Genomic DNA, 115343 nt, shown 5'->3' on the forward strand with positions numbered 1-115343 from the left:
CCCTTCGTTTGCTGGGTGTAGAGGCGCCAGAGAAGATGTGATTCAGTACCAACAATTGGAACTAAAGTTCCTAATTGTTGGACGCTAGCCACTTTTATGCGGACTAGCTAACTGCTTCACTAGTCGTGGTTCCTAAATATAATCGATTTAGGGGCTACGACGTCGTAAATGAGGCGACTTGCCTAAATGCTTTACAGTATCATCAGTCGAAAAGCGAAGAAGTTTCGCTTTTCTCTTACCACCTACTTCTTTATCACTTAGGGAGAATTTTTATGAGCCAGTATGCTTATATCTTAGTTGTTATCAGTCTTCTTTTCCTCTTTCTTGTCAATAAATACGAAAAAGAAAAACTTCAAAGACTGCTTCAGGACCAGCTATTGAAAGACCAAGCTTTTCGTGCAGCTATCAAAGAGAAAATCCAAACGATAGAAAACATCAATGATGTCATCGACTACATCAATAAAGGTTACCGTTTAGGAATTCCCATTTCAAAAGAAATCGTTGACGAAATTCGCAACTAACAAAAAAGCTCGAGATAAAAATTCTCGAGTCTTTTTTATTTATTTTTTCTTACAACTAAGATTCCCACCAAAATAACAATTCCTAGTGATGCCATGGTTCCGTAAGTTGACAAACTTTCATCAAGAAATTTCTCAGAGAACAGTATCAGACTAATTGCCAAGAGCAGCAAGGCACTACATAGCATAATATTTTTAAAGCTTGGTTTACCTTTCTTATGATAGAAAAATCTAAGGAATTTACTCATTTCGACAAAAAATCTGTCCTCTTACAAGGATTCAAGTTCATAAAGTTCTGCAATAATAGCTGCAACCTTTTTGATGTCTCCCAGCATGCCACGCATCTCAAAATCAGCTAAAACAGGGAAACCAAAACGTTGGCTGTATTGCTTAGCTGTCAAACAGTATTGATTGTTAAAATTGCGGTTACCTGATCCTACAACACCAAAACACTTACTGGCATTGTCACCATAGGCGATAAAGTCACCTACTGGAGTGGTCAAAATTTCCACGTCTCCATTGTCAACACCATTACCGCCTTCTAGATAGGTTGGTAGAAAAGCCACATATGGATTAGTCATCTCAAAGAAGTCTTCTCCATCTTTGACCAAGTCTTTAATATGAATCTTTTCTACTTCAATGTTCTCATACTGCTCCAACAAATATGCTTTTAGCCGGGTTACGAAACTTTCCGTATTGCCACTCAAACTTATATAGACCAAGGAAATTTTTTTCATCTTTTCCTCCCTCTTTCTCGAATCCAAAAAAATAACTACCAAGATTGTATCTTGATAGTTATTCTTTGTCAACTCTTAGGCGAGTTCTTCCTCTTGAGATTCTGTTAATTCTTTTTGCTGACGCCACATTTTATAGAAGACGATTGCTAGGAAGATAACATTGAGTACGATCCCAAAAATGGCTGAACCTTTGGCACCAAGCTCCGCTCCCATACGGATGTTAGGATCTGTAAAAAGTGAAACCGCATCCTGAACGCCGATAAAGTTGTAGATAGAACCAACGATGGCAACGAAGACATAACCAAGATAAGTGTAGTTAGCCAATTGGATGTTTTTACGAACAAGGAAAAACAAAGCCACAATAACTAGAATAACAGATAAGACAACCAAGAGAATACTGAAGACAGAATGACCATGCTCCGATACCTTAATCGTATAATCAACGAGCTCCTTAGCATAAGTGGCATTAACACCTGATGCTGATGTTTCTAAATTGCTCATACCCTCCGCAGTAGGTACTGGAGATATGATTCCAAATAGCGACATTGCTGAGAGTAAGGCTGAAAAAATCAGTAATACCCATAGATAGATTGGTTTCTTTTTCATAAAAGTAACCTCCTCATATTTTTTAAACTTATTATAGCATATTTTAAAATGGATAACAAAAGTTAGAGGGTTACATCAATCTGCTTGCGGTAGGCCTTAGGAGACTTTCCACATAGTTTTCGAAAAACCTTGTAGAAGTACCCTACATTACTATACCCAACCGTATAGCAGATATCCTCAATACTATCGTTTGTAGAGAGCAAGAGTTGCTGGGCAGCCTTGATGCGTTGCTTATTGAGAAGTTCCGCAAAGGTTGAATTGGTTTCCTTCTTGATTAACTGCCCTAAATACACAGGGTTGATAAAGAGGTCCTTACTGATATCCTTGAGAGATAACTCTTTTTTGTAATCTCTACCAATAACTTCGAGAACACTGACGACATTTTCATTCATGCGGTATTGACCAAAGAAGGAAGTTAAGGTTTCTTTTGTATAAGCGACTAAGTCCTCAAAGTATGTGATGGCTTGAATATTCTTGACGATATCTGTCATATCATCTGCTTTCAGATGCTCGAAGAGATGAAAGACATCCATAACAAACTGAGTAAAGAGTTGCTTGGTGATGGATACTCTAGGTGTATTTTCTAGCACAATCTTCTCGAGTAGGTTTAACTCATCGATAATCTGCTGAAGATTTCCCTGGATGATAACTCGATAGATGGGTTCATAATATGAGAAGAGACTTTCAGACTGATCTAGATTTACCGTTCCATAGAAAAGTGCTTTTTCAGCATCAAACTTCCATTTTTCAAAGTTGGCCTGATAAGGTGCCTCAAAAGGCAGAACGAGTAAACCGTCGAATTTCTGGTCTGCAATCACAATTTGCCAGTCTTGACCTAGGACGTAGTAAGGAATGACAAAATCCCCTTGTTTTTCCTGGGAAAGTCCAATCCACCAGTTTTCTTTTTGAGAGAGATGCGCCTTAAATGCTTCTTCATCTAATTTTTGGCTTAACATTTCTGGTTCATGCACTTTCTCACGAAGCTGACCGAGGATTTTCTCAAGTAAATGCTCTAGCTCGACCTTATCAACTGGTTTGACAAGATAGTCTACAACATTGAGGTTCATAGCTTTTTTGACATAGTCAAATTCTTGATAACCCGAGAGAAGGATATAATATGCATCTGGCAACAATTCCTTCATCTCCCCAATCATTTCAAGACCTGTCTTGTCAGGCATGTTGACATCAGAAATGACGACATCTACAGGATGCTCTCGAACATAGTCCAGAGCGTCGTCAGCATGATTGGCTGTTGCGACGACTTCCATATCCCATTTTTCAAAAGGAATCAAACGCTTGAGCCCTTCTGTAATCATGTACTCATCGTCTACTAATAGTACTTTATACATGTTTATCCTTTCTCTTCGTCCTGAATGGTGATTCTATATTGAACTCCTTCTTGTTCAGCGGATTCTACACTAATGTCATAGCGGCCTCCAAAGTAGAGCACAAAGCGTTCGTGGATATTCACAATCCCAATAGACTGCCGTTCCCCACTATAATCTGCTGTGTGTTCAAAGGTTCTTTGAGTTAATTTAGCTTGGATTTCTGCTAGTTTTTCAGCAGACATCCCACGGCCATTATCGGTTACCAAGATTTCGACATAGCCATCTTTTTTCAAAGCCTTGATACTGATCACATTATCTGTTCTTCTGTGGTCAACCCCATGGGCAAAATAATTTTCTACCAAGGGTTGGAGAGTGAACTTTGGAATACGCATTTCTTCCAATTCAGGGTCAATCTTAAATCCGTATGCAATGGATTTTGGATAGCGAACCATACAGAGATAACTGTACTTCCGACAAAACTCCACTTCTTGTTTGAGTGTCGTTTCTCGCTCGTCGGAAATATTATTGCGTAGGAGACTACTGAACTCATAGATGATATCTGCTAGTTCATTTTGATTCTCCATCACAGCATACATCCGCAAAAACTCCAGAGTATTATACATGAAATGCGGATTAATTTGAGCCTGTAGCGCACGCATGTTGGCATCTTTTTGATTGAGTTCCAGTTGATAAATATCGTGAATATTACTTTCCAGCCGGTCTAACATATCGTTTGTCGTCTCAGCAATCAAAAGTAATTCTTGATCCTTTTTGTCGGTATTGATCCTCTTGGTTTGCTCTCCCTTAGTAATGGCTTGAATCGAATCCACCAAGTCCACAACCTGAAGTTGATAATCAAAAAAGGTTCTTCTTAGGGTGACATATAAGATGATGATAAAGAGAGCACTCAAACCAATGATTAGAGCTGAACTCGCTAAACTACTATTTAAAACATAGTTCTGAGGCACGGCCACTTGAACCTGATAACCGTGCGCTGTTGTTCCTACAAGCCAAGAACCTCTAGTCCTTTTTTCTCCCAAATCGAACATATCTGTTTCATAGGGCGTGATGACAGAAACAGTGACTGGAACGATTCCTCTAGTGTTATCAATCGCCTTATAGAGGACTTCCGGTGGCACTGAGATATAAATAACTCCTAGGGCCCGGTCTGATACTGGATCAGATACTGGAACGGCAAAACTATTGGCATCTGGTTTAAAGTGTTCAGCTGGAACCTTCTGTCCACTTCGATTATCTCTCTTGGAAACAAAAACCTCGGTTGAATCCTGCAGAACAATCGCAACACCGCTCACAAAATCATTTCGAACGTAGATATCATCGATATTTTCATAAATAGAGACCGAAATATAAGGAGACGCCTTTCGTTCGAGTTGCCAATAGAAATAGTCTGGTGTACTGAGACTGAAATACTTATAAATCCCTTCGATGCGAGCTTGATTTTCTACCAAACCTTGAGCCAAGCGAGTGGATTCACGGTAATAGTATTCAACCTCATCGACTGTCCGAGCCAAGACACGTTGACTAACTCGACTTGCTTCCTTTTCACGCATATCCCAGTAGGCATAGGAAAGCAAGAGAGCAAAACAAGTGATGATAGCAATCATGACCAGACTATAGAGTCTAAGAAGTGAGTGGAGACGAAACTGTTTGGTATTATTTTGTGGCCAATTTTTCATGAATACTCTCATAAACAGGCTCCAATAAATCACTAATAAAGAAGTGCCACATTCCAATGCCTACAAAAATAAGGAGGGCTGGCATGTAGAAACCAATAATAATCAACAAGACACTTCCAAGAAGAACCTTGGTCATGGCTGATAGGCTCATAAATATTCCGATAAAAGCAAGCTTTAGAGTGTTTTTATAGGATAATTCAAAGTAAACCTGCAGTTTTAAAGACACTGCATAGCCTAGAAATACCAAGGCTACTAAAAAGATATTTAGAAAGGTTGCTGCCAAGTGGATAATGGTCTGGTTGGGCAATTGAATCATCAGATACAAACCGTAAATCAAGATTAAGTCAATTCCCATAAAGGTATAAAAGCTGAGATTGCTTTTGACAAAATTACTCTTAAACAAAGCCCAGGCTTCCTTAAAACGATAAGCACGATAAGAATAACCGTGTTCTGCATATAAACTCATGAGAGTTGCACTAGCGGGCGCTATACCAAAGACCACTCCTCCTGCTAGTGTCAATAACCAAAAATAAGCTGTCGCAATCATCCCCAAAAAGAAACGATGAAAGACTAGCTCAATGAAATTTCCCACGGTTTGCCTCCTATAAATTAATCTAGTTTTATTATAACATATTTCAAGCGCTCTCAAAAATAGGAGCAGTAAATATAAATAGAAAAAAGCTATATTGGAATTATGTCCGTTACAACCATCACTTCTCTAAGTACAAGCTTGATTAGAACTTATGAATCCCAATATCAAACTATTTTCTATTAACTTTTAAAACGGTATATGGAAATTTTGATAATATTATCATATGTGTTATACTGGAATCAAGTGAAATATATACTTACAATAATCATAGATAAGGAGAACAGATGGCTTTTTTAGATCAATTGAAAGATGGAGCTAGACTTGTCAAAGAGACAACAAGCACTGTTATTTCAGAAGGAAAGCAAAATGCAGAAAACCTTCGCAAGAAAAAGGAAATTCAAGTACTACAAAATCAAATCAATGACTTGTATAGATTAATAGGCATCAAATTTGTTGAAGAACATTTAGAAGAAATAAAGGAAAATCCTCTCTATTCAATTGAAATCGCTGAAATCACTAAGCTCTTTCAAGAGCAGATTTCTCTTCAAAAATCTATTGATTCATCTGGTCAAGACCTAGTTTCTTGTCCCCATTGTGGAACAAGTCTATCAAAAAGCTTCGAATTTTGCATCAATTGTGGAAAAGTAGTAAAGTAGAGTCGAAATGAAGGATTATATTGTAAAACTAAAATGTTCGAACTGTTTCAAAAATATTGGAATCGGTTGGAAATTCTGTCCTTTTTGTGGAGAGTATGTTGATAATACAAAACCTAAAGTGGACTTAAAGTATGTCGATAAAATTTATAGAGACAACGGTCAAGAAAATAAAAATATTCCTTTCAAAATGCCATCAACTCTCAAAAATGTAGGCGATAGGATAAAAGAAACTATCTCTGAAAAATTAGACAAAGGAGAGGAAGTTCAAGATCATACAATTTCCTTATTTACCTTTGTTCTCAAAGAAGCTATCGTTGTTACCAAAGAAATCACTGAAATTTTGAATGATGATGAGAATTTTCCATTAGAAAAAGATCATACTGGTTACTATTTACAGAGTAATACGGATGTCATCTATATAAACAATAGAAAAATTGATATTGGTAAAAAACACTACCTAAATAATCGAGATAACCTCCGTGTTGATGATACTATTTATATTTTTAGTCTCATGAACCAGAAGGATATCGAATGGAAGCAAGAGGAAATCAACACAAGTCTAGAAGAGAAAGTGGACAAGCATTTTGAAGTCCTAAACAACGGTAATATATATGTCCACCCCCTAGGGGACATGGTTTATTTGAATAATCATCTAATTAAGGATAAAACATACCTAAATGACTATGATTTAGTATCCATAAACCATCGACTCTTCGTCGTTTATAATAATTCCTTAGTTTTTCAACATGAATTAACTGAAAGTCAAGGAAAGAGTCTCGCGGATAATATCAATAGAATTGAACAAGATACACAGTTATCTGTTCGAATTCGAGAACGTCTCGCGGGAGAGAAGCTTTTATTATCAGAGATTGACTTTCAAGTATCCTCTGGCGAAATCGTGCTCATTTTAGGTGGTTCAGGAGCAGGAAAAACCACACTGATCAACGCCATCATGGGCATAGAAAAAGCGGATGCTGATATCTTATTAGGAAATATAAACATCTATAATCAATTCGACAAAGTTCGAAGAATGATTGCCAATGTCCCTCAATTTAGTCTTCATCGTGAAAAAGATAGTGTTTATATGACTCTGAAAAATGCCGCAGAGATGAAACTAGTACGAGATTTTACTAAAGATCCTGCTTTATTAGAAGAAAAAATTTCAAAAGTACTAGAAACAGTCAAACTAACAAAGAAAAAAGAGGCCTTAGTATCTGAATTAAGCGGCGGAGAGAAAAAAAGATTGAGTATTGCTACTGAGTATATTGCAGATCCAGTTGTATTTGTTCTAGATGAACCAGATTCTGGAGTAGATGGCAGTAACGCTCGTTCAATTATGGCTAGCTTAAGAAGTATCGCTGATGACAATAAGATTGTTTTTGTTATTTCTCATAGTCCAGATCGAACCCCAGAATTATTTGATAAAGTATTAGTTCTCGCTAAAAGTGAGGAAGAATCGTGCGGTAAACTGGCCTTTTATGGCTCTGTAGAAGATACCCTAGAATTCTTTAATGTCAATCAACTTGAACTTGTGGTGTCTGAAGTAGAGCAAACTCCAGATTACTACATCGAAAAATATAAAGAATATAAAGGAGATTAAAATGAACTACGCATCGAATAAAGAACAAATTTTGATCTATTTGGGTAAATTTAAACGAAATTTTTTAAATTCTAACGGATGGTATTCTTTTATAAGTACTGCTATCATTGCCCTTATTACTTGTATTGTTGCTGGAAAAGACGGATTTTCAACCGGCTTAGGTGCAGAAGTGAAATCTACTTCATTCATTATTGTTTGTGCTTGTATTTGGATAGGGGTTTTTAACTCTATTACATTGATTTGTAAAGAAAGAGATATTATTAAGCACGAATACCGAGGAGGCATGAACCTGTCATCGTATATGTTCGCTCATATGCTATTCCAAGCCCTTGTTTCTCTAATTCAAGCTATTATTTTCTCCAGTATTTTATTCTTATTCTATCACAACTCAATTTCAGAATTTAAAACTATCTTTGATAATGACAGTTTACGATTCATTTCTTATTTCTTAACTATATTTTTAACCATTTATTCGGCAGATGCTTTAGGTTTATTTGTCTCTTCAATTGTTAAAAATGTTGAAAAAGCAATGACTGTAATGCCCTTTGTCATTCTCCTTCAATTTCTCTTTGCAGGAAATATACCTTTAAATGGCTTTTTGCAGTTCTTATCTTATTTTACACTTAGTCGTTATAGTTTTGATGGGCTTTTAGACTTAGCCGGCTTTAAAGAGGGGGGATCATTTTTCAGTACCTCAACAAAAGTACAAGTAAATTTAATAGTTGCATGGATCCTTTTAGTTGCTTTCTCTATCCTATTGGCCTATCTAGCAAGCAAACTATTAAAATCTGTCGAAAAAGATACGAGAGGTTAATGTTGATTGAATTAGTTTAGTAAACTAGGTTTATAAATCAAAAAAGGTAGTAAGAGAATATCTTACTACCTTTTCTGTTTTAAGAAGTAAATTTGGAATCTATATTGGCTGTGATATTGTCTCTAACAAATGTGCATTAATAAAAATAAACAACAAGTTGATAAAATTGATATGTAATTTCAAAACAAGACAAAAACGCTCTAGACAATATGACTAGAGCGTTTTTCTTCTATATTAATTCGTATTGAACGCTTACTTCACTTCTCAATAACATAAGCTCCGAAAACGAACTTTTGGTAATCTAATGATAATCCATTGTTTGTAAGATTAGGTTATAAGTGTTTATTTCCAACGAAAATGAATTTTGATTGCTTAATTTAATAGGCTTTTACAGATATTTGATTTTTGTTACCCAAAGCCAGGCTTGAAAAAAGCTCGTAAAGCATCACAATTAGTAAACGCTAATTCGAAAGAATTACTATATTTTAAAAGAGCACATTTTCAAAGGATTTTTTCTTTTGGCTTCAATTCCTAATTTATCAATGAACTTAAAACAAGGTCTCGAAAAGAATTATGCTTCCTCTTTCTGTCTGAGTTCAAAGAGAGCTTCTACTTTCAGATTAAAAACTTGAGCAATTTTAAGAGCCATTTCCAGCGAAGGATTGTAACGATTATTTTCCAAGTGCAGAATTGTCTCGCGTCGCATGCCGATGAGGTCGGCTAACTCCTGCTGGGTCATGCCTGTGGACTCACGAACAGATTTGAGATTAGTAATAATATTGCTTTCTTTGGCCATGCTTATCCTCTCCGTTCCAAGATAAGATAGACAACCGCAAAGATGCAAATCAAGGCAGCTATGCTAAAAAATATCTGTCCCATGTAAAGAGCGAGAGACCCCATATACCCAATGATAACTGCTAGGATCATCAGTGCGCCTAGTATAAAAACAAACATCAAGCTAGCTGCCTTGGCTAAATTAGCATAAAAGCGTTCGTCCGGAGTTTCCTTGACATTTTTCAAACAGAAAAAAGCAAATAAAATCACTTCAATAACGAGGCCAATTCCCAAAATCCATTCTTTAATACCAGAACTTAAGCTTGGGGTCGCAACCCAAATTCCTAATGTATAAAAAATACTTGCTGCAAACAAAAGTATCGTGTAAAGCTTAGCAGACAAGTCAAAAATAATCTTTCCCTTACCTTTCTGACTTTTATGAGACCATAGTTTCATATGTAGCCAGCTCCAAATAGCTATAATTTGACCTGACACTGAAATACCAGTAATAACTAACTTGGGTCCCCAACTAAGATTAGAACCAAATAAAACAATAAAATCAATAATGAGAGCTACGGCAATCATTGCAATGAGGCCACGCATTTTTTGACTTTTTTTCATGATAGACTCCTTTTTTTGTGTTATAAATATATAACATTTAAATGTTATGTTATAAATATATCACACTTAAATTTAGAAAGCAAGAATTTTATGTGTCAATGTGGTAATTATTTGAAAAAATTTTTTAATTAAAGACCTCGCTAGTCAAACAACTAAAGAATTCTTTGAAGCAATGCATCTGATTTGGTTTGGATAGTTTCGTTAATAATATTTGATGATAAAGAATTTTTGGAAAATCTAGATACTGTATGAATCTCTACTTTTTTCTTAGACTGTTATAAAGTCTGTCAGAATAAGCTTTGTAGGTGTAGAAGTTAATTTTTACAGAACTAAATTTTTCCCCTATTTAGAATCTATTAATTCATATTTTATGAAATTAATCAGTAGATATCGTTCTGAAAAGCCTTGATAATACGCTGTTTTTAGTCCAACTGAAACCCATACTTTCCAAACCAGGTCTTGAGAAAAAAGGTAGAGAAAAAGGTAGAGTTTGAATTGAAATACAGTGTAATATATCGCATTTGGCAAAAAGAAAAAACGCTTTAAATCAGCGTTTTTCTTATGTATTGATTCGTATTGAACCCCTACTTAACTTCTGTAAACACAACGTGTTTGCGAAGTTTTGGTGAGTATTTCTTCAATTGAAGACGGTCTGGAGTGTTACGTTTGTTTTTAGAAGTAAGGTACAAGCGTTCACCAGATTCTTTGTGTTCAAGTGTAATATTTACGCGCATGGTATCTCCCTTCTATTATTCAGCTGATGCAGCTTTAGCGATCTTACGTCCTTTGTAGTATCCTTTAAGTGATACACGGTGAGAACGTGAGTAATCTCCAGTAGTTTCGTCAAAGTTTACAGATGGAGCTGTTACTTTGTAGTGTGTACGACGTTTGTTTTTCTTCGCTTTTGAAGTGCGACGTGCAGGTACTGCCATTTTGATTTCTCCTTTTAAGATATAAATTCAGTTAGGTTTGATTTTCATCAACTTTAATAGTATATCAAAACTTTTTTGTAAAGTAAAGTTACTTGACAAAAAAAGATTATTTTTTTTATAGTTCATTCTTGAATTGTCTGAAAATTCAAGAATTTTCTTCTGTTATTCAGGTGAAAATTGTGCTATAATGGAACAAACTGAAACGGGAGGGACTTGAATGACAGGATTAGATAAACGTCACCGCAGCAGCATCTATGACAGCATGGTTAAATCACCAAACCGTGCCATGATGCGAGCGACTGGTATGACAGATAAGGACTTTGAAACACCGATTGTAGGGGTCATTTCGACTTGGGCTGAAAATACACCTTGTAACATCCACTTGCATGACTTTGGTAAGCTTGCAAAAGAAGGTGTCAAATCAGCTGGTGCTTGGCCTGTTCAATTTGGAACCATTACGGTAGCAGATGGGATTGCCATGGGAACGCCTGGTATGCGCTTCTCTTTGACATCTCGTGATATCATTGCGGATTCTATCGAAGCTGCTATGGGTGGTCACAACGTGGACGCCTTTGTGGCTATCGGTGGCTGTGACAAGAACATGCCTGGTTCTATGATTGCCATTGCCAATATGAATATCCCAGCCATTTTCGCCTACGGTGGTACTATCGCCCCTGGAAATCTTGATGGCAAAGACATCGACTTGGTTTCTGTATTTGAAGGTATCGGTAAATGGAACCACGGTGATATGACGGCTGAGGACGTCAAACGTCTCGAATGTAACGCCTGCCCTGGCCCTGGTGGTTGCGGTGGTATGTATACTGCTAACACCATGGCTACTGCTATCGAAGTTTTGGGTATGAGTTTGCCAGGATCTTCTTCTCACCCTGCAGAATCTGCTGATAAGAAAGAAGACATTGAAGCAGCTGGACGTGCTGTCGTCAAAATGCTTGAACTCGGTATCAAACCGTCTGATATCTTGACTCGTGAAGCCTTTGAAGATGCCATTACAGTTACTATGGCTCTCGGTGGTTCTACAAACGCTACTCTTCACTTGCTTGCCATTGCCCACGCGGCTAATGTTGACTTGTCACTTGAGGACTTCAATACGATCCAAGAACGTGTGCCTCACTTGGCCGACCTGAAACCTTCTGGTCAGTATGTCTTCCAAGACCTCTACGAAGTTGGTGGTGTGCCAGCGGTTATGAAGTACTTGTTGGCAAATGGCTTCCTTCACGGAGACCGTATCACATGTACTGGTAAAACTGTCGCTGAAAACTTGGCTAATTTTGCAGACCTGACACCAGGTCAAAAAGTCATTATGCCACTTGAAAATCCTAAACGTGCAGACGGTCCGCTTATCATCTTGAACGGTAATCTTGCTCCAGACGGTGCCGTTGCCAAGGTATCTGGTGTGAAAGTTCGTCGTCACGTTGGTCCAGCCAAGGTCTTTGACTCAGAGGAAGATGCTATCCAAGCTGTCTTGTCTGATGAAATCGTTGATGGCGATGTTGTCGTTGTTCGTTTCGTTGGACCTAAGGGTGGTCCTGGTATGCCTGAGATGCTATCACTTTCGTCAATGATTGTTGGTAAAGGTCAAGGAGACAAGGTTGCCCTCTTGACAGACGGACGCTTCTCTGGTGGTACTTATGGTCTGGTTGTTGGACATATAGCACCTGAAGCTCAGGATGGTGGACCAATTGCCTACCTTCGTACAGGAGATATCGTCACCGTTGACCAAGATACAAAAGAAATTTCCATGGCTGTATCTGATGAAGAACTTGAAAAACGTAAGGCAGAAACAACCTTGCCACCACTTTATAGCCGTGGTGTCCTCGGTAAATATGCCCATACCGTATCTTCTGCATCTCGTGGTGCCGTTACAGACTTCTGGAATATGGAACAATCTGGTAAAAAATAAGCTCTCATATTATTCTATAAAGAATTTCCTTATTACAGTCTAATATAATAGGCACACAAAAAGGATGAAGTTCTTATGAACTTCATCCTTTTTTAGTGGAATAGGCAACAAAGCATGTTATCTACTCCACTTTTTGCTTTTTCCACAAGTAAATGAGTACGATAAGAGAAGTTATTGAAAGCACTATTCCAGTGTTTAACCCTGGTGGGCTATAACTCCATACAATCTCGTGTTCTCCTTCAGTTAGTGAAACACCCATAAAGAAACCAAGAGATTTTTGAACTTCTTGATTTTGACCATCTACTGTTACACTCCAACCTGAGTGGTATGGAATAGTAAAGGTCGCAAAGGATTCTTCACTATTTGTAACATTGACGTGTGCTTTCACCGTTGAATTTGAATAGGAATCAATGGTGATGTCATTTGCTTTTTTAAACCGTTCCAAAGCATTGGTTAGAGTTGGTATATCGATTGAATAGAATTTAAAACCACGAAGATCCCATTCTTTGGCTTTTCCTTCATCAATTGTAAATGTAAGCGTTTTGTTTAAGTTTCCATTTCCAACTACCCATAATTGATTTTCTCTGAATCGATTTTCATAAGGATAACTTAATCCGTCTACCAACACTTTTGATTTAATAATTGAACCAGCTTGTCTTTCTGGAATTTCAACAAAGTACAACTTGTTTGGTTCAAGAGATAACTTCCATTCAATTTTTACCGGAGTACCCTCTTGAGTAATTGTGTATTTGTCACCATTTTTCGTTAAATTTTCAACATGGGCTTCTGATACACTTACTTCTTTAAGACCTGCCTTCTCAGCAATCCCCACAACTTGTAACAATTGATTTAAATTATTAACAGGTTTGTTCTTTTCAAAACTTACATTTATTGCAAAATCCTTATTTGTCAGATAACCCAAGGAAAGAGCATATGGATTCTGATAAACAGCAAAGTTCTTTAAGGTTCCTTCTTTCTGATATAAACCACGAATATCCGCAAAGACTTTATTTTCATCGCCATCCATCATAAACCGCGAAAAACCAAACATAGAATCTAAAATAATATTTCGTCCTGTATAGTTTACAACTGATTGAGAGGCAGGAAGTCCTAAGTGACTAAATTCTTCAATTAATGTATTCTCTAAACTCGATGTAAAGTGAGAGGCTCCATTATAATTATAAGCAATCGGAAAATTGGCATGCGACAATCCCTTATTCATCTCCAGACGTGTAAATTGATTTAATTTACTATAACCTTCTTCATCAAAAGCAATCGCATACTCCATTTGAGTCTTCAAACTAGAATTACTGACGAAAAATGGTACTCTTTTCAGTCCAATAAACGCACCCAATAGTAACTCTACAATAACAACTCCTGTTACTAGTTGTAGTCTTCGAGATAAATCGACCTTTGTTAAAAAGAATGCACATAAAATGATACTATAAATAATAAATGCCAGTATTTTCTGTAATGTTTCTACATAAGAAAGTGTAGCAAGCATTGAGAACAATAAAATTGACCCAAAACCTATAAGAGCTACCAAAAATTCATTAAATCGGAATCTATTTTTCCACTTCATCAAACTTTCGGAAGCTAAGACCAACATAAAGGCATTTGCAATCCAAGAATTTCTAAAATAGAAACCGACCGGACGTTGCCCCATATGCCAAATCTGATCAAAGCCTTGAATATTGAAGGAAAGTAGTAAAATCAATAATACGAATGTTGCAGATAATTTGCTACGAAGAGAAATTTCTTTTTTTACATAGAAAACAAACAGTCCAAAGAGACCTAAACTTCCAATGAAAAGATGTGGTAAGGCTTTTGAATCCCCCCACTCTTTTTCACTGAAGGAGCCTAAAATGAATTTCTGAGGAAGTGTTATAAGATCATTCACTATTTTAGAAGACCATTCAAATGTACTTCCTGCACTCGCCTTACTTTCTACCAAGGCACCAAACACTGGTAGCAGCCAGAACATTGCAAGTCCTACTCCAATCATTGCAAACAATGCAACCCTACCAATTTTCAATAGGTAGTCTTTCAAGAAAGCTTTCTTTGAAAAAACAGCATAGAATGCATAGAGAGCCACAAAAAGGCACATCATATACCCTGTATAGAAATTCGTAATCAAGCTGACTGCAAGGAAAATCGGTAATTTAAATGATCGTTTTCCTTCTACGATTTCTTCAATACCAAGAAGAATGACAGGAACGTAAATTAGATTATCTAAAAAGTTGGGATTGAAATGCTGTGATACAATAAATCCACTAAGCGCATAAGATGTAGATAAACCTAATGACAGCCAGTAATTTTTGCTAATACCTTGATATTTCTTTTCAAGAAAATATCCAAACGCCACTCCCATTACTCCAAAGCGAACGAGTGGAATCACATAACTCAAAATATGAAAAGTCGAAATTGGAAAAATTACGTATAAAAACGTGAAAGGACTTAAACTATTAAAGCCCCATACACTTGGCATTGCTCCTCCCAGGGATTTAGAGAAGGACCAAAACAGACCGCTAAAATCACCGCTCCAAAATAGTTTATGTAATCCGATATAAAGCGGAAAATATTGTGAAAGAAAATCTCCACTATGCACCGAATTTTGTGAAAAGGGAGTCAACCCTAAACAAAGGAAGACTCCTAACATACCCATAAATGGAACAAAGAATAGCGAACTAAATTTTAATTTCATTTTTGAAATTTTCATTATAGTCTACTCCTACTAAATTAAATCCATTTTTTATAAATTGCAAATCCATAAAGAGAGGTTGATAAGATTGAAATTAGAAAACCTACGACAAATCCATCTGGCAAGTAACTCATTTCAATTGTATGTTCACCTGGTGTGATCTTGTAGGCTAACAAACTATCCCAAACTTTAGCAGTTTCAACTACTTTTCCATCTACTTTAACAGTCCAACCTTTTTCATATGGGATACTGGTCATCATCCAAGTACTGTCATCAGTTATATTAACTGTTCCTTTAAAACTACGATTATCCCAATAAGTTAATTTTATTCCTTGTAGCTGACGTTCTTGAATGATACGATTTGCTAGAGCAGCATTAGAACGAGCCAAGCGCAGTCCAGATAAATTATATTCATTATCCGAATCAATTTCAATCGTTAAATCTGTAGGTTGACCAACTGAATTATGTGCAATTTGAATAAATTGCGTTTGTTGGAATTTATCTTGGAATTCATAATTTTTGCCATTTAACATGACACGAACTTTATTTTTATCTGTATGAGATAATTTTTGCGGAATTGCTACCCAATAATCCTCAGCAGATTGAGGTACTAAATGATAGGTAATCGTTCCTGGTTTTGAAGAATCAATACGCTTATAGGTTTCCGGTTTAGACGGATCTACAACTTCCATATTGTCCAATTTCATCTCATTTGCTCCGAGTACAGCTAAATAATTTTCGCTCGTCGCCCCCATAGCTTGTACAATCTTATTTTGATTTTGAATCGGTTGATGGTTCTCTAATTTCACATTCACCGTTGCATCATTAACACCATAAGCAATTGGCAAAATCAAACCTGTCTCGAATGTCTTTGTTCTAGCAGCTTCATAAACAGGTGCTTTTGTCGTAACATCTTTACGCGTTACCATGTTTCCGAATACATACAGTTTGGATGTATCAGGATAGTCCTCTTTAAGCACTGGTTTTGGAGTCACTAGATATTTTACTGAGAAGAGTGCATCTTGGAACGGAGTTCCTTGATAGTAGGTCGTTGCATTAATTCCGTTGTTTCCTAAACGGTCAAATAAATCACGTGTACTATTTTCCAGGTTGGAACTGAAAACCGATAGTCCCGGATAATCCACCATAAATGGATCATTCTTACTTAAATTGAATGATTTATTAATTCTGTAAAAATCACTGTGGTCAGGTCTAATTGGATTAATCGCTTCCTTTAATTGTAAAACTGCATCGTGATACTTATAAGCGTCTGTATACCCAACTCTTGATTGAACAAGCGCTGCATTAGCTGTTAACTCAACTACAGTCAAAGCAGCTATAATCATCCAAGCTCTTTTTACTTTAGGATAGAATAAAGCTGCAAGCAAAACCACAAAAATCAAAATCGTTGCAAGACGTTGCCAAACTGTTAAGAAAGAGTGTTGTTGTAACTGTACAATAGAAAAGATAACTGCACCGCTAATCAGTAGGAAGCTAGCTTCTCTTTTAGTAAATTTTTCTACTTCTCGTAGACTTAGATAAGCCAAATAAACTAAAAAGAAAGCAATAATCCATGAGAAGCGATAGAAAAATCCAGCTGGATTTTGTCCCATATGCCACAACTTACTTGTAAATTCATGGGCACAAGAAATCAAAAACACTACGAGAACAAAACTTGCTGCAATTTTACTCCATCTTGAAATCTTACTTGAAATAAAGTAATAAAGTGTTCCTAGTAAACCAAAGCTAGCCACATATATATTTGGCAAGTTAGGTCCAGCTGGCCAAGAAGTATTATCAAAAGCTCCTAAAAAGAGTTTTGCTAAAATCTCAAACGGATTGATTTGTAACTTCCAATCAAATCTCAGAGTGCTTTGCAAGCCCCCTTTTGTTGATACCAAACTAATCAGAATTGGGAGCAATACAGCTGATACTATTCCAACAGCTAGTATAGATGCGGCAGCTAATTTCCCTATTCTTATTAGAATAACCTTTTTATTTCGTAAGTTCTCTGAACGAATAATGTAGAACAAAGCATAAATGACCACAAAAATGCAGGTCATATAACCCATGTAAAATTGTACAAAGAGAGATAAGGCAAGCATGCCAATATAGCCTCTTGGAGACTTATTATCTAGTACTTGTTCAACCCCAATTAAAACTAATGGAAGCATGATCATTCCATCATAGAAAATTGGGTTCATTTGATAACTAACATTAAACCCATTTAATGCGTAGATGGTAGCGACGATTGGAACCAAGTAGGCCTTATTCTTTAATCCATCATAACGTTTAACCAAGAAATGTGCCATGGTTAATCCCATTGCTCCATAACGTAAGGCAATAACGATAGGTACCACCCATTGGAAATTTTCTTCAGAGGTTAATAGAAAGAGTAAGTTAAATGGACTCAACAAGTTGAAGCCCCAAATCCCTAACATCCCACCTCCAATGGATTTAGAGAAAGAGTAGAAGAAACTACTCCAATCGCCATTTAAAAATAAATGTTTGAAATAAGCATATAAGCCAATATACTGTGCGTTAAAGTCAACCGCCATGAGTGACTTTGTCCCGAAAGGAAAGAAGCCATCAATAGCCCAAGCCACAAACATGATGGCTATAGGTGCAATAAAACTTGCTAGATAGACTTTCTTCTTAGTCGTCATTTTGCTCTCCTTTCACAGTAATGTTCGTTTGGTCGACAAGATAATGTGGACGTTTCTTCACTTCATAATAAATCTTACCGATATATTCTCCGAGTACCCCAATAGAAATCAATTGAATTCCACCAAAGAGAACGACTGAGAAGATTGTAGTAAAGTATCCACTCACGAGTGAATCCGGTACTACGAGATATTGGATAAAGGTCCAAAGAACATAAACCAATGAAATTAATAAACAGAATAAACCAAAATTAATACACATACGTAGAGGTTTATCGTTGAATGATAAAATACCTTGAATCGCATAGTTCAATGAGAACTTCAACGAGTATTTTGTTTCACCTACAGTACGTACTTGGTTTTCATATTCGATGACTTTTTCTTTAAAGCCAATCCAAGCAAAAATTCCTTTAGAGAATCGGTTGTATTCTTGTAATGAAAGGATAGCGCTGACTGCTTTACGGCTGAAGAGACGGAATTCAGATACTCCATCCATTAATTCGATATCCATCATTTTATTCGCAAGTCGATAGAAATGTTTTGCTAAGAATGTACGATGTGGTTTTTCACCTGTGCGTGTGCGACGAGCACTCACGACGTCATAACCTTCTTCATACGCTTTAATCATTTGCGGAAGAAGTGCAGGTGGATGTTGTAAGTCCCCATCCATTAAGATGACAGCTTCGCCTGTTGCATATTCAAGACCAGCAATCGTCCCAGCTTCTTTCCCAAAGTTTCTGCTGAAACTAATATATTTCACGCGAGAATCGCCAGCTGCGATGGCACGCATTTTTTCAAAAGTCCGGTCCTTACTACCGTCATTAATAAAAATAATTTCAAATTCGGCTTTTGTAATTTGATTGATTTCTTTAACCAATTCATCATACATTTTCTGAATCATATTCTCTTCGTTATAAAATGGAATTACTACAGATAATTTCATATCTATCCTACCTTATTCTTTTTATTATAATCACTTCTACTATAATAACATTTTTTTGAGTAAAGTGGCTACTCTTAACAAAAATTTTTGTTTATTGTATGAAATAAATAAACAAAAAAAGAAAAATATAAATCAGGTCTTTAATCCCGATTCATAATTCCTCTTATCACTCTATTTTTTATCGCGGAGGAAGTCCTAATGCTATACGCCCATAACGACTAATACGTGTAATCTTCCAAGCGGGAGACCAGGTGACCTCAACCTTGACATCTTCAATGCCTTCAATTTGTTTCAAACCTGCTACGATCTCAATCGGCAAACTTTCTGCACAATCACAGGCAGTATCAGTGAAGGTCATGACAACTGTACAAAGACCAGCCTCATCTAGATAAATCTCATAAATCAATCCAAGATTGTATACATCTAGCTCTACATCTGTATCATAAACTTTTTCGAGTACTTCAATGATTTGATCTTCCAAGGCTAGAGCACGGTCATTAATCTTAATGTCTTCTCTCATTGTATTCCCTCCATTTGTAAACTGCACCTATTTTCTCATAATTCTGACAATTTAGCAAGTTTTTCCCAATCCTGTTTAAAGCAAAAAAGTAGAGATTCTGTCTCTACTTTTTATTGATTATTTTGATTTGACAGGTTTATCTTCAAGAGTTTTTATAGCAGCATTAATAATTTCTGCATAAAGTTTAGCTCCTTCTTCCTGCTTAGTAGTATCACTACCGAAGTGAACTTGGTCTGTTCCTTTCCAAATTTCTGGATGATCTTTGGCCGCTTGATTCCAATCAGCAAGTGCAATATAAGGATATTTTTGTGCCAATTCACGCGCATAGCTTGCATACTGCTCAACATAAGGTTGCGTTTCCTGCGTTGTATCACCCTCGTATGGAGTTACAAGCACAAGCTGATGTCCCTTAGGTAGATTTGTGACTAAAGAATCGAGATCTGCTTTATAATCTTCAGGATTGTTTACTCCAGTTGCAATGACTACAATTTTGGGCAAGACCTTATTTTGGCTATAATTTAGCATCAACGCATTTGCTTGTTTGGTATTTCGGCTAACTTGCCCATCAATTTGAGCGTTCGTTAAAATTTCTTTAATTTCAGGGGTTGCACGCAAGGTTACAGAATCTCCGATGATTGCTACACCATCAGCTATATTGTAGCGACTTGCTTCTGCTTGGTCTGCCATAGTCTTAGTTCGAGTAATATTAGTTTGAGCTTGATTAAGACCATTAACCATCAAATCCGTTTCAAAGGCACCTACTTGCGGAGCTATCAGAATCACAATCAGTGTCAACAAGCTAAGAAAGCCGACGCTACCCGCAAAAATTGATTGAATATGTGGAATTTCTTTTATCTTCTGCAATAAGTTACTATTCTTCCCTGCAATGAAAGGCTCGATCACATAAAAAGAAAGGGTAGCAAAAAGATACGAGAAGATAGTCGTTAAAATCACTGCCGGTATATTTCCCATCAATTGAGAGAAAATAATGTAAAACGGCCAGTGGAAAAGATAAACGGCATAGCTAGTATCCGCTAAAAAGCTGACAGCCTTTGGCTCTTCGATTGTCGGTGTTTTCTCATGTAACAGTCGTGCTGCAACAATCATCAGAAGGGCAGCTAAACTTGCTAACAAGAAGCCAAGTAAATAGGCAAATAAGTAAGTGAATTTCACGAAGAAGGTCAATAAGAGCAAGACTCCTAGACCAGCCCCGAAGACTAGCAAGGTTTGTCTCAAATCCAAGCTTCTATTCAAACGTTTGAGAAGAGGAGTCGTATGACGAACCCCTATCACGGTAGCAAGCACACTACCTAAGAAGAACGGAAATACATGAGTCAAAGTTGAGAAGTAGAGTGTTGAGTAGGAGCTAACGATAAAGCTACCAATAAACATAGAAAGGAAGCTAATCATAAAGGTTGCTGAGGAAAGTAGGAAAATCATTCCTCGTAGTTGCCCACCTGTTTTGGCTTGCTTAGACATGAGCCAAACTGCCAAGCCCCACAAGACATAATAATGAACTTCAACAGCTAAACTCCAGTTGTGAACAAAGAGATGGGGGATAAACTGAGACTCATAACTTCCTCCTGTCAACATTTCATAGAAGTTAGTCATAAATCCTAGAACACCAGCAATCTGACCACCAATTCCTGCCACATAATCTTGGCGAACCAAGAAGGTAAATGGCATAACGATGAGGACCATCAAAACAACTGGCGGAAAAATCCGATAGAAGCGTCGTCTAAAAAATCCTAGGATATCAATCTTACCTTTTTGTCCAAATTCTTCCAATAAGAGAGATGTAATTAGAAAACCTGAAAATGTGAAGAAGACGTCAACCCCAAAGAAACCTCCTGGGAAAACCGTCTGAAAGAAATGGTACAAGAGTACCAAAAGCAAACCTGTAATCCTAATCAAGGAAAACCATTTAATACGCATACGAGTTTATTCTCCATTCATTAGATTAGCAAAAAAGCCATCTAATTTTCAATCCATAGTACCTTTATTTTATCAAAAAAAAACAGAAAAATCCTAAGATAAAACTTAGGATTTTTAGCTGACATTAAGTTAAATTTAGAAATTACGTCCAGACTTGTTATAGCCATATTTTTCAACAAAATGCTCACGAAATTCCAAGAGATTGTCATCCATAATAGCCTGACGGACCTGCTTCATAAGATTGAGCAAGAAGTAGAGATTATGGTAACTTGTCAAGCGGATACCAAAGGTTTCATCAGCCTTGAGCAAGTGACGAAGATAGGCACGGGTGTAGTTCTTACAAGTGTAGCAATCACACTCAGGATCAAGCGGTGTAAAGTCCTCCGCAAACTGAGCATTCTTCACAACCAAACGACCTTGACTGGTCATACAAGTACCGTTACGAGCAATACGCGTCGGCAAGACACAGTCAAACATATCTACCCCACGAATCACCCCATCAATCAAGCTATCTGGCGCTCCCACTCCCATCAAGTAACGAGGTTTATTCTCAGGAAGGAGTTGAGTAGTAAAGTCCAAAACTGCATTCATTTCTTCATGTGTTTCTCCAACTGCTAATCCTCCGATAGAGTAGCCTGGGAAGTTCATGCTGACAAGGTCTTGAGCTGACTGACGACGAAGATCTTCAAATCCCGCCCCCTGTACAATCCCAAATAAACCTTGATCATGTGGGCGACTATGAGCTTTCAAGCCACGTTCTGCCCAACGGCTGGTACGTTCAATTGATTTTTTTACATAATCATAGGGTTGATAAAATTGAGGGCACTCATCAAAGGACATCATGATGTCTGAGCCTAGATTATTCTGAATAGAGATAGCCTTTTCTGGTGACAAGAACATCTTAGAACCATTGAGATGGTTTTTAAAGGTTACCCCTTCTTCTGTAATATTACGGCTATCCGCTAGGGAATACACTTGAAAACCACCGCTATCTGTTAAGATTGGTTGGTCCCAGTTCATAAACTTATGAAGCCCACCAGCACGGGCAATGAGTTCATCACCCGGGCGAAGCCACAAGTGATAGGTGTTGGATAGGATAATTCCTGAACCCATCTCTTTTAATTCTTCTGGTGATTGTGTTTTGACCGTTGCTTGAGTCCCTACTGGCATAAACATAGGGGTTGGGAAGGTCCCATGTGGCGTGATAATTTCCCCAAGACGAGCTCCTGTGTGTTTTTCTTTCTTAATCAATCGATATTTGATTGGTGAATCTGACATTTTTTACCTCCGAAGCTGGGAAAGACAGTCCCAGTTCTTACTTTGTGCCCAAGGGCATACTGTATGATTCTATCAAAAAAAACAGGAACTGTCACGAACTATGGTATAATGAAAGAATGAAGTACCCAAAAATTAATTTAAAAGAAGTTCGCGAGCAGGCTAGACAATTTCAAGCTGAGCACCCACGTCTGCTGCTTGTCTTTTTATTGCCAAGTATTCTCTTGATTCTATCTAGCTTTATCAGACCTTTATCCCTTCTCGACGAGGGAATTCTTGAACAGTCATTCTTGAGTTTTCTAGGGACCACAATCCAGTCTGCTCTCTTTCCGATAGCCGTTGGATTTACAAGTTCTATCATACTAGCTGGTGCTCTCTTTACTACGATTAATCTTTATAGAATTTCTGATATAGAGCTTTCCTTTAAAGATAGCCTGTCCTTGCTTGACAACCGCTTCTTTACCCAGACTTTTCTAACTCTCTTACTCAAGCGTTTCTATCTCTTTTTATGGAGCATCCCTAATCTTTTTGGGGTTTACTTGCTCTTTTATAGCAGTGCCATGGCTCGTAAATTTGTGGAACTTCATCCTGAATTTCCATCTGTTGACGTCACCAATCCAGATATCGAACACTTCCTGCTTACATTCGCGCTCTACTTCTTTGGTAGTGTCCTTGTAATGATTTTAGGAACCATTCTCTATCTTCCGCAATACTACGCTTATTCCCAAGTTGAGCTACTCCTATGTGATACCCTTGCAATTGGAATTGCTAAACCAAGTCGTGTGCTGCATACCAGCCGCTTTCTCATGAAAGGCTATAAGTTTCAACGCTTCGTCCTTGATTTACAGCTACTTCCTTGGTATATCCTTATCTGGATTAGCTTTGGAATTGCAAGCATCTCTATCTTCCCTTATATCTATAGTAGCCAAATTTTCTTTTATCAAAGACTTCTCGAAATCAAACGCAGAAAAGTTTAAGATTAGTTATTAAAAACCAGCACTTTCCATGAAGGTGCTGGTTGTTTTTATTTTAATAAGAGGATACTCAAAAGAGTTAAGATTGCTGGGCCACCTTGCTTGAGAATGATTTTTTTATCTGCAGTTAAGGCACCATAGGCCGCTGCTCCTATGACAAACAATACAAAGATTGTTACGATTTCTAAGCTATGTGAGAAATAAATTCCGTAAATAAGAAATACCCCAATCAAGGCATTGTAAATTCCTTGGTTTTTAAACAATGAGGTGACAGATGGTCGTGCTAATTCTTCCTTGTTCATATTAAAGACACGGCTGGTTGCGTCTGATTGGGTTGCAATACTTTCCAAATAAAAGATATAAAAATGCTCGAGGGCAACGATAGTTGCTAAAATAGTGGTCATGAGTGACATCGTTTTCTCCTTAAAATTCAATTTCTTCTAATCCTGATACTAGTTTTGTCAACAAAGCTGTTAACTCTTTCTGCTCAGTAGAGGATAAGATGGTCTCCATCTGTTCCTTCACTCGCAAGTGATGTTCAGGCGGATTGACCAAGAGTTGATTCTTGGCTTCTTGGGTTAATTCAACTAAGACTTCTCGCTGATTTATTGGATTCCGATTGCGACTGACATAGCCCTCTGACTCCAGTATCTTAAAATGACGAGTCAAGGCTGCTTGATCAATTTGCAATTTCTCCTGAACGGCAATTTGGTTACAGGTGGACTGTTGCAGTAAAAACTGCAGGATTTGGTAGCGGGTCAAACTAATTCCCAATTGTTTCTCAAAAAGTTGAGTAATCGTCTGATCCACTAAATGGAGCTGATAAAGCAATTCATGCATTTCTGACATTGTTCTTTCCTTGTTGATATTTGATTTATCAATATTTGACTTGTCAAGTATAATACAAATGAATTGACTTTACAAGTCTTTTGCTTATTCCGTTAAATTAGTCTTCTAGTCACAATCCCTCAAGGCTATGTCTTTCTATTTTATGCCTGGAGTTTATTTACGCTATCTAAGAGTTTGAAAACAAAAAAAGAAGCAGAGACTGAATTAGTTTCCGCTTCTTTTTAATCATTAGTTCATAGATACGTGAACGTGGTCATAGTGGTTTTCTGTGACGCTACCACGATCTGGCATTGGATTCCAAGTGTAAGCTGGTCCGTATTTGCTATCGAATGGTGCATAAAAACGTTGTTTCCAGATGATGTAGCTGATGCCACGGCTAGCCATATTTTGGATAGCATAATCTGCAATTTGGTCTCCTAGAGCTGAACTTACTGGAACCATAAAGTCAATGGCAAGACCTTTTCCGTGGTCTCCACTATCACCAGGACGGTAGCCGCTAAATGATGTAATACCAAACAAGTTCGCAACTTCTTCTTTAAAGGCAGCTGTTTGTGGTTGAAGACCTGCATTTTCTGATTTTGTAGCTGCGATACTTGCATAATCAGGTGCTGCTGGTGCTGCATAAGTTGTTGATGCACCTTGGCTTGCTTCAGCTTGGTAAGTTGATGGTGCTGATTGTACTTCTGTTACAGCTTCTGTTGTTGCTTCCGTAGTTGCTTCAGCAACTGTTGTGGTTGTTTCTTCCACTACAGGTGTTTCTGTTACTGGTGCTGTAGCCTCAGTAGTAGCTTCTGTTGTTGCTTCTGCTACAGGCTCTGCTACTGGTGTTGCTACTTCGGTGGTAGCTTCTACAGCTGCTTCTTCAGCTGGTGCTGCAGTTTCTGTTGTCGCTTCCTCAGCAGCTTGTGAATCTGTTGTTTCTGCTACAACTTCTGTTTCTTCAACTGGTTGAGTTAAATCTTCAACTTTTACAGTTTTGTCGTCTACAGTGACTTGGTTGGTTGTCAAATTTGCTGTTGCACTTGCTACATCAGAACCTACTTCTTCAGGTGTGTATACCTCAACACCTGTTACTTCTTCTTGTTCATTAACGATTGTAGTCAATACAGTATCTGGGAAGATCAAGTCAATATTCGTAATCTTGTTCAAGTTAGCAAGGACATTTAAGTCAACTCCCAAAGCTTCCGCAATTGTGCTTAAAGTATCCCCATACTTGATGGTATAACTTGTTTTATTCTCACTTTTAGCAACATCGTTTTGAATTTGCTCAACTGTACGTGGTGACCATGCAACTTCCTCTGCTTGAGCTGCCAAGGCAGGGGCAATTGATAAAGCTACCGTTGATGCTAAAATAATTCGTTTCTTCATACTATTCAAACTCCTTTTTCAATGTAGTACATGTCTATCATAACACAAAGAAAAAAGAAAAAAAGCCCTTTGGGGGCTATTTAACAAAACTGTTTAGACTCTGTAACAAACCACATTAATTGAAATAGTTTGTATGAAATTTGTCATATGCCTGACATATTGCATTTCATGAACCTTTTAAAAAATCAAAGAAGAAATCTCCTCTAAATGAGAAATCTGACGATTGCAAACCGCTGAACTTTCAAGGAAATTGATACTTTGAATGCCACTATTTTGAGCAAATTCGATATCCAAGGTTCTGTCGCCTATATAATAGGTATGTTCTGGATTTAAATGGTATTTATTGATAAGGTAGGTAGTTGCTTCTGGATTTGGTTTGCGGGCAAATCCGCTCTGGCTAGTCAAGATTTCTGTAAAATAAGAATCCAATCCTAAATCACGTAAAATGGTAAAGGCATTGTCTCCTTTATGAGTATAGACAAATTGCTGAATTCCTTGCTTATCCGCCCAGGCTAGAACCTCACGTGCACCTGGCATCAAGATGACTTGGGCATTTTTTTCAGCCAAGCTCTGAGCACGAACTTGATTGAGAAGCCCTACATCTAGTCCTCGCTCTTTTGCCACTTGCTCCAATAAATTCTGGACAGAATATTTCAAGATAAAAGCTCGAACTTCTTTCTTATTATAAGGAAGAGAAAACTGACGATAGGTTTCTTCAATCCCTGCTAAGATGGCTTCATAAGAATCCAACAAGGTTCCATCCAAATCCCAAATAAAAGCTGTTTCTTGCATTTCTTATCCTTTCGATGTCATATAAACTTGGTAACGATAGCGTAGGAAAATCCATCGGAAGCCATTATCCAAAAGAGTTCCTGCCCAAATACCAGGCAAGCCCCAACCAAGAACAATTCCCATCAAGTAACCCGTTCCGATACGGATACACCACATCCCGATACTTGTTGCATAAAAGGGGAGGCGAGCATTTCCCAAACCCTGCCAGACAGCTGTATAAATGACTGTCCCCGTTGTCATAGGAGTTCCTAGTAGTGAGAATAGTGTCACCAAAACACTAGCTTTAATAGCTACAGGATCACTGGTGTAGAGGTAACTTAGCGATGTCCCAAGAGCATAGATACTAAGCGTCAAGGGCAACATGAGGAAGAAGGATAGCCAAAAAGTTTGCTTACTTAACTTATCCACCCTTGCCCAATCATTCTCCCCTACTGCTCGTGCCACCTGCATGACAGTTGCCGTCGCGACACCAAAAGCAGGCATGTAGTTAAATTGAGTCAAGACTTCACCAATCGCATTTCCCGCGACAGCCTCTGTCCCAAAGGAAACAACCAAGGCAATAATGACCACATCACCAGCTCGCATCATGAGACGCTCTCCTGCAGCAGGTAAAGCCAAAGTCAGCAAGTCTTTGTCCAGTCCAAAACTTGGTCTTGTATATGGAAGTTTTAATTGTGACCATAAAATCACAACCCCAACCAAACGAGATAGGATAGTTCCCCAAGCTACACCAGCTATCCCCATATCAAGGACAAAAATAGCGATACTTGAAAAGACAATATTCAAGGCATTGGACAAGAGACTCACATAGAGGGGGAGACGAGGATTACGAGTGGCGCGAATCAAGGCACCGAGGCTAGTCACCAATCCCAAGAGAAGAATTGTCCCACCAACTAAAGCTAGGTAAAGTCCTCCACTTTCAGCGACCGCTTCTTCTGTTCCTAAAAGGCCAATCATCTCTTGTCCTGCAAAGATGGACAAGGCTCCTAAAAATAAACTCAAGAGTAGGGTGATTTTGAGTGCTTCTGTCACATGGTAGGCCAGTCTAGACTGGTCCTTCTGCCCCAAACTTTTTGAAATGACGCTTGAAATCGCAGCTCCTAGAGCAATAAAAATTGCCTGGTAAATGGTGATAATATTGCCCGCTACAGATACACCCGAAATGGCTATCAAACCTAGATGGGCCACCAGATAACTGTCCACCATTCCCATGAGCATCTGCAAGAAATTTTCACCCATGGCTGGCAGAGCTATGTTGAGAATATCTTTATTTTTCTTAAACAATCCTTCCTCCTGATGAAAAGAAACTCAGTTAGTTTCCCAACCGAGTTTACTTCCTCTCTATTAAAGTCCTAGATAAGATTCTACTGCAGTCTGCATATCTGCTGCTGCAACAGTTGTCTTGTGACGAACCGGAGCTGTTTCGAGACCATCAACTGCTGGTGGTACCGCAACACCTGAGATTTCGTGTAATTGAGCCAAGGCTTCAAAGTCACTAAGCCCTGATTGTCCAGTTACAGCTTCCACTGCAACGACTGGGAATTTGTATGGACTAGCTGTTGACGCAATCACGGTCTTGGTCGCATCACCTGTCGCTGCTTGGTATTTTTTATAAACAGCTGAGGCAACCGCTGTATGAGGATCCTCGATGTAAGAATCTGACTCGTAGACACGCTTGATTTCTGCTGCTGTCTCTGCTTCTGTCGCATACTCTGCTGCAAAGAGGTCCAAGACCTCTGCATCAAAATCTGTCAATTCATACTGACCTTGAGTGTTCAAGGCGTTCATGAGTTCAGCTGTCTTAATCGCATCATTTCCCAAAAGATGGAAAATCAAACGCTCCAAGTTTGAAGACACCAAGATATCCATCGATGGGCTAGTAGTGACCTTAAACTCACGCTTCTTGTCGTAGACACGAGTTTTGAAGAAGTCTGTCAAGACATTGTTGTCATTTGAAGCGCAGATCAACTTACCAACTGGTAGGCCGATTTGCTTAGCGTAAAAGGCAGCCAATATGTTCCCAAAGTTTCCTGTCGGTACGGTGAAGTTAACCTTGTCACCAGCCTTAATCTCGCCAGTTTTAACTAACTGAGCGTAGGCATAAACATAGTAGACAATCTGTGGTACCAAACGGCCGATATTCATAGAGTTGGCTGATGAAAACTGGAGCTTGTTGACTGCCAATTTCTCACGAAGGGCCACATCGTTGAACATATGCTTCACATTTGTCTGAGCATCATCAAAGTTTCCATCGATGGCGATGACATGAGTATTATCACCAGTCTGAGTGGTCATTTGCAATTCTTGTACCTTGCTGACACCGTCTTTTGGATAAAAGACGATAATTTCAGTACCTGGTACATCTGCAAAGCCTGCCATGGCAGCTTTACCAGTGTCACCAGATGTCGCAGTCAAGATGACAATCTTGTTTTCCAAGCTATGTTTCTTAGCAGCTGTTGTCATAAAGTATGGCAAGATAGACAAGGCCATGTCTTTAAAGGCAATGGTTGAACCATGGAAGAGTTCCAAGTTGTATTGGCCATCAAGTTTGACTAGAGGAGCAATAGCTGGTGTATCAAACTTGCTGTCATAAGCATTGGTGATACAGTAGTCCAACTCTTCTGCTGTAAAGTCATCCAAGAAGGCTGACAAGACCAGCTTGGCCACTTCTTGGTAAGAAGCATCTTTTAATGTATCAAAATCCAAATCTACCTTTGGATAGCTAACTGGAGTAAACAAACCTCCATCTGTTGCCAAACCTTGCAAAATTGCTTGGCTGGCTGTTACGGTATTTTTCGCATCACGCGTTGATTGATAAACTAATGTCATAAATCTCTATCCTTTATCTATAGTCTCATCCATTATAACATGATTTTTCAGAAAATTCTCCCTTTATAAGAAAATTATAGAGTCATTTCTTCTTTTAAAGGCTCTAAATAAGTCATTTCTCTCTGAGCTCTACTCTCAAGTCCTTGTTCTGCTATAGCCAGCAAGTCTTTGGAGAACTGGACAACACCAGCTTTTTCCTCATCTGTGAGTTGTTTCTTAGAAAACTGTCGTCTCAAAGACTTGTAGTCACGGCCAAAGTTCTCAAAGAAAGGAGCAGTTTCGAGATAAGTTTCAAGCTTGTCTAGTTTTACCAACAAACCTAGATGAAAGGCTGCTGAAGCGAAGGTACGGTCTAGCGGTTGTGTACAAACACTACGAAATTCGACCGTTCCTCGTGTTGTCAAGTCTTGGAATTGATAGCTACGGTGCGTTTGAAAATCCTTCTCTTGAGGAACCAGAAGAGTTTCTTTTCCATTTAGAGTATAGGCAAGAATTTCATCAGTAGTTAGGTAATCTCTAGCTTGAATCGGAGAAAAATAGTAGGTTTCTCCATCTCGTTCTGCTGTGAAAATCGCAGAGTGGTCTAGATAATCAAAGAAATCATCTTCATCTTTGAAGAGTTTTGCATTGACACCGACGTTCTCTGGATAAATCCCATGCATAGAGTCTTCCCAAAAGATATCTCGTGAAATCTGAGTATCCCAGTCTGCTCCCGAAAACTCAGAATTGGCAAATAAGTAAGCTTTTGCTGCTTCAATTTGAGTGAAAGCATTGATGACACGTAGGTAGTTAGCAGTCGATACATCCAACTGAACTTGACTCCCACAGATAAAGGCTCCATATTGTGGGAAGTCATGCAAATTAGCTCTCTCTTGGCGACTTCCCATATGTAGGTAATCCATCAGCATCTGGTAGCGTGGATAAGCCACCGGTCGATTGTCATTCTGATCCCAGTTCGGGTGAATCCCCCATCCTTGGATAGCATGGCCCTTTTCGCCTAGTTTTTCCTGAATGACCTTCATATAAGCTTGAAATCGTCCTTCGACCTCTTGGATTTTCCGGGCTCTGCCAAAGGCAAACTCCAAGGTCGTGTAGGAAACCTCAAACAGAATCCGATCCTGACTTTTTGGTTCTACAAGTTGAATCGGATTTCCGTCCTGGTCCTCTTTTTCAACTTCCAGGCTGAGAGCATCCACTAAAAATCGCATCAAGTCCTTGGTGACTTCAATATCTGTGGGTTTCCCTTTCGTATGTACGATAGGAAACTCCAACTCAATCCCAATGTAGAGTTCTGGATTTTCTTTGATATTTTTTAAATAACGGCTTTTCAATAACTGAATAGAAGGGGACATACATACCTCTCGCTCTAAATTCTCTTACTAGAAACATCAATTGCTTTCTATATTATACCAAAAACCCTTCGAGAAAGAACTCAGAAAATTTGCTGGTAATTTTGGGAAGTCTATACATACCAAACTATTCTCAGGTTTATAGGTATTCCTTCTCTTGTACTCCAATATTTATTGTTCAATTTTCACAGTCTTATCAACTGGTTAAGCGATTACATAGTTTTTTACCTAAAAACCATTGTACTATAGTAAATATTGTGATATACTTCACATGTAAATACATGAGAGGGCAGTTTAAATCTGACTTCCTTGAAAAATTTTCAAGCAAAGCCCCTTTACCTCTGCGCCTCAATAAATCATCAAGGAGGATAGCTATGAAAGCTGTTGTTGTAAATCCAGAAGGCACTGGTGTTGCTATTGAAGAAAAAGTGCTCCGTCCACTCGAAACTGGGGAAGCTCTTGTAGAAGTTGAATACTGTGGTGTCTGCCACACTGACCTCCACGTTGCCCATAGTGACTTTGGTAAAGTTCCAGGACGCGTTCTCGGTCACGAAGGTATCGGTATTGTCAAAGAAGTCGCTCCTGATGTTAAAAGCTTAAAAGTTGGCGACCGTGTCAGCGTTGCTTGGTTCTTTGAAGGTTGTGGTATGTGTGAATACTGTACAACCGGTCGTGAGACTCTTTGCCGTTCCGTAAAAAATGCGGGCTACTCAGTTGACGGCGGTATGGCTGAACAATGTATCGTAACTGCAGATTATGCTGTTAAGGTTCCAGAAGGTCTTGATCCAGCCCAAGCTTCTTCAATCACTTGTGCCGGTGTTACTACCTACAAAGCAATCAAAGAAGCAAAAGTTGAGCCAGGTCAGTGGGTTGTTCTCTATGGTGCCGGGGGGCTTGGTAACTTGGCTGTCCAATACGCTAAAAAAGTATTCAACGCACACGTTATCGCAGTTGACATCAACAACGATAAACTTGCCCTAGCTAAAGAAGTTGGTGCAGATATCGTAATTAACGGTCTTGAAGTCGAAGATGTTCCAGGACTCATCAAAGAAAAGACAAACGGTGGTGCTCACTCAGCTGTCGTAACAGCTGTATCAAAAGTTGCCTTCAACCAAGCAGTTGACTCTGTTCGTGCAGGTGGTCGAGTAGTTGCTGTTGGTCTCCCATCTGAAATGATGGACCTAAGCATCGTCAAAACAGTTCTTGACGGTATCCAAGTTATTGGTTCACTCGTTGGAACTCGTAAAGACTTGGAAGAAGCCTTCCAGTTTGGCGCAGAAGGACTCGTTGTACCAGTCGTTCAAAAACGCCCTGTGGAAGATGCTATTGCTGTCTTTGATGAAATGGAAGCTGGAACCATCCAAGGTCGTATGGTTCTAGATTTTACTCATTAAGATAAAAAAAATAAGTACAAAATCGAGGTAGGGATTAAAACCCCACCTCTTTTTTATTCGCAGAGAAATTTTGACATAGCCACTATCCAATCGAGGGAAGATTTTAACACCCAAAACTCTATCAATGAAAACCTCATTTGCCCTATCCACACTCTTCAAGCAACTAGTGGATTATTGAGTTTCAAGGTTAGAATAAGTAAACCAAGACTCTGTTCATCGACCTTTTTATATTAAATTTTTTTATCGTTCGATAAATAGCTTCAATAAATATTGATATATCAATATCTTTAAAAATGGATTTTTCTTTCTCTTTTTAGCATTTATTATAAGTAGTTGATTTTTTGCTGAAAACGGTTTATACTTAAAGAGTCTTAAAGTTTTCTTAAACTACAAGTCAAACAATTTATAAGGAGGAATGACAATAATGAGTATCGGAATCATTATTGCGAGTCACGGTGAATTTGCCGCGGGTATTCATCAGTCAGGATCTATGATCTTTGGTGAACAAGAAAAGGTTCAAGTTGTAACCTTTATGCCAAACGAAGGTCCAGATGATTTATACGCCAAATTCAACAATGCTGTGGCTGCATTTGACGCAGAAGATGAGGTTCTAGTCTTGGCTGACCTTTGGAGTGGTTCTCCATTTAACCAAGCTAGCCGCGTAATGGGAGAAAATCCTGAGCGTAAATTTGCCATCATCACTGGACTTAACTTGCCGATGTTGATCCAAGCCTACACAGAGCGCCTGATGGATGCTAATGCTGGAGTGGATAAAGTCGCTGCGAACATCATTAAAGAAGCCAAAGATGGCATCAAGGCTCTTCCAGAAGAGCTAAACCCAACTGAGGAAGTTGCACCTGCTGCAGCTGCTCCTGTAGCCCAAGCTGCTATCCCAGAAGGAACAGTTATCGGAGACGGTAAATTGAAAATCAATCTTGCTCGTCTTGACACACGTCTTCTTCACGGACAAGTCGCAACTGCTTGGACACCAGATTCAAAAGCAGACCGTATCATCGTTGCTTCAGATAACGTTGCAAACGACGATCTTCGTAAAGAATTGATTAAACAAGCTGCTCCTAACGGAGTAAAAGCTAACGTTGTGCCAATCCAAAAATTGATTGAAGTTGCAAAAGACCCTCGTTTTGGTGAAACACACGCCCTTATCTTGTTTGAAACACCTCAAGATGCCCTTCGTGCTATCGAAGGCGGTGTACCAATCAAGACTCTTAACGTTGGATCAATGGCTCACTCAACTGGTAAAACAATGGTCAATAACGTATTGTCAATGGACAAAGACGACGTTGCTACATTTGAAAAAATGCGTGACCTTGGTGTTGAATTTGACGTACGTAAAGTACCAAACGACACGAAAAAAGATTTGTTTGACTTGATTAGCAAAGCTAACGTTCAATAATTAACATTAAATAGAAAAGGAATAAAACCATGTCAGATATTTCAATCATTTCTGCTATCTTGGTTGTAGTTGTTGCCTTCTTCGCAGGTCTTGAAGGTATCCTCGACCAATTCCAATTCCATCAACCAATCGTTGCATGTACCCTCATCGGTCTTGTAACTGGTAACCTCGAAGCAGGGGTTATGCTTGGTGGATCACTTCAAATGATTGCCCTTGGTTGGGCTAACATCGGAGCTGCCGTAGCTCCTGACGCTGCTCTTGCCTCTGTTGCTGCAGCAATCATCATGATTAAGGGTGGTAACTTTACTACTGAAGGTATCGCAGTCGCAACTGCAACTGCAATCCCTCTTGCCGTAGCTGGACTTTTCTTGACTATGATCGTTCGTACAATCTCAGTTGGTTTGGTTCACACTGCAGATGCTGCTGCTAAAGAAGGAAACATTGCAGCTGTTGAACGCGCTCACTACTTTGCCCTTATTCTTCAAGGTCTTCGTATCGCTGTTCCTGCAGCCTTCCTTATCGCTATCCCTGCTTCTGCTGTTCAAGATGCTCTTAAATTGATGCCAGACTGGTTGAACGGTGGTATGGCTGTCGGTGGTGCCATGGTCGTTGCCGTTGGTTACGCTTTGGTTATCAACATGATGGCTACTCGTGAAGTATGGCCATTCTTTGCTATCGGTTTTGCTCTTGCAGCAATCTCTCAATTGACTTTGATTGCCCTTGGTGTCATCGGTGTTGCTCTTGCCTTCATCTACCTCAACCTTTCTAAACAAGGTGGAAACGGTGGCGGAGGAGCTGCAACTTCTAACGATCCAATCGGTGATATCCTAGAAGACTACTAGAAAGGGGAACAATCATGGCTGAAAAAATTCAATTATCAAAATCAGATCGCCAAAAAGTTTGGTGGCGTTCACAATTCCTTCAAGGTTCTTGGAACTACGAACGTATGCAAAACTTGGGTTGGGCTTACTCTTTGATCCCAGCTATCAAGAAACTTTACACTAAAAAAGAAGACCAAGCAGCTGCTCTTGAGCGTCACCTTGAATTCTTCAACACTCACCCATACGTAGCTGCTCCAATCATGGGGGTTACTCTTGCACTTGAAGAAGAACGCGCTAACGGTACTGAAATCGATGACGCTGCTATCCAAGGTGTTAAGATCGGTATGATGGGACCTCTTGCTGGTATCGGTGACCCAGTCTTCTGGTTTACAGTTCGTCCTATCCTTGGTGCCCTTGGTGCATCACTTGCTGCAACTGGTAATATCGTTGGACCACTTCTCTTCTTCTTTGGATGGAATGCAATCCGTATGTCTTTCCTATGGTACACACAAGAGTTTGGTTACAAGGCTGGATCTGAAATCACTAAAGACATGTCAGGTGGTATCTTGAAAGACATCACTAAAGGAGCTTCTATCCTTGGTATGTTCATCCTTGCCGTTCTTGTACAACGTTGGGTATCCATCAACTTCACTATCAACCTTCCAGGTAAACAATTATCAGAAGGTGCCTACATCAACTTCCCAGAAGGTGCTGTTACAGGTGGAGAATTGAAGGGTATTCTTGGTCAAGCACTTAGTGGTATGAGCTTGGATAGCGTTCAACCACAAACCCTTCAAGGTCAGTTGAACTCATTGATTCCAGGATTGATGGGACTTCTCCTTACTTTCCTTTGCATGTGGTTGCTTAAGAAAAAAGTATCTCCAATCACAATCATCCTTGCCCTCTTTGCAGTTGGTATCGCAGCTCGTTTCTTCGGTATCATGTAATCTCGGCGAGAATTTACAAATAAAAAAAGAATCAGGATTATCACCTGATTCTTTTTTGTATTCTTTTATTCTGCTAAGGCACCCATTGGATCCCAAGGTGCAAGTACGATTGGTTCTGCTTCATAAGCAGCTCGTTCTTCTGCTGTTAGTAATTCTTTACGAACAACGATTTGGTAAGTGTATTCGTCCATCCAAGCATCTGAGGCAACAAAGTAACCATCTGTACCAACCTTGTCTCCCCATGAGTTTTCAACTTTCCACTTAGTTGATTTACCATTTTCATCCAAATCAACACCTGTCAAGACCATAGCGTGGGTCATCAAGCTTTCGCTGTAGTCCAAACGTCCAGCCTTGTCTTGAGTGAGTTGAATATCCATGCTTGATTCAAAATCATAAACATCTGTCGCAAGAATCCCTGCTTTACGGTTGCTGAGCTGACCGACATCTGAACCAAACCAGACAGTTTCTCCTGTTTGCATTTGGGCAATCGCCAATTCTTTCAAGCGTTCCATCGGTACGTTGATGTAACGAACCGCACGGCTACCAACGACATTTCCCAACATCTCAACTGTGTAAGATTTCCCATAAGGTTTATCAGCAGTTGGAGCATTGATGACAGAAACGTAGTCTTCTAGTGGAAGGTCAACGTATTTCTTGTAAAATTCTTGTGGGGTGATGCCTTTTTCGCTTTTGTAGTTGTTGTCCTTATCGCGATAAGCAAAGTCAAACTGACGTGGTGGAAGCCCTAGTGACATGGCAAGGAAGTTAAAGATTTCTTGCAAGAGGTCTTCTTTCTTAGCTTGAACAGTCACTTGGTCAGCGCCAGAAGCCAAGAGGTCGCGTAAGATTTGAGCATCTTGACGAAGCAATTTGTTAAGGATGGCATTTAGCTCACGGCTGCTGCTAGATGAGACAGATTCTGGATAAACAGACTTAGGTACGACACCGTATTTTTCAAAGAGAGAAACTACCATATCCCATTGTCCGCCATCTTGTTGTGGAGTTTGGAGTAGGAAGCTAACCTTGCGGCTAGTCAATTCTTGATCTGCAGTCGCAATCACTTGCTCCAAGAACCAGTTAGACTTTTCATACTTGTCCCAGAAGAAGGTGTGCGCTTGTGACAATTCAAAGTTTTCAAGTTTGTATTGAGAGATGAGTTTGTGGCGGAAAGTATTAAGTGCCGCAAACATCCAGCAACGACCAGATGCTTTCTGGTTAGTGACCTTGTCCTTAGTCAAGTCAAGTGAGAAAACTGGTGTGTTGTCGACATGGCTTTGACGACGCTCGAGGGCTGCAAAAATTCCATTGTGGCTAGCAGCATTTTCGATAGCTTGGTACTTTACATTTGCTTCATAGTTAGCAAATAATTTATCTGTAAATGATTCTTGAATCGCGTTCATAAAATCCTCCTTTTTTCTTACTGTCTATTATAACTCTTTTCACAAAGGAAGCAACCAAAAACTGAAAAAGGCAAGGATATTTTCCTCGCATTTTCCTAATATTTCATGGTACTGCTATCACTAGCTGACACTTTCAAGCAAAGCTTCTAGTTCTTCCTTACTTAGGCGACGCCATTCCCCAGGTTTCAGATTTTCATCCAAGGTTAAAGTTCCCATAGTCAGACGTTGCAAGTCTACCACTTCCTTGCCACAATAAGCTACCATGCGTTTGACCTGGTGGAATTTCCCTTCTGCAATGGTCACACGAACCAGACTTTGATTCTTTTCTACATCCATAGACACAAGCTCCAGCTTGGCAGGTTGGCAGGTAAAGTCCTTGAGCGGAATGCCCTTGGCAAATGTCTCAATGTCTTCATCCGTCATGATTCCATTGACTTGCGCCAGATAAGTCTTATCCACATGGCGTTTTGGTGAAAGAAGAGCATGAGCCAGCTGGCCATCATTGGTCAAGAGCAAGAGTCCATGCGTATCGATATCCAAACGTCCTACTGGGAAAACTTCCTTTGAACGAGCTAAGTCATCCAACAAATCCAGTACAGTTTTGTGTTTGGGATCTTCAGTCGCTGAGATAACCCCCTGTGGCTTGTTCATCATATAGTAGACAAACTCTTCATAGTGTAAAACTTGCCCATCAAAGCAAATCTCATCTGCTTCTTCATTAATTTGCAGTTTGGCTGATTTTTCCTTTTTGCCATTGACCGTCACGCGCCCAGCCTTTAGAAAGTTTTTGACCTCCGTCCTGCTACCGACAGCACAGGCAACTAAAAATTTATCTAATCTCATAGGGCTATTATATCATGAAAAAGCATAGACTTAGAACAAAAAAAGCCGCCTGATTGGGCGACTTAATTTTTTTATAGGGAGATTATTATGAAAAAGTTTTAGGAGTATAAGTTAAGTTCTTCTTAACTTATGAGATAAGTATACAGCTCCTATCTTAAAGTTTCCTTAAGTATTTTTAACTGTAAGATTTTTCCATTTTTCTCGCCAGTTTTTCTTAGATAAACGCTGTTGATAAAGCTTCATTCGGTCTTGATTTTCTATGAAATGAGGAGTTGGACGAACTTGAAAGTTCAAAATATCCTTTAAACCATAAGGCGCAAAAAGCTCTAAAGTTGCGTTAGCTTGCAAGCGAAGTCCTACTGCCGTACAACGTTCAGGATATTTACTCATGGCATCGCAGGAATTTCTATACGGAGGCGTATGGGGACTGTGTTGGTGCATATAGACCTGATTTTTTAATTCCCATTGGTACTGGGGAAAATCTTCTCTCAACTTGTTCTCTATAGCCAGCGTTTCTTCATAACTCACATCTGGGTCAAAGAAAATCACATCCACATCCGTTTCACGATCAAAGGCTGGTTTATCTGACAAAAGATTCCAGATAAAATTTCGAACTGAACCAGCTGCCAACCAGGAATCTTTCAACTCCAAGTCACGGATGATGGTCAAAATAGCCATCATGTCAGAATTTTCCCTAAAAGAGTCTAAAATTTCAGTCTTATTTTTCAATGTATTCATACCCTAAATGTTCATAAGCCTTGGCTGTCGCGACCCGTCCTGAACGAGTTCGCATGATAAAGCCTTTCTGGATCAGGTAAGGTTCGTACATATCCTCTACCGTCTCACGCTCTTCAGCGATATTAACCGAAAGGGTACCTAGACCGACAGGACCACCACCGTACATTTCAATCATGGTACGGAGAATTTTCTGGTCCACATAGTCCAAACCTTCATGGTCTACATCCAGCATGGTCAAAGCCTTATCCGTAATCACATCATCAATCAAGCCATCGCCCATAATCTGCGCAAAGTCACGCACGCGCTTGAGAAGACGATTGGCGATACGAGGAGTCCCACGGCTACGGAGAGCTAACTCCGAAGCTGCTTCATGAGTGATTTCCATCTCAAAGATATCTGCCGTCCGCTCGACAATCTCTGTCAAGTCGTCATGGGTATAGTATTCCATGTGACCAGTGATTCCAAAACGGGCACGAAGAGGATTTGAGAGCATCCCTGCTCGTGTCGTCGCACCAATCAAGGTAAAAGGTGGTAAGTCTAGATGGACACTACGACTAGCTTCCCCTGCTCCAATCATGATGTCGATGTAGAAATCTTCCATAGCACTGTAAAGCACCTCTTCTACTGACATAGGCAAGCGATGAATCTCATCGATAAAAAGAACATCTCCTGGCTCCAAGTCATTCAAAATCGCTACCAAATCACCGGCTTTTTCGATAACGGGACCAGACGTTTGCTTGAGATTGACTCCCAATTCATTGGCAATGACAAAAGCCATGGTTGTTTTCCCGAGACCTGGAGGGCCAAACAAAAGAACATGGTCCAGTGCCTCATCACGCATTTTTGCTGCCTCGATAAAGATTTGAAGCTGATCCTTGACCTTGTCTTGTCCGATATATTCACGTAAATATTGGGGACGGAGGGTACGTTCTACCAACTCCTCATCGCCCATGATTTCATTATCTAAAATTCTACTCATGTTCCTATTATAGCAAAAATCTAGTAGACAAACAAAAAAGCCACCTGATTGGGTGGCTTCTTTAGGGAGATTATTATGAAAAAGAAAAGTTTAGGATTTCTATTAAATAAAGTTAGGAGGTCTTTATTTAATATCCATATGATACAAGAGAAGACTTAAAGTTAGCTTAACCTATAAATTTTATTTTTTTGCTAGAGATTTTAACTACTACCAGCCAAAGCAGAAAAGTTAGGAGGCAGATACTCACCACTATTAAGTATGTTTCTTCCTTTGTTAAAAGGTTCTGCCAATTAAGCCGGATTCCTAATTTTTCTTGAAATTCTTCTAATAAACTACTATTCCCCATAAATGTAGTTTCTAATTGCTCCTTCATTAAGACCTGTCTATAAAGAGAAGCAAGATAGGTAGCCGGTGTGCACTTCATGAGAACTTGAGCGAAGTTAGGAAGAATTCCCATTGGTACATAAGTTCCTACTAAAAATCCTGAAGCTGTACCTACAATTGTAGCCAATTTACCCAGACTATCTACTGACTGGAAATGATAAATCAAGAGTACATTTACCAATGTTGAAAGGAGACTACTTAGCAGCATGATTAAACTTATTTCAAATAGCTTACTCATAGCTTGAATTTCTTGAAAGTAAAGGCTCATAACAATAAGCATAAAGGCTTGCATAACAAAGGAAATGATAAGGCTACTAATAAGATAAGACAGTTGCAAACCCCAGCTCCCTAAATCTGTCAAAAAGAGATCCTGATCCACTTGATTTTCACGGTCTTGTACCATCTGGGTCAAAGCTGTAAAACTGGTTGTAATCCCAGTCACAGCCAAGGTTCCACCCATCAGCCAGTTATTTAATAGACTCTTATTATCAGGAAGTTGGGACCAGGTATCCATCAAATTTTTCTGCAAAAAAATGATATAGAGTAGAAAGGAAATCAAAGCTCCCAGTAATGAGAAAAAGACTCCTGAACGATTACGAAAATACAACAAAAAATCACGTTTTAATAAGGCAAACATTAGCGCACCTCTCTTCCTGTAAGGGCTATGAAGGCATCATCCATAGTTCCTGGACGAAATTCAAAGCCAGCAATCTTCTCACGAACTTGAGTCAAATAATCAATAGCTTCTAATTGGCTCTTAGGATAAAGACTATACTCAAACTCATTTTCCTTTTCCACAGTCATATTTTTAGGTAAGAATTTCTCCACCTGCTTATCTTTAAAACAAATTTTTAAAAGATTGGAAGCGTACTCACTTTTAATCTCAGTAGCAGAACCTTGGGCAATAACCTTTCCATGATCTATAACATAAAGTTGATCTGCCTCATCTGCTTCATCCAGATAATGAGTCGTTAAGATAATAGTCATCCCTTCATCTCTTTGTAGACGATACAATAAATCCCAAATGGATTTGCGAGTCTGAATATCTAGTCCAGTCGTAGGCTCATCTAGAAATAAAATATCGGGATTGGATAGGAGAGCCCGAGCAATGTCAACTCGACGTTTCTGTCCTCCTGATAAAGTTCCATAAAGTTGTTTCTGAAAAGCAGTCAACCCTAGTTGATTGATTAAATCTTCCACACGACCACCTTTAATCCCCTTATACTGCTGGGCTCGAATGGTTAGGTTTTCTTTGACTGTCAACTTTTCATCCAATACACTTGCTTGAAAAACAACTCCAATCCTAGTATTGGGCGCATAGATGATTTGACCATTAGTTGCTCGTTTAAGTCCGATTAACATTGAAATCGTGGTCGATTTCCCAGCCCCGTTAGGTCCTAATATTGCATTAAAACTCCCTTTTTTAAACTCTAAATTTATATTTCTAACTACTGTATGGTCTCCATACTTCTTAGTGAGGCCTTTTGCTTGTAAAATCATATTCCCTTCCTCCTTTTTACACCTTCAGTTTAACAAAAAGGAGAAAGAAAAAATATAGTTTGGTGTTATGTGGTCGAAATGGATGATTATGTGGTCAATTCTACCTTAAAACTTCTGCATTTGAACATAAAAAAAGCCACCTGATTTGGTGGCTTCTTTAGGGAGATTATTATGAAAAAGAAAAGTTTAGGATTTCTATTAAATAAAGTTAGGAGGTCTTTACTTAATAACTATATGATACAAGAGAAGACTTAAAGTTAACTTAAGATAAAAGAATTATTTTAAGTTTTTTCGATTCACCCAAATCATTCCTGTACAATCATAAGTAGATAAGGTTTCAAACCCCAGAGAACGATAGAATCCCAAAGTTTTTCCTGTCTCTTCAGTCGCTAGTTGTACTTGGTAGGCATCCTTATAGTCAGCTAAGGCTTCTTTCATCAAGTTACTTCCAATCCCTTGGCGCTGATAACTAGGCAAAACAATCAAATCCTGGACAAAAACGGATGTAAAACCGTCTCCAACCAGACGCACTAAACCAACGATTTCCTCACCATCACGGGCAAGATAAGTCGTTAGCGAATGAGACAAGGCCTGCTCCAACATCTGTGGCTGATTGGTATAGTTTGTCCAACCAACTGCCTGATAGAGATGTAAAACGTCATCAATTGAAATAGATGTTTCTTTTGTAAATTTTATCATAGTAGAACCTTTCTAACATTGCCTAAGCGATTTTATCTGCTGCCCATTTTTATCAAAATTTTCAGGATGCAACCACGCTTCCAAGCGAGCTTTGACTTGAGGCCAGTCCTTATCGATCATGGAAAACCAATCCGTATCTCTGGTGCGACCTTTATAGATAACAGCTTGGCGGAAGGTTCCTTCATAGACAAAGCCCAAACGCTCTGCTGCTTTTCTAGAAGGTAGATTTAGTGCATCACATTTCCACTCATAACGGCGATAGTTGAGCTCTTCGAAGACATAACGCGCTAGCAAATAGTGGGCTTCTGTTCCCATCCTAGTCTGTTTGAGAGCCAGAGAAAAGGTCACCGCGCCAACTTCAATCACGCGATTGTTTTGGTCAATGCGCATGAGCGAAAAAGTTCCCAAGGTCTTGCGAGTTTCCTTATCTATAATCGCATAGTAAAAGCGATCCTTACGAGCCAACATCTGATTTAAAAGACTAACCAGTTCCTCCATATCTGCCACTGGCTCCTGAAAGAGGTAGGTCCACATCTCACGAGGGCTATCTGGGCTATAGACAGCTAATAAATCCTCTGCATGCTTTTCCACCGATAGAGCTTCGATAATCGTATACTGTCCTTCTATACGTACAAGTGAAGGCAAAACTCCAGGTGTGTCGTCTACAGGTTCACCAATCATCTGACCATATTCGTTTACTGGCATTGGTTTCTCCTTATCTTACTTTTATAACTTTAAAGATGTAAATAGTATATCACATCTCACAGGTGATCTACAAAAAGTCCTCCAGAACTTAGCTCTGAAGGACTTTTAAATTTATTTCACAACAATATTTACAAGTTTGTTCGGTACACTAATCACCTTAACGATTTCCTTGCCATCAATCTCTGCTTTGACTTTTTCGTCAGCCAGAGCAATTTCTTGCAATTCTTCGCGTGAAAGGTCTTTAGCGACCATGAGTTTAGCACGGACTTTCCCTTTGATTTGGACGACGATTTCAATTTCGTCTTCAACCAATTTGCTTTCGTCCCATGTTGGCCAAGCTACGTAAGAGATAGACTCGCCTGTTGCTGCCACTGTTTTCCAGAGTTCTTCTGCCAAGTGAGGCGCAAATGGGGCAATCAATTGGATAAAGCCTTTGGCGTAGTCCACATAGAGTTTGTCTTCCTTGTTCGCCGCATTGACAAAGACCATAAGTTGGGCAATGGCTGTGTTGAATTTCATGGACTCGATTTGCTCTGTGACAGCCTTAACGGTTTCGTTATAAACCTTGTCTAGAGCGCCATTGTTTTCCACAACGATTTCTTTACTTGTAATCAAACGGTAAACACGGTCAAGGAATTTACGGCTTCCTTCCAGACCTTCTTCTGACCAAGCGATAGAAGCATCGAGTGGTCCCATAAACATTTCATAGACACGAAGGGTATCAGCACCGTATTGTTCCACTACATCGTCTGGGTTAACCACGTTCTTGAGGGATTTAGACATCTTAGCTGGTGCTTGCTCCAATTCTTCCCCTGTTTCCACGTGGAAGAAGGAACCGTCACGTTTTTCAACCTTATCAGTCGCCACAAGAGCACCACGGTGGTCACGGTAGCTTGTTCCTAAGATCATTCCTTGGTTAAAGAGTTTTTGGAATGGTTCTTTGGTTGGAACAACACCGATATCATAGAGGAATTTATGCCAGAAACGAGCGTAAAGTAAGTGGAGAACGGCGTGTTCTGCACCACCCACGTAGATATCTACTGGCAACCATTGTTTGAGGAGATCCTCATCAGCCAATTTCTCTGTATTATGTGGATCAATGTAACGGAGGTAGTACCAGCTTGAACCAGCCCATTGTGGCATAGTGTTGGTTTCACGACGACCTTTGACACCATCTTCACGAGTCACTTCCAGCCAGTCTGTCAAGTTGGCCAATGGGCTTTCCCCAGTACCTGAAGGGCGGATGTCCTTGGTGACTGGCAAGACAAGTGGCAAGTCACTTTCTGGAACGGCTGTTGAAGTTCCATCTTCCCAATGAATAATTGGGATTGGTTCACCCCAGTAACGTTGACGGCTAAAGAGCCAGTCGCGGAGACGGTAAGTCACCTTCTCTTGACCACAGCCGTTTTCTTCCAACCAAGCTACAATTTTAGCAATGGCGTCTTCTTTGTTAAGCCCGTTCAAGAAGTCAGAGTTGACGTGAAGGCCATCTTCTGTGTGGGCAGCTTCTTCTACATTTCCACCTTCCAGCACTTCTACGATTGGAAGGCCGAATTGTTTAGCAAATTCCCAGTCACGTTGGTCGTGGGCAGGTACGGCCATAACAGCACCTGTTCCATAGCTAGAAAGAACATAGTCCGCAATCCAGATTGGAATTTCTTTGCCATTGACAGGGTTGATAGCATAAGCACCCGTCCAAACCCCTGTTTTTTCCTTGGCAAGGTCAGTACGAGCCAAGTCTGATTTGAGGCTGGCTTGGTGTTTGTAGTCTGCTACAGCCTTAGCCTGTTCAGGACTTGTGATGGCATCTACTAGTTCATGCTCAGGTGCCAAAACAGTGAAGGTCGCACCAAAGAGGGTATCCGGACGTGTCGTAAAGACGGTGAATTCCTTGTCTGTCCCTTTTACTTTGAAAGTTACGTTAGCACCAGTTGATTTACCAATCCAGTTGCGTTGCATGTCCTTGATAGACTCTGGCCAGTCAAGATCATCCAAGTCATTGAGCAAACGCTCAGCATAGGCAGTAATTTTAAGCATCCATTGTCGCATTGGTTTGCGGACAACTGGATAGCCACCACGCTCAGAAGTTCCGTCAGGAAGAACTTCTTCGTTGGCGATAGCTGTTCCCAATTCTTCAACCCAGTTTACTGGCACTTCCGCTTCATAGGCCAAGCCTTTTTCATAAAGCTTGGTGAAAATCCATTGCGTCCACTTGTAGTAGTTCGGATCTGTAGTATTAACTTCACGATCCCAGTCGTAAGAGAATCCAAGCGCATTGATTTGGCGTTTGAAGTTGGCAATGTTTTCTGCTGTGAATTCCGCTGGGTCATTCCCTGTATCCATAGCATATTGCTCTGCAGGCAAACCAAAAGCATCCCAACCCATTGGGTGAAGGACGTTGTAGCCTTGCGCACGTTTGTAACGACTGAGAATATCTGTCGCTGTATAGCCTTCTGGGTGCCCTACGTGCAGACCTGCTCCAGATGGATAAGGGAACATATCAAGCGCATAAAACTTAGGTTTTGAAGCGTCTGTTCCTGTCTTAAAGGTGTGATGGTCAGCCCAGTATTTTTGCCACTTAGGCTCGATTTCTTTATGATTGTAAAAACTCATGCTGTCTCTCCAATTTTCGTGATGCTCCTATTATACCATTTTTAGAAAAAATATTGTTCCTCTTTTCGTGTTTTTTATCGTTTTGACCCATGAATATTCGACTATTTTACTGTCTTTTTTTGAATTTTTTCCTATTTACATAAATATCCTGATAAAAATTTCATATTAAATAATATAGATGCATGATAGTCCTTTTTATGGTAGAATATAGGAAAGTGCTTTCTCAGAAGGAGGAAAATATGAACAAACAAACCATCGCTGTTTTAGGGCCTGGTTCTTGGGGTACTGCACTGTCACAAGTTCTTAATAACAATGGTCACGAAGTGCGTATCTGGGGAAATATTCCTGACCAAATTGATGAAATTAATACACAACATACTAACAAACGCTATTTTAAGGATATTGTATTAGACGATGAAATTGTGGCCTATCATGATTTGGCAGAAGCATTGAAGGGTGTTGATGCTGTCTTGTTTGTGGTACCTACTAAGGTGACCAGATTGGTAGCTCAACAAGTGGCTGCTGTTTTGGATCATAAAGTGGTGGTCATGCATGCTTCAAAAGGTCTCGAGCCCAATAGTCACAAACGTCTTTCAACCATTCTAGAAGAAGAAATCCCTGAAGAGTTACGTAGTGAGATTGTAGTTGTATCTGGTCCTAGCCATGCAGAAGAAACGATTGTACGTGACATTACCTTGATCACGGCTGCATCCAAGGATTTACAAACTGCTCAATATGTCCAGACACTCTTTAGCAACCACTACTTCCGTCTTTATACCAATACAGATGTGATTGGAGTAGAAACAGCTGGTGCTCTTAAAAATATCATTGCCGTTGGTGCAGGAGCCCTTCATGGACTTGGCTTTGGAGACAATGCAAAGGCAGCTATTATCACGCGCGGCCTTGCAGAAATTACCCGTCTTGGTGTCAAGCTTGGTGCAAATCCGTTAACTTACAGTGGACTTTCTGGAGTTGGAGATTTGATTGTTACCGGAACTTCTATCCACTCACGTAACTGGCGTGCTGGAGATGCTCTTGGACGTGGTGAAGCCTTGGCAGATATCGAAGCCAATATGGGAATGGTCATCGAAGGAATTTCAACAACCAAAGCGGCTTACGAATTGGCACAAGAACTTGGAGTTTATATGCCAATCACCCAAGCCATCTACCAAGTTATTTATGAAAATGTTAATATTAAGGATGCCGTTGCTGAACTCATGAGTACTGAGTTCAAAGCGGAAAACGAGTGGTCATAATCACCGTTAGAAAGGATGCTCATGAAGCAAAAAGTTAGAAAAGCTGTTATCCCTGCTGCGGGGCTTGGAACTCGTTTCCTTCCAGCAACCAAAGCCTTGGCCAAAGAAATGTTGCCAATCGTGGATAAACCAACTATTCAATTCATCGTTGAAGAAGCCCTTAAATCTGGAATTGAGGATATTCTTGTAGTAACAGGGAAATCAAAACGATCTATCGAAGACCATTTTGATTCAAACTTTGAACTAGAGTACAACCTTAAGGAAAAAGGAAAAACCGACCTTTTAAAACTAGTTGACGAAACAACTGGTATGCGCCTTCACTTCATCCGTCAAACACACCCACGTGGACTCGGAGATGCCGTTTTACAAGCCAAAGCTTTCGTTGGAAATGAACCGTTTGTGGTTATGCTTGGAGATGACCTCATGGATATCACAGATGATAGTGCTATTCCATTGACCAAACAACTTATAAATGATTATGAGCAAACTCATGCTTCTACTATCGCTGTGATGCCTGTCCCACATGAAGAAGTTTCTTCATACGGTGTTATCGCTCCTCAAGGGGAAGGAAATGGCGGTCTTTACAGTGTTGAAACCTTCGTTGAAAAGCCAGCACCTGAAGACGCACCAAGTGATCTAGCCATCATCGGCCGTTACCTTCTCACACCTGAGATTTTCGGTATTCTTGAAAATCAAAAACCTGGTGCGGGAAATGAAATCCAACTAACAGATGCTATCGATACCCTCAACAAAACCCAACGAGTATTTGCTCGCGAGTTTAAAGGTGCACGTTACGATGTCGGAGATAAGTTTGGATTTATGAAGACGTCCATTGAATACGCCCTCAAACATCCTCAAGTCAAAGATCACTTAAAAGACTACTTGATTGATCTTGGAAAAGAACTTTCAGAGGAGAAATAAATCTTTAAAACTAGGTTGAGTATACCTGGTTTTTTTGTTGCTAAGCACCTCTAAACCTATATTAAGACTAATTTCTTAAAACAGATGCTTTTATGGTATAATAATAAGAGGTGAAGAAATAAATGAAGAATAAATTGTTAGAATATAAAGAAAAAGGACTGGCTTTCCTTCAGTTCCTAAAAACAAAACTTAAAAAAATAGATTTAGGCAAAATTGGTCGTAATAATTCTAAGAAGAAAAAACAAACCAAAACTAGTATTTGGGCAATCTTTGCCAATATCTTGCTGGGAATTAAAGCAACCTTTAATACCCTATTTATCATCGCCTTCATTGGTGGACTTTTAGGTACTGGGGTTGTTTTGGGTTATGCTGTTTCTCTATTTGACAAAGTAACCATTCCTCAGACAGAAGATCTGGTCAAACAAGTGAATGATATCTCATCTATCTCCGACATTCGATATGCAGACGGCTCCTTAATTGGATCAATCGAAAGTGACCTCCTTCGAACTTCTGTTACATCTGACGCTATTTCAGATAATCTCAAACAAGCTATTGTTGCAACCGAAGATGAACACTTTGCGGAACACAATGGTGTCGTTCCTAAAGCTGTGATTCGTGCCAGTCTAGGAAAATTCATCGGCCTTGGTTCCTCTAGTGGAGGATCTACCCTAACACAGCAACTTATCAAACAACAAGTAGTGGGTGATGCTCCTACACTTGCTCGTAAAGCAAGTGAGATTGTGAATGCCTTGGCCTTAGAGCGAGCCATGAGTAAGGATGAAATTCTAACTACCTATCTCAACGTCGCTCCATTTGGTCGTAACAATAAAGGTCAAAATATCGCAGGTGCTCAACAAGCTGCTAAAGGGATTTTTGGGGTTGACGCCAATCAACTTAGTGTTCCACAAGCAGCCTTTATAGCGGGTTTGCCACAAAGTCCTATCTCCTACTCTCCTTATGAAGCGACTGGTGAAATGAAGAGTGAAGAAGATATGGAACTTGGAATCAAGCGCTCCAAAGATGTTCTCTACAATATGTACCGAACTGGAGTTCTCAGCCAAGAAGACTACGAAACCTATAAAGCTTATGACATCAAGCAAGATTTCTTGCCTGCAGAAAATGTAGATGTAGCTGCGAAAGGATTCCTCTACTTCACTGCACTCAATGAAGCTACTAACCTCATGTATGATTATATGGTCAAAAAAGATAACGTTTCTGAACAAGAACTCAAAAATGAATCCATCCAAAAATCTTACCATGAATTAGCTGAAAAAGAGATTAAAAATGGAGGTTATCGAGTCACAACTACCATTGATAAAACAATCCATACGGCTATGCAAAATGCAGTCGCAAACTATGGTTACCTTGTAGATGATAGCTCAGGTCAACCTGAAGTTGGAAATGTCTTAATGGATAATCAAACAGGAGCAATTTTAGGTTTTATAGGCGGACGAGATTACCAAAACAATCAAAATAATCATGCTTTTGATACTAAACGCTCTCCTGCCTCTACTACTAAGCCACTATTAGCTTATGGTATTGCTATTGACCAAGGATTGATGGGAAGTGCTAGTATCCTATCAAACTATCCTACCAACTTTGCTAACGGAACCCCTATCATGCACGTCAACAGTCCAGGAACAGCTATGATAAACCTTAAGGAAGCCCTCAATTATTCATGGAACATCCCTGCCTACTGGACCTATCGTATGCTCCGTGAAAAAGGAGTTGATGTCCGTTCTTACATGGAAAAAATGGGCTATGAGATCCCAGAATACGGCATTGAAAGTCTTCCTATGGGTGGAGGAATCGAAGTTACTGTAGCTCAACATACAAATGGATATCAAACACTTGCTAATAATGGAGTTTACCATAAAAAATACATGATTTCGAAAATCGAAAAAAGCAATGGCGAGGTCATTTATGAGCATAAAGACGAACCTGTTCAGGTCTATTCTAAAGCTACTGCAACCATTATGCAAAGTCTATTGAGAGACGTTCTTTCATCACGGGTAACCACAAGCTTCCAAAGCGATCTTGCTTCCATCAATTCTAAGTTAGCAGGTGCTGATTGGATCGGTAAAACTGGTACAACTAACGAAGAAGGTGATATGTGGCTCATGCTTTCAACTCCAAGATTGACTCTTGGAGGCTGGGTTGGTCACGATGATAATAGTCCCCTAGCTAACGGCGCATACTTCCGTAATGCTAAGTACATGGCTAATCTGGTAAATGCTATTCAACAAGCTTCTCCTTCTGCTTGGGGAACTGAGCGTTTCAGCCTTGATTCAAGTGTAACTTCTTCTCAAGTTCTTAAATCAACTGGTCAAAAGCCAGGACGAGTTAATCTCAACGGAAAAGATTACGAAATTGGTGGAGAGACTGTTACAAGTTACTGGGCCAACCAAGCTGGTGCCCCAACTACGACCTTCCACTTTGCAATTGGTGGTAGTGAGGCTGACTATCGACATGCTTGGAATACAATTGTTGGAAATCTAATAAAACAAGATAACAATAACGATAATAACAGTAGCAACAGCAATAATAACAACGGTAACAGTAACAGTAATAACAGTAGCAACAGCAATAATAACAACGGTAACAGTAACAGTAATAACAGTAGCAACAACAATAATAACAACGGTAACAGTAACAGTAATAACAGTAGCAACAACAATAATAACAACGGTAACAGTAACAGTAATAACAGTAGCAACAACTCTTCTTCGAATAGATCCCAACGCTAGTACATCTATTATCAAGAGTATTTGTCCTAACTCGACTTTTATATGAATCAGTATCAAAAGAATATTTTTAAGGGAACCATTTACTCCCTCCTATCTGGATTAATATGGGGTATTTGTGGCATTTTAGGAGAATTCTTCTTTACGCATTATCAAGTATCATCCGGCTGGATTACTTCCATGCGACTAAGCCTTGCAGGTGGTTTCGTGCTCATCTTGTCTAGCTTTAAGTTTCGCTCACAGCTATTCGATATCTGGAGAAAGCGCAAAAACTACCTGCCTTTTCTGGCTTATGCCATCTTAGGAATTTTCTCTGTTCAGTATTTCTTCTATCTCTGTGTAGAATACTCTAATGCGACAACTGCAACCATCCTACAATTTATCAGCCCTGTCTTCATTCTCATATACAACCGCATCATCTACAAGAAAAAAGCTTCTAAAAAAGCAATCTTCTATGTTTTAACTGCTATGCTTGGGGTCTTTTTGATGGCTACCAAAGGCGATCTTTCTAAGTTATCCATCACTCCTATCGCTTTATTAACTGGACTTCTCAGTGCGCTGGGCGTCATGTTTAATGTCATCTTACCCCAGACATTTGCTCGAAAATATGGTTTTGTTCCTACTGTTGGTTGGGGAATGATGCTGGCTGGACTCTTTAGTAATTTTCTCTATCCTGTTTATAGAATTAGTTTTCAGCTGGATTGGGTGAGCATCTTGATTTGTTTGACCATTGCCTTTTTGGGAACAGCTTTTGCCTTTTTCCTATCTATGAAGGCTGTATCACTCGTATCCCCATTGGTGGTGTCAGTGGTCAGTGCAAGTGAACCGCTATCCTCTGCTATTCTAAGCGTTCTATTTCTAGGTCTTGTCTTGGACGGCTACCTGCTATTAGCTATGATTTTGATTATTATTCCCATGATCTTCTTATCCATCGAAGAATCAAAGGACAAACTAAAAGAATCTTCTTTTAACACTTAAGGCTTCAATTTTAAAGCCTTTTTTGGTAGAATAGTAAGCATTACAAAGAGTGAGGAGACATCTATGACTGCTACAAAAATGAATGCACAAGAAATTATCCAATTTATCGCAAATGCTGAGAAAAAGACAAGTGTAAAAGTGACCTTTGAGGGGCAACTTACTGGATCTATCCCTGCTTCTGTTACCAAGCTTGGAAATGTTCTCTTTGGAGACTGGAAGGATATCGCACCTTTTCTTGAAGGACTAACAGAAAATAAAGATTATGTTGTTGAGCAAGACGCTCGCAACTCAGCTGTACCTCTCCTTGATAAACGCGACATCAATGCTCGTATCGAGCCAGGTGCTATTATCCGTGACCAGGTTGAGATTGGCGACAACGCTGTTATCATGATGGGAGCTGTTATCAATATCGGTGCAGAAATCGGAGCTGGCACTATGATTGATATGGGAGCTATTTTAGGCGGACGTGCTATTGTCGGTAAAAATAGTCACGTCGGTGCCGGAGCTGTTCTTGCAGGTGTTATCGAACCAGCTAGTGCAGAGCCTGTCCGTGTTGGTGATAATGTACTCATCGGTGCTAACGCTGTAGTCATCGAAGGTGTTCAAATCGGTAGCGGTTCTGTTGTCGCTGCAGGTGCCATCGTCACTCAAGATGTTCCAGAAAATGTTGTGGTAGCTGGTGTTCCAGCTCGTGTTATCAAAGAAATCGATAGCCAAACCCAACAAAAAACAGCGCTAGAAGATGCGCTTCGCACCTTGTAATTAGTAACAGAGGCGGAAATATTTCCAGCCTCTTTCTCGTATCAATAGAAGGAAATTAGATATGTTAGATTTAATTCAAACTCGACGCGATCTTCACCAAATTCCGGAGATTGGTTTAGAAGAATTCAAGACTCAAGCTTATTTACTCAATGTCATTGAAACATTAACAGCTGGCAAGGATTTTGTTCAGATTCGGACCTGGCAGACAGGTATTTTAGTTTACTTGCAGGGAAGTCAGCCAGAACGTACCATTGGTTGGCGGACAGACATTGATGGACTCCCAATCGTTGAACAAACAGGCCTTCCTTTTGCCTCTCAACACCCAGACCGCATGCATGCTTGTGGACACGATTTTCACATGACCATTGCCCTTGGAAGTCTCGAACGTGCTCTAGAAAACCAACCCAAAAACAATCTCCTCTTTCTCTTCCAACCTGCCGAGGAAAACGAAGCCGGCGGCATGCTCATGTATGAAGACGATGCCTTTGGCGACTGGTTGCCTGACCAATTCTATGGACTCCATGTCCGTCCAGACTTAAAAGTTGGACAAATTGCGACCAATACCCATACACTCTTTGCAGGAACTTGCGAAGTCAAGATTCGTTTCAAGGGTAAAGGCGGTCACGCTGCCTTTCCACATCAAGCAAACGACGCTCTGATTGCAGCTAGCTATTTTGTCACTCAAGTTCAGTCGGTCGTCAGTCGTAATGTCGACCCTATCGAGGGAGCTGTCGTCACTTTCGGTGTTTTTCAAGCTGGTACAACCAACAATGTCATCGCTGATACAGCCTTCCTGCATGGAACCATTCGAGCTCTTACACACAATATGAGTCTCTTGGTACAAAAACGTGTCAAAGCCATCGCTGAAGGTGTCGCAGCTGCTTTTGATATGGATTTGGAAGTTGAACTCAAGCAGGGAGGTTACCTACCTGTCGAAAACAACCCTAAATTAGCCCAGGAATTGATGACTTTCTTTGATGAAAAAGAGGGCATTGAACTAATCGACATCGAACCTGCCATGACAGGAGAAGACTTTGGTTATCTTCTCTCTAAGGTTCCTGGTGTCATGTTCTGGCTTGGCATTGACAGCCCTTATGCTCTTCACCATCCACAGATGAGTCCTAAGGAAGAAGCTCTGGCTGTCGGTGTTGAGGCTGTATCAAGCTTTTTAGCCAAGAAAGCTGCGGAGTAAACAATGAAAAAAGCCTTACGCAAGCAGGTCTTGCAAGAACTCAAATCTCTATCCAAAGAAGAAAAGGAAGTCATGGGCGCTTGGTTGACTGAGCAACTACTTCTACATCCCTTCTACAAGGAAGCAAAAACCATCGCCACTTACCTGTCTTTTCCTCATGAATTTCAGACAGCTAGACTCATTGAAGAAGCTCAAAAAAATGGAAAGACTATCCTCATTCCCAAAACCTATCCACATGGGAAAATGGACTTTGTTCTATATGAACCAGAGAAACTCGAAAGAAATTCTTTTGGACTTCTTGAACCACAGGGGGAAGCTATTGTCTTTGAGCCGTCTCAGATTGACTTGATCCATGTTCCCGGTTTAGCTTTCAACACTTCTGGCTATCGAGTTGGTTACGGAGGTGGCTACTACGACCGTTACTTGGAGCATTTTTCTGGTCACACCATTAGTACACTTTATCCTTGTCAGATTCAGGATTTCCATCCTGATCCACATGATATTCCCGTTGAAGAGGTGCTCATCTATGAAAGAAATTTTTGATCGTCGTTATCCTGTCACGAGCTTCTTTCTTCTCGTGACCACCCTGGTTTTTATACTCATGTTTCTAACCAGTGGTTTCAATTACACAAGCGCAGCTACCTTGTATAAATTCGGAGCTGTTTATCCCCCAGCAATTAAGGCCATGCCTGAACAAATCTGGCGCCTATTCTCGGCAACCTTTGTTCACATTGGCTTGGAGCACTTTTTAGTCAATATGCTATCCCTTTACTTCTTAGGACGTCAGATGGAGCAAATCTTTGGCTCCAAACAGTTTTTCTTTATCTACCTTTTATCAGGTATGATGGGAAATCTCTTTGTCCTCGTTTTTAGCCCTAATGCTATTACCGCGGGTGCTTCAACTGCTCTCTACGGTATGTTCGCCTCTATTGTCGTTCTTCGTTATGCTTCACGCAATCCCTATCTCCAACAGCTCGGGCAATCCTACCTTTCCCTCTTGGTCATCAATCTAGTAGGTAGCGTTTTAATGCCAGGTATTAGCCTTGCTGGACACGTAGGTGGAGCTGTCGGTGGCGCATTACTAGCTATCGTCTTCCCAGTTCGAGGAGAACGAAAGATTTACAGCCCAGGCCAACGTGGTCTATCAACCCTAGCCTTTATTGCTCTGTCAGCTTTGTTACTTTTTATCGGATTATTATAAAACAAGAAAAACCATTGGAAAAACTCGTAAAGAATTGATTTCCAATGGTTTTTTCTTAATCTAATCGGTTATTTTACTTCTAAAATCCATTATTGTCACTGAGTTCTTTGAACCAGTGGCCTGATTTTTTCAAGCGACGCTCTTGTGTTTCAAGGTCAAGCTCGACTAAACCATAACGGTTTTTATAGCTATTGAGCCATGACCAGCAATCGATAAAGGTCCAAATCAAATATCCTTTACAGTTAGCACCGTCTTCGATAGCGCGATGTAGTTCACGAAGGTGACCTTTGACAAAGTCGATACGGTAGTCATCCTGAATCATGCCATTTTCACGGAATTTATCCTCACCTTCAACACCCATACCATTCTCAGTCAGCATCCACTCAATATTCCCATAATTTTCCTTGATATTTTGGGCAATGTCATAAATTCCTTGCTCATAGATTTCCCAACCGCGGTGTGGATTAATCTTACGACCTGGCATCACGTAAGGTTCATAGAAATGTTCTGGTAAGAGTGGACTATCAGGATGCTTAGCAAAACGCGGCGCCATGACACGCAAAGGCTGGTAGTAGTTGACTCCAAGGAAATCTACTGTGTGCTCACGAATAAGTTCCAACTCCTCAGCTGTAGAATCTGGCAGCAAATCATGCTCAGCTAAAATCTCCACCAATTCTTCTGGATAAGTTCCTAAGACAGATGGATCTAGAAAAGATTGAGCTTGAAATAAATCAGCAATGCGTGCAGCTTTCACATCCGCAGGATGCTGACTACGTGGATAAGCCGGAGTCAAGTTGAGGACAATCCCAATCTTAGAATCAGGCAAAACCTCATGGCAGGCCTTCACCGCAAGAGTGCTGGCTAGCTGGGTATGATAGGCAACCTTAACCGCAGCTTTGGCATCCACCTTATGTGGATAATGGGCATCATAGAAATAGCCAAACTCAACAGGAACGATAGGCTCATTGAAGGTAATCCATTGGTCCACCAAGTCTCCATAGGTCTCAAAACAGAAACGAGCATAGTCTTCATAAGCTTTGATGGTCGCCTTATTTTCCCAACCATCCCCATCTTCTTGAAGGGCAAAAGGCAGATCAAAGTGATAAAGATTGACTAAGAGACGGATTCCCTTGGCCTTAATAGCTTCAAAGACCTGACGGTAGAAAGCCACACCTTGAGGATTGACTTCTCCACGACCCTGTGGAAAAATACGAGACCACTGGATAGAAGTACGAAAGGCTGTATGACCTGTTTCTAACAAAAGTTCGATATCCTTTTCCCAGTTTTCATAGAAGGTCGATGTCTTGTCTGGTCCAATCCCATTGTAGTAGCGATTTGGTTCCACTTGAAACCAATAATCCCAGAGATTATCTCCCTTTCCGTCACCAGGAACTCGCCCTTCTGTCTGTGGCCCAGAAGTTGAGGAACCCCAGACAAAATCCTTTGGAAATATTAGCATAGCTCTACCTCTTTATTTACTCTTTTTATCTTTATTTTATCTCATTATAAAGAAAAAACAAGGCAAAAACTAGTTACATTTTTGTCTTGTTTTTCTTCTGATTATAGATTTTATTTGTTTGTTAGGATTTCAAGAGTTTCAAGCAAGTTATCTGCGTGAACTTCGATTGTATCTCCTGTCGCCTTGATCTTCACCTCTACAATCCCGTCAGCTGCTTTCTTCCCGACAGTGATACGGATTGGAAGACCAATCAAGTCGCTATCGCTAAATTTAACACCGACACGTTCGTTACGGTCATCCGTCAAGACTTCGTAGCCTTTATTGACCAAAGCTTCTTCGATACGATTTGTCAATGCAAGACTTGCTTCATCCTTGACATTAACTGGAATCAAATGTACATCAAATGGTGCCAATTCTTTAGGGAAGTTGATTCCCCAAGCGTAACGGTATTCACCTTTTGGAGTTTTGTTTACAAAGAGGCGAGCGTGTTGCTCCATAACTGCTGAAAGGAGACGACTAACACCGATACCATAACATCCCATGATGATTGGAACTGCACGACCGTTTTCGTCCAAGACATCTGCTCCCATACTTGCTGAGTAGCGAGTCCCTAGTTTGAAGATGTGACCAATCTCGATACCACGCGCAAAGTTGAGAACACCTTGTCCGTCAGGAGAGATTTCACCCTCACGAACTTCACGGATATCGACATACTCAGCAGTGAAATCACGACCTGGGTTGACACCAGTCAAGTGGTAACCATCTTCGTTAGCACCTACAACAGCATTGCGACTATCTTGCACCTTGCGGTCTGCGATAATCTTGACATTTTCTGGAAGATTGACTGGGCCAAGTGAACCAAAGTCCGCTCCCAACAATTCTTTCACTTCCGCCTCGGTTGCAGGTTCCAAGAAGTCTGCACCAAGGTAGTTTTTCAATTTGACTTCATTAAGTTGGTCATTGCCAACGAGTAGGGCAACAACTGGCTCCTCGTCTGCGATATAAACCAAGGTCTTGATTGTTGCTTCTTCTGAAACATTTAGGAAGGCTGCTACTTCATCGATAGATTTAACACCTGGCGTTTCCACACGAGCCACTTGATCTTCAGTCACAACACGGTTGCTTGATTTGTAGGCGTTTGTCGCCATTTCCAAGTTAGCTGCATAGCTTGACTCACTTGAGTAGGCAATGGTATCTTCACCAGAAACCATCCATTTGAGCAATTCTGCCTTGATTTCTTTCTGTACATCTACAGGAATCTCATCAAATGATGCGACAGACTTATCTAAAACAACCCAACGGTCAAGGTCTGTACGAGCAGGTGTGATGGCCATAAATTCTTGGCTATCCTTACCACCCATAGCTCCACCGTCACCGATGATGGCTTTGAAGTCCAAGCCACTACGAGTAAAGATACGCTCGTAAGCTGCCTTGTACTCATCATAAGTAACATCTAAACTATCATAATTAGCGTGGAAGCTATAACCATCTTTCATGATAAATTCACGCGTACGGAGAAGTCCATTACGTGGACGTTTTTCATCACGGTACTTAGGCTGGATTTGGTACAAGTTCAGTGGTAATTGCTTGTAAGATTTAACAGAATCGCGGACAATAGCTGTAAAAGTTTCTTCGTGAGTTGGACCCAAGATGAAGTCTGACTTCTCACGATTTTTCAATTTATACAAATCTTCACCGTAGGTCTCATAACGTCCTGATTCACGCCAAAGGTCCGCACTGAGAAGGGCTGGGGCCAACATTTCAACAGCACCCATCTTGTCAAACTCTTGGCGCATAATCTTCTTGGCTTTTTCAATAACACGGTTAGCAAGTGGTAGGTAAGAATAAACACCTGCTGATACTTGGCGAACATAACCAGCACGCAACATAAGGGCGTGGCTGATAACTTGAGCATCGCTTGGCATTTCGCGAAGCGTTGGAATAAGCATTTTACTTTGTTTCATATTTTTCCTCTAATTCTTAAAAGAAGGTACGCATGATGTCGTTCCAAGTCACGGCGATCATCAAGACAACCATAATCACAACTCCAACTAGAGTCACATAGGTTTCAATTTCTTGTTTCAGCGGTTTACGGCGAATGGCTTCGATGATGTTGAGCACGATTTTTCCACCGTCTAGTGCCGGGATAGGAATCAAGTTGAAAATCCCGATATTGATGGAAATCATAGCCAAGAAGAACAAGACATTCTCAAGACCATTTTTAGCAGCATCACTACTTGCCTTAAAGATAGCAACAGGTCCACCCAATTTATTCAAGTCAGGCTGGAAAATCAAGCTCTTCAAGGCGTTGAGAATGCGCAAGGCTGAATCAGCAGCAGAGGTGAATCCACCTACAAACATAGACCAGATATCTGATTTGAGTCTCGGTTGAACACCTAAAATATAGCGACCTTGGTTTTCCTCAGGGGTCACACTAACTTGTTTTTCAGTTCCATTTTCAGAGACTGTTACATCCAATACAGGTGCTGTTTTGTCTTTGGTCTCTGTCTCAACTGCCTGAATCAAGTCTTGCCAGTTACTAATTTCGTGTGAACCGACTTTAGTGATTTGGGCTGTATTTTCAACACCGGCCTTAGCAATCGCGCTATCAGGGATGATACTAAAGTTATTGCTTTGCGTATCTCGAACGCCACCCTGCATGAAAATCAGAATCCAAAAAACGATAACTCCTAGAATAAAGTTATTCATAGGACCAGCAAAGTTGGTAATCAACTTGCCCCAGACAGTCGCATTCTGATATTGAACATCTAGCGGAGCGATACGAACTTCCGTCCCATCAGCTTCTACAATCGTTGCATCATGGTCTACAGAGAAAGTTTTTTCCTCTTCCAAAACCAGACCTGTGATAAAGAGTTTATCCTCAAAGTCAAACTGGGTTACCTGCATAGGAAGAGCCGTTTGGTCGACCTTCTTACCAGAAAGATTGATGCGCTTCACCTTACCATCTTCGGCCAAGGTCAAACTAACAGGAGTTCCTGTCTTAATTTCTGTGGTATCCTCACCCCAACCTGCCATGCGGACATAACCACCAAGCGGTAGGAGACGAATCGTGTAAGCAGTCCCGTCTTTCCCGATATGGGCAAAAATCTTCGGACCCATACCAATGGCAAATTCACGAACCAGAATGCCAGACTTCTTAGCAAAGTAGAAATGGCCGAACTCGTGAACCACCACGATAATTCCAAAAACAAGGATAAAGGTTAATAATCCTAACATTTAATATTTGTTCACCTTTCCTTAAAATAAGCCAAAGAGGTGCATAATAGGGAAAACAGCCAACATAGAGTCAAAGCGATCCAGCACCCCACCATGTCCTGGGATAAATTTCCCCGAATCCTTGACACCAAAATGGCGTTTCATGGCACTTTCAATCAAGTCGCCCAATTGACCTGCAATACTAAAGAAAATGGCAAAGAGCATCATTTTATAAATGCCATAAGGAAGGGCAACTGTGTTATCCACTAACATAAAGATGAGTGTGACAAGCATAGCAGCGACAATCCCACCAAAAGCTCCTTCGACTGATTTATTAGGAGAAACTCTTGGAGCCAATCTTCTCTTACCGAAATTCATTCCTACGAGATAAGCACCACTATCTGTTGCCCACACGATACAGAGAGCCAAAAGTGCTTTATCCAAGCCAGCGATTCGAGCATCGACTAAAGCGTTGAATCCAAAACCAACATAGAAGCTCATAGCAATTGGGAAGGCGGCATCCTCAATCGTGTAGTTTTTGCTGAAGACAGTCGCTCCAAGCATAACAAAAATTACAACACTGTATGCGACGACATTTCCATCTACGGGCAAAAAGGTCAGATAGTTTTCCAAGGGAATAGTTAGTACAAAAGTTGCTAACAAGGTCAACAAACCCTCAGGGGTCATGGTGTTTAAGCCTTTCATCTGAAGCAATTCACGAACTCCAAGCATGGCTAAAATACCCATCACAATCTGTAACCAAAGCCCTCCAACCATCAAGAGTGGGATAAAGATAGCTAGGGCCAAAGCGGCAAATATAGTCCTCTTTATTAAGTCCTTTTTCATAATTCTCCTATACTCCTCCAAATCGACGATTGCGGCGGTTAAACTCTGCAATAGCTTCCTTCAAGGCTTCCTCATCAAAGTCAGGCCACAAGACATCTGTGAAATAAAGTTCACTATAAGCTGCTTGCCAAGGCAAGAAATTACTCAAGCGAAGCTCGCCACTAGTTCGGATGATTAAATCTGGATCACGCAAAGTTTTCGGCAAATGCCCTGTAAAGAGATATTCTCCAATCAACTCTTCTGTAATATCGCCTGGATTCACCTTGGCATCCAAAACATCCTGCGCAATCAACTTGACTGCCTGTGTAATTTCAGCTCGTCCACCGTAATTAAGGGCAAAATTGAGAATCAAACCAGTATTCAACTTGGTCAACTCTTCTGCCTTTTTCAAAGCTTCAAAAGTTTGTTTAGGCAAACGATCAGTCTCCCCAATCATTTGAATCTTCATATTCTTTTGGTGCAACTCAGGGACATACTTATCGTAAAATTCAACCGGAAGGTTCATGATAAACTTAACTTCCTGGTCTGGACGAGTCCAGTTTTCAGTTGAAAAGGCATAAACTGTCATAGCTTTGACACCCATATCACTAGCAGCAATGGCTACTGTTCTCAGAGCATCCATCCCAGCCTTATGACCAAAGACACGTGGCTGCATGCGTTTTTTAGCCCAACGACCATTCCCATCCATGATAACTCCGATGTGAGCTGGCACTAGCGCCGGTGTTTCTGTAACTTTATCTTTTTTTAAAAATCCAAACATGATTGTATTCCTATTCAAAAATCTATCGTTTCATTATACCATATTTTTCGCATTTCTTCTATCATCTTTTCTTATTCTAAGGCGGAATTTCCTATATAACTCCTATCTTTCTAAACTAACAAGCCTTGCATTTCCCAAAGAAAGTTGATACAATAAAACATAAAGATTTATCCTTGTTTAGTCACAGGGGTTTTTTATTGAAAGGATCTTATCATGTCAAAAAAACTACAACGTAAAAAACAACTAAGAAATAGTCTTCGTCGCTCAGGCGCACTTTCAAACGCAGTAAACAAGGTTGTCGAAGAAACAAAAAAAGTTGTGAAGCACGCTGAAAAAGCAGCGAACAACGCTGGTAAAGCCGTTTCTAAACAAGTTGAAAAAACTGTAGAAGCAACTAAAGAACAAGCTCAAAAGGTTACAAGCTCAGTAGAAGAATTCGCAGCCAACCTAGGTGGACTTTCAGTAGACCGTGCTAAAACTTTCTACGATGAAGGGATCAAGTCTGCAGCTGACTTCAAAAACTGGACAGAAAAAGAACTCCTTGCTTTGAAAGGAATCGGTCCAGCTACTATCAAGAAATTAAAAGAGAACGGCATCAAGTTCAAGTAATCTTTCTTGTTCCTTGCTTTTCCGTCAAAAACTTGTTAAAATATAGCCATTAGAGGTGTTTTGAGTCCCACATTTTACAGAAAGTGGCGGTGCTGAGAAGTCCACAAATGTGTCAAAACTGGTTGCTAATGGATGAAATTAAAAATGAAATATAAATGTCTTTTTGTTTAAAAGACGAGAGATGCGGGCTCTGCCCGAAATTGGGTGGTACCGCGGATAAAAAAATATTCGTCCCTGTCAGATTGATGACAGGGGCGATTTTTTTGTTGGACCCTAGCAAAAGGAGGTTGTCATGAAACAATCTTTTAACACCAGCAAACTCTACTTTGGTTTCCCTATCTTCATTTTGGGGTATCAGGACCAGAACTTTGGACACAATATCACGACCTGCAGTTCCTCTTATAGCCTGGGAGATTGGCTGGTCATCGGGGTTGGTGCTGAGGAAAATGCGGCAGACCAGATTAAGCATTACCAGAAGTTCACTGTGAACATCCCTGACGAAAACCTCATGCTTGAGATGGAGCAGGCTGGCTTTATCAGTCATCGGGAGAAATTGAAACACCTGGGGCTTGACTATGAGATTTCTGAACGAACTCAGGCACCGATTTTAGAGGCTTGTCCAGTCATTTTGGATTGCCAGGTAGATCGAATTATCGAGGAAGATGGCATCTGCCATATCTTTGCCAAGATTCTTGAGCGACTGGCTGATCCAGAGCTCTTAGATGACAAGGGACATTTTATAAATGACCGCTTTGCGCCGACTTACTTTATGGGGGATGGCCACCAGCGTGTTTATCGTTATCTAGATGACCGAGTGGACCCCATGGGGAGCTTCATTAAGAAAGCGAGGCAGAAGAATGACAAGAGCTGAGTTACCCGAACAAATCGAAACGGAGCGACTGATCCTGCGAGTCCGAACAGTGGCGGATGCAGAGGATATTCATGCATACGCCAGTTTGCCAGAGGTTTCTTACCCAGCAGGCTTCCCACCCGTCAAGACCTTGGAAGATGAGATTTATTATCTGGAACATATCCTTCCCGAGCGCAATGAAAAGGACAATCTCCCAGCAGGCTACGGAATTGGGGTCAAAGGGACTGATAAAATCATCGGCTCTGTTGATTTCAACCATCGCCACGAAGACGATGTACTGGAGATTGGCTATACCTTGCACCCCGACTATTGGGGCCGAGGCTATGTGCCCGAAGCGGCACGTGCCTTGATTGATTTAGCTTTTAAAGAATTGGGACTTCACAAGATAGAATTGTCTTGCTTTGGTTACAATGTCCAAAGTCAACGAGTCGCGGAAAAACTTGGCTTTACCCTTGAAGCTCGCATAAGAGATCGCAAAGATGCCCAAGGCAACCGCTGTGATGATTTGAGATACGGCTTGCTGAAGAGTGAGTGGGAGAGATGGAAATGAATAATCAGATTATTGAGTTAGATAAAGATACTCTAGAGTACTTTTTAAATACTAGTGGAGTTATTGATGAAAATAATGAGATTTTTAAATTTTTGGTGACAATTTTTGCTTCAAGTGTATCAGAGAATATCCAAATTGAATTACCGAATCTATTTTCAAAATTCAAACGTCCTTCTCTTCAAACTAAGGGGAATCAAATTATTGGACAAAATTTGGAGGAACTACATTTTTTAGAGTTAGATATACCAAAAACTTTTACATTGAGTAACAGTGGGATTAAACAATTAATCAATTGTGTTAGAAAAGAAATCATGATAAAAATAAGAAACAGTCTATCGTTATATGATAGGAGTTACATGATTATTCAAATGAGTTTGTTAGCAAGCGTGTTAAGCAAAATTACAATATATTTAGATACAGATTTTATCCAAGAAGAGTGTGATTGTATTGATTTGCTTATTAAGCAGTTTAAAAGAATAAGCTCATACATCTTTTTTGATCCCAGAGTATTTTTAGGAGAATTAAAAACATGTTTAGAACTGGTTGTTAATGAACTTTTAATAATGGAATTATCGGAAGATATTCAATCTAAGAAAATTTCGTCTATAAATTTTCAAGATATGTTTGATTTATTCGGGTTAACTTTTTCAATAATTCAGTTAGATAATTATATTGATGTTTTGCCTTTTCTAAAAGAACAAGAAAGAGATGAAATTCAATTCACTAGAGGAGAAGGGATTGTATTTCCACGTCGAATATTTGAACAATTTTCTAAATATATTAGTGAAACGAGAGATGAGATAGTTGTAATTGGAGATAAAAAAATTGATATTATCATGAGATACCTTGAAAAAGTTAAAAAGGTATCCCCTTCAATCATAGAAAAATATTTGAGTGTTACGGATGATGAAAGAGCTTTTAAACTGGGTAACAACTATGTTAGTATTGCTGAAAGGAATTTACTTGTTAATGATTTAGCTTTAAATCAGGGAATATCTGTAGATACCGCCAGATTGATTATTGAAAATTTAACTCTTAATAATCTAGAGTTTTATAGAAATAAAATTGAAAGTTTAGTAGGTGAGCCAAATAAAAGAATGTTTCGTTCCCCTTTAATAAACTTTTCGAATTTCGATTTAGTTCCAGTCTTTTCTTTCATAGAATCTGCTAGATACTTTTCATACAGAATATTACGAACAGATATTTTGAATAAAAAAAATGGAAAAGAATGGGCACGATTAATTAAAGAAAATTTTGATGAGCGCTTATTACCCGAACTCAAAGATATAGCTTTAAAATTTGATATTAATGCTAAGACAAATTATTATTTAAATCAATCAAAACATAAAGAAATAAAAAATATAATAAAATCAAAAAAATTAATGGAAGAGATTGATTTATTCTTTATATATGATTCCACTTTATATATTTACGATTTAAAAAATTATGGTTTAGCAAGAAATATGAGACAATGTAAAAGCATCATTAATACTTCAATCTATAAAGAGTTTTCAAAATTACGAAAACTGAAGACTGAGATTGAGGCACATAAGGAACAATTTGAGGTAGAGTTTGGCAGGTTTATCCATGTAGAAATTGGAATAGTTACTGTCAATACGACACCCTATAAATATTTTTTAAATGGTAGAGTCATATCTATGCCAGAACTGCAAAAAAATCATAAACTGTTGATTTAAATACATTAAGGAGAACACACATGTCTAAAGAACTTTCACCTAAATACAATCCAGCCGAGGTTGAGGCTGGTCGTTACCAAAAATGGCTTGATGCCGATGTTTTCAAGCCTTCAGGCGATCAAAAGGCTAAGCCATATTCTATCGTGATTCCACCACCAAACGTGACTGGGAAACTCCACCTTGGTCACGCTTGGGATACAACTTTGCAAGATATCATTATCCGTCAAAAACGCATGCAAGGTTTTGATACCCTTTGGCTTCCAGGAATGGACCACGCGGGGATTGCGACTCAGGCTAAGGTTGAGGAGCGCTTGCGTGGTGAGGGCATCAGTCGTTATGACCTCGGTCGTGAAAAATTCCTCGACAAAGTCTGGGAATGGAAAGACGAATATGCGACGACTATCAAGGAACAATGGGGAAAGATGGGGCTTTCTGTAGACTACTCTCGCGAGCGTTTCACCCTTGATGAAGGTTTGTCAAAAGCCGTTCGCAAGGTCTTTGTGGACCTTTACAAGAAAGGCTGGATCTACCGCGGTGAGTTTATCATCAACTGGGACCCAGCAGCTCGCACAGCTCTTTCTGATATCGAGGTGATTCACAAGGATGTCGAAGGTGCCTTCTACCATATGAACTACATGCTGGAAGATGGTTCACGCGCCCTTGAAGTGGCAACTACTCGTCCTGAGACCATGTTTGGGGACGTTGCAGTTGCGGTCAACCCAGAAGACCCACGCTACAAGGACTTGATTGGTAAAAACGTTATCCTTCCAATCGCTAATAAACTCATCCCAATCGTTGGGGATGAACACGCAGATCCTGAGTTTGGTACTGGTGTCGTGAAAATCACTCCTGCCCATGATCCAAACGACTTCTTAGTTGGTCAACGCCACAACTTGCCACAAGTTAACGTCATGAACGATGACGGAACCATGAATGACTTGGCCTTTGAATTTGCAGGTATGGACCGTTTTGAAGCTCGTAAGGCAGTCGTTGCTAAGCTAGAAGAAATCGGTGCCCTCGTTAAAATCGAAAAACGTGTCCACAGCGTTGGTCACTCAGAGCGTACAGGTGTCGTGGTTGAGCCACGCTTGTCTACGCAATGGTTTGTCAAGATGGACCAATTGGCTAAAAATGCTATTGCCAACCAAGATACAGAGGACAAGGTAGAATTCTACCCACCTCGTTTCAACGATACCTTCCTCCAATGGATGGAAAATGTCCATGACTGGGTAATCTCTCGTCAGCTCTGGTGGGGTCACCAAATCCCTGCTTGGTACAATGCTGAGGGTGAAATATACGTTGGTGAAGAAGCTCCAGAAGGAGACGGATGGACTCAGGACGAAGATGTCTTGGATACTTGGTTCAGTTCTGCCCTTTGGCCATTCTCTACTATGGGCTGGCCGGATGTCGACTCAGAAGACTTTAAACGTTATTATCCAACATCAACTTTGGTGACTGGTTATGATATTATTCCGTTTTGGGTGTCTCGGATGATTTTCCAAGGTTTGGAATTTACTGGCAAGTCACCATTCAAAAATGCCTTGATTCATGGTCTCATTCGTGATGAGCAAGGACGCAAGATGTCGAAATCTCTCGGTAACGGGATTGATCCAATGGATGTTATTGATAAGTACGGAACAGATAGCCTTCGTTGGTTTCTTTCAAACGGTTCTGCACCAGGGCAAGACGTGCGCTTCTCTTACGAGAAAATGGATGCTTCATGGAACTTCATTAACAAGATTTGGAACATCTCTCGCTATATCCTCATGAACAATGAAGGATTGACTCTTGAGCAAGCAACTGCCAATGTGGAAAAAGTTGCCAACAAGGAAGCTGGAAATGTTACAGACCGCTGGATTCTCCACAACCTCAATGAAACTATCGGAAAAGTCACTGAAAACTTTGATAAGTTTGAGTTTGGTGTTGCTGGCCACATCCTCTACAACTTCATCTGGGACGAGTTTGCGGACTGGTACGTTGAGTTGACCAAGGAAGTTCTTTATAGCGATAACGAAGAAGAGAAAGTTATCACACGTTCTGTTCTCCTTTACACTTTGGACAAGATCCTTCGTCTCCTTCACCCAATCATGCCTTTCGTGACAGAGGAAATCTTTGGACAAATCTCAGAAGGTTCTATCGTTACAGCAGTATACCCAACTGTTAACCCAGCCTTTGAAGACCTTGCGGCCCACACAGGTGTGGAAAGCCTCAAAGACTTAATCCGTGCTGTTCGTAATGCGCGTGCGGAAGTAAACGTAGCACCAAGCAAGCCTATCACCATCCTTGTTAAGACAAGCGATAGCGACTTGGAAGCCTTCTTTAACAGCAATGTTAACTACATCAAACGCTTCACAAATCCAGAACACCTGGAAATAGCTTCAAACATTCCTGCACCTGAACTCGCCATGTCAAGCGTCATCACAGGAGCAGAAATCTACTTGCCACTGGCAGACCTCCTCAATGTCGAAGAAGAACTCGCTCGTCTCGACAAGGAACTGGCTAAATGGCAAAAAGAACTGGAAATGGTCGGTAAGAAGCTCTCTAACGAACGCTTCGTAGCCAATGCCAAACCAGAAGTCGTCCAAAAAGAACGCGATAAACAAGCCGACTACCAAGCTAAATACGATGCGACAGTCGCACGTATTGATGAGATGAAGAAACTCGTGAAATAAACAAAAAATCTCTTAGATCTATTTCTAAGAGATTTTTTCTTTCTCTCCCCCTCACAACCAGCCTTCTTCTTCAGCAGTTTTGGCTGCTTCGGTTCGGTTGCTGGCGCCTAGTTTGGAGAGGATATTGGTCATGTAATTACGGACAGTGCCGTTTGAGAGGTAGAGCTTATCCGCAATTTCTTGGTTGGAGAGACCTTGGGCTACTCCATGCAAAACAGCGACTTCTTGCTCGGTCAAGGGATTGGGATGGGTCATCATGACTTCCATGAGCTCTGGAGAATACTCCTTACGTCCCTCTAACACCGTATGCAGGGTCTGCATGAGTTCGGCGATGCTTCGCTCTTTCAAGACATAGGCGTCGACTCCTGCTTTGACAGCTCGTTCAAAATAGCCTGGGCGTTTAAAGGTCGTAACGATAACCACCTTGGTTTCAGGCACTTCTTGTTTGATCCACTCAAGTGCTTCGAGTCCTGTCTTGACTGGCATTTCGACGTCAAGAATAGCAATATCTACTGCTTCTTTCTCCAAAACCTCGATAGCCTCGGCTCCATTTTTCGCCTGCAGAACAGTCTCCACATCTGGCTGAAAGCTTAAGAGCTGACACATGGCATCTCTAAGCATACTTTGATCTTCTGCGACTAATACTTTCATCTACTTTCTCTCCTTATAAGGCAGATGCACGCGCACCTCTGTTGGTTGTTTCAAACTGACCAGCTCTACTTGCCCTGAGAAGGCTGCAGCACGATCTCGGACTGTATGGAGTTCATTTCCTTTTACATTTGCAAAACCTTTCCCGTCATCTCTAACTGTCAATAGCAATTCCTGATTTGTACGTTCCAGTTTTAGATAGGCTTTTTCAGCTCTGGCATGCTTGATGATATTGGTCGCCAGTTCTAACAAAATCATAGCAGCCGTCGATTCTACATCCTGGGTCAAACTAGCCTTGTCCAATTGATTCTCAATTTGAACCTCAATCCCAGCAATTTCCAGCATCTTCTTAACAGTCTCAAGTTCTGAAGCTAGGGTCCGTGATTTCAGATTTTCCACGATGGTTCGCACTTCATTCATGGAATCCTTGCTGATCTGCTGAATTTCTTTTAATTCCTTTTCCACCTGTGGATAAGCCTCCATCCGAAATAACTGCAAGGCTAAATCTGTCTTGACACTCAGCATAGCAAAGGTATGTCCCAAGCTATCATGCAAATCCTGACCGATACGACTGCGTTCATTTTCAGCAAGCAATAGATTTATCTGGGCATTTTGCTTGGCCTGAGCTTCTTTCAAATCCTCCACAATCCGAATCCGAACCAAGCCCAATGTCATCAAATCGACAAAAGTAAGAATCCCAAGCTCAAAGGCTACAGCCTCAGTTTCGACTGACTGAAACATCATGAGTTGACCAACAACAAGAACTTGAGCAAGGAGAAAAGTCCAGACATGTAGAGAACGAAGACTCCGCACCCTGAAATGATAAATTAAGAGATTAGAAAGGTAAAAGAAAAACCAGATATAATTAACAGCAACAAAGGCAGTATTCCCAACTACATAAGTCAGCATGAGGCCCCAATATAGCCAAGATAGGCGCTGGCTCTTAGTTGTTAAAACACCCAAATACGCCACTACAAATAGAATATCAATCAATAAATGCCAGACAGAAAGCCACCCAGTCACTACAGGTAGGATGGGGAAAATCATAAAAATTAAACTGGCCCAAAACATATAGTGTATGCTTTTCAGTCTTTCAAGCATTAAGCATTCTCCTTATGACCTTGAAGGTAAATGGTCAAACCAAATAAAACTGCTGAAAAAACAAGTAGATAAATTGTGGCTGATAGATTGATGCCACCCTCATTTAAGAAGGTCTTGATCAATTCCATCAACTGATAGCTTGGTAGACGCTTCCCGATTGCTTGCATCCAATCTGGAAATAAAGAGATGGGCATCCAGAGTCCGCCTAAAACAGCCAAGCCTAGATAGAGAAGATTGCCCACGACAGACATCAGCTGACTAGAAGGCAAGAGTGTCAAGGTCAAGCCAAGCGCTACAAAAGCTACACTTCCTACTATCAGCAAGAGCGCAGCCCCAATCCAGCTTCCTAAAGGCATATCCACACCTCTGACCAAGTGCCCAACTGAGAAAACAACCAGGATTGAAACCAAATAATCAACTATCATACTTGTTATCTTTGATAGATAATATTCTACCATATTTACTGGAGTATGGCGTAATGTTTTCTGCCAGTTGTTGATTTTATCGGTATGTAAAACAACTGGGAATGAAAAGATAGCTGTCGACATCATGGAAAAGGCCGTCATGGAGATAAGGTAGTCGCGCATAAAATTAACTGGTCCATCTGGTGTATCCTGGTACATGCCTGAAAAGAATAGATAGAAGGCTGTCGGCATCCCTACGGATAATAGATAATAGACTAATTGTCGTTTGGTCAATAGAAATTCTATCTTGTTTAGTGCGATCCATCGTTTCATCTTAGTCATCTCCCTTTTGTGTTTCTTCAAAGATTGTATCTAGCAAGCTACGGTTATTGACTTCAATTTCTTGAATCCTACAGCCTGCCTGTACTAACAGTTCCCAGAAAGCATCCGCTTCACGTGTGACTACTTGCAGGGCATCTTGTTTTTGTGACCAATTTTCAACCAAGTTTGACTGCTCAACGACTTTCTTGTAAGCTAGAGGTAGGATGAAGTGCTTTTCAATCTCCTCACTGCGCATGGCTAGAGGTGTTGTATCGCGAATCAACTCTCCCTTATTCAAGACCAAGATTCGGTCCGCTGTATGCTCTACCTCTTCGATGTAATGGGACGAATAGAGAATAGTTACTCCCTGCGCTTTTAGATCCTGAACAATTTCCCAAAAGCGTTGACGGGTTGAAGTATCCATGGCAGCAGTTGGTTCATCTAAAAAGACAAGCTTTGGTCGGCCAATCAAGGTCAAGACAAAAGAGAAGAGACGCTTTTGCCCACCTGACAATTTTTCTGCGAATTGCTCTTTTTGTTGCTGGTCAAACTGCAATAGTTGATCGATTTCCTGGTTGCTCAAGGGATTTGGATAAATACGTTGAAAGAAAGCAATCAACTCTTTGACCTTTAATTTCTGAACGATGACATTTTCTTGAGGCAGGTAGCTTCTAATATAGTCTAACTGAGAACTCATCACTGGCAATCCTTGGATGGATACTTGACCGCTGGTGACCAGTTTATCTCCTAGCAAACAGTCCAAGAGTGTTGTCTTTCCAGCACCATTGGGCCCAATCAAGGCGACGCATTCACCTTCAGCTACCTCAAAGGAAATACCCTTCAATATAGCCTTCCCCTTGATGTTTTTATTTAGGCTTTCTACCTTAATCATGTTCATGATACTCTCCTTTCAGCCACTCCTTTCCCATCGGAAAGGCGATAAAAATCATAAATCCTAGACCCCAGGCACCGCGAATGGCTTGGTGAAGGAAGGCTTGATCAAACCAACCTGTAAACATTTCTACCAACCATACCACTAGTGATAGTCCAATAAAAAGATAGAGAAACGCTTTTTTCATTTTTCAAACTCCTTTTTCACATCTGAGACCAATTTCAAACCTTCTCGAATCAACCAAGACATGATTCCAAAGCTTGCAAATAACTCCCAAGGAAAATGATAAAAGCCTTCATCCAATCCTGAAAACATGAGATAAGTCATGACTCCTGCTGCTACTAAACTCATTGCGACAATTACTTTATGTTTCATTTTGTTCTTCCTCCATTTGATATATCTAGTATAATTCTTTGAAGCATGTGCCACTAGAAGCTTCTGTCATAAGGAGATATGACAAATGTCACAAAAAAAGAAAGTTGATTTCTCAACTTTCTTTTTTCTATTATTTAATCTTTATTCCACACTGAAAAGATATGGATAAACCGGTTGTTGACCTTGGTGAATTTCTACTTCGACATCTTCGAATTCTTCTGCGATTTCTTGAGCAATTTCATTTGCCAATTCTTCACTTCCGTCTTCTCCAACATAGAAGGTTACGATTTCACTGTCTTCATCTAACATGTGTTTCAAGGTTTCAGTCAAGGTTTGGTGCATATCAGGATTCGATACGAGAATCTTACCATCCACCATACCAAGATTGTCATTTTCATGAATTTCTAGACCATCAATAGTCGTGTCACGAACAGCTGTTGTTACGCTACCGCTGACAACGTCCCCAAGAGCCGCAGTCATGCGTTCTTGGTTTTCTTCGATAGACTTGCTTGGGTCAAATGCTAGAAGGCTAGTCAATCCTTGAGGAATTGTACGAGCTTCTACCACAACAGCTGGTTGTTCCAATACTTCAGCTGCAGATTGAGCTGCCATGAAGATGTTTTTGTTGTTTGGCAAGAAGATGATGTTACGGGCATTAACTTTCTCAATAGCCTTGACAAAGTCTTCTGTCGAAGGGTTCATGGTTTGTCCTCCCTCGATGACATAGTCCACACCTTGAGCACGGAAGATGTCTGCCAATCCTTGTCCAGCTACTACTGCGATAAGAGCATATTCTTTTTCTTCAGCTGGCTTGCTGACTTGAGCTTCTTTTTCTACTTGTGCTTCGTGTTGGTTACGCATGTTATCGACTTTAACCTTGACCAAGCTACCATATTTGAGACCTTCTTGCATAACAAGTCCTGGATCTTCTGTATGGACGTGAACTTTAACGATTTCGTCATCATTGACAACAAGTAGAGAATCCCCAAGTTCGTTCAAGTAGTTACGGAATTCTTCGTAGTCAAACTCCTTAGCATAAGTTGGACCTTGTTTAAGAGCAACCATGATCTCAGTACAGTAACCAAAGGTAATGTCTTCTGTTGCCACATGTCCAGCTACAGATTTGTGGTGTTCTGCATTGATCATCTCACCCATATTAGCCGGAGTCGCTACAAAGTCTTCAGACGCACTGTATTCACCAGTAAGAGCTGAAAGAAATCCTTCATAGATGAAGACCAAACCTTGACCACCTGAGTCCACAACTCCAACTTCCTTCAATACTGGAAGCATTTCTGGAGTTTTAGCAAGGGCTGCTTTAGCTCCTTCCAAGGCTGCACGCATAACTTCAACTGCGTCATCTGTCTGTTCTGCTTTTTTCTTAGCACCGATGGCAGCACCACGTGATACGGTCAAGATTGTCCCTTCAACTGGCTTCATAACAGCCTTGTAGGCAACCTCAACACCTGATTGGAAGGCAAGAGCTAGGTCTTTCCCTGTTAGCTCTTCTTTTGTCTTGATAGCTTGTGAAAATCCGCGGAAAAGCTGAGAAGTGATAACTCCTGAGTTTCCACGCGCACCCATCAAAAGACCTTTAGCCAAGATACTTGCAGCCTCACCAACAGTTGAAGCTGGTTTGTCTGCTACTTCTTTAGCACCATTTTCGATCGTCATTCCCATGTTTGTTCCTGTATCTCCGTCTGGAACTGGGAAGACGTTCAATGAATTGACATATTCGGCTTGCTTGTTCAAACGAGTTGAAGCAGCCTGTACCATTTCTTGAAATAAGCTTGTAGTAATATTTGACACGATTATTCTCCTACAACTTTGATATTTTGAATGTAGACATTCACAGTTTGAGCAGTGATTCCAAGTTGGTTCTCTAAGCTAAAGCGAACACGTTCTTGGATGTTTTTTGAAACTTCACTGATTTTTGTACCGTAGCTCAATACAGTATATACATCAACTGCAATACTACCGTCTTCAGCTGCTTTAACGACTACACCTTTTGAATAATTTTCCTTACCAAGAAGGGCTTGGAAATTATCTTTGAGGGCATTTTTACTAGCCATACCGACTACACCAAAAATTTCAGTTGCTGCACCACCTACGACAGTAGCGATTACATCATCTGTCAGTTCGACTTGACCATCTTTTGTATTAATTTTTACAGTCATTTTTTTTACCTCAAATAGTTGATACTCTATTTTATCATATTTCAGCCCAACTGTAAAAGCAGAATGATGTATCATCGGATATTTGCTTGATTTTTCAAATGATTTCAGCTGTCGAGCAAAACAAAAAAGACCCTGTAGGTCTTTTCATGTTTATTAAACGCGTTCTACTTTTCCTGATTTCAAAGCACGAGCTGAAGCCCAAACTTTTTTAGGTTTACCATCGATAAGAACAGTAACTTTTTGAAGGTTTGGTTTTACGGCACGTTTAGTTTGGTTCATCGCGTGTGAACGGTTGTTTCCTGATACAGTCTTACGACCTGTAAAGTAACATACTTTAGCCATTGTGTTTTCCTCCTATTAGATCTAATATAGCGGATGTGCTAGCACCACATACCGTACTATGTTATCACACTTTCTTATTTTTGGCAAGGGAATTGGAAGACTTTTTTTATTTGACGTAGACAACTTCTAATTTACCAAAAGCTACCTCTCCACGGATAATCAAGGTTTTGCTGGTTGGGGCTACAGGAGCATCTGCCTTAGCTACTCCACAAGAAGTCTCCACCTTCAGGTCCACTCTCCAGTGTTGGGGCACATAGATAACTGCATTCCCTAAACTGACTTCCACCTTCAAGGTTGCACTATCACCTAACATCTCTGCATTGTCATAATAAATCTTGGCATTTCCACAGCTAACTTCAAACTGGTCTTCTACCAAGTCTTGGTCCTGTTTGTAAAAAGTTCCACTACCAAAGGAAACTTCCTTTTCTGTTAGAATGGTCTTTTCAGCGTCATACCACCATTTTTTCTCGTTCCATGTTTTGTTCGAATTAGTCAACATGCCAACTCCGAGAACGATTAGCACTCCCGCCCAGAACAATGATTGATTAGGAATCGGTAAAATGTCATAAAAATGATTGGCAATCATGAGAGCCACTAGGGCTGTAAAAGAGGCTGAAGTGAAATGACGACGAAGAATTGCCTCAACTGATTGATAGGCAAAAAAGCCAATACCAATCAAGGGCCAAATTTGCCCTCCAAATGAAGGGATTCCAAAATTCCCCTGTAACAATACTAAAGCTGCCAATACTAGCAACACAATACCAAATGCTTTCTTTTTCATGTTCTTACCTCATGTTTCTTAGATTTTCTTTTAGGAGGGATTGATAGTGCCGTGACACGTGAACCTCCTTGTGGGTTTGATAAAAGGAAATAGTGCCTGTCCCTGAGAAGGACTTGTCAACCGAGTAAACTTGCCGGATATTGGCAATGGTCGACTTGGATACCCGACTGAAATAGCGTGGCAGGATAGACTCCAACTCATAAAGCTTGAGCCGAACCTCGTAGGCTTCTTTCTGGGTATGGGCGTAAATCTTGCTACCTTCTGTCTCAAAAAAGAGAATTTCTGACAAGTCTAAGTAGTACTCACCCGTCCCCTTATAAAAGATCAACCTAGGAGCCTTGGTTTCTTGCAAGAGTCGTTGCAAGTCAGCTATTTCATCTGTCAGGGCTGCAGCCTTGATGACAATCTCTGTCTCAGTTAATTCACTATCAATCTCGATTCGTAACTTCATCCTATCTCCTTTCTGCATCTACTATACCAAAGCCCAGAAGACTTTACAAGGGCAAAAAAGCAAGTGGTCACTTTTGACCCGTAAGTGGTTACGAGGCCAAGCCCACTTGCTTTGCTTTTTAAAAAATAAAGAAGAGAATTCCACAGAGGAGTCCACAGACATAGCCTGCTAGAACATCCTTGGGATAATGAACTCCACCCAAGACTCGCACCAGACCGAGAAGAGCTGACAAGACCAACAAAACCAACCCCACAGGAAGATTTGCATGCAGGCAAGCCATGGAAATAATGGTTGCCGAAAAGACATGGCGACTAGGCATTGAATTCCCAGAACTGTCCTTGTCCAGTAGCGGGATAATCACCCATGTTTCATATGGACGCGGTTGATTGATCCACTTACGAACTAGCGTCAATAGGACAAAGCCAGAAGCTGGCACTAAGATATAAGCATAAAGGACGTTCCCCAATCCCTTACTTATAAAACTTGTCCCCAACAAGGTCAAGTATGCCAAGGGCATCAGGACTGTCATCATGCGATTGAAGACTCGCATCAGTTGTAATCCTTGTGGATGGCGAAGGAGGCTTGATTTCCTCTTGTCGTACCACTCTTGATAGTTTTTCATATATTTTCTCGTTATTCTTAGATTTTACACAAGAAGCCTACTAGCATCTCCTACTCTAGTATAGTGTAGAAAAAGAAGGCCGTCAAGCCTTCTTTGGTTTTATTCTTCTACTTCATCTTCTGTAAATTGACTATTGTAGAGGTCGGCATAGAAACCACCTTGAGCCATAAGTTCCTCATGATTGCCTTGCTCAATGATATTTCCATCTTTCATGACCAGGATCAAGTCAGTATTGCGAATCGTTGACAATGACTCCACCACTACTGCCCAAATCCAGTATTCTGACATGCCAAGGATTTTCCCAATGGCCCAAATAGCCATGATAGGACCACGAGTGACCACTTGGAGTCCCATGGTAAAGAGCATCTGAATCTGCGTGATATCATTAGTCGTCCGAGTCAATAGACTGGGGATTGAAAAACGTTTAAAGACCAACATCGGTTTATCCATTCTTTCTCCCTTCTAAGTAAAAATAGTTCTCATATGAACATTTAAGTTTCAATGAGAACTATCTAAGCAGAAATTGACATCAGCTCTTATTTTATCTATAATAAACACTATCTCACACCTATAAGAATACACCCTGATCAGAAATGAGAAACTCACAAATGAAACATAAAGAAGAGAAAATTTTAGGAATCTTTGCCATCATCTTTGGAACCCTGGCCCTTCTTGGTTCCTGGCTACCAATCATTAGCATTCTAGCCTTTTTCTTTGCCATTATTGCTATCGCCCTAGGAGTTTTTGGTATCGGCCTTAATCTCAAAAATCATAAAATATTGGCTATTATCGGAACGAGCCTAGGTATTCTATCTATTTTCCTTGTCTTAATGACGCAAGTATTACCTTCTGGTGTTTTTACTGACTTGGCTAAAAACTTTCGTCACCCCTACAGAAGTCTAACCTCTTTAACAGAAGATGAGGAATTTGGAAAATTGCCAGATTATAGATCAGATGAGGATAATGATCAAGAGGATACGGAAGATACCGATTCCTTCGCTTGGACCCAGGAGCAATTCGATGCTTTGATCGAAGGTGACACCTCGAATCGAGGAAAAGGCGGCTCCAACTACAAAGATATTATCAGCAAGCATGGACAGCCAGATTCTGAAATTGAGTCAACTTCAGGCGACTATGAGATTAAAAAAATCTCCTATGTCTCACTCGGTTCTAATACTAAGACAGTTGTACTGACTTTCGTAAAACAGGAAAACGGACAATTTCTTCTCATCCGTAAATTTGCCCTAGGCTTGGATAGAAAAGAGCAAACTGATGATGGAGTGAAAGTTTAGCATAACAAAAAAGCGAACAGCTATTAAGCCTGTTCGCTTTTCTATTAGAATCCATCTACGTTTGTGTAGATTTTTTGGACATCTTCGTCATCTTCAAGAACGCCATAAAGTTTTTCAAATGTTTCCAAATCTTCACCTGACAACTCAACTTCTGATTGAGGAATCATTTCTAATTCAGTTACTTGGAATTCTTCAATACCAGATTCACGCAAAGCAACGATAGCCTTGTGAAGGTCAGTTGGAGCTGTGTAAACAGTGATTGTTCCTTCTTCTGCTTCTACATCGTCTACATCAACATCTGCTTCAAGCAAAAGCTCAAAGATGGCATCAGCATCATCACCTGCAAAGACGATAACACCTTTGTTGTCAAAGAGATAAGACACAGAACCTGAAGCTCCCATGTTTCCACCGTTTTTACCAAAAGCAGCGCGGACATTGGCAGCTGTACGGTTAACGTTTGAAGTCAAGGTATCAACGATCAACATAGAACCATTTGGTCCGAACCCTTCGTAACGACCTTCTGTAAAGGTTTCGTCTGTGTTTCCTTTTGCTTTATCGATAGCCTTATCAATAACGTGTTTTGGCACTTGCGCTTGTTTAGCACGATCGATAACGAATTTCAAAGCAGTGTTTAGTTCTGGATCTGGTTCACCTTTTTTAGCTGCTACATAGATTTCTACACCAAATTTTGCATATACTTTAGAGTTAGCTCCATCTTTAGCCGTTTTCTTGGCTACGATATTGGCCCATTTACGTCCCATTAGGAATCTCCTTTTTTCACATTTTAATCTTTCTTATTATAACACAAGTCTAGCTGATTTTCACTAGAGGAAATGGATTTTTCTTTTGCAAATTAAGCTAGGATTTCCCGCCGACTGCCAAGATTTTCTTGCCTTCTTTTATCCAAGGATGCTGAAAAAGCGAAATATAAAGCTGGGCAGTCATAACAAGCCAGAGGAGAGGTTCGCATAGGATAACACCAGTATACCCTGCCCAAGGAATAATCCAAGCGACGAAAATAATTTTACCGATAAACTCGATAAAGCTTGATACAAGTGGCAAGAGTTTTTGGCCGAGTCCCTGCAAACTATTTCTATAAATCAATAAAAGACTCAAAATCGGATAGAATACCGAACTGATGCGTAGATACAAAGCCCCATTTTCAATCAAGTAAGCGTCTGTCGAACTTGCCAGGAAAGAAACCAGGCTAGGACTTGCAAAGAATAGGAAGATACAGGCAAAGGTAGCCCAAGACATACTCAAATAGCTCCCTAAACGAAGGCCTTGAACTATACGTTCTGGTCGTTTTGCCCCAAAGTTTTGAGAGATAAAAGTTGTCATTGAAGCTGAAATAGCTGTCATTGGCAGCAAAGCAAAGGCCATGATTCTGCGCGCCGCCGTTTGGGCGCTGATAATGACTGCTCCAAAACTATTGACAGAGGATTGCAAGATAACGCTTCCGATAGAAACGATTGACCCCATCAAACCCATAGCTAACCCTTGCTCCAAAAGGTCAACATAGAGAGCCTTATTCCATTTGAAATGTTTGAGGCCCGGAAGAAGCTCTGGAACACTCTTGCGAATATAGAAATAACAAAGGATTGCTGACAAACCTTGCGAGATAATAGTCGCTAGGCCTGCAGACTGAACTCCTAACTGCAATTGCGTAATAAAATACAAATCTAAAATGACGTTAACAATGGCTGAAAAGATAAGAAAGGCAAGCGCCGCAAGGCTATCACCAATCGAGCGTAGTAATCCTGCAAAGAGATTATAGGCAAAGCTAACTCCCACGCAGCTAACAATCATTGAGATGTATTCATAGGATTGGGGGAGAATTTCTGCAGGCGTTTCTAGGTACTGTAAGAGTGGGTAAAGACCGAAGAAACCTATCAGCATGACAAGACCACTCAGGATGGCACCCAAAATCCAAGTCGCTGCGACAGCTTCCTTAATCTTAGCAAAATTACGAGCACCGTAAAGACGAGCAATAACGACTCCCATCCCATTTCCGACTCCGAGAGCAAAGCCAATAATCAAATCAAAAATGGCTGTCGTAGCTCCGACTGCCGCCAAGGAATTTGGTCCTAAAAAACGCCCAACAATCAAGATATCAGCTGTATTGTAGAGTTGCTGAAAGATGTTGGACAATAGAATCGGTAAAGCAAAACTAATCAGTGAAGGAAGGATAGGACCATGAATCAAGTCCACCGTTGATTTTTTATTCATAAGGGTATTATATCAGCTTTCTAGTAGAGGAACAAGGGAGCTTCATTAAGAAAGCGTTGCCTAGATACAAACAATCTGGTATAATCGTGACAGAAAAGGAGGGTAGGTATGACCTTAACCAGCCAGTTAATTACAGATGTATTCCCAGACCTTGAAAAAGTTGAACAATTAAACAAGGAAGCCTTCCCTGAAGAAGAACGCGTCTCCTTGGAAGAATTTTTAAGTTACCAGGATAGAGATGACGCCCACTTTTTCGCTTTTTATAACGAAGAGGAATTTGTCGGCTTTGCCTTTGCCATTTCAAATCAAAAAGCTTTCTACATTAGCTTCTTTGCTATCATGCCCCATCTCCGTAGCCATGGATACGGGAGAGAAATCATTGAAAAACTCATTGGTTTTTACCAGCGTACTATGATTCTTGAAGTGGAGCGATTGGACGAAGACTGTGATAATCTCGAACAACGAAAGGCCCGCATGGACTTCTACTTACAAAATGGTTTTAAAACTGCCAATGCTTTTTTAGAATACGAGGGAATGAGTTTTGAAATTCTCTACCATGGCGACCATTTTGATGAAGAAGCCTATCTCAACATCTTTCAAAAATTGCAAGAAGAGAATTACTTTGACTTTCGCATCAAATACCGACGTTTTAGTGATTACTAAGCAAGACAATTCCACGTATAAAAAACATTATCTTTAATCTGATATGTTTTGAATTTCGATTTATTTTCAAAATAAAAAATGCATGCAATTTATAAAATTACATGCATTATTTATTCTTATTTACAATGTAGCTTAACCTTCTGCTCCACCTTCTGGAAGGATAAAGTAAAGAATAGCGTAAGCAAGTAGACCTGAACCACCAGCTAAAGTGAAAAGAATCCAAAGAACACGAACTAACATTGGGTCCATGTTAAAGTAGTCAGCAAGACCTGCACAAACACCACCGATTTTTTTATCTTGAACGTTACGAACTAAACGTTTTTCCATTATAGTAATCTCCTTTTTTGTTGTTCTTGTTCATTTTAACATCAAATTATTAAAAATACAATAGTTTTCTGGATTTTTCTAAGGAAATAGGCCTTTTATTCGCTTTTTCAAAAAGAGTAAACCTCTAATGAATAAAAATAAAAAGTGGAAAAACTCCACTTTTTATTCTTCAATTTCGATTTCAAGAGCATCGCCCAAGTCAAGAGTTACTTCTTTGTTAGAATCCGTATCAGCTGCTAAACTTGCTTTAGAATCTTCTTCCTCTTCAATCAAACCATATTGAACACGAACTTGGTGGTCAATCTCATCAAAGATTTCTGGATGATCTGCCAAGTATTTCTTCGCATTCTCAGAACCTTGTCCGATTTTTTCACCCTTGTATGAGTACCAAGCACCTGCTTTTTGGATGATATCCAAATCACTTCCAATCTTCAAGAGTTCACCAGTTCTAGAAATACCTTCTCCGTACATGATTTCAACAAGAGCTTCTTTGAACGGTGGAGCAACCTTGTTTTTCACAACTTTAATCTTAGTTTCTTTACCGACGTTGGTATCTTTTTGGTCACCAGTTCCCTTGATTTGTGTGCTCCCACGAACGTCTAAACGAACTGAAGCGTAGAATTTAAGGGCGCGTCCACCAGGTGTTGTTTCTGGATTACCAAACATAACCCCAACTTTTTCACGCAATTGGTTGATGAAGATGGCAATTGTCTTAGTCTTGTTGATAGAAGCACCAAGTTTACGCATAGCTTGGCTCATCATACGAGCTTGAAGACCAACGTGGCTATCTCCGATATCTCCATCGATTTCCGCACGAGGTACAAGAGCTGCAACCGAGTCAATAACGACTAGGTCAACTGCACCTGAGTCAATCAATTTCCCTGCAATTTCAAGACCTTGCTCACCTGAGTCTGGTTGTGACAAGAGCAATTCGTCAATATTCACTCCAAGAGCTGCTGCATAAGCTGGATCAAGCGCATGTTCCGCATCGATAAAGGCTGCAATGCCGCCTTCTTTTTGTGCTTGTGCTACAGCATGAAGGGCTACTGTTGTCTTACCTGATGATTCTGGACCGTAGATTTCAATGATACGTCCCTTTGGATAACCACCTGAACCAAGTGCAATATCAAGGGCCAACGAACCTGAGCTCATCACTTGCACTTTTTGCTCTGCACGTTCACCCAAGCGCATGATTGATCCCTTACCGAAGTCTTTTTCAATCAATTTAAGGGCATCATTCAAAGCTTTTTCACGATCAGCTCCAAATTTTTTGCCGATTTCATCTAATTTTTTTGTTGGTTTTTTCGCCATTTTGTTCTCCTATATTTTAATGTTTCTTAGAACCTTCTTCTATTATATCAAAAGTCAGTCACTTAATAAAGCTTTGCGAACTAAGTTAAACGCATGCATAACCGCAATTTTACGAACATCTGCTCGACTTCTTCCAGCTATATTGGCTTGAATGACTTCGGTACCTGATGCTTGAGATAGGCCGATGAAAACTGTCCCTGCTGGATGCCCTTCTAGGCTATCCGGACCAGCTACTCCTGTCAAGCTAATTCCAAAATCAGACTGAGTTTTGAGGCGTGCCTGCTCAGCCATTTTTTCAGCAGTAAAGGCTGAAATGACTCCATGTTCTTGCAACTCTACTTGTGGAATGTCTAACATCTTAGCTTTTTCTTCCAGGCTATAAGTGACAAAACCACCTTTAAAGATTGTTGATGCACCCGAAAAGTTTGCCAAAGTCGCTTGGAAAAGCCCAGCTGTCAAGCTTTCCGCAGCTGTAATGGTTTTCTTCTGCTTTTTCAACTTCTCAACAACTACGCTAGATAGGCTCGCTTCCTCTCCATAGCCATAACAGATATCCTTTAAAGCAACCCCTTCAAAAGTTTGACGTGCAAGGATTTTTTCTTCTATATTATCCAAGGCCTTTCTAGCTTCTTCTTGACTAGTAGCCTTTGTAGACAAACGCAGAGTCACTTCTCCCGTTTTTGCATACGGTGCTATGGTTGGATCCGTCTGCTCTTCAATCAAATCTGACAAAATCGTCACTAGCTGGCTCTCACCAATTCCAAAGAAACGTAGCACACGTGAGTACAACTTAGCTCCTGTTGTCAATCTTGGTAGTAGCTCATTTAAAACCATTGGTTTCAGTTCACTTGGCGGACCTGGTAGGACAACATAAGTCACGCCATCTACCTCAATCATACCACCAACCGCTAGTCCCGTTTCATTGGGTAGCGGAGTTGAGCCCTCAACAATTTGTGCCTGACGCTCATTATTTGGAGTTCGAGCATAGTCTGGGCGATGAGCAAAGAAATCATCTAATTTAGCCTGTGCTTGAGCATCAAAAGTCAAATCACGCTCTAGAAATTGTGCCAAGGTTTGTTTGGTCAAGTCATCCTCTGTTGGACCTAGTCCTCCCGTTAGGATAACTAAATCACTCCGTTTCTGAGCAATCTCCAACAAGGATAAGAGACGAGATTCATTATCTCCTACAGCCATTTGGAAGTAGACATCAACACCGATTTCAGCCAACTTTTCAGACAAAAACTGAGCATTGGTATTGACGATTTGACCTGTTAGAATTTCTGTCCCAACAGCTATTATTTCCGCTTTCATTTTTTCCTCCTACTTATCTATTCGGATTTCTTTGAAAAAATCGCAGGAAAATTCCTACGATTTGAGTATTCATTTCTTATTGTTCTTGCTGTTCTTGTTGAATCTGTTGTTCCTGTTCTGCAACAGAACTGGTATTTTGTGGTGAATGAACATAAAGATTTTCATACAAGACTACATTGGTCTCCAAGTTCGTAACCTCTGGTTGCCCGAGCGAACGACGTAACATATTTTGCATCTCTAACATATGAGCAGATGACACAATTTGGTAGGATGTCCCGTCAATCATTGCATCCTCTCCACGCAACTGTTGAGAATCAATATTTTTAAAGGAATCTTGATAACCCATCAATTGAGGAATTGTTGTTGTCGTAATCTCGATATTGGTCTGCATGTTGTCGCTAAGAGCCTTCAGAATTTCTTGGTAGTGACTGACACTATTCAAGCTAAGAATCTTCTCGACAACTTTTTGAATCACTTCACGCTGTCGTTTTTGACGACCGTAGTCTCCCTCTGGATCCTGATAACGCATACGTGAATAGACAAGAGCTTCTTCACCATTTAACTTTTGTTCACCAACACCGATAGAAATCGTATTAAATGGCTCCTGGTCTTGAATAGAGATAGGGAAACCTAGAGTATTATTTACTGTAATACCTCCGACAGCATCAACCATTCTTTGAAGACCATGCATATTGACCATCACATAGCGGTCGATATGGATATTCATCATTTTTTGAATAGTCGATATGGCCAGTTCTGCTCCACCATTGGCATAGGCAGCATTTAGTTTCGCCTCTATTACGCTACCGTCTGGTTGTTGGATTTGTGTCAAAATATCACGCTCCAAACTCATCATAACAACTTTCTTGGTCTTAGGATTTACCGTTACCAAGATCATCGAATCACTGTTACCTTCCCATGGGTCTGTGCGTTCAACGTTACCCGTATCCACACCCATCAGTAGAATTGTCAGAGGTTCAGTTGCCTCGATAACCTTCGTTTCTTCCCCGATTTGTTTATAGGTTTTGGCTAAAGTCTGTGTACTTTGTTGATAGATTGTAAAGGCAAAAGCTCCAACACCAAGCACTGTCACAAGAACAAAGCCTAAAAACATTCCGATTATTTTTTTTACCATACTTTTATTCGTCTATCAGTCGACCCATTTGGTAAACGTCAAGAAACTCTCCTCCCTCTATACAAGCACCACGTTCCTGTAATCCTTCTATGATAAAGCCCATCTTTTGATACAGATGAACAGCCGCAAGATTGCGTTTTTGAACTGTCAATTGTAAACGTCGAATACTAGCACTCGATTTGGCCCATTCAGTAGCTTCTTCCAACAGGATACTACCGAGACCATTTCCCCAGTATGCTTTTTTGATGCCCAAAAAGACATCACCAATATGTCGAACTCGCGGACGTTGATCAGCTGTAATATTGATGACCCCTGCCAATTCATTATTCAAAAAAGCTAGTAGAGTAATCTGGTTATCCGACTGGGCTTGCTTGTCAATAAAATGTTGCATTTCTGATTCAGTCATTGCAATTCCGTTTTCATCCAAACTGGTAAAACTAGATTCCTGACCAATCTGATCCAAAAGTGCAATAAGAACCGAAGCATCTTGGATTTCTGCTTCACGGATTAAAAGATCATACTCCATCCGTCAACCTCTGCAAGAGCTCCGTTGCTCGTTGCCCATGGGCATGAAAGACAACCTCACGTCCCTCACCATCTTTCAGGATTTCTAATTCTAGATAGTCTGCTGGAAGAGCATCTCCTAATAGATGACCCCACTCAATAACAGTCACTCCTGATCCAAAAAGAAATTCATCCAAGTCGATAGAATCTGCATCCCCTTCAATACGATAAACATCCAAGTGATACAAGGGTAGACGACCTTCATATTCTCGAACAATGGTATAAGTAGGACTTTTAATCATTTGATGAATCCCTAGACCTTTAGCCAAACCTTTTGTAAGTGTTGTTTTCCCAGCACCTAATTCACCGGTCAAAATCAATACATCATTTTCCTCTAGTAAAGAGCCTAACTCTTGTCCAAGAGCAATGAGTTCATCTTCATTTTTTATGTGCATGTAATCATTATACCAAAAAGTTTTCTTTTGCGATATTTCTACTAATAAAAAAGGAGGAGATTCCTCCTTCTTTTTTTAAGTGTTTATCATTAGTTAAGAGCCATGCTGATATAGTTCAAGATAAACAAGGCATCCAAAATCCAAATCATGACATGTACATCTTTAACTTGGCCTTTGACAACCTTTGTCAAAGTATAAGTCAAGAAACCAACTGCAATCCCTTGAGTGATTGAGTAACTGAATCCCATAAAGATAGATGTGAAGAAGGCCGGAACAGCTTCTGACATATCATCCCAAGGAATGTTTTTCAAGTTAGAGAGCATCATAATTCCGACAATAATCAAAATTGGTGCAGTTGCAGCTGTTGGAACAATCGCTAACAGTGGGCTAAAGAAGCTTGATAAAGCAAAACAGATAGCAACAACAAGGGCTGTCAAACCAGTACGTCCACCAGCACCGATACCTGCCGCAGACTCAACATAAGTCGTAACATTTGAAGTACCAGCAATGGCACCAACTGAAGTTGCCACCAAGTCAGAGTAAAGAGCTTTATCCAATTTAGCTGACTCATGGTTTTCACCACTTGTCGCAACGATACCAACTTTTTCACCAGTACCAATAAGAGTACCGATAGTATCAAAAATATCTGTCAATGAGAAGGCAAGAATAGCCATCAAAGTTTCTGGCAAACGAGAAGTGTTTGAAATCAAAGATCCTAAACCTTCCGAACCAAGAGCAGCACCAAACAAGGTACCTAAATCGTTAACTGCTGATGAAAGATTGTTGCTAGCGAAGTCAATCCCTGACACATTAACAAGACCAACCGCAATGGCAAGAATAGTCGTTGTTAAAATAGAAAGGATGATCCCACCTTTGATACCTTTAACAACAAAGAAGATAGTAATAGCAAGACCTGCAAGAGCTACCAAAACTGCTGTAGTATTGAAATCTACCAATCCTGGAACAGCTGCTGAGTTCGCAGTAATCGCCGCTTGAGCTTTATCTGCTCCTTCACCTGCTACAGTATAAGTACCTGGGTCAATTGAGAATTTCAAAAGACCAGCATTCTTAATACCTACATATGCTAGGAAGACACCGATACCGGCTGAAATTGCTGAGCGAAGCGTTGTAGGAATAGATTCAATGATCATTTTACGAACATTGGTCAATGTAATAATCAATGAAATAACTCCACAAATGAAAACCATCCCAAGAGCTTCTTTCCAAGTATAGCCCATCCCAAATACGACTGTGAAGGTAAAGAAGGCATTAAGTCCCATACCTGGAGCTTGAGCATATGGCAAGTTAGCATAGAAAGCCATCATCAAAGTTCCCACAACAGAACCGATGATTGTCGCCAAGAATACACCTTGAACAGGCATTCCTGTTTGTGAAAGCATTTGAGGGTTTACAAAGAGAATATAACTCATTGCAAAGAAAGTTGTTAAACCAGCAAGAACCTCTGTACGGACATCTGTTCCGTGCTCTTTTAGTTTAAATAGTTTGTCCATTTTTAATCTCCTTTGTCATTTTACGAACAATATGACTATTATAACATCAATCATTCATCTTTTCAAGGTATTTTTACCGAATTATAAAAATCTTATCCGATGCTATTCTTCTTCTTTTTACTTATTGTCAGCTTTTCTAGCCACTTTTTGATATAATAGAAAACATCTTATCTGAAACTAGATTCGGGAGGATTTTATGACTAAAAAAATGATTGCCGTTGATTTAGACGGAACTCTACTCAACTCTGAAAGCAAACTTTCTGACTTTACTATTAAAACAATTAAGAAAATCTCTAAAAAAGGCCACCAAGTCGTTATCGCAACCGGTCGCCCATACCGTATGGCCAAAGATTTTTATGACCAACTTGAACTTGAAACGCCTATGATCAACTTCAATGGTTCGCTCACTCACCTACCAGGCAAGACTTGGAAACATGAAAAGTGTCTGACTGTGGACAAAAAATACCTCTTGGATATCGTGAAGCGTAAAGAAGAAATTGAGGCAGACTTTATCGCTGGTGAATATCGTAAAAAGTTCTACATTACGGCCCCAGACCAAGAAATTGCCGATCCTAAATTATTTGGTGTTGAAAACTTTCGCCCAGAAAATCAATTCAAGTCTGACTTAGTTACTAAAGGACCTAACTGTATTTTATTACAAACTAGGGCAGACGATAAATATGCACTAGCTGAAGAGATGAACAGCTTTTACAAACACCAACTCAATATTAACACTTGGGGTGGCCCTTTGAACATTCTCGAATGCACTCCAAAAGGTGTCCACAAGGCTTTTGCCCTCGAATACCTTCTCAATGTCATGAATATCGACAAACAGAATTTGATTGCCTTTGGTGACGAACACAATGACCAAGAAATGCTTTCTTTTGCAGGTAAAGGCTATGCCATGAAAAACGCAAACCCTGCACTGTTACCTTTTGCAGACGAGCAATTACCATTGACTAACGAAGAAGATGGAGTCGCCCACTTTTTGCAGGAACGATTTCTTTAATTTCACTCATTCTATACTTTTTGGTGGACATTAGCTACCTTAAAAGTATGGAATTTTTTTGAGCTCAAAGTCAACGAAAAAAAGATTTGAATCTTTTTATCCAGATTCAAATCCTTATAAAATATCTATTTTTTTAAAACAATACGATCAGAAACGTCGCGATCCATGTCATCGATAATAATCTGGTTCTCCTCAGCTACATAAATCTTGACCTCGTCTCCGATAATAACTTTCTGATTTTCTGGTTCGAAGGTCACCTTCTTAACCTCTTGATCTCCGTCCGCTTCCACTTCTGTCCACGTTCCGGTATTTCCAGTAACTACAAGAGTAATGCTATCACCCTCGTCTTGTCCCTTGTAGGTCCCATCTAGATTAGTAGTTGTGTCAGTCTTTACACTAGTAGTAGAACTAAAAGCGCTGGTTTCTGACACTTGACTAGCGCTCGCCTCAGAGCTAGTGCTTGCTTGGGATGAAGGTGTCGATTTAGCTGTTGACGAACAAGCAACTAAAAGACTAAGACTTGCCACAGTAGCAAGAGAAAATGTAATTTTTTTTAGTGACATAATGTCTCCTTTCTTTCAGGAGCTAAAGGCAGAAAAACTGCAGAGTTATTCTACTTATACTATATTAAATAAAGGAAACAAGGTCAATCAACCAACTATGTTTTTATAAGGTAGGCACGAACTTCAGATATAAAATAGAGGGAACCTGTAACAAACAGTAAGTCTTTCTCCCCTGCAGACTTTTCAAAATCATCTATAAAGTCTCGATAGGAAGCAACTCTATGATAGCCACTCAAATCTTGCTCCTCCAAAGAGCCTTGATAGTCGAAACTCGTCACATAGAGAGCTGTATCAGGTAAATGATCTGTCAGATAAGTTAACATTCCGCTATAATCTTTACGCTTTAAAGCACCAAAAAGAATTTGAGCATGGTAGCCTTGCTGGATTTTTTCCTGGATAAATTCAACCAAACGTTCCAAGGCTGGTAGATTGTGAGCCCCATCCAGATAAATGTGCTCAGTGATAGCTTCTAGCCTTCCTGCCCATCTGGTAGCTCGCAAGGCGGCTCGTACTGCTTCTTGATCAACCTTCTCACCTCTCTGATTCATAAGCAATAGAAAGGCTTGTATGGCAAGAGCTGCGTTTTCCTCCTGATAGGCCCCTTCCAAACCTAGTTTTAGTTGGTTCAGATTCGCAAGAGAAGAAGAAAAATGACCATTCTTGAAAGAAAAATCTCGATCAGCTTGGTAGAGAGTCACATCCAAATCATGAGCAGTTCTTTGACAAACGAGCTGGGCTTCCGGTGCTAGATTGGCAATAAGAGCTGACTTGCCTGACTTAAAAATCCCTGCTTTCTGCTCAGCAATAGCTGCTAAACTATCGCCTAAAGTCTCCTGATGATCAAAGCCGATGGACGTGATAACAGCAATCTCTCCAGTTACCACATTAGTGGTATCAAGTAGTCCACCAATTCCAACTTCCAGCAAAACCAGATCCACTTCTTGCTCTTTAAAATAAAGCAAAGCAATCAAAGTCAACAACTCAAAAAAAGATAATTGATCATAAGTTTCTAGAAGTCTTTTCTCCATTGCTTTTACTTGATCAGCTAAACGAATGAAATCTGCATCCGATATGGGGTCTCCATTGATGCAAATGCGATCATGAATGCTGACAATATGGGGCGAAGTAAAGGTTCCAACTTTCTTGTCGTGAGAGACAAAAAGCTCTCTCATAAAGGCAATGGTTGATCCTTTCCCATTTGTCCCCGTCACATGGATAATTGGATAGGTTTGCTCAGGATTCCCCAGTAAATCCACTGCTTTTTGCATCCGTCCCAAACCTGATCTAAAATTCAATCCAATCCGACTATGGAGCCATTTTTCTACTTCAAACACGCTTATCTCCTTAATCTTTAATAAAAAAGCGAAGATTCTCTTCGCTTTTTACTTCATTTGCTAGAACCTAGCTTGTTTTAATTTCAATATGGGCTAAAAACATCCACTGGAGTCACCAGTTCTCTCTTATTTCAAGGAACTTGGCTGATACAGTCTCCCAGACTGTATCACTCCTCCATAAAGCTGTTGAAGACTTCTTCAATCATGTTCCATTCGTCATCTGAATCTTCAGGAATTGGTTGCAATTCGCCTTCTGTTCCGTCTTCATTTTCGATGAATGAGTATGCTTGAATTTCAACTTCGCCGTTTTCATCTTCTTCTGCATTAACTGGTACAAGAAGAACATAGTTTTTACCGAATTCTTCTTTTCCGTCAATAGTCAAAAGGATTTCAAACAAAGTTTCGTTTCCTTGCTCATCTACAAGTGTAATAAGTTCACGTTCTTCGTGATCGTGGTTGTGATCGTGTGACATAGTTTCTCCTCTGTCTTAAAATTTTCTATCTAAATAATTTTGCAAAATCAACTGAGCGGCTAATTTATCGATAACTTTTTTACGCTTATTACGACTAACATCTGCTTGCTCAATTAACATGCGCTCTGCAGCAACCGTGGTCAGGCGCTCATCCTGGTATTCTACTGGCAAACCAAAAAGTTCTTCCAGTTTTGCTCCATATGCTTGACTCGCTTCCACGCGCGGTCCACTGGTATTGTTCATATTTTTAGGTAAACCAACAACAAAGCGCTCCACCTTATAGCTATCAACCAATTCCTTGAGTCGTTCAAAACCGAACTCTCCCTGGTCTTCATTGATTTGGATGATTTCGAGCCCTTGTGCTGTAAACCCTAACGGATCGCTAATCGCTACTCCTACCGTTTTGGAACCAACGTCCAACCCCATAATTCTCATAGATTATAGATCGACTCCTTGTCCTTTAAGGTAGTAGCGGACCAATTCTTCAACAATCTCATCGCGTTCGTATTTACGGATTTGATTTCTTGCGTTATTGTAACGAGGAACGTAAGCTGGGTCTCCACTGAGAACATAGCCCACAATTTGATTAATAGGGTTATACCCCTTCTCATTCAATGAATCATAGACTTCTGTCAATGTTTCACTGATCTCTTTTTTATTGGAATCGTCCAATTTAAAACGTACGGTTTCTTCAGTAAATCCCATTCTAACACCCTCTTTCCTTAGAATAGTACCATTATAGCACATTCACAGCCGTTCTACAAATGACACAGTCTGATTTTGTTGATTTTCTGCGACTTTCTTACTGGACTGTCGCACCACTCGCAACTCGATTTGCGATATACTCTTCTGGTTCGTTTTTTAGTAGATTTTCCAAACCAACATTTTTTAAATATTCGCTTTCGCTTGCCTTTTTAATATCTAGGACTTGAAAATCATAACTTGTTTTCGTTTCAATCTCTGTCTCACTTAAAAGATTGGTTTCAAGACTAAAACCAGGAATTTTTCGAGCTGCTTGAACTGACTCATCTTTATCCTCCACCTCTTTCAAAGCTTTCTTTGCATCTTCCAACCCATGTTCTGCAATGAAACTCTTGAGTTCATCTGAAACTGGTCGTTTCTGCTGAATCGTTAAGGTCAAGAATTGTTTGTCCTTATATGTAATGGTCTGAGTTTGTTTAACCCCATTTTCATTGGCTGGAAAAACTAGAGTTTTGGTAACCACAGTATTTTTTGCTGCATTTTCTAGAACTGGCAAATTAGATTGGAGAATTTCTGTCGTTGTATCTTTAGCAGGTTCCGCAGATTCTTTTTTCTGACCACAACCAGCTAGTAAAAATAGAAGGGCAACTATACCGATTACTATCTTCTTCATATTCAATTTTCCTTATTTACCTATCAAATAAGGCCAGGAGTCACTCCCAGCCTTTATGTTTTATAGTGCTGCACGTAAACGTGCTTCTGCATTTTCTACATTGCGGACAGAGCGTGGCAAGAAGGCACGAATGTCATCTTCTTTATAGCCAACTTGCAAACGTTTCTCGTCAACAAGAATTGGGCTTTTTAGGATGCGTGGTGTTTCCATTATTAAGGTGAGCACCTCATTGACACTCAAATCTTCGATATCAACTCCAAGAGCTTTAGCGTAGCGATTCTTTGATGATACAATGCTCGCAATTCCATTGTCTGTTTTTGTAAGAATATCTAATAATTCTTCTCTAGAAATCCCCTCTTTACCGAGGTTTTGTTCTTTATAACTTAACTGGTGGGCATTGAGCCATGTTTTCGCTTTTTTACAGCTAGTACAACTTGAGACTGTATAAATTTTGATCATGTACCTACCCCTTTCGCTACATGTTACTATCAGTTTATTCTATTATACCATAAAAAACATCGGACTTGCGACCTATTTTTGAAAAAAATAAACTTTTTTTGAGTTTTTCCAACTTTTTTATTGACAAAACACGAACTATAACCACTCTCTGTACTTCTTAATGTAAAACTTCTTAATAACGGTAACGCTAAACATGTACAAGAAAATAATACCGACCAAGAACAAGAAGTATGGAAGTCCCAATGGAGCTAAACGAAGGATATTTACTAGTGGTCCATAAGGTAAACTAGTTACGAAGAAAGCCGCAACCAAAGTTGTAAAAATCACAAGCCAAGCTGGTCTGCTTTGTACAAAAGGAACTTTTGCGGTACGAAGCATATGGATAACCATGGTTTGAGACCACATAGATTCGATGAACCAGCCTGTTTGGAACAAGATAATAAACTGAAGGGCAGATTCTGATCCATGAACATAATGATGACCTGTCACCAAAGGAACAATGATAAAGTAGAGGAAGATAAAGGTCAAAATATCAAAGACAGATGAGATTGGACCCATCCAAACCATAAATCGCGTAATGGATTTTGCTTCCCATGTATGGGGTTGTTTGAGGAAGTCTTGATCCACATTATCAAATGGCAATGCCACACAAGACAAATCATAGACTAGATTTAGGACAATGAGATGAACAGGAGCCATTGGTAAAAATGGCAAGAAGATACTCGCAACAAGGAGTGAGAAGATATTCCCAAAGTTTGAACTAACGGTCATCTTGATGTACTTGGTCATGTTGGCGTAGACCTTGCGACCCTCAACGATACCAGTTTCAAGGACCATGAGATCCTTGTCTAGCAAAATAACATCCGCAGTTTCCTTGGCGATATCAACTGCTGTATCCACAGAAATACCAACATCCGCCACCTTCATGGATGGGGCATCGTTAATACCATCTCCCATATAACCAACACCGTGACCATTTCTCTTTAACTGTAGAATGATACGCGCTTTTTGGTCAGGAGACAATTTAGCAAAGACTGTTACTTTTTCAACAACATCTGCCAATTCTTGGTCTGTCATTTGGTCGATCTCAGCTCCCAAAAGGATGTGTTCAACATCCAAACCAACCTTTTCACAAATGGCTTGGGTTACTTTTTCGTTATCCCCAGTTAAAATCTTTGTTTTGACACCATGCTCAAGTAGAGCTTGAATAGCGGGTGCTGCAGATGGTTTTGGTGGGTCTAAAAAGGCAAGGTAACCTGTAAGGATCATGTCACTTTCATCCGTCACAGCATAGGCATAGTCTTCACGTAGACCTGACTTGTACCCAACACCTAAGACACGCAAACCTTGACGGTTTAATTGCCCTACTTCTGCTAGTACTTCTTGGCGAATGTCTTCGGTTAGGGGAATGATCTCTCCGCGGTACTCCACGTGTGTCGAAATGTTCAACATTTCTTCTAAAGCGCCTTTGGTAACCATACTAACGACATTGGTATCGTCTTTGACGATGACACTCATGCGTCTACGTTCAAAGTCAAATGGAAGTTCGTCGATTTTTTGGAAGCTAGTATCCAAATTTTGTAGAATAGCGTGTTCTTTAGCTTCTTTTTCAGTTCTACTGATAATGGCACGGTCCATCAAGTTTTTCAAACCGGTTTGAAAATGTGAATTTAGATAAGCTCTTCTTAAGACCGCCATATCCAAATCACCGTGGATATCCAAAGGGTATTCTAAGACAATCTCATCCTGCGTTAAAGTTCCAGTTTTGTCCGTACATAGGATATCGATTGCTCCTAAGTCCTGGATAGCATTAAGTTTTTTGATAACCACCTTTTCCTTGGCCATGATAATGGAACCTTTGGCTAAGCTAGCTGTAATAATCATTGGCAGCATTTCTGGTGTAAGTCCGACACCAACACTCAAGGCAAAGACTCCAGCCTCTAGCCAGTCTCCATCAGTCAACCCATTTGCGAAAAACACGATTGGAACCATGACAAGCATCAAGCGGATTAAGAGCCAAGAAATACTGTTCATTTCACGTTCAAAAGAAGTTGGTTCATCGTAGGTGTTGAGAGTCTGTTCAATAGCTCCCATCATGGTGTCATCACCAACAGCTAGAATCATAGCTGTCGCACTTCCTGAGATAACATTTGTCCCCATAAATGCTAAAGATTCTGCTTCTAAAAGACTCTCTACATTTTGATTAGTAGCTTTATTTAAAGCCAGTTTTTCGACTGCATCACTTTCTCCAGTCAAACCTGACTGTTGAACGAAAAAGTCGCGTGATTCAAATAAGATGACATCTGCTGGAATCATATCTCCAGCGCTCAATTTCACGAGATCTCCCACAACCAACTCATCGATGGGTAACTCTTGTTCAAGACCATCACGAATAACAGTTGCTGTATTGACAATCATTTTTGAAAGATTGGTTGTTGCCTTGTCGCTCCGCAATTCTTGGACAAAACGAATACCTCCTGAAATCAAAACCAAGACAACGATAATGATAGAAGTCGTTGGATCCTCTTGACCGGGTTTGGCAAGCCAGACGTTTGTAACGAGAGAGATAAAGGCAATCACAAGCAAAATGATTGTGAAAGGATTGATAATGGACTCATAAATCTTTTTAAAGATGGAATCCTCTTGACCCTTTGTGATGGTGTTTTCACCATATAGGTCACGGTTTTCTTCGACTTGTTCTGAATCTAAGCCTTTTAGACTTGTATGGTAAAAAGCTAGACTTTCTTTGAATGGAGTTTGAATAGCTGCTGCTAATCTTTCTTTTGTAGTTTTCATTGGTTTCTCCTATCTGTATGAATAGTGATTTCATACACAGGGACCAATCACTTTATAAGGACAGAACGACACAAATCAGCGATTGGCTGTGTATGTGCGGTTCTGGATGATCGTCAATTTGCATCGTTTGTCTCCTTTCTTTGTTTTAAAACAGCAGAAAGTCCTGCCATAAAATGGCAGGACTAAAAAACTTATTGTCTGTTTTCGTTCAAGCTTTAACTCCATAGGGCGATGTAATGAGCTTAGTCTTGACCTTCGCGACCAGGACTGTTGACCAACGAGTAGTGTCTCCACTGCTTTGCGGTAGTCATCCGTATCCCTATGGTAGCCTCACCTACCGTTTTCGCCTTTCAGTATAAACCTTTAACTAGTAAAAGTCAACGATTTATCTCAATTTTCTTAGATTACGATTAATTCTTTTGGAGCAAGGGTTAATAACTCACAACCTGTATCTGTAATCAAGATATCATCTTCGATACGAACACCGTATTTACCTTCAATATAAATACCAGGTTCATCAGTCAAGACCATTCCAGATTTAATAACTTCTTTGGAAGTTTGGCTAAAGTAAGGTTCTTCGTGGATATCAAGTCCGATACCATGCCCGATACCGTGTGTAAAGTATTCGCCATAGCCTGCTTCTACAATAATATCACGAGGGATTTTATCAAAATCACGGAAACCTAAGCCATCCTTAGCTTGGTCAATCAGAGCTTGGTTAGCCTTCAAAACAGTGTTGTAGATTTCTGCTTGTTCATCACTGACATGGCCTAGATAGATGGTACGTGTCATATCACTGACATAGTGGTCATAAAGGCAACCGAAGTCCATGGTGATTGCTTCGCCTAGTTCTACTGGCTTGTGCATTGGGTGGGCGTGAGGTTTAGAAGAGTTGATCCCACTCGCTAGAATCGTGTCAAAAGACAAACCAGCAGCGCCTAATTCACGCATACGGAAGTCCAGGAAGTTGGCAATTTCAATCTCTGTCTTACCTGGCTTGATAAAGTCAAGAGCATCGTGGAAAGCTTGGTCTGAGATGGAACAAGCCTTACGAATAGTCGCAATCTCTGTCTCATCCTTAATCATACGAAGGGCTTCAACAAACTGTGTCTGTGGAACTAGTTCTAAACCTTCAAAGGCGGTTTGCATGCGATGGTAATAAGAAACTGAAATCTCATCTTCAAAACCGATACGAGAAAGGCCCATATCTTTTGCAATCTTTGCGATAGTTGCCAACTCATCACGTTCTGCAAAAATCTCAAAGCCAGTAACTTCTTGCTTGGCAGCGATAATATAGCGGGCATCTGTCACCAAGACTTGACGGTCACGACTGATAAAGACCGTTCCATTTGAACCCCAAAATCCTGTCAAATAGTAGACATTTTTAAGGTTATTGATAATGATTCCATCTAGTTCTTTTTCTTGCATTTTATCTAAAAATGCTTGCACACGTTTATTCATGATGTAACTTTCCTTTCAAATACTGTCCTGTATAGCTAGCTTCATTGGTAGCTACTTCCTCTGGTGTTCCTGTTGCGATAATAGTTCCGCCACCGACACCACCTTCTGGACCTAGGTCGATGATATGGTCTGCTGTTTTGATAACATCTAGATTGTGCTCAATGACGAGAACTGTATTTCCATCATCGACAAAGCGGGACAAAACGGTGAGTAGGCGAGCGATGTCCTCAGTATGCAACCCAGTTGTCGGTTCATCTAAAATATAGAAAGACTTACCTGTCGAACGCTTGTGGAGTTCACTAGCCAGCTTCATACGCTGGGCTTCTCCACCAGAGAGTGTCGTAGCTGGTTGTCCCAAAGTCACATATCCTAGACCAACATCTTTGATGGTCTGGAGTTTGCGTTGAATTTTCGGAATGTGTTGGAAAAATTCTACTGCATCGTTGACCGTCATATCCAAGACTTGCGAGATATTCTTTTCCTTGTAGTGGACTTCCAGGGTTTCACTATTGTAACGAGTCCCATGACAGACTTCACAAGCTACGTATACATCTGGCAAGAAGTGCATCTCAATCTTGATAATCCCGTCACCCGAGCAGGCCTCACAGCGCCCACCCTTGACATTGAAACTGAAACGCCCCTTCTTGTAGCCACGAATCTTGGCTTCATTTGTCTGGGCAAAGAGGTCCCGAATATCATCAAAGACACCTGTATAGGTAGCAGGATTGGATCTCGGTGTTCGTCCGATTGGACTCTGGTCAATATCTATCAGACGGTCGATATGCTCGATTCCTGTAATGGATTTAAACTTACCAGGTTTGTCTGAATTGCGATTGAGCTTTTGTGCAATAGCTTTTTTGAGGATGCTGTTAATGAGGGTCGACTTCCCTGAACCAGATACCCCTGTTACTGCAATGAATTTCCCGAGCGGGAAGCGAGCGGTGATATTTTGCAAGTTGTTCTCACGCGCACCTGTCACTTCGATAAAGCGACCATTGCCTACACGGCGTTCTGACGGCACTGGAATCGCGCGTTTCCCTGACAGATACTGACCGGTAATGGACTGGCTGTTGCGAGCCACCTGCTTAGGCGTTCCCGCCGCAACAATTTCTCCACCAAAGACACCTGCACCAGGGCCAACGTCAATCAGATAATCAGCTTCTCGCATAGTATCTTCATCGTGTTCCACGACGATCAAGGTGTTCCCCAAGTCACGCATCTTTTTCAGACTGGCAATCAGGCGATCATTGTCCCTCTGGTGAAGACCGATGGACGGCTCATCAAGGATATAGAGAACTCCTGAGAGATTGGAACCAATCTGAGTCGCCAAACGAATACGTTGACTCTCCCCTCCTGATAAGGTTCCTGCTGAACGAGAAAGCGTCAGATAGTTAAGGCCCACGTTATTGAGGAAGGTCAAGCGATCCTTGATTTCCTTAAGAATCGGACGAGCAATGATAGCCTCATTTTCAGATAGGGTTAGTTGATCAATGACCTCCAAATGGTCTGCAATGGAGAGGTCTGAAATTTCTCCGATATGGAGTCCTTTCTCTCCCCCTACACGAACAGATAAGGCCTGGTCATTGAGACGGTAACCATGACAAGTGCCACAAGTCAGCTCGTTCATATAGAGACGCATCTGTGTACGAGTGTAGTCGCTATTGGTTTCATGATAGCGACGCTTGATATTACCAATCACTCCTTCAAATGGAATATCGATATCACGAACTCCGCCGAATTCATTTTCATAGTGGAAATGGAATTCTTTCCCATCTGAACCATAGAAAATGAGATGTTTATTCTCCTCAGACAACTCCTCAAAAGGCATATCCATATCCACTCCAAAAGCTGTCATGGCTTGTTCCAGCATATTTGGATAATAGTTAGAAGAGATTGGATTCCAAGGCGCTAAGGCTCCCTCGCGAAGAGTCTTGCTAGCATCTGGTACAACTAAATCCGTATCAACCTCTAGCTTGATTCCCAAACCATCACACTCACTACAGGAGCCAAAGGGTGCATTGAAGGAGAAGAGACGAGGTTCTAACTCTGGAACCGTAAATCCACATACTGGACAAGCATAGTGTTCTGAAAAGAGCAACTCTGAATCATCCATAGTATCAATAACGACATAACCTTCAGCGATACGGAGAGCTGCTTCAATCGAATCAAAAAGACGACTACGGATACCATCCTTGATGATGATACGGTCTACCACCACGTCAATGTTGTGTTGTTTATTCTTTTCAAGTTCAGGAACTTCGGTCACATCGTAAACAACTCCATCGACACGGACACGGACGTAACCATCCTTTTGAATCTTTTCAATCAGCGTCTTGTGTTGCCCTTTTTTCTTACGAATAACAGGAGCCAAAATCTGCAGACGCTGGCGTTCTGGCAATTCCAAAACCTTATCCACAATCTGCTCTACAGACGAAGCCTTGATAGCCCCATGCCCATTGATACAGTAGGGTGTTCCTACACGTGCATAGAGAAGGCGTAGATAATCGTTGATTTCCGTCGTTGTCCCAACCGTCGAACGAGGATTTTTACTGGTCGTTTTCTGGTCAATGGAAATGGCAGGGCTGAGACCATCGATAGAATCCACATCTGGCTTTTCCATATTGCCCAAGAACTGACGAGCATAGGCTGACAGACTTTCAACGTAGCGACGTTGCCCTTCTGCATAAAGGGTATCAAAGGCCAAACTAGACTTCCCCGAACCTGACAGCCCCGTCACCACAACTAGCTTGTCACGCGGAATTTCCACATCTATATTTTTTAAATTATGGGCGCGTGCCCCATGGATGACAATCTTATCTTGCATATTACTTCTTTCTAGTCCATTGTTGCTTTCCATTATACCAAAAAAAGTGAAATTCTATTACCAAAAAAGCCGAATTTGTAGTATAATAGTACGGTGTCAAAAATCACTGAAACGCGGATTAGATTAGGAAAGGATAGGAGATATGAAACAAGTCTTTCTCTCAACTACAACTGAATTTAAAGAGATTGATACGCTCCAGCCGGGCACTTGGATCAATCTCGTCAATCCTACTCAAAGCGAATCGATGGAAATCGCCTCGGCCTTTGATATTGATATCGCTGACCTCCGTGCACCGCTCGATGCGGAAGAGATGTCTCGTATCACCATCGAAGATGAATACACCTTGATCATCGTAGACGTCCCAATCACAGAGGAAAGAAATAACCAGACCTACTACGTGACTATTCCCTTGGGGATTATCATCACAGAAGAGGCTATCATCACTACCTGTTTGGAGCCTCTACCACTTCTTGATATCTTTATCAATCGTAGGCTTCGCAATTTCTATACCTTCATGCGGTCGCGCTTCATCTTCCAAATCCTCTACCGCAATGCGGAGATTTACCTAACTGCCCTCCGTTCGATTGAACGTAAGAGTGAGCAGATTGAGAGTCAACTTCACAAGTCTACTCGAAACGAAGAATTGATTGAACTCATGGAGTTAGAAAAGACCATCGTCTACTTCAAGGCTTCTCTGAAGACTAACGAGCGCGTGATTAAGAAATTGACCAGCGCAACCAGCAATATCAAGAAATACCTTGAAGATGAAGACCTTCTCGAAGACACCTTGATTGAAACGCAACAGGCCATCGAGATGGCGGACATCTATGGAAACGTCCTTCACTCTATGACAGAGACCTTCGCTTCTATCATTTCAAACAACCAGAACAATATCATGAAAACCTTGGCCCTCGTGACCATCGTTATGTCCATCCCGACCATGATTTTCTCAGCCTACGGAATGAACTTTAAGGATAATGAAATTCCTTTAAACGGAGAACCGCATGCTTTCTGGCTCATCGTCTTTATCGCCTTTGCTATGAGTGTCTCTCTCACTCTTTACCTCATCCATAAAAAATGGTTCTAAACAGGAGTTATTATGTCACAGATTGATTTAAAAGAATTAACCAAGAAAAACCAAGAATTTATCCACATTGCAACCCAACAATTTCTAAAAGATGGAAAAACTGACGCTGAAATCAAGGCTATTCTTGAAGAGGCCATTCCTCATATCCTAGAAGAACAACCAAAAGGTGTGACCGCTCGCTCAATTTACGGTGCACCAACTCACTGGGCTCACAGCTTTAGCGAAAAAGAACAATACGAAAAAGAACATCCAAAGGAAAATGACGATCCAAAATTGATGATGTTGGATTCAGCCCTTTTCATTACAGGACTGTTTGCAGTAGTTAGTGCCTTGATGAGCTTCTTCTCAAACCAACCCGTTGCCTACGGCTTGGTAACACTTATCAGTGTAGGAGCCTTTGGTGGAGTTGCCTTTTACCTTCTCTATCACTTCATCTACCGCTACTACGGACCAGATACTGACCGTAGCCAACGCCCTCCATTCTGGAAATCACTTTTGGTTATGTTAGCGACTATGTTTGCTTGGGTCTTCATCCTCTTCTTGAGTAACTTCCTTCCACAAGCCATCAACATCAGCCTCCCACCACTTGTTTTGTTGGTAATCGGTGGAGCACTTCTTGCTCTACGTTTCTACCTCAAAAAACGTTTCAACATCAAGAGCGCAAGTGCAGGTCCAGCTAGATATTAAGATAAACAATAAAGGAGAAATATATATGACTAAACAGAGAATTAATCAAATTGTTGGTTCAATTGGTGCCTTTATCGGGATTATTGTATTTATAGCCTACATCCCTCAAATTTTTGCCAATTTACAAGGAAATAAAGCTCAACCTTTCCAACCTTTATCAGCAGCAGTCTCTTGCTTAATCTGGGTCATTTATGGATGGACAAAAGAGCCTAAAAAAGATTGGATTCTAATCATTCCAAACTCGGCTGGGGTTATCCTTGGCGGACTGACCTTCCTTACTGCTCTATAAGAATGCAACTACTATAAAAAGTAACCACATCGAGCGGTTGCTTTTTTGCTTACTTTCGTGATCTAAAAGCCTTTTTCTGATTCTAATTCTTGTTGTTTCCCCTCTTCTTTTGTGATACAATAGCATCAATTTATTTCTAGGAGGATGAGATATGGTTTCTACTATTGGTATTGTTAGTTTGTCTAGTGGCATTATCGGAGAAGACTTTGTCAAACACGAAGTCGACTTGGGTGTCCAACGTCTCAAGGGCCTCGGACTCAATCCTATCTTTTTACCTCATTCACTAAAAGGCTTAGACTTTATCAAGGACCATCCTGAAGTGCGTGCGGAGGATTTGATGCAGGCCTTTTCTGATGATAGCATAGACATGATCCTATGCGCCATCGGTGGAGATGATACCTATCGTTTGCTGCCCTACCTTTTTGAAAATGGCCAACTAGAAAAAGTTATCAAACAAAAGATTTTTCTTGGCTTCTCAGATACAACCATGAACCATCTCATGTTGCATAAACTAGGAATCAAGACTTTTTACGGCCAATCCTTTTTAGCAGATATTTGTGAGTTAGACAAGGAGATGTTGCCCTATAGCTTTCACTACTTTAAAGAATTGATTGAGACTGGTAGAATCTCAGAAATCCGCCCTAGCGACGTTTGGTATGAGGAACGGACTGATTTTAGTCCCAAGGCTCTGGGAACAGCTCGTGTCAGTTATGCAATACAGGTTTTGACTTGTTGCAAGGAAGTGCTCAGTTTGAGGGAGAAATTCTCGGCGGTTGTCTTGAATCTCTCTATGATATCTTTGACAACTCTCGATACGCAGACAGCACGGAGCTCTGCCAAAAGTACAAACTCTTCCCTGACTTGTCAGACTGGGAAGGAAAAATCCTCTTGCTAGAAACAAGTGAAGAAAAGCCTGAACTTGACGACTTCAAAAAGATGTTGCGGACTTTAAAGGAAACTGGTATATTCGAGGTCATCAGAGGACTCTTGGTCGGGAAACCTATGGATGAAACTTTCTATGACGACTATAAAGAGGCACTATTGGATATTATTGATAGCAATATCCCGATTGTCTATAATCTAAATGTTGGTCATGCAACTCCAAGAGCTATTGTCCCCTTTGGAGTCCACGCGTATGTAGATGCAACGGAGCAAGTCATTCGCTTTGACTATAACAAAGAAAGCTGAGATAGAAATCTCAGCTTTTTTCAGTATCGTTACTAGCATTTTCATCACATACTACTGATAACTAAAATGATAAAGTTGAGGCTGTTCCCTAACATGTGAACAAGTAGGGGATAGTAAATATTCTCCTTTTCTTTCACATAAATAATAGAAAAGGCAAAGCCGCCACCCAAGTAATAAATTGCATTGATCCACTCGGATAAATCCAAACTGTGCATATGGATCAGGGCAAAAGCAACTCCAACTAAAGAAATACTCAGCCAAGTTGGTAGACTTTTTCTCAAATTTCTCAATAGTATTTGACGGAATAAGAGTTCTTCCACCAAAGGTCCAATGATGCAGGCGAAAACTGCTATCAGTAGAGGTTGGTCTTGAAAGTTGCTTTGAAGATTCGACTGGTTTAAACCTTGTCCGACTAGCCCCAAAAACTGCTTCAACATCTCTGATACAAATTCAAAGATAGCAGTCATCAGAATGAAAAAGAGCCAGCCTTTTAAAACCCCAAAGAAGAATTTTTTTTTAGTCTTTCTAATCTCATTCCATTGTTGGATCAATCTATCCTTGCACAAGAAAGAGCCATATAGAGCTAATACTACATAGACTAGATATTTTAGATAATTCGCAATGGCAGATGGCATCAAATAAGACAGTAATTTAGCACCATCAAACACAAAGAGAACTGTATAGAGAATTGCAAAAATCAGAATTCCCTTATTTTTGTTAGACATCATTTAATTTCCTTTCCATTCACAATCATTCTCATGGTCATCAACCAGACCTGCAGCCTGTAGAAAAGACAAGACCGCAACTGGTCCAGTAAACTTAAAGCCTCGTTTTTTGAGATCTTTGGATAATTTTTCAGACAAAGGCGTTTTAGCTGGCGCTTGACTGTAGTCCGGGATATCATTAACGATGGTTTTTCCATCTACAAAAGACCAGAGATAAGCATCAAAAGAGCCATAGTGTGCCTGCACTTGTAAAAAGGCCTGGGCGTTTGCTCGGGTGGCAAAAATCTTAGCACGATTGCGGATGATAGCTGGATTATTCATCAAAGCTTCCAATTCTTCATCAGTCATGTCCGCAACATCTTGAACTTGATAGTCATGAAAAGCTTCCCGAAAGGCTTGTCGTTTATTGAGCACCGTTTCCCAAGATAGTCCAGCCTGATAGGTTTCCATGCAAAGCAACTCAAAAAGAGCTTGGTCATCATGGAGAGGTTGCCCCCACTCTTCATCGTGGTAGGCTACATACAGAGGGTTGTTCATTTTAACCCAGCCACAGCGTTCTGGCATAGAAATCTCCTATTTCACCAACATCTTAAGGGCCGACTTGATATAATTCTCTGCTGTATCTGTCGTTCCTTCAAAGAATTTCTTAATTTTCTTGAGCTCTGTTGCCTTGTAGCCCAGTGCCAACATGGCTTCCATAGCCTCTTCCAGTTCTTGGTTGTCACTGCTAGATGGAGCTGTAGTCTTAGCAGGGAGATCATCTCCTGCCACAACCACCTTACCTTCTAGGTCCAGAACCATCTGTTGGGCTGTTTTTTTGCCAATCTTCGGAAACTTGGTCAAGTAGGTAATGTTCTTGGTCTCGATAGCTTGGACGAGGCCAGCATTGTCATCAGCTGCAATGATAGCCAGAGCAGAAACAGGGCCAATGCCAGAGACCGAAATCAAGCTGAGAAAGAGCTTTTTCTCGTCTTCTGAACGAAAGCCGTAAAGCAGATGAGCATCTTCGCGGACAACTTGATGCACATAGATTTGCGCTTCTTGATTGACTTGTCCTGAGTAAGCATAAGGGTTAGCTACATGCAGAATGTAGCCGATACCGTTAACTTCTAGAACGATGTATTTAGCAGTAATTTTGGTAATAATACCCTTTAGATATTCGTACATAATTTTCCCTTCAATTTATACTCAATGAAAATCAAATCTAAACTAGGAAGTTAACCGTAGGCATAACTTTAGTTAGTCAAGGTAAAGCTGACGAGGTTTAGAGAGATTTTCGAAGAGTATTAGTATTTACCTAGTTCTCGTAGGCTAGTGTGATTTTCCTGAATGCGACGGAACATCTTTTCCATGTCTGACTTGGTAAAGTGAACCAAAACAGGACGTCCGTGCGGACAGTTGTATGGGTTGTCACATTGAGAGAGCTGATAGAGGAGTTGTCTAGCTGAGTGATCATCGATACGATGATTGGCCTTGATGGAACGCTTGCAGGACATCATAATCGCCAGCTCTGCTCGGTATTTCTTGATCGAAACTTCCTTAGTCAAAAGGAGCATATCACACATCTCATAGATACCAGACTCGATTTCCTCTTCTGCCATCCAAATCGGATGTTCCCGTAGGATAAATTGATTCTCTCCATACTCTGATAGAAAGACACCAACTTCCTCTAAGAGATACATTCTTTCCTTGAGACGAAGGGCATCATCTGCAGGAAATTCAAAGATATAAGGCACTAGGAGTTGCTGCTGGCTCTGGTCCACATTGCCAATGCTCTCACGGTACTCCTCATACTTAACCCGTTCCTGAGCTGCGTGTTGATCTATGATGTAGAGACCATCTCGACCTTGGGCAAAGAGGTAGGTCCCGTGCATTTGCCCGAAAAATTCCAACTCTGGGAAGCTCGAGGACTCTTCCCGCTCCAACTTATCATAAGCCTTATCCAGACTAGCAAGATCTAACTCTGGATGGTCCAGTTGGTCGTAGCTAGCAGGTTTTCTCTCTGCAAAATGTAGTTTGGCCGACTTGGTCATCTGGTCTAGGGTTTCCTTAGCAAACAGATTCAAATCCTGTTTCTCTTCAGTCAGGTTCACCTGATGGTCTGCTACCTCAGCTTGAGTCGGTCTAGATACTTCTGTTTTTTCATAGTAAAGCGTATTTTCTCTCAGGGGCAAAGTCGTTTGCTCTACTTTTTCACGATTGCGAACGGTAGATTTGGCAAGATTTTCTAAGGCGTCCGGAATCAAGGTCTGTTCCTTGAGACTCTTTGCGATAGCTTCTGAAACTAGCGCCATCAGCTCTCTTTCCTTGGAAATCCGCACCTCTTGCTTGGTCGGGTGCACATTAACATCTGCTAGATAAGGATCGATATGGATGTGAATAACAGCTAGCGGAAAACGCCCCACCATAAGCTTGCTACCGTAACCATCTAAAATAGCTCGATTGAGCAGGAAGTTTTTGATATAACGGCCATTGATAAAGAGACTGATATAGTTGCGATTAGCCCGTGTCAATTCAGGCAATGAGACAAAGCCTGAAATTTCAAAGTCTAGGTCAGAATTTTCAATCTCAACCATCTTTTTGGCACTGGCTAGACCATAGATTCCAGCAATGGCCTGGCGCAGTTGACCCGTACCAGCTGTTCGTGTCATCTCCTTGCCATCGCTAATCAAACTAAAGGAAATCTCCGGATGGGCTAGCCCCAGACGATTAACAATATCAATGATATGAGACAACTCTGCCTGCTGGCTCTTCATATACTTGAGACGAGCCGGTGTGTTGAAAAAGAGGTCCTCCACACAAACCTTAGTCCCAACAGGACTGGTCGCAGGGATGATTTCTTCAACTTCTCCCCCACGAGCCACTAGTTTAGTCCCGTGACTTGCTCCATCCACTGCTGTCAAAAGAGTCAGCACACTAACAGATGCGATAGAAGGCAAAGCTTCACCACGAAAACCAAGAGTCCGAATCCGAAAGAGATCCGCTTGATTCTTAATCTTACTGGTCGCATGACGGCGGAGAGCCAACTCGACTTCATCGTGGGCAATCCCGTGACCATTATCGGTGATTTGGATTTTCTTAAGACCAGCTTCTTCGATCTCAACAATAATCTGGCTAGAGCCAGCATCGATAGCATTTTCAACCAACTCTTTAACTACGCTGGCAGGACGTTCGATCACTTCTCCTGCTGCAATCTGGTTGGCCAAGACTTCTGGCAATTCAATAATATGAGACATCTTTCAGCCCCTTTCTTAACTGTTTTTATCTATTTTTCTGAAAATAATACTCTTCAAAAATCTCTTCAAACCACGTCAGTCTCGCCTTGCCGTATATGTGTTACTGACTTCGTCAGTTCTATCCACAACCTCAAAACAGTGTTTTGAGCAACCTTCGGCTAGCTTCCTCGTTTGCTCTTTGATTTTCATTGAGTATAAGCTAGTGCTATTATACCATATTTCACTCGTTTCCAAAAAAGTCCGAGTAGCAACTTTCTTCCCGATTTTACTAGGTTATTTACTAAGTTTGTGGTAAAATAGGTAGAAACAATATTTTAAAAAGGAGAAAAGACACATGCACATTTTTGATGAGCTAAAAGAGCGTGGTTTGATTTTTCAAACGACTGATGAAGAAGCTTTGCGTAAAGCCCTAGAAGAAGGTCAAGTTTCTTATTATACTGGCTACGATCCAACTGCTGACAGCCTTCACCTAGGCCACCTTGTCGCTATCTTGACAAGTCGTCGTTTGCAGCTAGCAGGTCACAAACCTTATGCGCTCGTTGGCGGTGCTACAGGTCTCATCGGAGATCCGTCCTTCAAAGATGCTGAACGTAGTCTCCAAACAAAAGACACAGTAGATGGCTGGGTCAAGTCTATCCAAGGACAACTTTCTCGCTTTCTTGATTTTGAAAATGGGGAAAATAAAGCTGTCATGGTCAACAACTACGACTGGTTTGGCAGCATCAGCTTCATTGACTTCCTCCGTGATATCGGAAAATACTTCACTGTCAACTACATGATGAGCAAGGAGTCTGTGAAGAAACGTATTGAAACAGGGATTTCTTACACTGAGTTTGCCTACCAAATCATGCAGGGGTACGACTTCTTTGTCCTTAACCAAGAGCACAATGTCACTCTTCAAATCGGTGGTTCTGACCAATGGGGAAATATGACTGCTGGTACAGAATTGCTTCGTCGTAAGGCTGACAAGACTGGTCACGTTATCACTGTTCCACTCATTACAGACGCAACTGGTAAGAAATTTGGTAAATCTGAAGGAAATGCTGTTTGGCTCAACCCTGAAAAGACTTCTCCATACGAAATGTACCAATTCTGGATGAATGTCATGGACGCTGACGCTGTTCGCTTCTTGAAAATCTTTACTTTCTTGTCACTTGACGAGATCGAAGACATCCGCAAACAATTTGAAGCGGCGCCACACGAACGTTTGGCTCAAAAAGTCCTAGCTCGTGAAGTCGTAACACTTGTCCACGGAGAAGAAGCTTATAAAGAAGCTCTTAACATCACTGAACAACTCTTTGCTGGAAATATCAAAAACCTTTCTGTCAAAGAACTCAAACAAGGACTACGTGGTGTTCCAAACTACCAAGTACAAGCAGACGAAAACCACAATATCGTAGAACTTCTCGTATCTTCCGGTGTGGTTAACTCAAAACGTCAAGCCCGTGAAGATGTTCAAAATGGAGCTATCTATATCAACGGCGACCGCATCCAAGACCTTGACTATGTCTTGAGTGACGCAGATAAGTTAGAGGACGAACTCACCGTTATCCGCCGTGGTAAGAAGAAATACTTTGTTCTAACATACTAAAAAACAAACTGGATGCATTTGCCATCCAGTTCTTTTTTTGCTAGACTAAAACTATGAATACAAACCTCAAACCCAAACTCCAGCGCTTTGCTTCTGCTAGTGCCTTTGCCTGCCCTATCTGCCAAGAAAATCTAACCTTGGTAGAAAACAGTCTCAAGTGTGATAATCGTCATTCTTTTGACTTGGCAAAATTTGGCTATGTCAATCTGGCTCCTCAAATCAAGCAATCCGCCAACTACGACAAGGAAAACTTTCAAAATCGCCAGCAAATCCTAGAAGCTGGCTTTTATCAGGCTATCTTAGAAGGTATCTCGGGCATACTAACCACTAACCCATCCGCAAAAACCATCTTGGACATTGGCTGTGGCGAAGGCTTCTACTCTCGTAAACTCCAAGAAGCCCATCCTGACAAGACCTTCTATTCTTTTGATATCTCGAAAGACTCAGTCCAAATCGCTACCAAGAGTGAACCCAACTGGGTAGTCAACTGGTTTGTCGGTGACCTAGCTCGCCTTCCTATAAAAGATTCCAGCATGGATATCTCGCTTGATATCTTTTCACCTGCCAACTATGGAGAATTTCATCGTGTCTTATCCAAGGACGGCATCTTAATCAAGGTTATTCCTACTGAAAACCATCTCAAGGAAATCCGCCAAATGGTACAGGAACAATTGACAAAGAAAGATTATTCTAACCAAGATATCAAAGAACATTTCCAGGAACATTTTAGCATCCAGTCTAGTCAAATCGCTTCCCTGACCAAGCCCATTACAGCAGAACAACGCCAAGCCTTACTCAGCATGACTCCCCTGCTCTTCCACGTTGACCAAAGCAAGATTGACTGGAATCAACTGACAGAGATTACTATCGAAGCAGAGATTCTGGTTGGGAAAGCACTATAAACTAGTCTAAATACAAAAAAACGCATCTATTTAAGATGCGTTTTTGTTTTATAATCTGTTACAAAGAATCTTAGTTCAAGTGCCAGATATCTTCATTATACTGAGCGATTGTACGGTCAGATGAGAAGAATCCTGCTTTAGCAATGTTGACGATGACTTTATCTAACCATGCGTCACGGTCTTCGTAGTCAGCAAGCATTTGCTCTTTGACTTTGATGTAGTCTTCCAAGTCAAGGAGAGTCATGAACCAGTCTTTGTTGATCAATTCGTTGTAAAGACGTTCCAAGCGTTCTTTCTTACCAACTGCAAGAACAGCGTCGCTCACGATGAAGTCAACCAATGGTTTAATAGCTTCACGTGCGTAGAATTCGCTTGATTTGTATGCTGATTTCGCGTAAAGGTCGATAACAGTTTCTGAATCTTCACCGAAGATGTAGATGTTTTCGTCGCCAACCAATTCAGCGATTTCAACGTTAGCCCCGTCCATAGTACCAAGAGTCAAAGCTCCGTTCAACATGAATTTCATGTTACCAGTACCTGAAGCTTCTTTAGAAGCAAGTGAGATTTGTTCTGAGATGTCACATGCTGGGATCAAGAAGCTTGCTGCAGTAACGTTGTAGTTTTCAACCATAACAACTTGCAAGTGTGGAGCTACTGCTGGGTCGTTGGCAATTACTTCTGACAAGCAAAGGATCAAGTGGATGATGTCTTGAGCGATAGTGTAGGCAGGAGCTGCTTTACCACCAAAGAATACTGTGATTGGACGAGCAGGGATGTTACCAGCCTTGATGTCAAGATATTTGTGGATCACATACAAAGCGTTCATTTGTTGACGTTTGTACTCGTGAAGACGTTTGATTTGGATATCAAAGATAGAGTTTGTATTGATTTCCACACCTTGGTGCTCTTTCAAGTGACGAGCCAATTTACGTTTGTTGTGAGCTTTAATGCTTTCCAATTTTTCTTTGACAGCAGCCTTATCTTCGTATGAAAGAAGGTCTTCCAATTTAGAAGCTTCATGGTGCCATTCGCGTCCAAGAATCTCATCCAAGTAGTGAGACAAGCTTGGGTTAGCATGCATGAGCCAACGACGGAATGTGATACCGTTTGTTTTGTTGTTGAATTTTTCTGGGTAGATGTCGTAGAAAGCTTTCAACTCTGAGTTCTTCAAGATTTCAGTGTGAAGAGCTGCAACCCCGTTTACGCTGTATCCGTAGTGGATATCCATGTGAGCCATGTGAACACGTCCGCTCTCATCGATGATTTGAACAGATGGGTCTTTGTATTCTGCTTTAACACGACGGTCCAATTCTTTGATGATTGGTACCAAGTGAGGAACCACTTCTTCCAAGAATTCAAGAGGCCATTTTTCAAGGGCTTCAGCAAGGATTGTGTGGTTAGTGTAGGCAGTCATGCTACGAACGATAGAGATTGCTTCGTCAAGTTCGATACCACGTTCAGTCAAAAGACGGATCAATTCAGGAATAACCATTGATGGGTGAGTATCGTTGATTTGTACAACTGCGTAGTCAGCAAGGTCGTGCAAGTTGCTTCCTTTTTCGATTGCTTCATCGATGATCAATTGTGCACCGTTTGAAACCATGAAGTATTGTTGGAAGATACGGAGCAATTCACCTTGTTTATCGCTATCGTCTGGGTAAAGGAAAAGAGTTAAGTTGCGAGCGATGTCTGTCTTATCAAAGTTAATGCCATCTTCAATGATAGATGAATCAACTGAATCCAAGTCAAACAAACGCAAACGGTTTTTTGTAGCTGTTTTGTAACCAGGTACATCGATATCGTAAAGAGTAGATGTCAATGTAAAGTGTGCAAATGGCACTTGGTAGCTACGGCTTGAACGAACCAACCAGTTTTGGTCAGTCAACCAAGCGTTAGGAATTGTTTCTTGTTGGTTGTTTTTAAGAACTTGTTGGAAAAGACCGAAGTGGTAGTTCAAACCAACACCGTCACCGTTCAAACCAAGTGTAGCGATTGAGTCGATAAAGCAGGCTGCCAAACGTCCCAAACCACCATTACCAAGTGATGGTTCCAATTCTACTTCTTCGATTTCGATCAACTCTTTACCTGCATCAGCAAGTTCTTTTTTAACTTCGTCATAAAGACCAAGGTTAATCAAGTTGTTTGACAAGAGTTTACCAATCAAGAACTCAGCTGAGATGTAGTAAACTTTTTTCTTACCAGTGTTGATTGGTTTTTGGCTGCTAGCAAGTTTGCTGTAGTTAAGAAGAGCAAGGTAAAGCTCTTCGTTACTACATTCTGCGATAGATTTATTGTAACGATTTTGTACAAATTCTTTTAATGGTAACATTTTTGTGTCTCCTGATAATGTCTTATTTCTTTAATTCTACCAAATTTTCATTGATTCGGCGATAAATTGTAGTCAAGTCAAGCAAAGTTTCTTCGACAGCAGGAGTCAATTGTTCCTCTGTCATACGCCATGACCAGTTTCCACCAAGAGTAGATGGGAAGTTCATACGAGCTGAACCATCCAACTCTAGCAAATCTTGCATAGTAGCGATAGTCATAAAGCTTACTGATGCGAAAGCTGTACGAAGCATAGCATGTACTACTGTTTCATATTCCTTGCGGTTTGTATAACGTGCCATGTACTCACGAGTTGGATCGTCGATTTCATTGCGATACCAACCAAGAACAGTGTTGTTATCGTGTGTTCCCGTGTACATAACTGAGTTAGCAGGTGCCAAGTGTGGACTGTCGATGCTTTCGTGCTCTGGGTTGAAGGCAAATTGAAGAACTTTCATTCCTGGGAATCCAGTACGCTCACGAAGCTCGATAACTTCATCAGTCATAAATCCAAGGTCTTCTGCGATGATGTTCAAGTCACCAAGTTCCTCTTTAACCGCTGCAAAGAGTTTGTAGTCAGGCCCTTTTACCCACTTACCAGGTGCCGCTGTTTCAGAACCCGCAGGGATTTCCCAGTAAGACTCAAATCCACGGAAGTGGTCGATACGAACGATATCGTAGATTTTAAAGCTTTCACGCAAGCGTTCAATCCACCATTTGTAGCCATCTTTGTCCATTGCTTCCCAGTCATAGATTGGGTTACCCCAAAGTTGACCATCTGCAGAAAACTCATCTGGTGGGCATCCTGCAATGTGTGTTGCTTTTCCGTTTTCATCTGTTTTAAAGAGGTGTGGATTTGCCCACATATCGCTTGAGTCCTCAGCCACATAGATAGGCATGTCTCCAACGATTTCAATGTGGTTATCGTTGGCGTATGCTTTCAATTTCAACCATTGTTGGAAGAAGAGATATTGAGTTACGCGGTGGTAAACAAGCTTGTCTGCTAATTTCTCACGGTAGCTTTCAAGGGTTGAAGCTTTGCGAGCACGAGCATCAGCATCTGGCCATTCAGTCCAAGCAAGATTGTCAAAATGCTCTTTGATAGCCATATACTCAGCAAAGAGTTCAAGCCATGATTGATTTTCTTGAGCAAATTTTTCGAAGTCTTTGACATCTCCAACTTCAAGGAAACGTTTGACAGCTTTCTCTAAAAGTGGACGACGTGCATAGTAGATTTTAGCGTAGTCAACTTCAGTTGGGTTGCTACCAAAGTCCACACCTTCAAGATCACTTGTTTCCAACAAACCTTGCTCTACCAAAATATCAAAGTCGATAAAATGAGTGTTTCCAGCAAAGGCTGAGAATGATTGGTAAGGAGAGTCTCCGTAGCTTGTTGTTCCCAAAGGAAGGATTTGCCAGTAGCGTTGCTTAGTACGAACCAAGAAGTCAACGAAATCATAGGCGCTTTGACCAAATGATCCGATTCCGTATGCTCCTGGAAGTGATGAGATGTGCATCAACACACCGCTTTGACGTTTTTTCATATTAGCACCTCAAGTGTTTATATTGTTAATTACTTCAATTTTTGCGCAAACGTTTGCGCTACTTAAAGTATAACCCATTTCAAAAAGAAATGCAAGCGTTTTTAGAAAACTTTTTTTGATTTATTTATATAATTAAAAATGAAATTTACTATATCCTCTTCTCTTATCTTGATATTTTTTTCAAAAAAATTGCGCAATCGTTTCCATTTGTCCATTTCCGAACAAGTTTTTCTTAATTATTTACTTTTTCTTCTTATTATATCGACAGTTTTCGGTTTCTCTTAATTTTAAGCTTTTTAAAAATTTTTTAAAAAAACGCTTGCAACCGTTTTCTGTTTGTGCTATACTATGGTCATAAGGGAAAACGTTTGCGTTTCCTCGAAATTAAAATTTGTTATTCTTTAGGAGGAATACACTATGTCAACTAAATTCATGAAGAGCGCAGCTGTACTTGGTACTGCTACTCTTGCTAGCTTGCTTTTGGTAGCTTGCGGAAGTAAAACTGCAGATAAAGCTGCTGATTCATCTGCATCAGGAAGTCAAGAAATTACTTTCTACGTTGAAGATCAATATAAAGCCTTCGCTGAATCAGCTGCAAAAGCTTACGAAAAAGAATCTGGTGTAAAAGTTACTATTAAAACTGGTGACCAATTAGGTGGACTTGACAATCTTTCACTTGATAACCAATCAGGTAAAGCTGCTGATGTCATGATGGCGCCATACGACCGTGTAGGTAGCCTTGGTACTGACGGACAACTTTCAGAAGTTACTTTGAGCGATGGTGCTAAAACTGACGACACTACTAAATCTCTTGTAACTGTGGGCGGTAAAGTTTACGGTGCTCCAGCCGTTATCGAATCACTTGTTATGTACTACAACAAAGATTTGATTAAAGAAGCTCCAAAAACATTTGCTGACTTAGAAAACCTTGCTAAAGATAGCAAATACGCTTTCGCTGGTGAAGACGGAAAAACAACTGCTTTCCTAGCTGACTGGACTAACTTCTACTACGCATACGGACTTCTTGCAGGTAACGGTGCTTACGTATTTGGTGACAACGGTAAAAATCCTAAAGATATCGGTCTTGCTAACGATGGTGCTATCGCAGGTATCGAATACGCTAAGACTTGGTACGAAAAATGGCCTAAAGGTATGCAAGATACTGAAGGTGCTGGAAACTTGATCCAAACTCAATTCCAAGAAGGTAAAACAGCTGCTATCATCGATGGTCCTTGGAAAGCTCAAGCATTCAAAGATGCTAAAGTAAACTACGGTGTTGCAACTATCCCAACTCTTCCAAACGGCAAAAACTACGCAGCCTTTGGTGGTGGTAAAGCTTGGATCATCCCATCAAGCACTAAAAACCTTGAAGGCGCTCAAAAATTTGTAGACTTCCTTGTTTCAACTGACCAACAAAAAGCATTCTACGATGCTACTAACGAAATCCCAGCGAACACTGAAGCTCGCGCTTACGCTGAAGGTAAAAACGATGAGTTGACTACAGCTGTTATCAAACAGTTCAAGAACGCTCAACCAATGCCAAACATCTCTCAAATGTCAACAGTTTGGGACCCAGCTAAAACAATGCTCTTTGACGCTGTAAGCGGTAAGAAAGATGCTAAAACAGCTGCTAATGATGCTGTAACATTGATCAAAGAAACAATCCAACAAAAATTTGGTAACTAATTGATTGATTCAAGGGAGATAATTTAAACATCTCCCTTGATTTTTAGATATATTGACAATGTTTTCAGCAATTTTGCTGATTAGCATCGAGCTCAATGCTCGTATCTTATGAAAGGAGCACTCATGGAACAACAACCAAAAAAAGCAGCCTTGCTTTCATTGATTCCTGGGTTGGGACAAATCTACAACAAGCAAAAAGCTAAAGGTTTTATCTTCCTTGCTGTAACTTTAGTTTTTGTCCTCTATTTTATAGTACTTGCAGCACCTGAATTGAGCAACTTGATCACGCTCGGTGAAAAACCTGGCCGTGACAACTCTCTCTTCATGTTGATTCGTGGTGCATTCCACTCTATTTTTGTAATTGTTTACCTAGCCTTTTATATTCTCAATATTAAAGACGCTCATACGATTGCAAAACGTATCAATAATGGCATCCCTGTCCCATTGACATTGAAGGATATGATTAAAGGTATCTATGAAAATGGATTCCCTTACTTGCTTATCATTCCTTCTTACGTTGCCATGACATTTGCCATCATCTTCCCGGTTATTGTAACCTTAATGATCGCCTTTACCAACTATGATTTCCAACATTTACCACCAAATAAATTGTTGGATTGGGTTGGATTGACTAATTTCACAAACATCTGGAGCTTGAGTACCTTCCGTTCAGCCTTCGGTGCTGTCCTTTCTTGGACGATTATCTGGGCTTTATCTGCATCTACTTTGCAAATCGTACTCGGTATCTTTACAGCTATTATTGCTAACCAACCATTCATCAAAGGAAAACGTATCTTTGGTGTTATCTTCCTTCTCCCTTGGGCTGTTCCAGCCTTCATCACTATCTTGACATTCTCAAACATGTTCAACGATAGTGTCGGAGCTATCAATACTCAAGTTATCCCTCTCTTTGCTAAGGTTCTTCCTTTCCTAGATGGAGCACTTATCCCTTGGAAGACAAACCCAACTTGGACTAAGGTTGCCTTGATTATGATGCAAGGTTGGCTTGGATTCCCTTATATCTATGTCTTGACTCTCGGTATCCTACAGTCTATTCCAAACGACTTGTACGAAGCAGCTTATATCGATGGTGCAAACGCTTGGCAAAAATTCCGCAACATTACTTTCCCAATGATTTTGGCTGTTGCGGCACCTACTTTGATCAGCCAATACACCTTCAACTTTAACAACTTCTCTATCATGTACCTCTTCAATGGTGGTGGTCCTGGTAGTGTCGGTGGTGGAGCTGGTTCAACAGATATCTTGATCTCATGGATCTACCGTTTGACAACTGGTACAGCTCCTCAATACTCTATGGCAGCTGCCGTTACCTTGATTATTTCAATCATTGTCATCTCTATTTCTATGATTGCATTCAAGAAACTACACGCATTTGATATGGAGGACGTCTAAGATGAATAACTCAATCAAACTCAAACGTAGACTGACTCAAACCCTCACTTACCTCTACTTGATCGGACTTTCAATCGTCATTATCTATCCACTTTTAATCACGATTATGTCAGCCTTCAAGGCTGGTAACGTTGTGGCCTTTAAACTCGACGGCAATGTCAACTTTAGTCTTGATAACTTCAAAGGACTCTTTACAGAAACCTTGTACGGCACATGGTACCTTAATACCTTGATCATCGCTTTGGTCACTATGGTCGTTCAGACAAGTATTATCGTACTTGCTGGTTATGCCTACAGCCGTTACAACTTCTTGGCTCGTAAGCAAAGTTTGGTCTTCTTCTTGATTATCCAAATGGTGCCAA

Annotated in this window: 108 protein-coding genes, 2 pseudogenes and 1 riboswitch (2 of these 111 cut by a window edge); of the genes and pseudogenes, 36 read left to right on the forward strand and 74 right to left on the reverse strand. The window is 40.5% G+C overall.

The annotated features are described in order from the left end of the window. A protein-coding gene (gene argS, locus ACWPVF_RS07910) for an arginine--tRNA ligase (RefSeq protein ID WP_454385553.1) crosses the window boundary here: on the forward strand, positions 1-41 show its final stretch. It extends 1651 nt beyond the left edge of the window; 41 of the gene's 1692 nt are visible here — the last part of the coding sequence; its start codon lies beyond the left edge, outside the window; it ends in the stop codon at positions 39-41. 231 nt (positions 42-272) lie between these two features. Next, positions 273-521 (forward strand): hypothetical protein, encoded by a 249-nt coding sequence (locus ACWPVF_RS07915; protein WP_045613402.1) that lies wholly within the window; start codon positions 273-275, stop codon positions 519-521. A gap of 266 nt (positions 522-787) precedes the next feature. Here the strand turns inward: ACWPVF_RS07915 and nrdI are convergent, their stop codons facing one another. From nrdI to ACWPVF_RS07940, 5 genes are all read right to left on the reverse strand, one after another. Continuing rightward, the gene (gene nrdI, locus ACWPVF_RS07920) at positions 788-1255 is read right to left on the reverse strand and encodes a class Ib ribonucleoside-diphosphate reductase assembly flavoprotein NrdI (RefSeq protein WP_045613399.1); all 468 of its coding nucleotides are present in this window, start codon (positions 1253-1255) and stop codon (positions 788-790) included. Positions 1256-1330: 75 nt separating this feature from the next. Next, the gene (locus ACWPVF_RS07925; RefSeq protein ID WP_454385556.1) at positions 1331-1861 is read right to left on the reverse strand and encodes an ABC transporter permease; all 531 of its coding nucleotides are present in this window, start codon (positions 1859-1861) and stop codon (positions 1331-1333) included. A gap of 62 nt (positions 1862-1923) precedes the next feature. Next, positions 1924-3210 (reverse strand): response regulator transcription factor, encoded by a 1287-nt coding sequence (locus ACWPVF_RS07930; protein ID WP_045613396.1) that lies wholly within the window; start codon positions 3208-3210, stop codon positions 1924-1926. Positions 3211-3212: 2 nt separating this feature from the next. Beyond that, positions 3213-4886 carry a sensor histidine kinase gene (locus ACWPVF_RS07935; RefSeq protein ID WP_454385558.1) on the reverse strand — a complete coding sequence of 558 codons (1674 nt, stop codon included), beginning with the start codon at positions 4884-4886 and terminating at the stop codon, positions 3213-3215. Further along, complete coding sequence (locus tag ACWPVF_RS07940) at positions 4864-5478, reverse strand: YesL family protein (protein WP_045613395.1); 615 nt, start codon at positions 5476-5478, stop codon at positions 4864-4866. The genes ACWPVF_RS07935 and ACWPVF_RS07940 overlap by 23 nt, the downstream gene beginning before the upstream one ends. Positions 5479-5762: 284 nt before the next feature. On the opposite strand from ACWPVF_RS07940, the gene ACWPVF_RS07945 reads away from it, so the two are divergent. The 3 genes from ACWPVF_RS07945 to ACWPVF_RS07955 are packed head-to-tail and all read left to right on the forward strand — an operon-like array spanning position 5763 to position 8548. After that, positions 5763-6134 (forward strand): zinc ribbon domain-containing protein, encoded by a 372-nt coding sequence (locus ACWPVF_RS07945; protein WP_045613394.1) that lies wholly within the window; start codon positions 5763-5765, stop codon positions 6132-6134. Positions 6135-6141: 7 nt separating this feature from the next. Beyond that, the gene (locus tag ACWPVF_RS07950) at positions 6142-7734 is read left to right on the forward strand and encodes an ATP-binding cassette domain-containing protein (RefSeq protein WP_454385561.1); all 1593 of its coding nucleotides are present in this window, start codon (positions 6142-6144) and stop codon (positions 7732-7734) included. A gap of 1 nt (position 7735) precedes the next feature. Continuing rightward, positions 7736-8548, forward strand: a complete 813-nt coding sequence (locus tag ACWPVF_RS07955) for an ABC transporter permease (RefSeq protein WP_045613393.1) — start codon at positions 7736-7738, stop codon at positions 8546-8548. A 571-nt stretch (positions 8549-9119) separates the two neighbouring features. Here ACWPVF_RS07955 and ACWPVF_RS07960 read toward each other — a convergent pair. The 4 genes from ACWPVF_RS07960 to rpmF form a co-directional block, all read right to left on the reverse strand. Then, on the reverse strand, positions 9120-9344 hold the full coding sequence (locus ACWPVF_RS07960) for a helix-turn-helix transcriptional regulator (protein ID WP_454385564.1): 225 nt from the start codon (positions 9342-9344) through the stop codon (positions 9120-9122). 2 nt (positions 9345-9346) lie between these two features. Beyond that, the gene (locus ACWPVF_RS07965) at positions 9347-9943 is read right to left on the reverse strand and encodes a DUF3796 domain-containing protein (RefSeq protein ID WP_454385566.1); all 597 of its coding nucleotides are present in this window, start codon (positions 9941-9943) and stop codon (positions 9347-9349) included. 584 nt (positions 9944-10527) lie between these two features. Further along, positions 10528-10677: a 50S ribosomal protein L33 gene (rpmG, locus tag ACWPVF_RS07970; protein ID WP_001265622.1), complete on the reverse strand. Its 150-nt coding sequence runs from the start codon at positions 10675-10677 to the stop codon at positions 10528-10530. Positions 10678-10692: 15 nt separating this feature from the next. Next, on the reverse strand, positions 10693-10875 hold the full coding sequence (gene rpmF, locus ACWPVF_RS07975) for a 50S ribosomal protein L32 (protein WP_000290417.1): 183 nt from the start codon (positions 10873-10875) through the stop codon (positions 10693-10695). A 217-nt stretch (positions 10876-11092) separates the two neighbouring features. Here rpmF and ilvD point away from each other — a divergent pair, with 217 nt between their 5' ends. Further along, positions 11093-12796, forward strand: a complete 1704-nt coding sequence (gene ilvD / locus ACWPVF_RS07980) for a dihydroxy-acid dehydratase (RefSeq protein ID WP_454385568.1) — start codon at positions 11093-11095, stop codon at positions 12794-12796. Between the two features lie 121 nt (positions 12797-12917). Here ilvD and ACWPVF_RS07985 read toward each other — a convergent pair whose 3' ends face one another. The 6 genes from ACWPVF_RS07985 to tgt all read right to left on the reverse strand — a co-directional run bounded on the left by ACWPVF_RS07985 (position 12918) and on the right by tgt (position 22836). Next, positions 12918-15515: a YfhO family protein gene (locus ACWPVF_RS07985; protein WP_454385570.1), complete on the reverse strand. Its 2598-nt coding sequence runs from the start codon at positions 15513-15515 to the stop codon at positions 12918-12920. Between the two features lie 20 nt (positions 15516-15535). Next, positions 15536-18163, reverse strand: a complete 2628-nt coding sequence (locus ACWPVF_RS07990) for a YfhO family protein (protein ID WP_414308012.1) — start codon at positions 18161-18163, stop codon at positions 15536-15538. Continuing rightward, on the reverse strand, positions 18153-19103 hold the full coding sequence (gene pgfS / locus ACWPVF_RS07995) for a glycosyltransferase PgfS (protein ID WP_045613741.1): 951 nt from the start codon (positions 19101-19103) through the stop codon (positions 18153-18155). The genes ACWPVF_RS07990 and pgfS overlap by 11 nt, the downstream gene beginning before the upstream one ends. 178 nt (positions 19104-19281) lie before the next feature. Then, positions 19282-19623 carry a metal-sulfur cluster assembly factor gene (locus tag ACWPVF_RS08000; RefSeq protein WP_045613743.1) on the reverse strand — a complete coding sequence of 114 codons (342 nt, stop codon included), beginning with the start codon at positions 19621-19623 and terminating at the stop codon, positions 19282-19284. A 117-nt stretch (positions 19624-19740) separates the two neighbouring features. Then, complete coding sequence (locus ACWPVF_RS08005) at positions 19741-21558, reverse strand: acyltransferase family protein (RefSeq protein WP_414308013.1); 1818 nt, start codon at positions 21556-21558, stop codon at positions 19741-19743. Positions 21559-21693: 135 nt separating this feature from the next. Then, positions 21694-22836 carry a tRNA guanosine(34) transglycosylase Tgt gene (tgt, locus tag ACWPVF_RS08010; RefSeq protein WP_045613749.1) on the reverse strand — a complete coding sequence of 381 codons (1143 nt, stop codon included), beginning with the start codon at positions 22834-22836 and terminating at the stop codon, positions 21694-21696. Between the two features lie 116 nt (positions 22837-22952). On the opposite strand from tgt, the gene ACWPVF_RS08015 reads away from it, so the two are divergent. Beyond that, on the forward strand, positions 22953-23810 hold the full coding sequence (locus tag ACWPVF_RS08015; RefSeq protein WP_045613751.1) for a DUF975 family protein: 858 nt from the start codon (positions 22953-22955) through the stop codon (positions 23808-23810). A 47-nt stretch (positions 23811-23857) separates the two neighbouring features. Here ACWPVF_RS08015 and ACWPVF_RS08020 read toward each other — a convergent pair whose 3' ends face one another. The 7 genes from ACWPVF_RS08020 to ACWPVF_RS08050 form a co-directional block, all read right to left on the reverse strand. After that, the gene (locus ACWPVF_RS08020) at positions 23858-24220 is read right to left on the reverse strand and encodes a DUF1304 domain-containing protein (protein ID WP_045613753.1); all 363 of its coding nucleotides are present in this window, start codon (positions 24218-24220) and stop codon (positions 23858-23860) included. Between the two features lie 10 nt (positions 24221-24230). Further along, positions 24231-24656 carry a MarR family winged helix-turn-helix transcriptional regulator gene (locus ACWPVF_RS08025; protein ID WP_045613755.1) on the reverse strand — a complete coding sequence of 142 codons (426 nt, stop codon included), beginning with the start codon at positions 24654-24656 and terminating at the stop codon, positions 24231-24233. Positions 24657-24884: 228 nt separating this feature from the next. Further along, positions 24885-26024, reverse strand: a complete 1140-nt coding sequence (locus ACWPVF_RS08030) for a LysM peptidoglycan-binding domain-containing protein (RefSeq protein ID WP_414308057.1) — start codon at positions 26022-26024, stop codon at positions 24885-24887. Positions 26025-26201: 177 nt separating this feature from the next. Next, positions 26202-26816, reverse strand: a complete 615-nt coding sequence (locus ACWPVF_RS08035) for an HAD family hydrolase (protein WP_414308058.1) — start codon at positions 26814-26816, stop codon at positions 26202-26204. A gap of 3 nt (positions 26817-26819) precedes the next feature. Continuing rightward, entirely contained in the window at positions 26820-28100 is a 1281-nt protein-coding gene (locus ACWPVF_RS08040; protein ID WP_414308059.1) for an MATE family efflux transporter, read from the reverse strand. Between the two features lie 60 nt (positions 28101-28160). Further along, positions 28161-29645 (reverse strand): threonine synthase, encoded by a 1485-nt coding sequence (gene thrC, locus ACWPVF_RS08045; protein ID WP_414308060.1) that lies wholly within the window; start codon positions 29643-29645, stop codon positions 28161-28163. Between the two features lie 74 nt (positions 29646-29719). Beyond that, a complete protein-coding gene (locus ACWPVF_RS08050) occupies positions 29720-30997 on the reverse strand; it encodes a glutamate-cysteine ligase family protein (protein WP_414308061.1) in 1278 nt (425 codons plus the stop codon). A gap of 371 nt (positions 30998-31368) precedes the next feature. Between ACWPVF_RS08050 and adhP the strand changes: the two genes are divergently transcribed. The 4 genes from adhP (at position 31369) to ACWPVF_RS08070 (ending at position 35570) form a co-directional block, all read left to right on the forward strand. Next, a complete protein-coding gene (gene adhP, locus ACWPVF_RS08055; RefSeq protein ID WP_414308062.1) occupies positions 31369-32388 on the forward strand; it encodes an alcohol dehydrogenase AdhP in 1020 nt (339 codons plus the stop codon). Between the two features lie 424 nt (positions 32389-32812). Beyond that, the gene (locus ACWPVF_RS08060) at positions 32813-33802 is read left to right on the forward strand and encodes a PTS sugar transporter subunit IIB (RefSeq protein WP_454385576.1); all 990 of its coding nucleotides are present in this window, start codon (positions 32813-32815) and stop codon (positions 33800-33802) included. 29 nt (positions 33803-33831) lie between these two features. Continuing rightward, on the forward strand, positions 33832-34644 hold the full coding sequence (locus ACWPVF_RS08065; RefSeq protein ID WP_045613769.1) for a PTS mannose/fructose/sorbose transporter subunit IIC: 813 nt from the start codon (positions 33832-33834) through the stop codon (positions 34642-34644). 14 nt (positions 34645-34658) lie between these two features. Next, the gene (locus ACWPVF_RS08070; protein WP_006149277.1) at positions 34659-35570 is read left to right on the forward strand and encodes a PTS system mannose/fructose/sorbose family transporter subunit IID; all 912 of its coding nucleotides are present in this window, start codon (positions 34659-34661) and stop codon (positions 35568-35570) included. Positions 35571-35635: 65 nt separating this feature from the next. Here ACWPVF_RS08070 and pepC read toward each other — a convergent pair whose 3' ends face one another. The 9 genes from pepC to leuS all read right to left on the reverse strand — a co-directional run bounded on the left by pepC (position 35636) and on the right by leuS (position 45431). Further along, positions 35636-36970 carry an aminopeptidase C gene (gene pepC / locus ACWPVF_RS08075; protein ID WP_414308063.1) on the reverse strand — a complete coding sequence of 445 codons (1335 nt, stop codon included), beginning with the start codon at positions 36968-36970 and terminating at the stop codon, positions 35636-35638. A gap of 120 nt (positions 36971-37090) precedes the next feature. Next, positions 37091-37813, reverse strand: a complete 723-nt coding sequence (locus ACWPVF_RS08080; protein ID WP_414308064.1) for a pseudouridine synthase — start codon at positions 37811-37813, stop codon at positions 37091-37093. Positions 37814-37978: 165 nt separating this feature from the next. Then, on the reverse strand, positions 37979-38551 hold the full coding sequence (locus ACWPVF_RS08085) for a nucleotidyltransferase family protein (RefSeq protein ID WP_454385579.1): 573 nt from the start codon (positions 38549-38551) through the stop codon (positions 37979-37981). Next, positions 38532-39530: a Holliday junction branch migration DNA helicase RuvB gene (gene ruvB, locus ACWPVF_RS08090; protein ID WP_006151318.1), complete on the reverse strand. Its 999-nt coding sequence runs from the start codon at positions 39528-39530 to the stop codon at positions 38532-38534. Before ruvB ends, ACWPVF_RS08085 begins: the two co-directional genes overlap by 20 nt. A gap of 166 nt (positions 39531-39696) precedes the next feature. Further along, positions 39697-40551 (reverse strand): ABC transporter permease, encoded by an 855-nt coding sequence (locus ACWPVF_RS08095; protein WP_454385582.1) that lies wholly within the window; start codon positions 40549-40551, stop codon positions 39697-39699. Then, positions 40551-41414, reverse strand: a complete 864-nt coding sequence (locus ACWPVF_RS08100; protein WP_454385584.1) for an ABC transporter ATP-binding protein — start codon at positions 41412-41414, stop codon at positions 40551-40553. Before ACWPVF_RS08100 ends, ACWPVF_RS08095 begins: the two co-directional genes overlap by 1 nt. A gap of 276 nt (positions 41415-41690) precedes the next feature. Further along, on the reverse strand, positions 41691-42113 hold the full coding sequence (locus ACWPVF_RS08105) for a GNAT family N-acetyltransferase (RefSeq protein WP_454385586.1): 423 nt from the start codon (positions 42111-42113) through the stop codon (positions 41691-41693). Between the two features lie 12 nt (positions 42114-42125). Continuing rightward, positions 42126-42818, reverse strand: coding sequence for a GNAT family N-acetyltransferase (locus ACWPVF_RS08110; protein ID WP_454385588.1), 693 nt, complete (start codon positions 42816-42818; stop codon positions 42126-42128). Between the two features lie 111 nt (positions 42819-42929). Next, positions 42930-45431, reverse strand: coding sequence for a leucine--tRNA ligase (gene leuS, locus ACWPVF_RS08115; RefSeq protein WP_414308068.1), 2502 nt, complete (start codon positions 45429-45431; stop codon positions 42930-42932). Positions 45432-45670: 239 nt separating this feature from the next. On the opposite strand from leuS, the gene ACWPVF_RS08120 reads away from it, so the two are divergent. From ACWPVF_RS08120 to ACWPVF_RS08155, 8 genes are all read left to right on the forward strand, one after another. Continuing rightward, on the forward strand, positions 45671-46687 hold the full coding sequence (locus tag ACWPVF_RS08120; protein WP_454385590.1) for an NAD(P)H-dependent glycerol-3-phosphate dehydrogenase: 1017 nt from the start codon (positions 45671-45673) through the stop codon (positions 46685-46687). 21 nt (positions 46688-46708) lie between these two features. Further along, a complete protein-coding gene (gene galU / locus ACWPVF_RS08125) occupies positions 46709-47608 on the forward strand; it encodes a UTP--glucose-1-phosphate uridylyltransferase GalU (protein WP_045613910.1) in 900 nt (299 codons plus the stop codon). A gap of 122 nt (positions 47609-47730) precedes the next feature. Beyond that, entirely contained in the window at positions 47731-50355 is a 2625-nt protein-coding gene (gene pbp1b, locus ACWPVF_RS08130; protein WP_454385593.1) for a penicillin-binding protein PBP1B, read from the forward strand. A 42-nt stretch (positions 50356-50397) separates the two neighbouring features. After that, entirely contained in the window at positions 50398-51330 is a 933-nt protein-coding gene (locus ACWPVF_RS08135) for a DMT family transporter (RefSeq protein ID WP_414308071.1), read from the forward strand. 63 nt (positions 51331-51393) lie between these two features. Further along, positions 51394-52092, forward strand: a complete 699-nt coding sequence (gene dapD, locus ACWPVF_RS08140; RefSeq protein WP_414308072.1) for a 2,3,4,5-tetrahydropyridine-2,6-dicarboxylate N-acetyltransferase — start codon at positions 51394-51396, stop codon at positions 52090-52092. A gap of 61 nt (positions 52093-52153) precedes the next feature. Continuing rightward, complete coding sequence (locus ACWPVF_RS08145; protein ID WP_414308073.1) at positions 52154-53284, forward strand: N-acetyldiaminopimelate deacetylase; 1131 nt, start codon at positions 52154-52156, stop codon at positions 53282-53284. A 3-nt stretch (positions 53285-53287) separates the two neighbouring features. After that, entirely contained in the window at positions 53288-53827 is a 540-nt protein-coding gene (locus tag ACWPVF_RS08150) for a 5-formyltetrahydrofolate cyclo-ligase (RefSeq protein ID WP_414308074.1), read from the forward strand. After that, positions 53811-54485 (forward strand): rhomboid family intramembrane serine protease, encoded by a 675-nt coding sequence (locus ACWPVF_RS08155; RefSeq protein ID WP_414308075.1) that lies wholly within the window; start codon positions 53811-53813, stop codon positions 54483-54485. The genes ACWPVF_RS08150 and ACWPVF_RS08155 overlap by 17 nt, the downstream gene beginning before the upstream one ends. A gap of 79 nt (positions 54486-54564) precedes the next feature. On the opposite strand, the gene ACWPVF_RS08160 is transcribed toward ACWPVF_RS08155, so the two are convergent. The 5 genes from ACWPVF_RS08160 to ACWPVF_RS08180 all read right to left on the reverse strand — a co-directional run bounded on the left by ACWPVF_RS08160 (position 54565) and on the right by ACWPVF_RS08180 (position 60766). After that, positions 54565-55944, reverse strand: a complete 1380-nt coding sequence (locus ACWPVF_RS08160) for a glycoside hydrolase family 1 protein (protein WP_454385596.1) — start codon at positions 55942-55944, stop codon at positions 54565-54567. A gap of 110 nt (positions 55945-56054) precedes the next feature. Continuing rightward, on the reverse strand, positions 56055-57908 hold the full coding sequence (locus ACWPVF_RS08165; protein WP_454385598.1) for a proline--tRNA ligase: 1854 nt from the start codon (positions 57906-57908) through the stop codon (positions 56055-56057). Between the two features lie 16 nt (positions 57909-57924). Beyond that, positions 57925-59181, reverse strand: coding sequence for an RIP metalloprotease RseP (gene rseP / locus ACWPVF_RS08170; RefSeq protein ID WP_223334057.1), 1257 nt, complete (start codon positions 59179-59181; stop codon positions 57925-57927). A gap of 21 nt (positions 59182-59202) precedes the next feature. Further along, the gene (locus ACWPVF_RS08175) at positions 59203-60006 is read right to left on the reverse strand and encodes a phosphatidate cytidylyltransferase (RefSeq protein WP_454385600.1); all 804 of its coding nucleotides are present in this window, start codon (positions 60004-60006) and stop codon (positions 59203-59205) included. Positions 60007-60013: 7 nt separating this feature from the next. After that, positions 60014-60766 (reverse strand): isoprenyl transferase, encoded by a 753-nt coding sequence (locus ACWPVF_RS08180; protein ID WP_454385602.1) that lies wholly within the window; start codon positions 60764-60766, stop codon positions 60014-60016. 213 nt (positions 60767-60979) lie between these two features. On the opposite strand from ACWPVF_RS08180, the gene ACWPVF_RS08185 reads away from it, so the two are divergent. From ACWPVF_RS08185 to ACWPVF_RS08205, 5 genes are all read left to right on the forward strand, one after another. Beyond that, on the forward strand, positions 60980-61375 hold the full coding sequence (locus ACWPVF_RS08185; protein WP_006151340.1) for a helix-hairpin-helix domain-containing protein: 396 nt from the start codon (positions 60980-60982) through the stop codon (positions 61373-61375). A gap of 292 nt (positions 61376-61667) precedes the next feature. Further along, the gene (locus tag ACWPVF_RS08190; RefSeq protein WP_454385604.1) at positions 61668-62246 is read left to right on the forward strand and encodes a flavin reductase family protein; all 579 of its coding nucleotides are present in this window, start codon (positions 61668-61670) and stop codon (positions 62244-62246) included. Further along, a complete protein-coding gene (locus tag ACWPVF_RS08195; protein WP_454385606.1) occupies positions 62233-62796 on the forward strand; it encodes a GNAT family N-acetyltransferase in 564 nt (187 codons plus the stop codon). The genes ACWPVF_RS08190 and ACWPVF_RS08195 overlap by 14 nt, the downstream gene beginning before the upstream one ends. Then, complete coding sequence (locus ACWPVF_RS08200; RefSeq protein ID WP_454385608.1) at positions 62793-64493, forward strand: hypothetical protein; 1701 nt, start codon at positions 62793-62795, stop codon at positions 64491-64493. The genes ACWPVF_RS08195 and ACWPVF_RS08200 overlap by 4 nt, the downstream gene beginning before the upstream one ends. Before the next feature lie 20 nt (positions 64494-64513). Beyond that, positions 64514-67165, forward strand: a complete 2652-nt coding sequence (locus ACWPVF_RS08205) for a valine--tRNA ligase (RefSeq protein ID WP_454385610.1) — start codon at positions 64514-64516, stop codon at positions 67163-67165. 51 nt (positions 67166-67216) lie between these two features. Here the strand turns inward: ACWPVF_RS08205 and ACWPVF_RS08210 are convergent, their stop codons facing one another. The 13 genes and pseudogenes from ACWPVF_RS08210 to ACWPVF_RS08270 all read right to left on the reverse strand — a co-directional run. After that, entirely contained in the window at positions 67217-67816 is a 600-nt protein-coding gene (locus tag ACWPVF_RS08210; protein WP_000866708.1) for a response regulator transcription factor, read from the reverse strand. Further along, positions 67817-68914 (reverse strand): sensor histidine kinase, encoded by a 1098-nt coding sequence (locus ACWPVF_RS08215; RefSeq protein WP_454385613.1) that lies wholly within the window; start codon positions 68912-68914, stop codon positions 67817-67819. It abuts the gene before it with no gap. Next, positions 68914-69651, reverse strand: a complete 738-nt coding sequence (locus ACWPVF_RS08220; RefSeq protein ID WP_454385615.1) for an ABC transporter permease — start codon at positions 69649-69651, stop codon at positions 68914-68916. The genes ACWPVF_RS08215 and ACWPVF_RS08220 overlap by 1 nt, the downstream gene beginning before the upstream one ends. Before the next feature lies 1 nt (position 69652). Further along, positions 69653-70537: an ABC transporter ATP-binding protein gene (locus ACWPVF_RS08225; RefSeq protein WP_454385617.1), complete on the reverse strand. Its 885-nt coding sequence runs from the start codon at positions 70535-70537 to the stop codon at positions 69653-69655. After that, positions 70524-70718, reverse strand: a complete 195-nt coding sequence (locus ACWPVF_RS08230; RefSeq protein ID WP_045612718.1) for a hypothetical protein — start codon at positions 70716-70718, stop codon at positions 70524-70526. Before ACWPVF_RS08230 ends, ACWPVF_RS08225 begins: the two co-directional genes overlap by 14 nt. Continuing rightward, positions 70715-70906 carry a hypothetical protein gene (locus tag ACWPVF_RS08235; protein WP_006152799.1) on the reverse strand — a complete coding sequence of 64 codons (192 nt, stop codon included), beginning with the start codon at positions 70904-70906 and terminating at the stop codon, positions 70715-70717. Before ACWPVF_RS08235 ends, ACWPVF_RS08230 begins: the two co-directional genes overlap by 4 nt. Positions 70907-71047: 141 nt before the next feature. Next, entirely contained in the window at positions 71048-72712 is a 1665-nt protein-coding gene (locus ACWPVF_RS08240) for a DAK2 domain-containing protein (RefSeq protein ID WP_036758113.1), read from the reverse strand. A 2-nt stretch (positions 72713-72714) separates the two neighbouring features. Continuing rightward, positions 72715-73080, reverse strand: coding sequence for an Asp23/Gls24 family envelope stress response protein (locus ACWPVF_RS08245; RefSeq protein ID WP_000216443.1), 366 nt, complete (start codon positions 73078-73080; stop codon positions 72715-72717). Positions 73081-73233: 153 nt separating this feature from the next. Next, positions 73234-73422, reverse strand: coding sequence for a 50S ribosomal protein L28 (gene rpmB / locus ACWPVF_RS08250; protein WP_001140948.1), 189 nt, complete (start codon positions 73420-73422; stop codon positions 73234-73236). Positions 73423-73528: 106 nt separating this feature from the next. Then, complete coding sequence (locus ACWPVF_RS08255) at positions 73529-74203, reverse strand: LiaF transmembrane domain-containing protein (protein ID WP_036758119.1); 675 nt, start codon at positions 74201-74203, stop codon at positions 73529-73531. Between the two features lie 4 nt (positions 74204-74207). Further along, on the reverse strand, positions 74208-74654 hold the full coding sequence (locus ACWPVF_RS08260) for a LytTR family DNA-binding domain-containing protein (RefSeq protein ID WP_000776599.1): 447 nt from the start codon (positions 74652-74654) through the stop codon (positions 74208-74210). A 118-nt stretch (positions 74655-74772) separates the two neighbouring features. Further along, positions 74773-75276, reverse strand: coding sequence for a phosphatase PAP2 family protein (locus ACWPVF_RS08265; protein ID WP_454385620.1), 504 nt, complete (start codon positions 75274-75276; stop codon positions 74773-74775). A gap of 99 nt (positions 75277-75375) precedes the next feature. Beyond that, a pseudogene (locus tag ACWPVF_RS08270) lies at positions 75376-75528 on the reverse strand (ABC transporter ATP-binding protein); the annotation flags it as partial. A gap of 356 nt (positions 75529-75884) precedes the next feature. Between ACWPVF_RS08270 and ACWPVF_RS08275 the strand changes: the two are divergent. Further along, positions 75885-76568 carry a hypothetical protein gene (locus ACWPVF_RS08275; protein WP_454385622.1) on the forward strand — a complete coding sequence of 228 codons (684 nt, stop codon included), beginning with the start codon at positions 75885-75887 and terminating at the stop codon, positions 76566-76568. A gap of 44 nt (positions 76569-76612) precedes the next feature. On the opposite strand, the gene ACWPVF_RS08280 is transcribed toward ACWPVF_RS08275, so the two are convergent. Then, a complete protein-coding gene (locus tag ACWPVF_RS08280) occupies positions 76613-77329 on the reverse strand; it encodes a YebC/PmpR family DNA-binding transcriptional regulator (protein WP_000532896.1) in 717 nt (238 codons plus the stop codon). A gap of 97 nt (positions 77330-77426) precedes the next feature. After that, on the reverse strand, positions 77427-78797 hold the full coding sequence (locus ACWPVF_RS08285) for an MATE family efflux transporter (RefSeq protein ID WP_454385625.1): 1371 nt from the start codon (positions 78795-78797) through the stop codon (positions 77427-77429). Positions 78798-78905: 108 nt separating this feature from the next. On the opposite strand from ACWPVF_RS08285, the gene ACWPVF_RS08290 reads away from it, so the two are divergent. Then, complete coding sequence (locus ACWPVF_RS08290) at positions 78906-79460, forward strand: GNAT family N-acetyltransferase (RefSeq protein WP_454385627.1); 555 nt, start codon at positions 78906-78908, stop codon at positions 79458-79460. 132 nt (positions 79461-79592) lie between these two features. Here the strand turns inward: ACWPVF_RS08290 and ACWPVF_RS08295 are convergent, their stop codons facing one another. The 7 genes from ACWPVF_RS08295 to ACWPVF_RS08325 all read right to left on the reverse strand — a co-directional run bounded on the left by ACWPVF_RS08295 (position 79593) and on the right by ACWPVF_RS08325 (position 86014). Next, positions 79593-79787 carry a PspC domain-containing protein gene (locus ACWPVF_RS08295; RefSeq protein WP_454385629.1) on the reverse strand — a complete coding sequence of 65 codons (195 nt, stop codon included), beginning with the start codon at positions 79785-79787 and terminating at the stop codon, positions 79593-79595. A 162-nt stretch (positions 79788-79949) separates the two neighbouring features. Continuing rightward, on the reverse strand, positions 79950-81098 hold the full coding sequence (gene recA, locus ACWPVF_RS08300) for a recombinase RecA (protein ID WP_454385631.1): 1149 nt from the start codon (positions 81096-81098) through the stop codon (positions 79950-79952). A gap of 54 nt (positions 81099-81152) precedes the next feature. Further along, positions 81153-82409, reverse strand: a complete 1257-nt coding sequence (locus ACWPVF_RS08305; protein WP_454385633.1) for a competence/damage-inducible protein A — start codon at positions 82407-82409, stop codon at positions 81153-81155. A 76-nt stretch (positions 82410-82485) separates the two neighbouring features. Continuing rightward, complete coding sequence (gene lytR, locus ACWPVF_RS08310) at positions 82486-83544, reverse strand: glycopolymer--peptidoglycan transferase LytR (RefSeq protein WP_045613854.1); 1059 nt, start codon at positions 83542-83544, stop codon at positions 82486-82488. A 4-nt stretch (positions 83545-83548) separates the two neighbouring features. Further along, positions 83549-84070 carry a GNAT family N-acetyltransferase gene (locus ACWPVF_RS08315; RefSeq protein ID WP_414308095.1) on the reverse strand — a complete coding sequence of 174 codons (522 nt, stop codon included), beginning with the start codon at positions 84068-84070 and terminating at the stop codon, positions 83549-83551. Beyond that, positions 84060-84503, reverse strand: coding sequence for a tRNA (adenosine(37)-N6)-threonylcarbamoyltransferase complex ATPase subunit type 1 TsaE (gene tsaE, locus ACWPVF_RS08320; RefSeq protein WP_414308096.1), 444 nt, complete (start codon positions 84501-84503; stop codon positions 84060-84062). Before tsaE ends, ACWPVF_RS08315 begins: the two co-directional genes overlap by 11 nt. Before the next feature lie 89 nt (positions 84504-84592). Further along, positions 84593-86014, reverse strand: coding sequence for an NCS2 family permease (locus ACWPVF_RS08325; RefSeq protein ID WP_454385636.1), 1422 nt, complete (start codon positions 86012-86014; stop codon positions 84593-84595). Positions 86015-86210: 196 nt separating this feature from the next. Between ACWPVF_RS08325 and ACWPVF_RS08330 the strand changes: the two genes are divergently transcribed. Further along, positions 86211-87023 (forward strand): Cof-type HAD-IIB family hydrolase, encoded by an 813-nt coding sequence (locus ACWPVF_RS08330; protein WP_045613859.1) that lies wholly within the window; start codon positions 86211-86213, stop codon positions 87021-87023. 125 nt (positions 87024-87148) lie between these two features. Here ACWPVF_RS08330 and ACWPVF_RS08335 read toward each other — a convergent pair whose 3' ends face one another. The 10 genes from ACWPVF_RS08335 to uvrA form a co-directional block, all read right to left on the reverse strand. Continuing rightward, the gene (locus ACWPVF_RS08335; protein WP_045613860.1) at positions 87149-87586 is read right to left on the reverse strand and encodes an SP_0198 family lipoprotein; all 438 of its coding nucleotides are present in this window, start codon (positions 87584-87586) and stop codon (positions 87149-87151) included. Between the two features lie 95 nt (positions 87587-87681). Then, positions 87682-88920, reverse strand: a complete 1239-nt coding sequence (locus ACWPVF_RS08340) for a bifunctional folylpolyglutamate synthase/dihydrofolate synthase (RefSeq protein ID WP_045613861.1) — start codon at positions 88918-88920, stop codon at positions 87682-87684. Positions 88921-89087: 167 nt separating this feature from the next. Next, positions 89088-89393: a DUF1292 domain-containing protein gene (locus tag ACWPVF_RS08345; RefSeq protein ID WP_004250503.1), complete on the reverse strand. Its 306-nt coding sequence runs from the start codon at positions 89391-89393 to the stop codon at positions 89088-89090. A gap of 15 nt (positions 89394-89408) precedes the next feature. After that, positions 89409-89828 carry a Holliday junction resolvase RuvX gene (gene ruvX / locus ACWPVF_RS08350; protein WP_045613863.1) on the reverse strand — a complete coding sequence of 140 codons (420 nt, stop codon included), beginning with the start codon at positions 89826-89828 and terminating at the stop codon, positions 89409-89411. 3 nt (positions 89829-89831) lie between these two features. Then, positions 89832-90098: an IreB family regulatory phosphoprotein gene (locus tag ACWPVF_RS08355; protein ID WP_414308097.1), complete on the reverse strand. Its 267-nt coding sequence runs from the start codon at positions 90096-90098 to the stop codon at positions 89832-89834. 97 nt (positions 90099-90195) lie between these two features. Then, positions 90196-90768 (reverse strand): SP0191 family lipoprotein, encoded by a 573-nt coding sequence (locus ACWPVF_RS08360; protein ID WP_414308098.1) that lies wholly within the window; start codon positions 90766-90768, stop codon positions 90196-90198. 60 nt (positions 90769-90828) lie between these two features. Continuing rightward, on the reverse strand, positions 90829-91227 hold the full coding sequence (spx, locus tag ACWPVF_RS08365) for a transcriptional regulator Spx (protein ID WP_006149601.1): 399 nt from the start codon (positions 91225-91227) through the stop codon (positions 90829-90831). Between the two features lie 135 nt (positions 91228-91362). After that, positions 91363-94023 carry a magnesium-translocating P-type ATPase gene (gene mgtA / locus ACWPVF_RS08370; RefSeq protein ID WP_454385640.1) on the reverse strand — a complete coding sequence of 887 codons (2661 nt, stop codon included), beginning with the start codon at positions 94021-94023 and terminating at the stop codon, positions 91363-91365. Between the two features lie 192 nt (positions 94024-94215). Next, a riboswitch (M-box (ykoK) riboswitch) is annotated at positions 94216-94372 on the reverse strand. Between the two features lie 50 nt (positions 94373-94422). Then, positions 94423-95484 carry a M24 family metallopeptidase gene (locus ACWPVF_RS08375; protein WP_045613868.1) on the reverse strand — a complete coding sequence of 354 codons (1062 nt, stop codon included), beginning with the start codon at positions 95482-95484 and terminating at the stop codon, positions 94423-94425. Then, on the reverse strand, positions 95477-98308 hold the full coding sequence (uvrA, locus tag ACWPVF_RS08380) for an excinuclease ABC subunit UvrA (protein WP_454385643.1): 2832 nt from the start codon (positions 98306-98308) through the stop codon (positions 95477-95479). The genes ACWPVF_RS08375 and uvrA overlap by 8 nt, the downstream gene beginning before the upstream one ends. Before the next feature lie 142 nt (positions 98309-98450). Between uvrA and ACWPVF_RS08385 the strand changes: the two genes are divergently transcribed. The 4 genes and pseudogenes from ACWPVF_RS08385 to ACWPVF_RS08400 all read left to right on the forward strand — a co-directional run bounded on the left by ACWPVF_RS08385 (position 98451) and on the right by ACWPVF_RS08400 (position 101559). Beyond that, positions 98451-99395, forward strand: coding sequence for a magnesium transporter CorA family protein (locus ACWPVF_RS08385; protein ID WP_006149653.1), 945 nt, complete (start codon positions 98451-98453; stop codon positions 99393-99395). A 12-nt stretch (positions 99396-99407) separates the two neighbouring features. Beyond that, entirely contained in the window at positions 99408-100082 is a 675-nt protein-coding gene (locus tag ACWPVF_RS08390) for a DUF1129 domain-containing protein (protein ID WP_454385645.1), read from the forward strand. 25 nt (positions 100083-100107) lie between these two features. Next, positions 100108-100371, forward strand: a complete 264-nt coding sequence (locus ACWPVF_RS08395) for a SemiSWEET family transporter (RefSeq protein WP_004250486.1) — start codon at positions 100108-100110, stop codon at positions 100369-100371. A 151-nt stretch (positions 100372-100522) separates the two neighbouring features. Next, a pseudogene (locus ACWPVF_RS08400) lies at positions 100523-101559 on the forward strand (S66 family peptidase). Between the two features lie 44 nt (positions 101560-101603). Here the strand turns inward: ACWPVF_RS08400 and ACWPVF_RS08405 are convergent. From ACWPVF_RS08405 to mutL, 4 genes are all read right to left on the reverse strand, one after another. After that, complete coding sequence (locus tag ACWPVF_RS08405) at positions 101604-102287, reverse strand: CPBP family intramembrane glutamic endopeptidase (protein WP_454385647.1); 684 nt, start codon at positions 102285-102287, stop codon at positions 101604-101606. Beyond that, positions 102288-102848: a DNA-3-methyladenine glycosylase I gene (locus tag ACWPVF_RS08410; protein ID WP_454385649.1), complete on the reverse strand. Its 561-nt coding sequence runs from the start codon at positions 102846-102848 to the stop codon at positions 102288-102290. A 9-nt stretch (positions 102849-102857) separates the two neighbouring features. Beyond that, on the reverse strand, positions 102858-103451 hold the full coding sequence (gene ruvA, locus ACWPVF_RS08415; RefSeq protein ID WP_061863682.1) for a Holliday junction branch migration protein RuvA: 594 nt from the start codon (positions 103449-103451) through the stop codon (positions 102858-102860). Positions 103452-103570: 119 nt separating this feature from the next. Continuing rightward, positions 103571-105520, reverse strand: a complete 1950-nt coding sequence (gene mutL, locus ACWPVF_RS08420) for a DNA mismatch repair endonuclease MutL (protein WP_454385651.1) — start codon at positions 105518-105520, stop codon at positions 103571-103573. A 334-nt stretch (positions 105521-105854) separates the two neighbouring features. Here mutL and tyrS point away from each other — a divergent pair, with 334 nt between their 5' ends. Together tyrS and ACWPVF_RS08430 are read left to right on the forward strand one after the other, a co-directional pair. Then, positions 105855-107111 (forward strand): tyrosine--tRNA ligase, encoded by a 1257-nt coding sequence (tyrS, locus tag ACWPVF_RS08425; protein WP_178894448.1) that lies wholly within the window; start codon positions 105855-105857, stop codon positions 107109-107111. A gap of 53 nt (positions 107112-107164) precedes the next feature. Then, the gene (locus tag ACWPVF_RS08430) at positions 107165-108013 is read left to right on the forward strand and encodes a putative RNA methyltransferase (protein ID WP_454385654.1); all 849 of its coding nucleotides are present in this window, start codon (positions 107165-107167) and stop codon (positions 108011-108013) included. Between the two features lie 70 nt (positions 108014-108083). On the opposite strand, the gene glgP is transcribed toward ACWPVF_RS08430, so the two are convergent. Continuing rightward, positions 108084-110342 (reverse strand): glycogen/starch/alpha-glucan family phosphorylase, encoded by a 2259-nt coding sequence (gene glgP / locus ACWPVF_RS08435; protein ID WP_414308105.1) that lies wholly within the window; start codon positions 110340-110342, stop codon positions 108084-108086. A 22-nt stretch (positions 110343-110364) separates the two neighbouring features. Then, positions 110365-111882, reverse strand: coding sequence for a 4-alpha-glucanotransferase (gene malQ / locus ACWPVF_RS08440; RefSeq protein WP_414308106.1), 1518 nt, complete (start codon positions 111880-111882; stop codon positions 110365-110367). A 417-nt stretch (positions 111883-112299) separates the two neighbouring features. Between malQ and ACWPVF_RS08445 the strand changes: the two genes are divergently transcribed. The 3 genes from ACWPVF_RS08445 to ACWPVF_RS08455 form a co-directional block, all read left to right on the forward strand. Next, positions 112300-113568: an extracellular solute-binding protein gene (locus ACWPVF_RS08445; protein ID WP_414308107.1), complete on the forward strand. Its 1269-nt coding sequence runs from the start codon at positions 112300-112302 to the stop codon at positions 113566-113568. A 123-nt stretch (positions 113569-113691) separates the two neighbouring features. Beyond that, positions 113692-114981 carry an ABC transporter permease subunit gene (locus tag ACWPVF_RS08450; protein WP_454385657.1) on the forward strand — a complete coding sequence of 430 codons (1290 nt, stop codon included), beginning with the start codon at positions 113692-113694 and terminating at the stop codon, positions 114979-114981. A gap of 1 nt (position 114982) precedes the next feature. After that, positions 114983-115343, forward strand: the start of a protein-coding gene (locus ACWPVF_RS08455; protein ID WP_178894442.1) for a sugar ABC transporter permease. 482 nt of this gene lie beyond the right edge of the window; the window shows 361 of its 843 coding nt (coding positions 1-361); the start codon lies at positions 114983-114985; its stop codon lies beyond the right edge, outside the window.

This window comes from Streptococcus sp. Marseille-Q7087, from assembly GCF_965111935.1.

Excerpts from the sequence above, each read along its gene's own strand:
- ACWPVF_RS08180 (WP_454385602.1), bottom strand. The coding sequence starts at position 60,766 with ATGTTTGGATTTTTAAAAAAAGATAAAGTTACAGAAACACCGGCGCTA.
- ACWPVF_RS08295 (WP_454385629.1), bottom strand. The coding sequence starts at position 79,787 with ATGGAAAAACGTTTAGTTCGTAACGTTCAAGATAAAAAAATCGGTGGT.
- ACWPVF_RS08315 (WP_414308095.1), bottom strand. The coding sequence starts at position 84,070 with ATGGAGTATGATCTTTTAATCCGTGAAGCAGAAATCCAAGATGCTTCG.
- ACWPVF_RS08355 (WP_414308097.1), bottom strand. The coding sequence starts at position 90,098 with ATGGGATTTACTGAAGAAACCGTACGTTTTAAATTGGACGATTCCAAT.
- ACWPVF_RS07915 (WP_045613402.1), top strand. The coding sequence starts at position 273 with ATGAGCCAGTATGCTTATATCTTAGTTGTTATCAGTCTTCTTTTCCTC.
- ACWPVF_RS08015 (WP_045613751.1), top strand. The coding sequence starts at position 22,953 with ATGAAGTACCCAAAAATTAATTTAAAAGAAGTTCGCGAGCAGGCTAGA.
- ACWPVF_RS08410 (WP_454385649.1), bottom strand. The coding sequence starts at position 102,848 with ATGCCAGAACGCTGTGGCTGGGTTAAAATGAACAACCCTCTGTATGTA.
- ruvA (WP_061863682.1), bottom strand. The coding sequence starts at position 103,451 with ATGTACGAATATCTAAAGGGTATTATTACCAAAATTACTGCTAAATAC.
- ACWPVF_RS08225 (WP_454385617.1), bottom strand. The coding sequence starts at position 70,537 with ATGAACATGATTAAGGTAGAAAGCCTAAATAAAAACATCAAGGGGAAG.
- ACWPVF_RS08345 (WP_004250503.1), bottom strand. The coding sequence starts at position 89,393 with ATGTCACACGATCACAACCACGATCACGAAGAACGTGAACTTATTACA.
- ACWPVF_RS08205 (WP_454385610.1), top strand. The coding sequence starts at position 64,514 with ATGTCTAAAGAACTTTCACCTAAATACAATCCAGCCGAGGTTGAGGCT.
- adhP (WP_414308062.1), top strand. The coding sequence starts at position 31,369 with ATGAAAGCTGTTGTTGTAAATCCAGAAGGCACTGGTGTTGCTATTGAA.
- ACWPVF_RS08200 (WP_454385608.1), top strand. The coding sequence starts at position 62,793 with ATGAATAATCAGATTATTGAGTTAGATAAAGATACTCTAGAGTACTTT.
- ACWPVF_RS07990 (WP_414308012.1), bottom strand. The coding sequence starts at position 18,163 with ATGACGACTAAGAAGAAAGTCTATCTAGCAAGTTTTATTGCACCTATA.
- ACWPVF_RS07945 (WP_045613394.1), top strand. The coding sequence starts at position 5,763 with ATGGCTTTTTTAGATCAATTGAAAGATGGAGCTAGACTTGTCAAAGAG.
- ACWPVF_RS08430 (WP_454385654.1), top strand. The coding sequence starts at position 107,165 with ATGAATACAAACCTCAAACCCAAACTCCAGCGCTTTGCTTCTGCTAGT.
- ACWPVF_RS08030 (WP_414308057.1), bottom strand. The coding sequence starts at position 26,024 with ATGAAGAAACGAATTATTTTAGCATCAACGGTAGCTTTATCAATTGCC.
- ACWPVF_RS08195 (WP_454385606.1), top strand. The coding sequence starts at position 62,233 with ATGACAAGAGCTGAGTTACCCGAACAAATCGAAACGGAGCGACTGATC.
- ACWPVF_RS08105 (WP_454385586.1), bottom strand. The coding sequence starts at position 42,113 with ATGATAAAATTTACAAAAGAAACATCTATTTCAATTGATGACGTTTTA.
- ACWPVF_RS08230 (WP_045612718.1), bottom strand. The coding sequence starts at position 70,718 with ATGAAAAAAGCGTTTCTCTATCTTTTTATTGGACTATCACTAGTGGTA.
- thrC (WP_414308060.1), bottom strand. The coding sequence starts at position 29,645 with ATGACATTAGTTTATCAATCAACGCGTGATGCGAAAAATACCGTAACA.
- ACWPVF_RS08235 (WP_006152799.1), bottom strand. The coding sequence starts at position 70,906 with ATGAAACATAAAGTAATTGTCGCAATGAGTTTAGTAGCAGCAGGAGTC.
- ACWPVF_RS08110 (WP_454385588.1), bottom strand. The coding sequence starts at position 42,818 with ATGCCAGTAAACGAATATGGTCAGATGATTGGTGAACCTGTAGACGAC.
- ACWPVF_RS08165 (WP_454385598.1), bottom strand. The coding sequence starts at position 57,908 with ATGAAACAAAGTAAAATGCTTATTCCAACGCTTCGCGAAATGCCAAGC.
- ACWPVF_RS08145 (WP_414308073.1), top strand. The coding sequence starts at position 52,154 with ATGTTAGATTTAATTCAAACTCGACGCGATCTTCACCAAATTCCGGAG.
- nrdI (WP_045613399.1), bottom strand. The coding sequence starts at position 1,255 with ATGAAAAAAATTTCCTTGGTCTATATAAGTTTGAGTGGCAATACGGAA.
- pgfS (WP_045613741.1), bottom strand. The coding sequence starts at position 19,103 with ATGAAATTATCTGTAGTAATTCCATTTTATAACGAAGAGAATATGATT.
- ACWPVF_RS08025 (WP_045613755.1), bottom strand. The coding sequence starts at position 24,656 with ATGTCAGAAATGCATGAATTGCTTTATCAGCTCCATTTAGTGGATCAG.
- mutL (WP_454385651.1), bottom strand. The coding sequence starts at position 105,520 with ATGTCTCATATTATTGAATTGCCAGAAGTCTTGGCCAACCAGATTGCA.
- ACWPVF_RS08290 (WP_454385627.1), top strand. The coding sequence starts at position 78,906 with ATGACCTTAACCAGCCAGTTAATTACAGATGTATTCCCAGACCTTGAA.
- ACWPVF_RS08155 (WP_414308075.1), top strand. The coding sequence starts at position 53,811 with ATGAAAGAAATTTTTGATCGTCGTTATCCTGTCACGAGCTTCTTTCTT.
- ACWPVF_RS08405 (WP_454385647.1), bottom strand. The coding sequence starts at position 102,287 with ATGATGTCTAACAAAAATAAGGGAATTCTGATTTTTGCAATTCTCTAT.
- ACWPVF_RS08360 (WP_414308098.1), bottom strand. The coding sequence starts at position 90,768 with ATGAAGAAGATAGTAATCGGTATAGTTGCCCTTCTATTTTTACTAGCT.
- ACWPVF_RS08330 (WP_045613859.1), top strand. The coding sequence starts at position 86,211 with ATGACTAAAAAAATGATTGCCGTTGATTTAGACGGAACTCTACTCAAC.
- ACWPVF_RS08220 (WP_454385615.1), bottom strand. The coding sequence starts at position 69,651 with ATGAAACGATGGATCGCACTAAACAAGATAGAATTTCTATTGACCAAA.
- ACWPVF_RS08245 (WP_000216443.1), bottom strand. The coding sequence starts at position 73,080 with ATGACTGTAAAAATTAATACAAAAGATGGTCAAGTCGAACTGACAGAT.
- tyrS (WP_178894448.1), top strand. The coding sequence starts at position 105,855 with ATGCACATTTTTGATGAGCTAAAAGAGCGTGGTTTGATTTTTCAAACG.
- rpmG (WP_001265622.1), bottom strand. The coding sequence starts at position 10,677 with ATGCGCGTAAATATTACACTTGAACACAAAGAATCTGGTGAACGCTTG.
- ACWPVF_RS08095 (WP_454385582.1), bottom strand. The coding sequence starts at position 40,551 with ATGTTTGCCTTATTAAAACGTGATTTTTTGTTGTATTTTCGTAATCGT.
- ACWPVF_RS08020 (WP_045613753.1), bottom strand. The coding sequence starts at position 24,220 with ATGTCACTCATGACCACTATTTTAGCAACTATCGTTGCCCTCGAGCAT.
- ACWPVF_RS07930 (WP_045613396.1), bottom strand. The coding sequence starts at position 3,210 with ATGTATAAAGTACTATTAGTAGACGATGAGTACATGATTACAGAAGGG.
- ACWPVF_RS08275 (WP_454385622.1), top strand. The coding sequence starts at position 75,885 with ATGAAACATAAAGAAGAGAAAATTTTAGGAATCTTTGCCATCATCTTT.
- ruvX (WP_045613863.1), bottom strand. The coding sequence starts at position 89,828 with ATGAGAATTATGGGGTTGGACGTTGGTTCCAAAACGGTAGGAGTAGCG.
- ACWPVF_RS08080 (WP_414308064.1), bottom strand. The coding sequence starts at position 37,813 with ATGAGATTAGATAAATTTTTAGTTGCCTGTGCTGTCGGTAGCAGGACG.
- ACWPVF_RS07965 (WP_454385566.1), bottom strand. The coding sequence starts at position 9,943 with ATGAAAAAAAGTCAAAAAATGCGTGGCCTCATTGCAATGATTGCCGTA.
- ACWPVF_RS08385 (WP_006149653.1), top strand. The coding sequence starts at position 98,451 with ATGAAACAAGTCTTTCTCTCAACTACAACTGAATTTAAAGAGATTGAT.
- glgP (WP_414308105.1), bottom strand. The coding sequence starts at position 110,342 with ATGTTACCATTAAAAGAATTTGTACAAAATCGTTACAATAAATCTATC.
- ACWPVF_RS08000 (WP_045613743.1), bottom strand. The coding sequence starts at position 19,623 with ATGAGAGAAGACATTAAGATTAATGACCGTGCTCTAGCCTTGGAAGAT.
- ACWPVF_RS07955 (WP_045613393.1), top strand. The coding sequence starts at position 7,736 with ATGAACTACGCATCGAATAAAGAACAAATTTTGATCTATTTGGGTAAA.
- ACWPVF_RS08255 (WP_036758119.1), bottom strand. The coding sequence starts at position 74,203 with ATGAAAAAGAAAGCATTTGGTATTGTGTTGCTAGTATTGGCAGCTTTA.
- ACWPVF_RS08325 (WP_454385636.1), bottom strand. The coding sequence starts at position 86,014 with ATGGACAAACTATTTAAACTAAAAGAGCACGGAACAGATGTCCGTACA.
- ACWPVF_RS08100 (WP_454385584.1), bottom strand. The coding sequence starts at position 41,414 with ATGATTTTACAAGCAAAAGGCCTCACTAAGAAGTATGGAGACCATACA.
- dapD (WP_414308072.1), top strand. The coding sequence starts at position 51,394 with ATGACTGCTACAAAAATGAATGCACAAGAAATTATCCAATTTATCGCA.
- uvrA (WP_454385643.1), bottom strand. The coding sequence starts at position 98,308 with ATGCAAGATAAGATTGTCATCCATGGGGCACGCGCCCATAATTTAAAA.
- spx (WP_006149601.1), bottom strand. The coding sequence starts at position 91,227 with ATGATCAAAATTTATACAGTCTCAAGTTGTACTAGCTGTAAAAAAGCG.
- ACWPVF_RS07960 (WP_454385564.1), bottom strand. The coding sequence starts at position 9,344 with ATGGCCAAAGAAAGCAATATTATTACTAATCTCAAATCTGTTCGTGAG.
- ACWPVF_RS08175 (WP_454385600.1), bottom strand. The coding sequence starts at position 60,006 with ATGAAAAAGGACTTAATAAAGAGGACTATATTTGCCGCTTTGGCCCTA.
- tgt (WP_045613749.1), bottom strand. The coding sequence starts at position 22,836 with ATGTCAGATTCACCAATCAAATATCGATTGATTAAGAAAGAAAAACAC.
- ACWPVF_RS08445 (WP_414308107.1), top strand. The coding sequence starts at position 112,300 with ATGTCAACTAAATTCATGAAGAGCGCAGCTGTACTTGGTACTGCTACT.
- ACWPVF_RS08375 (WP_045613868.1), bottom strand. The coding sequence starts at position 95,484 with ATGAATAAACGTGTGCAAGCATTTTTAGATAAAATGCAAGAAAAAGAA.
- ACWPVF_RS07950 (WP_454385561.1), top strand. The coding sequence starts at position 6,142 with ATGAAGGATTATATTGTAAAACTAAAATGTTCGAACTGTTTCAAAAAT.
- rseP (WP_223334057.1), bottom strand. The coding sequence starts at position 59,181 with ATGTTAGGATTATTAACCTTTATCCTTGTTTTTGGAATTATCGTGGTG.
- ACWPVF_RS08160 (WP_454385596.1), bottom strand. The coding sequence starts at position 55,944 with ATGCTAATATTTCCAAAGGATTTTGTCTGGGGTTCCTCAACTTCTGGG.
- mgtA (WP_454385640.1), bottom strand. The coding sequence starts at position 94,023 with ATGAAAACTACAAAAGAAAGATTAGCAGCAGCTATTCAAACTCCATTC.
- ACWPVF_RS08305 (WP_454385633.1), bottom strand. The coding sequence starts at position 82,409 with ATGAAAGCGGAAATAATAGCTGTTGGGACAGAAATTCTAACAGGTCAA.
- rpmF (WP_000290417.1), bottom strand. The coding sequence starts at position 10,875 with ATGGCAGTACCTGCACGTCGCACTTCAAAAGCGAAGAAAAACAAACGT.
- ACWPVF_RS08005 (WP_414308013.1), bottom strand. The coding sequence starts at position 21,558 with ATGCGTATTAAATGGTTTTCCTTGATTAGGATTACAGGTTTGCTTTTG.
- pepC (WP_414308063.1), bottom strand. The coding sequence starts at position 36,970 with ATGAACGCGATTCAAGAATCATTTACAGATAAATTATTTGCTAACTAT.
- ACWPVF_RS08260 (WP_000776599.1), bottom strand. The coding sequence starts at position 74,654 with ATGAAGTTACGAATCGAGATTGATAGTGAATTAACTGAGACAGAGATT.
- ACWPVF_RS08450 (WP_454385657.1), top strand. The coding sequence starts at position 113,692 with ATGGAACAACAACCAAAAAAAGCAGCCTTGCTTTCATTGATTCCTGGG.
- ACWPVF_RS08265 (WP_454385620.1), bottom strand. The coding sequence starts at position 75,276 with ATGAAAAACTATCAAGAGTGGTACGACAAGAGGAAATCAAGCCTCCTT.
- recA (WP_454385631.1), bottom strand. The coding sequence starts at position 81,098 with ATGGCGAAAAAACCAACAAAAAAATTAGATGAAATCGGCAAAAAATTT.
- ruvB (WP_006151318.1), bottom strand. The coding sequence starts at position 39,530 with ATGAGTAGAATTTTAGATAATGAAATCATGGGCGATGAGGAGTTGGTA.
- rpmB (WP_001140948.1), bottom strand. The coding sequence starts at position 73,422 with ATGGCTAAAGTATGTTACTTTACAGGTCGTAAGACTGTATCAGGAAAC.
- ACWPVF_RS08390 (WP_454385645.1), top strand. The coding sequence starts at position 99,408 with ATGTCACAGATTGATTTAAAAGAATTAACCAAGAAAAACCAAGAATTT.
- malQ (WP_414308106.1), bottom strand. The coding sequence starts at position 111,882 with ATGAAAAAACGTCAAAGCGGTGTGTTGATGCACATCTCATCACTTCCA.
- ACWPVF_RS08070 (WP_006149277.1), top strand. The coding sequence starts at position 34,659 with ATGGCTGAAAAAATTCAATTATCAAAATCAGATCGCCAAAAAGTTTGG.
- ACWPVF_RS07935 (WP_454385558.1), bottom strand. The coding sequence starts at position 4,886 with ATGAAAAATTGGCCACAAAATAATACCAAACAGTTTCGTCTCCACTCA.
- ACWPVF_RS08120 (WP_454385590.1), top strand. The coding sequence starts at position 45,671 with ATGAACAAACAAACCATCGCTGTTTTAGGGCCTGGTTCTTGGGGTACT.
- ACWPVF_RS08210 (WP_000866708.1), bottom strand. The coding sequence starts at position 67,816 with ATGAAAGTATTAGTCGCAGAAGATCAAAGTATGCTTAGAGATGCCATG.
- ACWPVF_RS08285 (WP_454385625.1), bottom strand. The coding sequence starts at position 78,797 with ATGAATAAAAAATCAACGGTGGACTTGATTCATGGTCCTATCCTTCCT.
- tsaE (WP_414308096.1), bottom strand. The coding sequence starts at position 84,503 with ATGCACATAAAAAATGAAGATGAACTCATTGCTCTTGGACAAGAGTTA.
- ACWPVF_RS08135 (WP_414308071.1), top strand. The coding sequence starts at position 50,398 with ATGAATCAGTATCAAAAGAATATTTTTAAGGGAACCATTTACTCCCTC.
- ACWPVF_RS07985 (WP_454385570.1), bottom strand. The coding sequence starts at position 15,515 with ATGAAAATTTCAAAAATGAAATTAAAATTTAGTTCGCTATTCTTTGTT.
- lytR (WP_045613854.1), bottom strand. The coding sequence starts at position 83,544 with ATGGTAAAAAAAATAATCGGAATGTTTTTAGGCTTTGTTCTTGTGACA.
- ACWPVF_RS08065 (WP_045613769.1), top strand. The coding sequence starts at position 33,832 with ATGTCAGATATTTCAATCATTTCTGCTATCTTGGTTGTAGTTGTTGCC.
- ACWPVF_RS08190 (WP_454385604.1), top strand. The coding sequence starts at position 61,668 with ATGAAACAATCTTTTAACACCAGCAAACTCTACTTTGGTTTCCCTATC.
- ACWPVF_RS08085 (WP_454385579.1), bottom strand. The coding sequence starts at position 38,551 with ATGAATACATTGAAAAATAAGACTGAAATTTTAGACTCTTTTAGGGAA.
- leuS (WP_414308068.1), bottom strand. The coding sequence starts at position 45,431 with ATGAGTTTTTACAATCATAAAGAAATCGAGCCTAAGTGGCAAAAATAC.
- ACWPVF_RS08280 (WP_000532896.1), bottom strand. The coding sequence starts at position 77,329 with ATGGGACGTAAATGGGCCAATATCGTAGCCAAGAAAACGGCTAAAGAT.
- ilvD (WP_454385568.1), top strand. The coding sequence starts at position 11,093 with ATGACAGGATTAGATAAACGTCACCGCAGCAGCATCTATGACAGCATG.
- ACWPVF_RS08395 (WP_004250486.1), top strand. The coding sequence starts at position 100,108 with ATGACTAAACAGAGAATTAATCAAATTGTTGGTTCAATTGGTGCCTTT.
- ACWPVF_RS08060 (WP_454385576.1), top strand. The coding sequence starts at position 32,813 with ATGAGTATCGGAATCATTATTGCGAGTCACGGTGAATTTGCCGCGGGT.
- galU (WP_045613910.1), top strand. The coding sequence starts at position 46,709 with ATGAAGCAAAAAGTTAGAAAAGCTGTTATCCCTGCTGCGGGGCTTGGA.
- ACWPVF_RS08150 (WP_414308074.1), top strand. The coding sequence starts at position 53,288 with ATGAAAAAAGCCTTACGCAAGCAGGTCTTGCAAGAACTCAAATCTCTA.
- ACWPVF_RS08185 (WP_006151340.1), top strand. The coding sequence starts at position 60,980 with ATGTCAAAAAAACTACAACGTAAAAAACAACTAAGAAATAGTCTTCGT.
- ACWPVF_RS08215 (WP_454385613.1), bottom strand. The coding sequence starts at position 68,914 with ATGCTTGAAAGACTGAAAAGCATACACTATATGTTTTGGGCCAGTTTA.
- ACWPVF_RS08035 (WP_414308058.1), bottom strand. The coding sequence starts at position 26,816 with ATGCAAGAAACAGCTTTTATTTGGGATTTGGATGGAACCTTGTTGGAT.
- ACWPVF_RS08335 (WP_045613860.1), bottom strand. The coding sequence starts at position 87,586 with ATGTCACTAAAAAAAATTACATTTTCTCTTGCTACTGTGGCAAGTCTT.
- ACWPVF_RS07925 (WP_454385556.1), bottom strand. The coding sequence starts at position 1,861 with ATGAAAAAGAAACCAATCTATCTATGGGTATTACTGATTTTTTCAGCC.
- ACWPVF_RS08050 (WP_414308061.1), bottom strand. The coding sequence starts at position 30,997 with ATGTCCCCTTCTATTCAGTTATTGAAAAGCCGTTATTTAAAAAATATC.
- pbp1b (WP_454385593.1), top strand. The coding sequence starts at position 47,731 with ATGAAGAATAAATTGTTAGAATATAAAGAAAAAGGACTGGCTTTCCTT.